Consider the following 115,343-nt stretch of genomic DNA (forward strand, 5'->3'; position numbering starts at 1 on the left):
CACCACTCCAGGCCCCGAGAATCGCACCAAAGCGGCCAATACCCAGCATCCACGATACGCCTGTGGCCCGGCCCTGGGTGGGATAGAAGCGCGCCGCCAGCGATGGCATTGCCGACTGCGCACCGTTCACGCACATACCCGCGACGAGCACCAGCGTGGCTAGCAGAGTGATGTTGCCCAGGCTCTGCCCCACTGCGTAGGCGAACACCCCGGCCAGCAGATAGAAAATGCCGATCACCTTGTGCGGGTTGAAACGGTCCATGGCCCAACCTACGCCGACTGCACTTAGCACGCCGCCAAACTGGAACAGCGCGCCGATGAACGCGGCCTGTTCCATGCTCGCGCCGCTGTCACGCATCAGGGTTGGCAGCCAGCTGGTCAGGAGGTAGACGATTACCAGGCCCATGAAATAGGTCAGCCACAGCAACACGGTGCCCAAGCCATAGGTGCCAGAGAAGATCACCGCGAACACGTTGCGCGCAGCCACCGCCTTTTGCTCCGGCACGCTGAAACTGCCTGCCTCGGCCACCACTTGCGGCGCGATGGGCGACAAGGTCTTGCGCACCTTGTCGGTACCGCGGTTGCGCACCACCAGGAACCGCGCCGACTCCGGTAGCCAGACCATCAGCACCAGCGCCAGCAGCAACGGCAGCACGCCACCGATGACCAGCAGGCTGTGCCAGCCGTAGGCCGGGATCATCTTGGCGGAAATGAAGCCACCACCCGCCATGCCCAGGTTGAAGCCACAGAACATGCTGGTCACCAGCAGCGACTTGAGGCGCTCCGGCGTGTATTCGGACAACAGCGTGGTAGCGTTGGGCATGCCTGCACCCAGGCCCAGGCCAGTCAGGAAGCGCAGTACCAGCAACTGGTCGATGTTGGTGGCATAGGCCGAGGCCAGGCTGAAGCCACCAAATACCAGCACCGCCCCCACCAGCACGCCTTTGCGGCCGAATCGGTCAGCCAGGGGCCCGGAGCCCAGGGCGCCGAACACCATGCCGATCAACGCGGCACTCATGACCGGCCCAAGGCTGGCGCGGTCGATTCCCCACTCTTGCGACAGTGCCGGGGCGATGAAACCCATGGCAGCAGTGTCCAGGCCATCGAGGAAGACGATCAGAAAGCACAGCAGCACGACTCGCCACTGATAGCGGGACAGCGGCTGCTGATTGATGAACGACTGAACGTCGAGGCTTTTGCCGACGTTGGTTTGCGCTTGGTTCATTATTGTTATCCAGAATGTGGGGCACAGTCAGGCCATTGCACGCGGGTAACCGGTACAAAGGCGATGATTGGGGTATATGGCCTGGGTCAGCCTGGATACAACGGTACTGAATGCGGGTGCGGCCGCAGCAGCGAGGTGACAGTATTCATGCGTAAGTGCCTCTTATGTTTTTCTTGTTCGGTCGGCTAGCCGACCGTTGCGAGAGACATTAATCAGCGGGCCGGGGTGAAGCAATTCACCCGGCACGACACTGTGCGTTTATCGCACAAGAAACGGTTTTGCCTGTTCTGATCCGGGGCCGCAACGTGCTCCCTGCGGCCTCAACCAAACAACTGATGGCAAAGGTCTCGACTGGCTGCCAGTAAAATCGGCAAGAACCGCTGCTCCAGTTCACTGCGGGTCACCCGCCCGACATGGGTACTGACGTTCAGCGCAGCCAACACCTGCCCCGAAGCGTCATACACCGGCACGGCAATCGATCGCAGCCCCTGTTCCAGTTCCTGGTCTACCACGCACCAGCCCTGGGCGCGCACCTGCTGGATGCAGGCGAACAACGATTCGGGGTCATTCAGGGTGCGGCTGGTGCGCGCCTTGAGGTCGGCACGTTCCAGGTACTCACGCAGGCTGGTGTCGTCCATGGCCGCCAGCAAAATGCGCCCCATCGACGTGCAATAGGCCGGCAGGCGCCCGCCCACCGACAGATCGACCGAGATCAGCCGCTCGACCGTGGCCGAACGGGCTATATAAAGGATGTCGTCGCCTTCGAGGGTGGCCATGTTGGCCGCCTCATGCAGCTGGTCACTGATGCGGTCCAGGTACGGCTGGGCAGAAATTGCCAGCGGCGTCGACGACAGGTAGGCATGCCCCAGGGTCAGCACTTTGGGCAGCAGCGAATAGGTACGCCCGTCAGTGGTGGCGTACCCCAGCTTGATCAACGTGTGCAGGCAACGGCGCACCGCCGCGCGAGGGATTTCGGTACGGTGGCTGATCTGGGCGATGGTCAGGTGGCGCTTGCGCTCCTGGAATGCCTGGATCACGGCCAGGCCACGTGCTAGCGAGGTCATGAAGTCCGGGTCACCGGTAAAGGCCTGGATGCGCTTGGCCGGGGAAGCCACGATCGGCGGCGCCATGGCAGCCGAAGCAGGTCGCGCCACCTCAGCATTGCCGGAATCGTTGCCCAGGGTTTCGTCACTCATCGCACACCTCAAAAAAAACACCGGTTCGTGCGATTATCGAACAAACGGCCGATAATCGCAATTGACCGCCGACACTTTTGCTTATACCTTTCCCATGCCACTTGTGGCTTCTTTGGAGAGACTGGTCAGGTACCCACCGTAGAAGTCCCCAGGCAACGGCCTCGCCTTTCGGCGAGGCCGTTTTTCATTACGGCCCGCCCTGACATTGCAACGAACTTCTATCCGCCATTCCTTTCAAACTTTGTACGAAAGGTCCCAACTGTTCGCGGGCACAATCTGCTACTTACGCCAGATGATGTCAGGGTTGCGTAAATTATCGATGTTCGGCGAATTATCGGTTGCTATAATCGATTGCGCAGGCCCTCCGCTTACCGTGGTCATTGAACCTTCCGCTTTATCAAGCCGTTGCGGCCAGCAAGGCAAAATGCATGTTGCACAATGCATGACAACAGTCATTACACTTATTTCAGGTACTGCACGTGACGAAAGATGAACTGCGCGCGGAACTCGAGCGCCAGGCTGAACGTTACAAGGATGTTTATGGTGGCGAAGTCACCACATACGCCGCACAACCGGATCCGGAACGCAAACCCTGGCGCAAGCGTGCCAGCGTTCGCGACCAGGCCTTCAGCCAGGAACTGGAACGCATCGAAAAAGAACTGCGCAGCGACAATCCCTGAGCCTCGGGGCCCTCTGCGCGCCGTCGCCCGGCCTACCCGGGCGAGCTCGATCTTTACTGTCTGGCCGATGATGAAATGGAATCACACAAATTTCATACAGTCGTTTGAATTTTTGCGAAATGGATTTTTCTCAAGATTTCGGCCTTTTTTCGCCCTACTTTGTGATTTTTAGCCGCTATTTACCTCCCGTACCGCCCCCCTCTGCATGACACGCTTGCACCATGAAGACTGTCATCTGCCTGTTACAGGTGCATCGATTGCCAAGGTTTTCTGGCATAATCCCGCCCCCCTAAGACCCGCCAGACAACCTTCATGATCGATTTATTCAGCGGACTGGATGCCTGGGTGTTGGTGAGCCTGCTGCTCGCCTTGACCTTCGTACTCGCCTTCGAGTTCATCAATGGCTTTCATGACACCGCCAACGCGGTAGCTACCGTCATCTATACCAAAGCCATGCCGCCGCACCTCGCCGTGTTCTTCTCCGGCGTGTTCAACTTCCTTGGCGTTCTGCTCGGCGGTGTAGGGGTGGCCTATGCCATCGTGCACCTGTTGCCGGTAGAGCTGCTGATCAATGTGAACACCGGCCACGGCCTGGCCATGGTCTTCTCGTTGCTGGCTGCGGCCATCACCTGGAACCTGGGCACCTGGTACTTTGGCATCCCCGCCTCCAGTTCGCACACGCTGATCGGCTCCATCCTCGGTGTCGGCCTGGCCAACGCCCTGATCAACGACATTCCGCTGGGCGACGGCGTCAACTGGCAGAAAGCGATCGATATCGCCATGTCGCTGGTGGTCTCGCCAATGGCCGGCTTCGCCGTTGCTGCCCTGGTGCTGATCGGCCTGAAATGGTGGCGCCCGCTGTCGAAGATGCACAAAACTCCGGAACAGCGCCGCAAGCTCGACGACAAGAAGCACCCGCCCTTCTGGAACCGTCTGGTCCTGGTGGTTTCCGCCATGGGCGTGAGCTTCGTGCACGGCTCCAACGACGGCCAGAAAGGCATCGGCCTGATCATGCTGGTGCTGATCGGTATTGTCCCGGCCAAGTTCGTACTCGACCTGAACAGCACCACCTACCAGATCGAACGTACTCGCGACGCTACCCTGCACATGAGCCAGTTCTACCAGCGTAACGCCGCCACCCTGGGCGAGTTCCTGGCACTGGGCAAGGCCAAGGCCAGCGACCTGCCGGAGCAGTTCAGTTGCAACCCGCAGCAGACCGAGCCGACCATTGCTGCGCTGCAGACCTCGCTGAAAGGTGTGACGGACTACCACAGCCTCGATGCCGAGAAGCGCGTTGAAGTGCGCCGCTATTTGCTGTGCCTGGATGACACGGCGAAGAAGGTTGGCAAGCTGCCAGGCCTGGACGCCCGTGAAAAGTCCGACCTTGAAAAACTGCGCAAAGACCTCACCGCCACCACCGAATACGCCCCGTTCTGGGTGATCGTGGCCGTCGCACTGGCCCTTGGCCTGGGTACCATGGTTGGCTGGAAGCGCGTGGTGTTGACGGTGGGCGAGAAGATCGGCAAACAAGGCATGACCTATGCCCAAGGCATGTCGGCACAGATCACCGCAGCCTGCGCTATCGGCATGGCCAACGTATTCGCCCTGCCGGTGTCGACCACCCACGTGCTGTCGTCCGGCGTGGCCGGCACCATGGTCGCCAACAAAAGTGGCCTGCAAGGCGGCACCGTGAAGACCATCCTGCTGGCATGGATCCTGACCCTGCCTGCCTCGATGGGCCTGGCGGCCGGCCTGTTCTGGCTGGCGTCCAAAGCCATTGGCTGAGTGACACCGCAATGAATGAAGGCGCCCTCGGGCGCCTTTTTCATAGCCGTTATGCCCGCGCCACCTTGTTCCTTGCCGAAGCAGACTTCTGCTACCAGGGGTATGGAAGCGGCGCAGGAAGACTACCTTTTCTTGCCCCCTAACAACGACCCCATCAAACCGCGCACCAACTGCCGCCCCAACTGGTTGGCCGCCTGGCGCACTGCCGACTTGATCGCCTGCCCCGCTGCACTCTGCAAGAACTCACCCGCCTTGTCGGCAAAACTCTCTTCATCCGCCTTCGGTTGTGGCGCCGGCTCCACCGGCTCGCCCTTACGCTGGCTCAGCATTTCATAGGCAGACTCACGGTCCACCGGTTTGTCATAGCGCCCCGACAATGGCGAAGCCGCAATCAGCGCACTGCGCTCAGCCGCACTCAGTGGCCCGATACGCGACTGCGGCGGTGCAACCAGCACCCTCTGCACCATGGCCGGCGTGCCCTTCTCTTGCAACGTACCCACCAGCGCTTCGCCAATACCCAGTTCGGTCAGCACCGCCAGGGTGTCGAACGTCGGGTTGGGGCGGAAACCATCGGCTACTGCTCGCAGCGACTTCTGCTCCTTGGCCGTGAACGCGCGCAAGCCGTGCTGAATGCGCAAGCCCAACTGGGCCAGCACCGCGTCGGGCAAGTCACCCGGCGACTGGGTAACGAAATAGACCCCCACCCCCTTGGAGCGGATCAGCCGGACCACTTGCTCAAGACGGTCCTGCAACGCCTTGGGCGTGCCGTTGAACAGCAGGTGTGCTTCATCGAAGAACAGCGCCAGCACCGGCTTGTCGGCATCACCGCGCTCGGGCAACTGCTCGAACAATTCGGCCAGCAGCCACAACAGGAACGTCGCGTACACCTTGGGTGCCTCGTGCACCAATCGGCTGGCATCGAGCAGGTGGATACGTCCACGTCCATCCGGATCAGGGCGCAGCAGGTCCTCCAGTTGCAATGCCGGCTCGCCGAACAGTGCCTCGGCGCCCTGCTGCTCCAAGGTAGCGAGCCGGCGCAACAAAGCCTGGGTGGAGGCCGTGGTCATCAGCGCGCTGTCTTCGCCGAGCAGCTGTGGGTTGTCCTTCAGATGCGCCAGCAGGGCCTTGAGGTCTTTGAGGTCCAGCAGCAGCAGGCCTTCGCGGTCGGCCACCTTGAATGCTGCATAAAGCGCTGCCTGCTGGCTGTCGGTCAGTTCCAGCAAGTTGCCCAGCAACAACGGCCCCATTTCACTGAGGGTGGTGCGCAGCGGGTGGCCAGACTGCCCGGCGATATCCCACAAGCTCACCGGGTAAGCCCTGGGCATATGCCCCAGCCACGGCATGCCGGCGATGCGTTCAGCCACCTTGCCTTGTGGCGCACCGGCAGCACCCAGGCCACAAAGGTCGCCTTTGACATCCGCGGCGAAAACCGCCACCCCTGCGTCGCTGAACACCTCCGCCAGGCGCTGCAGGGTGACGGTCTTGCCAGTACCGGTTGCGCCAGCCACCAGACCGTGGCGGTTGGCCAGGCGCATTGCTTGCCCGACTGGCAGGCCATCCGGGCCCGCGCCTACAACGATGGTCGAAAATTCCGACATCTCTTTAATCCTCTGCTCAAGCTTTAGCTTAATTCGGCCGATACCTGTGGGTGTTATTCGCCTTAATAGAGAGGAACAGCCGAAAAGGGACTTTTCGGGATGTTGCACAACCTACGGCTCCACTCGTGCGAACGCCTGATATAAAACCTTAGCGGAACCGATTACGCCATGAACAAAAGCCTTCGTTTCAGCCACAAGATTCTTTTGGCGGCATCACTGATCGTGATACTCGCCTTCAGCCTTTTCACCCTCTACAACGATTACCTCCAGCGTAATGCGATCCGCGAGGACCTGGAAAACTATCTGGCTGAAATGGGCGCCTCCACGTCGACCAACATTCGCAACCTGTTCGAGGGCCGGATAAAACTGGTGGAGAACCTGGCGCAGAACATTGCCCAGGACCCGGCCAACGCCGAAACCCTGATGGGTCAGAATGCGCTGATATCCAGCTTCCTCACGGTCTACCTGGGCAAAGTCGACGGCGGTTTCAGCGTGCGCCCGGACGCGAAGATGCCCGACGGCTACGACCCGCGCACCCGCCCTTGGTACAAGGACGGCATGAACGCCAGCGGCGCGACGCTGACCGAACCCTACATCGACATGACCACCAACAAGATGGTCATCGGCATCCTCAGCAAGGTCTCCAGCAGCGTTGGCGTGGTCGGCGGCGACCTGGCCCTGGACGGTCTGGTGCAGATCATCAACTCGCTGAACTTCGGCGGCATGGGATACGCCTTCCTGGTCAACGACCAGGGCAAGATCCTGGTGCACCCGGATAAGGATCTGGTCATGAAGTCGCTGTCGGACCTGTTCCCGCAGCACACGCCGAAACTGACCGGCGAGCTGACCGAAGTGCAAAGCGATGGCCAGACCCGCCTGCTGACCTTCAGCCCGATTACCGGCCTGCCGTCGGCGAACTGGTACATCGGCCTGTCGGTGGACAAGGACAAGGCCTTCTCGATGCTCAGCACCTTCCGCACCTCTGCGGTGATCGCCACGGTAGTGGCAGTGGTGATCATCATCGGCCTGCTCGGCCTGCTGATCCGCGTGTTGATGCAACCGCTGCACACCATGACCCGCGCCATGGAAGACATCGCCGAAGGTGAGGGCGACCTGACCAAGCGCCTGCACATCCACAGCCACGACGAATTCGGTGTCCTCGGCAACGCCTTCAACCGCTTCGTCGAACGCATTCACAGCAGCATTCGCGAAGTGTCCTCGGCCACCGAGCAGGTCAACGAAGTGGCCCTGCGGGTGATCAGCGCTTCGAACTCGTCGATGACCAACTCCGACGAGCAGTCCAACCGCACCAACAGTGTCGCAGCCGCTATCAACGAACTGGGCGCTGCGGCTCAGGAAATCGCTGGCAACGCCGCCCAGGCTTCGCAGCACGCAAGCTCCGCGCGCCTGCTGGCCGAAGAAGGCCAGCAAGTGGTGGAGCGCAACATTGCCGCGATGAACCGCCTGTCCGACCTGATCGTCACCTCCAGCGCGCACATCGAGACACTGAACAGCAAGACCGTGAATATCGGCCAGATCCTGGAAGTGATCACCAGCATTTCCCAGCAGACCAACCTGCTGGCGCTGAACGCCGCCATCGAAGCGGCCCGCGCCGGTGAGGCCGGGCGTGGCTTTGCCGTGGTCGCCGATGAGGTGCGCAATCTGGCGCACCGCACCCAGGAGTCGGCGCAGCAAGTGCAGACCATGATCGAAGAACTGCAGGTCGGTGCCCGCGAGTCGGTCGAGACCATGGACCAGAGCCAGCGCCACAGCCAGGACAGCATGCAGATCGCCAACCAGGCGGGTGAGCGACTGGACAGCGTTACCGTGCGCATCGGCGAGATCGACGGCATGAACCAGTCGGTGGCCACTGCCACCGAAGAGCAGACTGCCGTGGTCGAGGCGATCAACATGGACATCAACGAGATCAACATGCTCAACCAGGAAGGCGTGGAGAACCTGCAAGCGACCCTGCGCGCCTGCTCCGACCTCGAGCAGCAGGCTGGCCGCCTGAAGCACCTGGTGGGCAGCTTCCGTATCTGATAGAGGCTACACATTCGCCTGGCGCAGCCTCTGCGCTGCGCCAGGCATTACGCACTCCCCTCCTCTCAAACCGATCGAACAAACTATCCTTCTGATAGGTCCACCTTTAGGCATTTCATCGCCGGCAATTCAACGCCAGATGACAGACCCGAAGACGATCCCGGAGGGATGCTGATCGTGCACATCGCCGACATCACCATGTTCTACGCCCCGGCCAGCGGTGGCGTACGTACCTATCTTGATGCCAAACATCACCGTCTCGACGCCATTCACGGCGTACGCCACAGCCTGTTGATTCCCGGTGCCAGCGCCCAACACGGCGATGGCATCTATCAGGTACCTGCGCCGCCCTTGCCGTTTGGCAAGGGCTACCGGTTTCCGGTACGCCTGGCCCCCTGGTGCAATACACTGCGCACGCTCAAACCCGACCTGATCGAAGTTGGCGACCCCTACCTGACCGCCTGGGCGGCGCTGGAAGCGCGGCGCCAGCTCGACGTGCCCGTGATCGGTTTCTACCATTCCGACCTGCCGTTACTGGTCAGCAACCGCATGGGCAACTGGTTCGCACCCAATGTCGAGGCCTACGTCAGCAAGCTCTACGGCAATTTTGATCGGGTACTGGCCCCCAGCCAGGTGATGGCCGACAAACTACGCCGCTTGGGCGTGCGCGATGTCCATGTGCAGCCGCTGGGCGTTGACCTTGCCACTTTCCACCCCTCCCGGCGCGACCCACATGTACGTGCCGAACTGGGCATTGCCGACACCAGCCGCCTGTTGATCTTTGCCGGCCGCGGCTCGCGGGAAAAGAACCTGCCGGTGCTGCTTGACTGCATGCAGCAACTTGGCGACCCCTACCACCTGTTACTGGTGGGCTCGAACATGCCGGCCAGCGTGCCGCACAACGTCAGCGTCATCGATCACTTCTGCCCGGCTGCAGAGGTGGCCCGGCTGATCGCCAGCGCCGACTTGCTGGTGCATGCTGGCGACCAGGAAACATTCGGCCTGGTCATTCTCGAAGCCATGGCCAGCGCCACCCCCGTGGTGGCCGCGCGCGCCGGTGCGTTCCCTGAAATCATCAACGAACAGTGTGGCCGCCTGTGCACGCCCAACGATGGTCGGGCCATGGCATCCGCCGTGCGCGAGGCGTTCGAGGCAGGTATCCGCGAGCTCGGCGTGCAGGCCCGTCACCATGTAGAGCAACATTATTCATGGGATAACGTGGTAGCTGGCCTGCTCCAGCACTACCAGGCCGTGCTCGGCCACCAGCCGCAGGTGCGCGCCCATGCTTGAGCCCTCCGCCAGCCAGCGCAGCCTCATGCTGGTGTTGCACGATGTTGCCCCGGAAACCTGGCCGGACTACGAACCGTTCGTAAGGGCCGTGGACGCGCTGGGCCACGTGCCAATGACATGGCTGGTGGTCCCGGACTTCCATCGACGTAATCCGCTGCACCAGGCACCTTCGTTCTGCCGTCTGCTGGACGAACGCCTTGCCAAAGGCGACGAACTGGCGCTTCACGGCTATGTCCATGCTGACGAAGGCCCCGTACCGCGCAGCCCCGTCGACTACTTCATGCGGCGCATTTATACCCATGAAGGCGAGTTCTACAGCCTTGATGAGAACGAAGCGCTTACCCGGCTACAGGAGGGCCTGGCACTGTTCGAGGACCGAGGGTGGCCTGTGGCAGGGTTTGTCGCACCGGCCTGGCTCATGAGCCAGGGCACGCGGCAAGCGCTGTGCCGCCTGCCACTGAAATACACCAGTACACCTCAGCATCTGTACCGCTTACCAGACTTTACGGCCATTGATGCGCCAGGCCTGGTCTGGAGCGCGCGCAGCGCATGGCGTCGCAAACTGTCCCGCACGCTGTGCGACTGGCAATGCCAGCGCTGGCGGGGCGCGAGCACGTTGCGCTTGGGGCTGCACCCTGTAGACATGCGCCATCGCTCATCCCGTGACTATTGGTTGCGCACGCTGGAGAGACTGTTGAAGGATGGCCGCGAACCGCTGACCAAATCTGCCTGGCTGGAGCGCCAGGGGGCAGCATGAAGCGCTGGGCCTGGCTGGCGCTGGCATTGCTGGGTGCAGCGCTGGTGCCAGCGTTGCTGGGTGGTAGCGAGCTGCTGCCGAGGCTGAGCCGGTTCGACCCGCACCTGCTGCTCATGCTACTAGGCATGATTCTGTTGTGCTGGGTCATCAATGCGCTGCGCCTGCGCCTGTTGCTGGGTGAGCAGGCAAAACAGTTGAGCCATGCTCGCAGCCTGGGCGTGGTCATGGCCACCGAGTTTGCCATCTGCACCACCCCTGGCGGCAGTGGTGGGCCGCTGACCCTGATGGCCCTGCTGGCGCGAGACCGCATCCGCCCGGCGCGCAGCGGCGCCGTTTTTGCCATGGACCAGTTGAACGACCTGGTGTTCTTCTTCTGCGCAATGCTGGCGATTGCCGGCTATGCGCTGTTCCACAGCCTGGGCCGCAGCCAGGAAAGCATGTTGCTTGGCAGTGCGTTACTGCTGTGCTCAGCGTTGGCCGGGGTGATCGGGCTGTTGCGCTACCGGCGCCCGATAATGCGCATGAACGGCAGGCTGTTGCAGCGCATGGGGATGGGCCAGCCGCGCAAACGTCGCTGGGCGCGCAAACTGCTGCACTTCGTTGCAGCACTGGCGCAGACCTGGCGCCTGCCCAAGCGCAGGCTGAGCCTGGTGTTCACCCTGACCTGCATCCACTGGGGGCTGCGCTACAGCGTCTTGTACCTGGTGTTGCGTGGCTTGGGGGTAGACCTGCAGTGGATTCCCAGCTTCCTGGTGCAGATGCTGTCGCTCAGCGCCGGCCAATTCAGTCTGCTGCCTGGCGGCGCCGGGGCCGCCGAGCTGACGTCGGCCAGCCTGTTGACACCCTTGGTGGGCAGCTCGACCGCAGCTGCGGCAATCCTGATATGGCGGGCGGTTACGTACTACTTTTATCTGCTGGCTGGGGGGCCGGTGTTTGTGTGCCTGCTGGGACGTCCGTTGCTGGAGCGCTGGCGGCGTCAGGCGGGTTGAGCTGTTGCCAGAGTTCGGCGGCGCCGGGGAAGTCGGTGCCATCCGTGTCATCCAGGGCTTCAGGGTCGTAGCGGGCCAGGCAGCCTTCGCCAACGGTCGGTGGAGGTGAGGCGACGGGGTTGTTGCGTTGCTTGGTCATTGCCGTTTCACCCAGGATTGCCGGGGCGCTCTGCGCCCCTGTCGCGACAGGGCTGCGCAGCAGCCCGGAATCTCACAGCAAGCCGGACGGTGTCAGTCGAACACCACAGTCTTGTTACCATGCACCAGCACGCGGTCCTCCAGGTGATAACGCAGGCCACGGGCCAGCACCATCTTCTCCACATCACGGCCGAAGCGGACCATGTCCTCGATGCTGTCGGCATGGCTGACACGCACCACATCCTGCTCGATGATCGGGCCGGCATCCAGCTCTTCGGTGACGTAGTGGCACGTCGCGCCGATCAGCTTCACCCCACGCAGGGCGGCCTGGTGGTAAGGCTTGGCGCCGACGAACGACGGCAGGAAGCTGTGATGGATGTTGATCACCTTCTCGGCATAGTCCCGGCACAGTTGTGGCGGCAGGATCTGCATGTAGCGGGCCAGCACCACGACGTCGGCGGCATGCTCCTGCACCAGGCGCGACACTTCGGCAAAGGCCGGGGCCTTGTCTTTGGGGTCGACCGGTACATGGAAGAACGGAATACCGTGCCACTCGACCATGCTGCGCAGGTCGTTGTGGTTGGAAATCACGCAAGGGATCTCGCAGTCCAGCTCATCGGTGTGCCAGCGGTGCAGCAAGTCTGCCAGGCAGTGCGACTCACGGCTGGCCATCAATACCACGCGTTTTTTCTGAGCCGAGTCGGTAATGCGCCAGGTCATGGAGAACTCTTCGGCGATCGGCGCAAACGCCTCACGGAAGGCTTCGATACCGAACGGCAGCGATTCAGCGCGGATTTCATGACGCATGAAGAACCAACCGCTCTGCTCATCGGAGTGGTGGCTGGCTTCGTTGATCCAGCCATTGTACAAGGCCAGGAAATTACTGACTTTCGCCACGATGCCTACACGGTCGGGGCAGGCGATCACCAGACGATAGGTGCGCATGAATGAGACTCCAGAACTTCGCAAAGGCGCCTATTCTAGCGGTCCGCCAGAAAAAACGCAGTATTGATCGTTACCGCGATGGCATATGCAAGCCCGAAAACGCCACACGGGCGCTGCCTGACAGACAAGAGGAAACGCACGGGGCATATGTAAAATTTTGTTCACGTAGAGAAATGCTGTCACAGCTTAATTAACAGTTAATGGCCCAATCTTATGTTTACTTGCGAGTATGGGCTGTCTATTATTGCCCCACACATTTCTGAACACGCATTAAGGAACACTCCATGTCCCTGATCAACGAGTACCGCGCCACCGAAGAAGCCATCAAGGAACTTCAGGCCCGCCTGGCCAATCTGTCGCAGGATGACAAGCTGAAGAAAGAACTGGAGTTCGAAGGCAAACTGCGCACACTGATGGGCGAGTACTCCAAGTCGCTGCGCGACGTGATTGCCCTGCTCGATCCAGAGTCGAAACTGAGCAAGGCACCTCGTGGTTCGGTCAAGACTACCGCCACCAAGCGCGCACGCAAGGTCAAGCAATACAAGAACCCGCACAACGGTGAAGTGATCGAAACCAAAGGCGGCAACCACAAGACCCTGAAAGAGTGGAAAGCCACTTGGGGCGGCGACGTGGTTGAAAGCTGGGCAACCCTGCTGGACTGATTATCCGCATACGCCCTCTTGCTTCGCACAACAAAAACGCCGGCACATTGCCGGCGTTTTTGTTTATCTGCCATCAGCCGATTGAATAGCGTTCCTGCAATTGTCGAGCATGCAGTTGCCAGGCCTCCAACACGCGCCTGCCTGCCTCGTCGGCCCCCTCCCAGGCTTGCTGGCGCGCCTTTTCGAAGTCGCCCAAGGTATTCGGCGCCCCCCACTGCGGGTCGCTCAGGCGCTGTTGGCAGAAGCCATACCAACGTTGCCGCTCTTCGCCGGTCAAGGTTTCAGGGAAGTTACGTGCCCGGTAGCGGAACAACAGCTCCGGCAAACGCGGATCATCGAACATCCATTGGCCATGGCTCAACTGCGCCGGTTCCAGCGCACGAACTTGCTCGCATAAGCGCCGGTCGCGGTCACCTATAAAACCATCATACAACTGCTGTTCCGGGTCCTCACTCGGGGCAAACTCGTCCTTGCCATAGATGTGCTCCAGCTTTTCTTGCCATTGCGCCTGTTGATTGGCCAGTTGTTCACCGCGCGATTGTAACAACGTCAAGTCCAGGCCCAATCGTTGCTGATCGACCGGGCGTAATACCGACAGCGGCGCCACTACCGGGCAGCGATTGATCTGCACCAATTTGAGCGGTACCGGTAATTCACCTTCGGCCAATTCATCATGCCGGGTGTACAAGCGCTGACGTAAAACTTCAGCACTTTCCCGCAGTAACGGTAGGGTTTCCTGATGCAGGTCGCAGACAATCAGTGCATTGCGATTACGCGGGTGCCAGGCCAGTGGCAATACGACCCCCAGGTAATTGCGCGCCGCCGAAAAACGCCCGGATATATGCACCAGTGGCTGCAACAGACGGACCTGCTCCATCACTTTATGCTTGCTGCGCAGCTGAAACAGCCAGTCATACAACTTGGGTTGTTTCTGCCGAATCAGGCGAGCCAAGGCAATGGTTGCCCGCACGTCGGAAAGCGCTTCGTGGGCATGACCGTGGTCAATGCCATTGGCCTTGCTCAGCAGTTCCAGACGCAGGCTGGTGCGCCCGTCCTGTTGCGGCCATTCAATGCCTTCCGGGCGCAAGGCATAGGCGGTACGCACAATGTCGATCAGGTCCCAGCGGCTATTGCCTCCCTGCCATTCACGGGCATAGGGGTCGAAAAAGTTGCGGTAAAGGCTGTAGCGGGTCACTTCATCGTCGAAGCGCAGGGTGTTGTAGCCGGCACCACAGGTGCCCGGTTGCGCCAGCTGGGCATGCACGCGAGTCATGAACTCGGCTTCGCACAGGCCCTGCTCCGCCAGCAGTTGCGGCGTAATGCCTGTCACTAGGCAGGCCGCCGGGTGCGGCAGGATGTCGTCCGACGGTCGGCAATAAAGGCTGATTGGCTCGTCGATTTCGTTAAGGTCGAAGTCAGTGCGCAGGCCGGCCACCTGCAGCGGCCGATCGCAGCGCGGGTTGATGCCGGTGGTTTCATAGTCGTGCCAGAAAATGCTGGAGGTCACGGGGTCGTCCTGTATCAAGGTCGACCCGATTCTAGCGCGATTCTGAAAAATGAACGTTCAGACGGGAGCGTTGGCGGGGCGGAAACTGAAATAGTCGCGCAACGAACGTACGAAATCATCGTACTCGCGCGGAGACTGCAGCAGCATGAAGCCCGAATCGTAGTGCCCAGGCGTCTGGTCCTCGCGGCACCACAGGCAACTGGCAGTGAGGTTGACGAACTGGTGCCCGCCGCCAGGCAGGGGCATACGCAGTTGCAGTTCGTAATCGGGCCCGACCAACACGGGCAGCTGGCTGATGACCATCAACCCATTTTCCGAGGCATTGCCTAGCTGGCCGATCTCCTGACCGGTAAAGCGGTTGAACACCTTGAGGACACAAGGTAGTTGATGACGTTCGATGTGGCGCTTGTTGAACATGATCGCGAGTGTATTCCGTACCTGATGCCAGGAATACAAGGTACTGGCGGTTGTTGTAACAACTGAGTTACAGATTAGCGCAGCACGCGCAGCAAATCCCGTGAAATAAACCACACCTTTGTGTTAGCGCCAAGGTACGGTCGTCACCGGGTTGGCCACGGCCGTTTCTGCACCGCGCAAATGGCCGAGTTTTTCCAGGGTCTGCAGGCGCGCCCGGGCACGATAGGCATATTCGTTGCCCGGGTACTGCTGGATCAGGTACTGATAGGTCTGCGCCGCGTCCACGTACAACGCCTGGCGCTCCAGGCACTGGCCGCGCAGCAGTGACACTTCGGGGTGGATGAACGGCCGGGCACGGCTGGTGCGATCAACCTGCGACAGTTCGAGCATGACCCGTGCGCAATCGCCGCGGTCGTAGGCGCGGTAGGCATTGTTCAGGTGGTGGTCCATGGACCAGCGGGTACAGCCGACGGCGCTGGCGGCCAAGGCTAAAACGATCAGGGCTCGCATGGGGATCTCCTTTGATGCCAGTGTATCGGCGTTTGCCTGCAAATCTTCACACCCTTTTGCAAGGATACCCTGCCCCGTTCAAATGCCACCCTGCCTTGGTTGCAGGTAGTGCAACGGAACAATGACTACAGCGAGATTCAGGAGTAGCCTTTCGCTGCGCTTCACTATAGGAGTCTGTGCATGAGCATCCGCCGCACCAAAATCGTCGCCACCCTTGGCCCCGCCAGCAACTCGCCGGAAGTGATCGAACAACTGATCCTCGCCGGCCTGGACGTGGCACGTCTGAACTTCTCCCACGGCACACCGGACGAGCACAAGGCCCGCGCGCGCCTGATCCGTGACATCGCCGCCAAGAACGGCCGCCATGTTGCACTGCTGGGCGACCTGCAGGGTCCGAAGATCCGCATCGCCAAGTTCGCCAACAAGCGCATCGAACTGAAGATCGGTGACAAGTTCACCTTCTCCACCGCCCACCCGCTGACCGAAGGCAACCAAGACATCGTCGGTATCGACTACCCCGACCTGGTCAAGGACTGCGGCGTTGGTGACGAACTGCTGCTCGACGATGGCCGCGTGGTCATGCGCGTCGAAACCGCCACTGCAGATGCCCTGCACTGCGTGGTGATCATCGGTGGCCCACTGTCGGACCACAAAGGCATCAACCGTAAAGGTGGCGGCCTGACCGCACCGGCCCTGACCGAAAAAGACAAGGCCGACATCAAACTGGCTGCGGAAATGGACCTGGACTACCTGGCCGTATCCTTCCCGCGTGACGCCAGCGATATGGAATACGCGCGCAAGCTGCGTGATGAAGCCGGCGGCAGCGCCTGGCTGGTGGCCAAGATCGAACGCGCCGAAGCGGTGGCCGATGACGAGACCCTCGACAAGCTGATCGCCGCCTCCGACGCTGTGATGGTTGCCCGTGGTGACCTGGGCGTGGAAATCGGCGACGCCGAGCTGATCGCTATCCAGAAGAAGATCATCCAGCACGCCCGCCGCAACAACAAGGCCGTGATCGTGGCGACCCAGATGATGGAGTCGATGATCCAGAACCCGATGCCGACCCGCGCGGAAGTGTCCGACGTGGCCAACGCCGTGCTGGACAACACCGATGCGGTGATGCTGTCGGCCGAAAGCGCCGCCGGTTCCTACCCGATCGAAGCTGTCCAGGCCATGGCACGCATCTGCCTGGGTGCCGAAAAGCACCCGACCAGCCAGAAGTCCAGCCATCGCCTGCACACCACCTTCCAGCGCTGCGACGAAAGCATCGCCTTGGCGGCCATGTACACTGCCAACCACTTCCCGGGCGTAAAGGCGATCATCGCCCTGACCGAAAGCGGCTACACCCCGCTGATCATGTCGCGCCTGCGTTCGCATGTACCGATCTTCGCCCTGTCGCCGCACCGCGCCACCCAGGCGCGCGCCTCGATGTTCCGTGGCGTGTACCCGATTGCCTTCGACCCGGCCGCGCTGCCGGCCGACAAGGTGAGCCAGGCGGCGGTCGACGAGCTGCTCAAACGTGGCCTGGTGGAGCAAGGTGACTGGGTGATCCTGACCAAGGGTGACAGCTACCACACTATCGGTGGCACCAACGGCATGAAGATCCTGCACGTGGGTGATCCGCTGGTCGGTTGATCCACGCTCTTCGCAGCACAAGGCTCAAGCGCAGCCTTGTGCTGCGAAGAGGCCCCGACAGCAATAAAAAAAAGCCCCGGTTCTCGCGAACCGGGGCTTTTTGATGGTGCAGGGGGTAAGGCTGGCTTACATCATGCCGCCCATGCCACCCATGCCGCCCATGTCAGGCATGCCAGCAGCTGGCTTGTCTTCCGGCAGGTCGGCAACCATGGCTTCGGTGGTGATCATCAGACCGCCGATCGAAGCAGCAGCTTGCAGCGCCGAGCGAGTGACCTTGGCTGGGTCCAGGATACCCATCTCGATCATGTCGCCGTATTCACCGGTAGCGGCGTTGTAGCCGAAGTTGCCCGAACCTTGCTTGACCTTGTCAGCAACCACGCTTGGCTCATCACCGGCGTTGGCAGTGATCTGGCGCAGCGGGGATTCAACAGCGCGACGCAGCAGCGCGATACCGACGTTCTGGTCTTCGTTGTCGCCTTTCAGGTCGATGATGGCTGCCAGGGCGCGAACCAGGGCAACACCACCGCCAGGCACCACGCCTTCTTCAACGGCTGCACGGGTAGCGTGCAGGGCGTCTTCAACGCGGGCTTTCTTCTCTTTCATTTCAACTTCGGTGCCGGCACCCACCTTGATCACGGCAACACCGCCAGCCAGCTTGGCCAGACGCTCTTGCAGCTTCTCACGGTCGTAGTCCGAGGAAGTTTCTTCGATCTGGGCACGGATCTGCTTGACGCGTGCTTCGATCTCGGTGTCAGCGCCAGCACCGTCGATGATGGTGGTGTTTTCCTTGGACAGGATGACGCGCTTGGCGTTACCCAGGTGCTCCAGGGTAGCGGTTTCCAGGGACAGGCCGATTTCTTCGGAGATGACCTGGCCGCCAGTCAGGACAGCGATGTCCTGCAGCATGGCCTTGCGGCGATCGCCGAAGCCCGGAGCCTTGACTGCAGCAACCTTGACGATGCCGCGCATGTTGTTGACTACCAGGGTAGCCAGCGCTTCACCTTCAACGTCTTCGGCAACGATCAGCAGTGGGCGGCCGGCCTTGGCAACGGCTTCCAGAACTGGCAGCAGCTCACGGATGTTGGAGATTTTCTTGTCGACCAGCAGCAGCAGCGGGCCTTCCAGCTCGGCAACCATGGTGTCCGGCTTGTTGACGAAGTACGGCGACAGGTAGCCGCGGTCGAACTGCATGCCTTCTACGACGGACAGTTCGTTTTCCAGGCCCGAGCCTTCTTCAACGGTGATCACGCCTTCTTTACCGACTTTTTCCATGGCTTCGGCGATGATTTCACCGATGGAGTTGTCGGAGTTGGCAGAGATGGTACCTACCTGGGCGATGGCCTTGGAGTCGGCGCATGGCTTGGACAGGTTCTTCAGCTCGGCAACGACGGCAGCAGTGGCCTTGTCGATACCGCGCTTCAGGTCCATCGGGTTCATGCCGGCAGCGACGGCTTTCAGGCCTTCGTTGACGATGGCCTGAGCCAGAACGGTAGCGGTGGTGGTGCCGTCACCGGCAGCGTCGTTGGCCTTGGAAGCAACTTCCTTGACCAGCTGGGCGCCCATGTTTTCGAAAGCGTCTTTCAGCTCGATTTCTTTGGCGACGGAAACGCCGTCCTTGGTGATGGTCGGCGCGCCGAAGCTCTTGGCCAGTACCACGTTACGGCCTTTCGGGCCCAGGGTCGCTTTTACCGCGTCAGCCAGAACGTTGACACCAACCAGCATTTTCTTACGAGCGGAATCACCAAATTTTACGTCTTTAGCAGCCATGATCGTTTAATCCTTGAAAAACTTTGGAGTAACGGGAAGTCGGGGGAAATCAGCCTTCGACAACGGCGAGGATTTCGTTCTCGGCCATGACCAGCAGGTCTTCGCCATCGACTTTCACGGTGTTGCTGCCCGAGTACGGGCCGAAAACCACTTTGTCACCCACTTTCACGGCCAGCGCGCGAACTTCGCCGTTGTCCAGAACGCGACCGGTGCCGACGGCTACAACTTCGCCGCGGTTTGGTTTTTCAGCGGCCGAACCCGGCAGGACGATACCGCCAGCGGTTTTCGATTCTTCTTCGCTGCGACGGATGACTACGCGGTCATGCAGAGGACGAAGTTTCATTGTCGATCTCTCCCAAATTGTGGTTTTCATCGGCCGGTTCGACACCGGCGGTTTTGATGCTGTCCGGCGTTGCCGGGGGTGGCCCGCTGTGAGCGAACCACCTGTGTAATGTCTGGTGTTGCCACCAGAAACCTTGCGGTGACCACATACATGAGGCCGCCACATCCAATTACAAGGCTCGAGATAGAAAATTTTTCATCAGGCCAAAAAAAACCGGGGCCGCTTGCGCGGCCCCGGTCCTTCTTACTTGTCGCGGCGCTCGTACTCGCCTTCGATCACGTTCGGGCGGTGGCCGCCATCACGCGGCTGCGCCTGGAAGGGGTCATCCTGGAATGCACGCTGGCGCATGGCCTGGGCCTCGGCACGCTCGCGCATCTTGCGCGCCGCCAGGCGGCGGGTGAATGGCAGCAGGCACAGCACACCCAGCACGTCGCTGATGAAGCCGGGCAGCAACAACAGGCCACCGCCCACGGCCAGCATCATGCCCTGGAACATGTCCTCGGCGGGCAATTCACCGCGCTGCAGGCTTTCACGGGCGCGCAATGCAGTCGCCAGGCCGGCCACCCGCATGACCAGTACACCCAGGGCGGAGCCGGCGATGATCAGCAGCAACGCCGGGAAGAAACCGATAGCCGCGCTGACCTTCACGAAGACGAACAGCTCCAGCACAGGAAAAATCAGAAACAGCAGTAGAAAAGCACGCATCAAGGGTTCCTCGACGGAAGATAACCTTCCAATAAGACCTCAAATGGATGCCTGCGCTCCGGATTTCAACCCTCGGCTTGCATCACAAGCGGCCAATGGTCGGCGCGAGCCAGCAAAACCAAGGCCTCGCGGACTTGTGTCGGCGTGTTGCAAGTAGTGGGGAAAGGCAACCAGTGCACTGCCTGGCCGATGCGCAGGTGCATGCCTTCGCTGTCTACCCCAACCATCTGCGCCGGTACGTGCTGTGGCAACCCGGTCAATTCGACGTAGTGGGCAATGGCACTGGCGTGATCGCTGTTCATGTGTTCGATCATGCTCCCCTCGGCCTTGCCGGCGAAGGGGTTGGCCAAGGTGACATGGTCAAGCCAGTGGATCGCACCGAAGCCGCCGATGTAGCGGTGGCGCACCGGTTGCAGCACCCAGAAATCGAAGTCGTGGGCCTTGTGGTAGTCGGCCGCGTCCGGGAAATAGCGGTAATAGCGTTCGGCGGCGGCCTCGATGACGGCCTCGTCGACCAGCTTGTGCGCTTCGGCCATCACCGTCAGGCGCCCTACCGCCTGCACATCCTCGGCCTCGCGCTCACCCACCAGCAGCGAACACTTGGGGTCCTTCTGCAGGTTGTGGGTGTGCTGGGCAATGCGGCTGATCAGGATCAGCGGGTTGCCCTGGGCGTCCAGGCAGTACGGCACGACCGAACCGAAGGGGTAGCCAGGCATCGACCTGGAATGTGTCGAAAGCACGCCGCGGTATTCCTTGAGCAGCAGTTCCCGGGCGGGGCGAATGGCGTTGGTACTCACTTGAGGGCGGCTCCTGGCGGACGGGTTGGGGACAAGATAAGCATTATCAGCTGCCTGTGCCACTGACCTGCATCCAGACGCCTTACCAGGTAACGCCGAAGCCCGCGGTATAGCGTGTCTTGTCCAGGTCACTCTCACGCGTGCCGGTGATGATATCCTTCTCCGCCTTGAGGTTCAGCGAGGCCCACTCGGTGACCTTGTAGCGCAGGCCAACCTCGGCATCCAGCGAGTAGTCGGCCACGCCACCCAGCGGCTTGGCGAACTCGCCGTTGGTGAACAGCTGCACGTTCTTGCCGATCAGGTAGCGGGTGTAATCCCACTTCACGGCCGCAGAATAGAAATTATCCTTGCCGCCGTCCCGGTACTCGAAATCAGTGCGGTTGATCAGTGAGCCCAGCGAGAACGCACCCAGCTCATCGTCCCAGAACTGGTAACCCGGGCCGGTACCCACGGTGCGCTGGCGGGCCAGGTCTTCGATGTGATCGCGCTTGTATTCCGCACGCCCCTGCCAGAACCACTTATCGGTAATGAAGCGGTCCAGCGCGTACTCGGCGCTCCAGTTGTTGGTGGTGGTGACGTCGTCCTTGGTCTCGCGGTTGTACTCACCCTCGGCGTTGTGCCGCCAGCGGCCATGGCGGGCAGTGGTCTTGAAGCCCACGTCGTAATCGTCGGTGTCGTTCTCTGCGCGCTTGTAGTCCAGCGCCACGTCGACATTACCTTTCCACACGAAATCCTCGACCAACGGCTTGGGCTTCATGATCTGCTCGATACTGGCCAGCTCCACCGTCTTCGGTGCCTCGCCATTGGCCAAGGTCACCTTGCCTGGCTCTGCCGCCTTGAGCGACTTGGCTTTCTCTCCGCTGTAGGCGTCCTGCTTGACCAGCATCTCCTGGTCGCTTTCCAGCGTCTGAACCTGTTTCCAGTCCAGGGCGATGGACCCGCCATAAGGGGTTTCCAGCAGCAGCTTGCCGCCGTCGAATACCTTGATCTTGCCACTTAGCCGGTCACCGTTCTTCATCCACACAGTGTCGGCCAACACCGGAGAGGCACACAGGGAAACAGCAAGAAGGCACAACAAGGATCTAGAATTCATAAACGGGCTTTGTTTGCGGACTATGGGTTCGATTTGACGAAAAAGCCGGGCATTATCCAGATACCCACGACCAGAGCAAGGACAGACCGGGAGTATGCCGTTGAGTTCAACTCTCATTTACCAGACCACCGGTCCGGTTTCATCTGCAGCCCAAGGCGGGCGAGATGTCTGATGGATATGAGCACGCCCTTGATTCGGCCGAGGGCCGACGAACGGCGCTGTATTCAGTACTGGGCCAAGTGCCACCCGGCAAGGTGGTGAGCTATGGCCAACTGGCCGAACTGGCCGGGCTTGGCCGTGCGGCGCGCTGGGTGGGGCGTACCCTGGGGCAGTTGCCTGCAGACACACGCCTGCCTTGGCACCGGGTGCTCGGTGCAGGTGGCCGGCTGAGCCTGCCGCTGGGCACCCCGTCGGGCGATGAACAAAGGGCGCGGTTACGCGGGGAAGGTGTGAATGTAAGCAACAATCGTGTGGATATGACGCGCCATGGCTGGCGCCCAATGGAGCACAGCGGTTAGAGTGCGCGCTTTGTTTTCGAAAACTTGAGGCAGATGTTGGCCCATGCCCCGTAAAACCTGGCGCGCTGCGCTTGCTGCCTATGCCAGCCCGTCAACATTGGTACTTTTGCTACTCGGTTTCGCCGCCGGCCTGCCCTACATGCTGGTGTTCTCGACCCTGTCGGTATGGTTGCGCGAAGCCGGCGTTGCCCGTGAAACCATCGGTTATGCCAGCCTGATTGGCTTGGCCTACGCCTTCAAGTGGGTCTGGTCACCGCTGCTCGACCAATGGCGCTTGCCGCTGCTTGGCGGCCTCGGGCGCCGGCGTTCGTGGCTGCTGTTGTCGCAAGCGCTGGTGGTGATCGGGCTGGTCGGCATGAGCCTGTGCGACCCGCAACAACACCTCTCCTGGCTGATTGCCATGGCCGTACTGGTGGCTTTCGCCTCGGCTACCCAGGACATCGCTGTCGACGCCTACCGCCTGGAAATCGCTGACGACCAGCGCCAGGCCGCGCTCGCAGCCAGCTACATGGCCGGCTACCGGGTGGCTGCCTTGCTCGCCACGGCCGGTGCCCTGTTCTTCGCCGAGTGGTTCGGCTCTACCGGCTTCAGCTACCTGCACAAGGCCTGGGCCGGCACGTACGTGATGTTCGGGGTGATGATGCTGCCCGCCCTGTTCACCACGTTGGTCATGCGCGAACCACCAGTGCCCATGCGCACCCAGCTATCGGCAGCGCGCTACGGGCTGGTGCACCAGATGGCCTCGGTGTTCGTGCTGATCATCCTGCTGGTCTCGGTACCGGCCAGCTTCACCCAGATGTTCAATACCGGCTGGTCCAGCGTGATCTCCGGTGATGCCACGCCGCTCGACCTGCTGCTGGAAGACCGCGCCTTCCTGCGCCTGATCCTCTACGTGCTGCTGTCCTGGGCCTGCCTGTCGAGCCTCGGCCGTCGCGGCCTGGCCCCCGTGCTGACCCCGATCAACGATTTCATCACCCGCTACCGCTGGCAGGCTCTGCTGCTGCTAGGCCTGATCGCCACCTATCGCATGTCGGACACGGTGATGGGGGTGATGGCCAACGTGTTCTATATCGACATGGGCTTCACCAAGGACCAGATTGCCAGCGTCAGCAAGATCTTCGGCCTGATCATGACCCTGGTCGGCGCCGGGGTTGGCGGCCTGCTGATCGTACGCTTCGGCATCATGCCCATCCTGTTCATCGGCGGCGTAGCCTCTGCCGGCACCAACATCCTGTTCCTGATGCTGGCTGACATGGGGCCGAACCTGGAAATGCTGGTGGTGACCATCTCACTGGACAACTTCAGCTCCGGCATGGCTACCTCGGCCTTTGTCGCCTACCTGTCAAGCCTGACCAACCTGAAGTTCTCGGCGACCCAGTACGCGCTGCTCAGTTCGATCATGCTGCTGTTGCCGCGGCTGATTGGCGGGTATTCGGGCGTTATTGTGGAGAAGTTCGGCTACCACGACTTCTTCCTGATCACGGCGCTGCTGGGGGTGCCTACGCTGATCCTGATCGCCCTGCAGTGGCATCAGGAAGCCGGGCGGGGGACGCCGGTGGCGGACGACCACTCGGTGGCTGAGCGGCCCTGAAGTTTTGTATTGCCTGTGCTGGCCTCTTCGCGGGTAAACCCGCTCCTACAAGGCGTCCAGCCCTGTGTAGGAGCGGGTTTACCCGCGAAGAGGCCAGCACGCGCTGCCTCGTAGGAGCGGGTTTACCCGCGAAGAGGCCGGCACGCGTTGCCTTGTAGGAGCGGGTTTACCCGCGAAGAGGCCGGCATCGGCAATACCGATTATCGAGCTACAGCCCCTTCCCCAGGCCGCCCACCCACCACAAACCACAGCGGCCACAGCGCCAACGCCCCCGCCACCCCTGCCGCCAGGGCAAAATGCAGCAAGCTGGCACCGGCGCCAATCATCGCCAGCAGCGCTCCACCGAGCCCCAGCAAGGCAATGGTGATCATCCCCAGCATGGCCGAAACCAGCCCCTTGCTCTGTTCGCTGGAGAACAGCGTCATGCGGTACAGCACCGCATTGGCCACGCCCAACCCCAGCGCGTACAACGACATGCCGGCCACCACACTGGTCACGCTCGGCCAGTACCAGGTCGCCAGCACCATCAGGCACAGGCCAGCCAGGTATGGCCAGAGCGCGCCACGCACCAGGGCTGGCAGCGGGTAGCGATCGGCAATACGGTTGATGATCAGGTTACCGAGGATCAGCCCGCCAAAAACCGGCAACTGCCACAAGGCATACTCCAGGGTACTCAACCCCTCATCGTGAATCAGCAGCACCGGCGACAGGCCAATCCAGCCAATCAGCGGCAAGCCGACCAACCCAAGGGCGGCGCTGCCTGCAACGAAGCGGCGGTTGCCCAGCAACTGGCCATAGCCCGCCAACAGTGGCAGCAGGTGAATCGGCGTGAACGCCAGCCGCGAGCCGTCACGGCGCTCCACGCCCAGGGTTTCCGGCATCAGGCGGTACAGCAGCAGCCAGGCCAGCACCGCGCCGATGGCGAACGCCACGAACAGCCAGCGCCAGTCCAGCCATTGCAGCAGCAAGGTGCCCACCAGCGGCCCGAGCAGGGGCGACAGCAAGGCGATGTTGGCCAGCAGGGCCATCATGCGTACGGCATCAGCCTCGCTGAAAGCCTCGTTCAGAGCTGGGTAGCTGACGGTGACCACAAAGCCCAGGCCAATGCCCTGCAACAGGCGCAACAGGTTGAACAGGCCGATGTCCTGGACCCAGAAGGTAGCCAGGCAGGCCAGGCCAAAGAATGCGCAGCCGACCAGCAGCAAAGGGCGCCGTCCATAACGGTCGGCCAACGGGCCGATCAGCCATTGCAGTACCACGCCCCCCAGCAGGTACAGGTTGAGGGCATGGGGTATGTATTCGGGGCTGGCGTCGAGGTCGCTGACCACGACCGGCATGGCCGGCATGACCGCGTCGCTGGCCAGGTAGGTCAGCAGTTCGAACAGGGCCAGGGTCAGACCGAACAGCAAGGCACGCAGAGGGGTGATATACAGCAGTGGTTTCATGATGGCGTATCGGGTGTGGCGGGCGGGGTCACGCTATATGCCAGAAATGGCTGGAAATTGCTGTGAGCAAGTGTAATCAGGGTCGGAAAAAGCTGGGGCCGCTTTGCGCCCCTTCGCGGGCAAGCCCGCTCCTACACAGAACACGCATGTCCTCGTAGGGGCGGGCTTGCCCGCGAAGGGGCGCAAAGCGGCCCCGGCTTGAACGCGGCATTACTGCGTTGCAGTCTCCTGCACCACGCGAATAACCCGCTGCGGAAACGGAATGTCGATCCCTTCGGCCTTCAACCGGTCACGCGCATACTCGTTGAGCATGAACATCACGTCCCAGTAATCGGAGGTCTTGGTCCACAAGCGCAGCGATACGGTGATCGAGCTGTCGCCCAGCGTCGACACGACCGCCTGCGGTGCCGGGTCTTGCAGAACACGAGGGTCCTTTGCCAGTTCCAGCAACACATTGCGGGCCTTCTGCAGGTCGGCCTCGTAGTCAACGCCCACATCGAACACCACCTTGCGCGTCGGCTGGCGGTTGGTGTTGGTAATGATGCCGTTGGACAAGCTGCCATTGGGCATGATGACCGTCTTGTTGTCACCGGTGCGCAGCACGGTGTGGAAGATCTGGATACTGTCGACGGTGCCGGCAACGCCCTGCGCCTCGATCCAGTCACCGATACGGAACGGGCGGAACATCAGAATCAGCACACCACCGGCGAAGTTCGCCAGGCTGCCCTGCAAGGCAAGGCCGATGGCCAGGCCTGCGGCACCGATGGCGGCGACGAACGAGGTGGTCTCGATGCCGATCATCGAGGCGACGCTGACCAACAGCAGCACCTTCAGCACGATGTTCGCCAGGGTGCTGATGAAGCCCTGCAGCGCCAGGTCGGCGTTGCGCAGGCCAACCAGCTTGCCGAGGCGAGCGCTGACCTTGTTGATAATCCACCAGCCGACCGCCAGGGTCAGCAGTGCCAGCAGCACACGGCTGCCGTATTCCATGATCAAGGGAATCCACGTCTGGGATTGGCGGACGAGCTGATCGACTTCAGCGTTCAAATCCATATTCATCTCCTGATGCCGAGCGGCAAGTACACGGTAGAACAGGCCGCGCGTGTTATTACGCAACCCCGGCCCCCATGGACATCATTTGGCCATCGGGGTTCCGGGCCACCCCCGCATCAGTCGCGGAAGTTGTTGAACTGCAGCGGCATGTCGAATTCCTTGGTGCGCAGCAGGGCAATGGCTTCCTGCAGATCGTCACGTTTCTTGCCGGTTACCCGTACCTGCTCACCCTGGATGGCGGCCTGTACTTTCAGCTTGCCATCCTTGATGGTGGCAACGATCTTTTTTGCCAGGTCCTTGTCGATGCCTTCGCGGAACTTGGCTTCCTGTTTCTTTTCCTTGCCGGAGGCGTAGGGGTCCTTGGTTTCCAGGCACTTCACGTCGATCTTGCGCTTGACCAGTGCCAGGCGCAGGATCTCCAGCATCGCCTCGAGCTGGAACTCTTCCTCGGCGGTGAGCATCACGGTCTGCTCTTTGTCCTTGAACTCGAAGGTGCCTTTGCCCTTGAGGTCGTAGCGGCGGTCCAGTTCCTTGATGGCGTTGTCGACCGCGTTCTGCACTTCGTGCTTGTCCAGTTCCGATACCACGTCGAACGAAGGCATGGTTGTTCTCCCAAAATAAAAGCGCGCTCAGGCTGAAGATGGAGCGCGCTGGGTTTGAAGGTTAAAATGCGGGCTCATTATAACGGGTTGCGAAACGCATATGAGCAGCACCTGGCATATTCTCGGCGCCGGTAGCCTTGGCAGTCTGTGGGCCTGCCGCCTGGCACGCGCAGGCAAGGCCGTGCGCCTGATCCTGCGTGACGGGCAACGGCTACAGGCCTATCAGCAGGCCGGTGGCCTGACCCTGGTCGAACAGGAGCACACCCGGCACTACGCCATACCTGCCGAAACGGCGCAGGCGCAAGGCCCGATCCACCGGCTGCTGGTGGCCTGCAAGGCCTATGACGCTGCCCCGGCTATTGCCGGTCTAGCGCCACGGCTGGCCGAGAGCGCCGAAGTGCTGCTGTTGCAGAATGGCCTTGGCAGCCAGGATGAAGTCGCAGACCTGGTGCCGCACGCTCGCTGCATCTTCGCCTCCAGCACCGAAGGCGCCTTCCGCGAGGGGGACTGGCAGGTGCGTTTTGCCGGCCATGGCTTCAACTGGCTGGGCGACCCACGTAACCCCATGATCCCCGCCTGGTTCGATGACCTGCACGAGGCCGGTATCCCCGCAGAATGGACAGTAGACATACTGACCCGCCTGTGGCGCAAGCTGGCGCTCAATTGCGCCATCAACCCGCTGACCGTGCTTCACGATTGCCAGAATGGCGGGCTGCTGGGGCACCTGGGTGAAGTGCAAGCCCTGTGCGTCGAGCTGGCCCGCCTGCTGCGCCGTTGCGGCCAGCCGCAAGCAGCCGAGGGGCTGGAGGAAGAAGTGCAGCGGGTAATCCTCGCCACCGCAGCCAACTACTCTTCCATGTACCAGGACGTGCATGCAGGACGGCGCACCGAGTTGCACTACCTGCTCGGCCATGCTTGCCGCGCTGCGGGCCGTCATGGCCTGCACTTGCCGCAGCTGGAACACCTGCTGCAGCGCTTGGTCGAAAACCTGCGCGCGCGTGGTTTGCCCTGCGACTGACGCGGCCCTTCAACCGGATACGGACATTGCCTTGCCCATGACCTTGCGCCAACGCCTGGAAAACCTCCCGGTCGGGCAGAAGCTGCTGGCGGCCCTGCTGGTATTGCTGGTGACCATCTTGCTGATGGCCAACCTCACCTTCATCAGCGCCGCCTACTGGATCACCCAGGAAAGCATGGCGCCCCAGGCCATGCAGACCATCGGCCGGCTGGTGGCCAATCCTCAGCTTGCAGCCCGCGCCGGCGACACCCCGGAAACCGCCCGTGCCCTGCTCAAGGAACTGGAAAGTTACACACCGCTGCGCGCCGCCGCGGTCTACGGTGGCGATGGCCGAATGCTGGCGCAGTTGCAGCATGGCGAGCCGCTGGCCCTGCCCAAACGTTTTCGCAACATCGACGGCTGGCGCCTGATGGAGTTTCGCAGCACTCAGTTGATCCGCATCCCCCGCGATGCCAACCCACCGGCACACTTGCTGCTGGTAGCCAGCAGCGAACTGCCCACGGCCTTCTACACCGGCACACTCAGCGCCAGCCTGGGCATCCTGGTGTTCAGTGTCCTGCTATGGATCGTCATCGCCCGGCAGATCAAACGCCTGATCACCCAACCGATCAACCAGCTTGAGGAACTCAGCCGCCAGGTTACCCGCGAAGAGAGCTACGCCTTGCGCGCCCAACGCGGCAACGATGATGAAATCGGCAGCCTGGCCGAGGCCTTCAACACCATGCTGTCGCGCATCGAGGCCCGCGAGCAGCAGCTCAAGAGCGCCCGCGACGAGTTCCAGAGTGCCTACGACCAGGCTCAGGGCCTTGCTGAAGAAACCCGCCACACCAACCGCAAGCTGGAACTGGAAGTACAGGTACGCAGCAAGATCGAGAAAAAGCTCACCGGTTTCCAGAACTACCTCAACAGCATCATCGACTCGATGCCCTCGGCACTGATCGCCCTCGACGAACAGCTTTACGTGACCCAATGGAACCACGAAGCCACGGTGCTTTCCGGCACGCCACTGGACGAGGCACTTAACCAGCCGGTGTTCATTGCGTTCGAGCCGCTGAAGCCGTTCCTCCCGCAACTGAAGGAAACCGTGGAAAAACATCGAGTGGCGAAGATCGAGCGGGTAACCTGGCCCAAGGGCGACGACCTGCGCCACTACGCCCTGACCTTCTACCCACTGACCGGCGGCGGCGGGCGCGGCGTGGTCATTCGTATCGACGACATCACCCAGCGTCTGTCATTGGAAGAAATGATGGTGCAATCGGAAAAAATGCTCTCGGTCGGGGGGCTGGCTGCCGGCATGGCGCACGAAATCAACAACCCGCTGGGCGCTATCCTGCACAACGTGCAGAACATTCGCCGACGCCTGTCGTCCGACCTGCCGCGCAACCAGGAACAGGCCGAAGAGCTGGGCATCGACCTGGCCACGATCAACCGCTACCTGGACAGCCGCGAGGTGCCGCAGCTGCTCGACGGCATTCAGCAGGCCGGCGCCCGAGCGGCGAAGATCGTCACCCACATGCTCAGCTTCAGCCGCCGCAGCAACCGCCAGCTGGAGCCATGCGAGCTGCCGGCGCTGATCGATCAGGCGCTTGAAATTGCCGGCAATGACTTCGATCTGGCCATCGGCTTCGACTTCAAGGGGCAAGCCATCGTGCGCCAGTTCGACCCCGACCTGGGGCCGGTGCCATGTACCGCCAACGAGCTGGAACAAGTACTGCTCAACTTGCTGAAGAACGCAGCCCAGGCCATCCACCAACGCCCGCAACCCAGCGAGCCCGGACGCATCACACTGCGCACCCGGCTAAACCCGCCATGGGCGGAAATCCAGGTCGAAGACAACGGCGTCGGCATGCCCGAGGCGGTGCGCAAGCGCACCTTCGAGCCGTTCTTCACCACCAAGGAAATCGGCCAGGGTACCGGGCTTGGCCTGTCGGTCTCCTACTTCATCATCACCAACAACCACAAGGGGCAGATGGAAGTGCAATCCACGCCAGGCCAAGGCACCTGCTTTACCCTACGCCTGCCCCTCACCCAGCCGGCAGCGGCGGTGCCGGCCAGAACGGAGCAATGACATGGGCTACCGCCTTTCGAAGATCTATACCCGCACCGGCGACAAAGGCGAAACCGGCCTGGGCGACGGCCGTCGGGTGCCCAAGGACCACCCGCGGATCGAAGCGATTGGCGAGGTGGACAGCCTGAACAGCCAGTTGGGGTTGCTGCTGGCGGGGCTCGCCGAGCACGGGCTGAATGAAGTGACCACAGTGCTGGCGCCGTGTCAGCACCGCTTGTTCGACCTGGGTGGCGAGCTGGCGATGCCCAGTTACCAGGCGTTGACCCTGGCGGAAGTGGAACGCCTGGAGGCGGCCATCGATGTGTGGAACGAAGAGCTGGGGCCGCTGAAGAACTTCATTCTGCCCAGTGGTTCGGCGCTGGTGGCGCAGGCGCATGTGTGCCGCAGCCTGGCGCGCAGTGCAGAGCGCCGGTGTCAGCAGTTGAATGCCGTGGAGCCGCTGGAAGGCGTTGGTTTGGCGTATATCAACCGGCTTTCCGATCTATTGTTCGTGGCGGCGCGGATCATCGGGCGGCGCCAGGGGGTGGCTGAGGTTTTGTGGCAGCCCGCCGAGAAACCGAAAGGCTGATACTTCTGGGGCTGCTTTGCAGCCCATTCGCGGGCTTGCCCGCTCCCACAGGTTTCGAGCAGGCTTGAAGCTTGTGAGTTTCCTGTGGGAGCGGGCCCCGCGAATGGGCCCCGCAGCAGCCCCTGTTACAGGGGACTCAAACCTGTGGCCAGAACGCCCGGATCCCGGCCACACCCTGTGCACCCGCCTCCCAGGCCTGCTGGCGCTCACTCGGCCCTACCCCACCCAGCAGATATACCGGCTTGTTGAACCCGGCAATCACGCGCTGCGCCTCATCCCAGCCCAGCGGCACCGCATCCGGATGCGTCTGGGTCGCCTGCACTGGCGACAAGGTGACAAAGTCCACGCCCATCTGCTCAGCCAGCGCCAGCTCTTCGGCACTGTGGCAGGATGCCGCCAACCAGCGCTCCTTGGGGAACGGCCGGCCCCTGGCGGCGTACTTGCGCAGCTGCGCGGCTGTCAGGTGCCAACCGGCCGCCGGGAAATCACCCAGCCATTCCAGTGGCCCTTTCAGCATCAGCTGCGCCTTGCCCGCACACAGCCCGACCGCATCCACCGCCACGTCGCGGTACTTGGGGTCGTACATGTCCGGGGCACGTAACTGGATCAGGCGAATACCATTGGCCACCGCCTTCTGGATGCCCTTGAGCAGCTGCGGCACCTCCAAGCCATCCGGGGTGATCAGGTACTGGTCCGGCAGGCGCGCAGCGGCGACGATCGGTTTGTTGGCCTCGGGGAATTCGTACTGCGGCAAATCGCGCGGGGCAACCCATTCCAGCGGCTGGCCTTCGGCACCATGGGGTTCGCCAGTGAACGCTTCGACCTCGCGCACGTCCAGCAGCACCTGCTTGTCCGGGTAGTCATGGCTGACCTTGATCAGCGCACGCGACCGGCTTACCTCGATGCCCAGCTCCTCGCGCAGCTCGCGGGCAAGCGCTGCTTCGACGCTTTCGCCTTCTTCCACCTTGCCACCGGGGAACTCCCACAAGCCGCCCTGGTGCTGGGTATCGGCACGGCGTGCGATCAGAATACGGCCATCAGCACCGCGAATGACGGCAGCCACTACATGAATCCGTTTCACGCTTTACGCTCCTCCAGGCCTGCCTGTTGCCATGCCTGGAAGGCTGGCCACTGATAAATGGTCTCGATGTAGGCTGCCGCCTCGGCGGGGACTTCTACGCGGTAGGTGCGCAGGCGCACGGCCACCGGGGCAAAGAAGGCATCGGCCAGGCTTGGCTGGCCGAACAGGAACGGGCCGCTGTCCTTGGCCACCACGCGGCATTCGGACCACAGCGCGACGATACGGTCGATATCGACCTGCACGTCCAGCGGCACAGTGTCCAGCGCCTGGTCACGCGACAGGTCGAACGGCATGGCACCGCGCAGGGCGAAGAAACCGCTGTGCATCTGCGCGCAAGCCGAACGGGCCTGGGCGCGGGCGGCTGCGTCGGCAGGCCACAGCTGGGCGTCGGGGTGCTGTTCGTTGAGGTATTCGGCAATGGCCAGGGAATCGGCGATCACACCGTGCTCGGTCTTGAGCAGCGGCACCTTGCCGGTGGAGGAGAAAGCGAGGATGCGCTGGCGGGTATCAGGCTGGTTCAGCTTGATCAGGGTTTCTTCGTAGGGCACGCCAGCCAGCTCGAGCGCCAGGGCGCCACGCAGCGACCAGGAGGAGTACAGCTTGTCGCCGATGATCAGGTGATAGCTCATGGTTCGGCTCCATCAGGTTTGTATTGCAAAACCCGCAGGCCGCTGCGCGGCCATTCGCGGGCAAGCCCGCTCCTGCAGGGACCGCACCGCTCCTGCAGGCATTGCAACACCTGTGGGAGCGGGCGTGCCCGCGAAGAGGCCTTCGGATCAGTAGATCAGGTACGGTACTCGGCGTTGATCTTCACGTACTCGTGGGACAGGTCAGTCGTCCAGATGGTTTCGCTGCACTGGCCACGGCCCAGTTCGATTCGGATGGTGATCTCTTCCTGGGCCATCACTGCCGAACCCTGCGCTTCGGTATAGCTCGGGCTGCGGCCGCCTTTGCTCGCGATGCAAACGCTGTCCAGGTAGACATCGATCAGGCTCACATCCAGCTCCGGTACACCGGCACGGCCTACGGCGGCGAGGATGCGGCCCCAGTTCGGGTCGGAAGCGAACAGCGCGGTCTTGATCAGCGGCGAGTGGGCCACGGCGTAGCCAACGTCCAGGCACTCCTGGTGGTTGCCACCGCCGTTGACCTGCACGGTCACGAACTTGGTCGCGCCTTCGCCGTCACGGACAATGGCCTGGGCCACTTCCATGCACACTTCGAACACGGCCTTTTTCAGCGCTTCGAAAAGCGCGCCGCTGGCTTCGGTCACTTCCGGCAGGTCGGCCTTGCCGGTAGCGATCAGCATGCAGCAATCGTTGGTCGAAGTGTCACCATCGATCGTGATGCGGTTGAACGACTTGTTGGCGCCGTCCAGCATCAGGTCCTTGAGTACCTTTGGCGCCACCTTGGCGTCGGTGGCGATGTAGCCCAGCATGGTCGCCATGTTCGGGCGGATCATGCCTGCACCCTTGCTGATACCGGTAACGGTGACGGTCACGCCATCGTGCTGGAACTGGCGGCTGGCCCCCTTGGGCAGGGTGTCGGTGGTCATGATGCCGGTAGCGGCCTCAGCCCAGTTGTTTTCCGACAGGTTGTCGAGGGCGGCCTGCAGCGCGCCTTCGATCTTTTCGACCGGCAGCGGCTCGCCAATCACGCCGGTGGAGAACGGCAGTACCGACTCGGCCGGTACGCCAGCCAGTTCGGCCAGCTTGGCGCAGGTGCGCTCGGCGGCGGCCAGGCCTGGCGCGCCGGTACCGGCGTTGGCGTTACCCGTGTTGGTCAGCAGGTAGCGCACGGTGCCCTGTACACGCTGCTTGGACAGGATCACCGGCGCTGCGCAGAAGGCGTTGAGGGTGAACACGCCAGCCACGCTGGAGCCTTCGGCACAGCGCATGACCACCACATCCTTGCGCCCCGGGCGCTTGATACCGGCAGAAGCGATACCGAGTTCAAAACCCGGAACCGGGTGCAGGGTGGGCAAAGGACCAAGACCAACAGCCATTAGAGCGCTCCTAGAAAAAACGATGATGTCGAAAAAGGGGCCGCTTCGCACCCCATCGCGACACAAGGCCGCCCCCACAAGGATCGCGCCCGTTCATGGACGAGCGCGGTACCTGTGGGAGCGGCCTTGTGTCGCGAAAGGGCCGCAAAGCGACCCCAGGCTTGTACAACGTAAGGTTCAGATCACTCGATCTGACCGTGGCAATGCTTGAACTTCTTGCCCGAACCACACCAGCACGGCTCGTTGCGGCCCAGCTTCTGGTCATTGCGTACTGGCGCCGAGGCTACCGCAACTTCGGCACCCTCCTCGCTCAGTTGCTCACTTCCCAGGCCCGGTGCAGCGGCGTGCTGGAACTGCATGCGACTTGCCAGCTCTTCGGCCTCACGGCGCAGGCGGGCTTCTTCTTCGGCCGGGTCTTCGCGGCGAACCTGTACGTGCGACAGCACGCGGATGGTGTCGCGCTTGATCGACTCCAACAGCTCCTGGAACAGGCTGAACGACTCGCGCTTGTACTCCTGCTTCGGGTTCTTCTGCGCATAACCACGCAGGTGAATACCGTGACGCAGGTGGTCCATGGTCGACAGATGGTCTTTCCACAGGTCGTCCAGTACGCGCAGCAGAATCTGCTTCTCGAAGGTTCGCAGGGCCTCGAGACCGGCCTGGTCTTCCTTCTCGGTGTAGGCCGTGGTGATCTCGCTCAGCAGCTTCTCGCGCAGGGTCTCTTCGTAGAGGTGATCGTCCTCGTCGAGCCATTGCTGGATTGGCAACTTGATGGCGAAATCGCTGGCCAGCGAAGCCTCCAGGCCGGCTACGTCCCACTGCTCTGGCAGCGACTGCGGCGGAATGTGCTGGCTGATGGTAGCGTCCAGGACTTCCTTGCGGAATTCGACGATGGTGTCGCCAATGTTGTCGGCGGCCAGCAGGCTGTTGCGCATGTGGTAGATCACCTTGCGCTGCTCGTTGGCGACGTCGTCATATTCGAGCAATTGCTTACGAATGTCGAAGTTGCGGCCTTCGACCTTGCGCTGGGCTTTCTCGATAGCGTTGGTGACCATGCGGTGCTCGATGGCCTCGCCCGACTGCATGCCCAGTGCCTTCATGAAGTTCTTCACCCGGTCAGAGGCGAAGATGCGCATCAGGCTGTCTTCCAGCGACAGGTAGAAGCGGCTGGAACCCGGGTCGCCCTGACGACCGGAGCGGCCGCGCAGCTGGTTGTCGATACGGCGCGATTCGTGGCGCTCGGAAGCGATTACATGCAGGCCACCCGTCTCGATCACTTGCTGGTGACGCTTCTGCCAGTCGGCCTTGATCTGGGCGATCTGCTCGGCTGTCGGGTTTTCCAGGGCAGCCACTTCGGCTTCCCAGTTACCGCCCAGCAGGATGTCGGTACCACGGCCAGCCATGTTGGTGGCGATGGTCAGTGCACCTGGCGCGCCTGCTTGCGCGATGATCTCGGCTTCCTTCTCGTGATACTTGGCGTTGAGCACCTTGTGGTCGATCCCTTCCTTTTTCAGGAGGTTGGACATGTGCTCGGAAGTTTCAATGGTCGCGGTACCCACCAGCACCGGGCGGCCCAGCTTCATGCTTTCCTTGATGTCGGCGATGATCGCAGCGTATTTCTCGTCAGCGGTCAGGTACACCAGGTCGTTATAGTCCTTACGCGCCAGTGGCTTGTTCGGCGGAATGACCATCACGTTCAGGCCATAGATCGACTGGAACTCGAACGCTTCGGTGTCGGCCGTACCGGTCATGCCGGACAGCTTGGTGTACAGGCGGAAGTAGTTCTGGAAGGTGGTCGAAGCCAGGGTCTGGCTCTCGGCCTGGATGTTCAGGTTCTCTTTTGCCTCGATGGCCTGGTGCAGGCCCTCGGACAGGCGACGGCCCGGCATGGTACGGCCGGTGTGTTCGTCGATCAGCAGAACCTGGCCGTCCTGGACGATGTACTCGACGTTGCGGTGGAACAGCTTGTGTGCACGAAGACCGGCGTAGACGTGTGTCAGCAAGCCCAGGTTGTGCGCGGAGTACAGGCTCTCGCCTTCAGCCAGCAGGCCCGCCTGGGCCAGCATCTCTTCGATGAACTGGTGACCGGCTTCGTTCAGCTCCACCTGGCGACTCTTCTCGTCGATGGTGAAGTGGCCTTCCTGGGTGACCTGGCCTTCGACCTCTTCGATGTGCTGGGTGAGGCGCGGGATCAGACGGTTGATCTCGATGTACAGCTTGGAGCTGTCCTCTGCCTGACCGGAAATGATCAGCGGGGTACGCGCTTCGTCGATGAGGATGGAGTCGACTTCGTCGATCACGGCGAAGTTCAGTTCACGCTGGAACTTCTCGTCCTGGCTGAACGCCATGTTGTCGCGCAGGTAGTCGAACCCGAATTCGTTGTTGGTGCCGTAGGTGATGTCGGCTGCATAGGCGGCGCGCTTTTCTTCCGGCGGCTGGAAGGCCGAGACGATACCGACCGACAGACCGAGGAATTCGTACAGCGGGCGCATCCAGTTGGCGTCACGGCGCGCCAGGTAGTCGTTGACGGTGACCACATGCACGCCCTTGCCGGACAATGCGTTGAGGTAGACGGCCAAGGTACCGACCAAGGTCTTGCCTTCACCGGTGCGCATTTCTGCGATCATACCCTCGTGCAGGGTCATGCCGCCGATCAGCTGCACATCGAAATGGCGCATGCCCATGACGCGCTTGCCGGCCTCGCGGGCCACGGCGAAGGCTTCGGGCAGCAACTGGTCCAGTGTCTCGCCTTTGGCCAGGCGTTCCTTGAACTCTGCAGTCTTGCCCCGCAGTTGCTCGTCGGAGAGGGCCACCATCTTCTCTTCGAAGGCATTGACGATACTCACCGTCTTGAGCATGCGTTTGACTTCACGCTCGTTCTTGCTTCCAAAAAGTTTTTTTAACAAAGGCGCAAACATATCGGCAGGATCTTCCACACGTAGGGATGGAGGGCGGCCCCATGAGTCGCCCGTGCAGCCCATAGGCCGCATGCGAACGAGCATTCTACCCGGAAACGATGGTGAGGAAAGTGGTGGATTTCCACGATGCTGATACAGCGTTTTGGCGGGGGCCTGTTTTAGATAGGGGCATTTTCACTGAGTTCAAGGCTTGGCAACATGAAAGCTATCGAGAACCAGTCTTGTCTTTGGCTGCCTGTGCCGACCCCTTCGCGGGTGAACCCGCTTCTACGAGGTATCGATAGCCCTGGTAGGAGCGGGTTCACCCGCGAAGAGGCCGGCACAGGCAACGGAGATGTTAGACTGTGCCCACGTCACCTCACGCGTACCCCCATGGCCTACAAACCCTCCCCCGCCCAGCCGCCCTCCGCCCTGCTGCGCCAGGTGCGCCCGCTGCGCCTGCTGCTTAACCAGGCCGAGCGCCTGGAACACTTGCAGCGCCTGCTGGAAAGCCAGTTGCAACCGGCTGCCCGCGAGCACTGCCATGTGGCGTCCTGGCGCGATGGTACTTTGTTGCTGGTGGTTACCGACGGCCATTGGGCAACCCGCCTGCGCTACCAGCAGAAGCGCTTGTTGGCGGCACTGCAGGCCATGGAAGCATTCGGCAACCTCAGGCGCATCCTGTACAAGGTGCAGCCGCCGCTGGTGCCGGCCAAGCGTGGCGGGCATGCTGCCGAGCTTTCGAACAGTGCGGCCGAGAGCCTGCGCGACACCGCCGAGGGCATTACCGACCCCAAACTGCGCGCAGCACTGGAACGGTTGGCCACCCACGCCCAGGGCAAGCCATAAAAAAAGGCCACCCGAAGGTGGCCTTAATGAACTAGAGAGTGTTCGAACTTACACGGCCGCAACAGGGCGCATGTACGAGATCGGTGCCGTACTGGCATCTTCGAAAGTGACCACTTCCCAGGCATCGGTTTCAGCAATCAGCTTGCGCAACAGCTGGTTGTTCAGCGCGTGGCCGGACTTGAAGCCCTTGAACTCGCCGATCAGGCTGTTGCCCAGCAGGTACAGATCGCCGATGGCGTCGAGGATCTTGTGCTTGACGAATTCGTCTTCGTAACGAAGGCCGTCTTCGTTCAGCACACCGTCCTCATCGACCACGATGGCGTTCTCGACACTGCCACCCAACGCAAGGTTGTGCTTGCGCAGGTACTCGATGTCACGCATGAAACCAAAAGTACGCGCGCGGCTGACTTCCTTCACGAACGACGTGCTGGAAAAGTCGACGCTGGCGCTCTGGGTCCGGTTGCGAAGCACCGGGTGATCGAAATCGATCTCGAAGCTCACCTTGAAACCTTCGAAAGGCAGGAACGTGGCGCGCTTGTCGCCCTCTTCCACGGTTACCTCACGCAGGATGCGGATGAACTTCTTGGCTGCGTCCTGTTCTTCCAGGCCGGCAGACTGAATCAGGAATACAAAAGGACCGGCGCTGCCATCCATGATCGGCACTTCCGAGGCGGAGAGCTCGACGTAGGCGTTATCGATGCCCAGACCCGCCATGGCGGAGAGCAGGTGCTCGACCGTATCGACCTTGACGTCACCGTTGACCAGCGTCGTCGACATGGTTGTCTCGCCGACGTTGGCCGCACGCGCAGGGATCTCGACCACAGGGTCGAGGTCGGCGCGGCGGAAGACGATGCCGGTGTCAACAGGTGCAGGCTTGAGGGTCAGGTAGACCTTCTCCCCGGAGTGCAGACCGACACCTGTGGCACGGATGGTATTCTTCAGGGTGCGTTGTTTAATCATGGCATTGGCCGCTTCAGCGCAAATTGCGAACAGGTATCAACAAAGGCTGGGGATGATAACAGACCCAACCTTTGATGAATACCAATCACCTTTATACCCCTGATAAATTCCATTAATCAGCCTGACGACGCAGGAATGCCGGGATATCGAGGTAGTCCAGGTCATCCTGAGGGTTCAGTTTAGCGGCTGCGGCAGCACCTGCATGCGCCTGGTTGCGCATGACTGTCGGGCGCTCCAGGTCACGGTAGTTGACCGCTGGCTGCTCCTGGCGCACCGGCGCAGGATTGGACGCTTCGTACGCCTGCTGGGCAGTCTGCAGGGTATTGTCGACCACCTTCACAGGCTTCTCGATGCGTGCGCCCAGACCAGTGGCCACCACGGTCACGTGCAGTTCGTCGCGCATGTCCGGGTCGATCACGGTGCCGACCTTGACCATCGCGTGGTCGGAGGCAAAGGCTTCGATGATGCTACCCACGTCGGAGTACTCACCCAGCGACAGGTCCGGGCCTGCGGTGATGTTCACCAGGATACCGCGGGCGCCCTGCAGGTTGACGTCTTCCAGCAGCGGGTTACGGATAGCTGCCTCGGTGGCTTCGCGTGCACGGTTCGGGCCGCTGGCGCAGCCAGTACCCATCATGGCCATGCCCATTTCACCCATCACGGTACGCACGTCGGCGAAGTCGACGTTGATCATGCCTGGGCGCTTGATGATGTCGGAGATACCGCGTACGGCACCGGCCAGTACATCGTCAGCCTTGGCGAAGGCGGACAGCAGGCTGGCATCCTTGCCCAGGATGGTCAGCAGCTTCTCGTTGGGGATGGTGATCAACGAGTCGACGCTTTCAGCCAGCATGCGGATGCCTTCATCGGCGATCTGCATGCGCTTGCGGCCTTCGAACGGGAACGGACGGGTCACCACTGCGACGGTGAGGATACCCATTTCCTTGGCCACTTCGGCAATGATTGGCGCTGCACCGGTACCGGTACCGCCACCCATGCCGGTGGTGATGAACACCATGTTGGTGCCCTGCAGCACTTCGGCGATGCGCTCACGGTCTTCCAGCGCGGCCTGACGGCCGACTTCCGGATTGGCACCGGCACCCAGGCCCTTGGTCACACCCGTGCCCAATTGCAGGATGGTGCGCGCGCCAATGTTTTTCAGCGCCTGGGCATCGGTGTTGGCGCAGATGAATTCCACGCCTTCGATGCTGCTCTTGACCATGTGATTGACGGCGTTGCCGCCACCACCACCAACGCCGATCACTTTAATGACCGGACTTTGCGGGACGTTGTCTACGAGCTCGAACATTTTCCCTCTCCTTACAGTTCTCTAGTTGTTGCGCCTACCACTACTGCTTTGAAACTTAGAAGTTGCCCTGGACCCACTTCTTGAAGCGTTCAAGCACTGGGGCCTTCGGTTCATCGCCATAGCTGTTGCTGCTGCTGTTGCTGTTACCGGTCAGGGCCAAGTCCTCGGACTGCTTCAGCAGGCCGTAGGTGAGCAAGCCCACACCAGTGGAATAGATCGGGTTGCGCACCACGTCGCTCAGCCCCCGAACGCTGTGCGGCACGCCCAGGCGTACCGGCATGTGGAAAATTTCCTCGGCCAGTTCGACGGCGCCTTCCATCTTCGCGGTGCCGCCGGTGAGGACGATGCCGGCGGGCACCAGGTCTTCGTAGCCACTGCGGCGCAGTTCGGCCTGGATCAGGGTGAAGAGCTCGTCGTAACGTGGCTCCACCACCTCGGCCAGGGCCTGGCGCGACAGCTCGCGCGGTGGGCGATCGCCCACGCTCGGCACCTTGATGGTCTCGCCAGCGCCAGCCAGTTTGGCCAGGGCACAGGCGTAGCGGATCTTGATTTCTTCGGCGTACTGGGTCGGGGTACGCAGGGCCATGGCGATGTCGTTGGTCACCTGGTCGCCAGCAATCGGGATGACCGCCGTGTGGCGGATGGCACCCTCGGTGAAGATGGCGATGTCGGTGGTGCCGCCACCGATGTCCACCAGGCACACGCCCAGTTCTTTTTCATCATCGGTCAGCACCGAGTAGGCCGAAGCCAGCTGCTCGAGGATGATGTCGTCGATTTCCAGGCCGCAGCGGCGCACACACTTCTCGATGTTCTGGGCGGCGTTGACTGCGCAAGTGACCACGTGAACCTTGGCTTCCAGGCGCACGCCAGACATGCCCAGCGGCTCGCGCACGCCTTCCTGGTTGTCGATCACGTAGTCCTGCGGCAAGGTGTGCAGCACGCGCTGGTCGGCCGGAATCGCCACGGCCTGGGCGGCGTCGAGTACGCGCTCCAGGTCGGCCAGGCTGACTTCGCGGTCACGGATGGCGACGATGCCATGAGAGTTCAGGCTGCGGATGTGGTTACCGGCCACACCGACGAACGCCGAGTGGATACGGCAGCCGGCCATCAGCTGCGCCTCTTCCACGGCGCGCTGGATCGACTGCACGGTGGACTCGATGTTCACCACCACGCCTTTTTTCAGGCCACGGGACGGATGGGTGCCGATCCCGACGATTTCCAGGGTGCCGTCTTCGCCCACTTCGCCCACCAGCGCCACCACCTTGGAGGTGCCAATGTCCAGCCCGACGATCATTTTGCCGCTATGCGCGTTTGCCATGGTCCTGCCTCTCTCTAATTCTTCGCAACGGCGGGTTGGGCCGTCGTCGGTGCAATCGGTTCCCGCCAACCAACGGCAAGTCCGTTGGAATAACGCAGATCAATGCGGGCGATAGTGGTGATCTGGTCTTTGAGTGTCTTGTCGTAAATGGCAATGAAACGGCGCATCTTCTCCACCAGATGATCGCGCCCCAGCAGCAACTCGATGCCTGGCCCGGCACTGCTCGCACCGGTGGTCAGGAACCAGCTGCCTCGCTCGCGCAGCTCCAGGCGAGCGATGGAAAAGCCCAAGGGGCGCAGCATCTGGCTCAATACCTGATACTGCTGCATGACTTGTTGCTGAGCACGCTGCGGCCCGGCCAGCTGCGGCAGGTGCTCATAGTTGGCCAGCTCGCGCGGGGTGAAAGCCTGACCCTGGTTGTTGAGCAGGGCTGCGTCCCCCCAGCGTGCCACCGGCAGCTGCTCTTCAAGGCGGATCACCACCTCGTCGGGCCACACCCGGCGCACTTCGGCGTGGGCGATCCACGGCATCTGCTCGAGCTCGGCGCGCATCGCCGGCAGGTCGACGCTGAAGAAGCTCGCCGCCACGTAGGGCGCGATACGCTGCTGCACCGATTGCTGACTGATGTAGCTGAGGTCGCCCTGCACATCGATCTTGGTGATCGGGCGGTCGGCGTACGGCATCAGGCGAATGGCGCCCTCGTAGGCACCAAAGCCGGCCGCCACCAGCAACACCGGCCACAGCAAGCGCTTCAGGCCGCCCAGGCTTGGCCGGGGCAGGCGCGCCGATACGGGCTCGTCGGCCACCAGCCGGCTGGCACCACGCGGCACCGGCTTGCTACGGCCGGTAACGGGTTGCTGCTGACGTATCATCGCGCCTTGCATGGTTATTAACCTCGCGTCGCCACGCTTTCGGCCAGGATTGCCAGCACCAGTTGCTGGAAGTCCAGGCCAGCCGCGCGGGCCGCCATGGGCACCAGGCTATGATCTGTCATGCCTGGTGCGGTGTTGACTTCGAGCAGCCAGAACCGGCCCTGCTCGTCCTGCATCACGTCCAGCCGCCCCCAGCCTTCGATGCCAATGGCATCGCAGGCGCGCGCGGTCAGGTCGATCAGTTCCTGTTCCTTGACGCTATCCAGCCCGCACGGGATGCGGTACTGGGTATCGTTGGCGATGTACTTGGCGTCGTAGTCGTAGAACACGTGCGGCGTACCCAGGGCGATCGGCGGCAGCACCTGGCCGCGCAGTACCGCGATGGTGAACTCCGGGCCGTGGATCCACTGCTCCACCAGTACCTGGGAATCGTATTTGGCGGCGTCCTGCCAGGCGGCGACCAGTTCCTGGGTGCTGTTCACCTTGGCCATGCCGATGCTAGAGCCTTCATGGGCGGGTTTGACGATAAGCGGGAAGCCCAGTTCCGTACTGGCCTGCAAACAATCGCTTTCGCTCGCCAGCACCGCGTGGCGTGGCGTGGGAATGCCCAGGCTCTGCCACACCTGCTTGGTGCGCAGCTTGTCCATCGCCAGCGCCGAAGCCAGGATGCCGCTGCCGGTGTAGGGGATGCCCAGGCACTCCAGCAAACCTTGCATGCTCCCGTCTTCACCGCCACGGCCGTGGAGGATGATGAAGGCGCGGTCAATCTTCTCGCTCTGCAGGCGTTCGAGCAGGTCGTCACCGACGTCGATGGCAACCACGTCGACGCCGGCAGTGCTCAGCGCATCGATCACTGCGGCGCCGGATTTCAGCGACACTTCACGCTCGGCGCTCTTGCCACCGTACAGCACGGCGACGCGACCGAACGCCTTGACGTCCAGGGTCGAGTGCAGCTTGTCGTAGGCGCTGGTCATTTCGACTTCTCCTGCTTGGCGCCTGCGAACAGCGGGCTTTTCATCAACTGGGGGGCCAGGCCGCCGACATCACCGGCACCCTGGCAGAGCAGGATGTCGCCAGCGCGCAGCAGTGGCTTGACCAGCGGTGCCAGTTCGGCGCCGCGCTCGATGTAGATCGGGTCCAGCTTGCCGCGCTGGCGGATGCTGTGGCACAGCTGACGGCTGTCGGCACCGGGGATCGGCTCTTCGCCGGCCGGGTAGACCTCCATCAGCAGCAGCACGTTGGCATCGCCCAGCACCTGGACGAAATCGTCGTACAGGTCGCGGGTGCGGCTGTAGCGGTGCGGCTGGTAGACGATCACCAGGCGGCGGCTTGGCCAGCCACCGCGCACAGCCTTGATCACCGCCGCCACTTCGGTGGGGTGATGACCGTAGTCGTCGACCAGCATCACACTGCCGCCTTCGACCGGCAGCTCGCCGTATACCTGGAAGCGACGACCGACACCCTGGAAGCCGGACAGGCCCTGGACGATGGCCTCGTCAGTAATGCCTTCGTCAGTGGCGATGGCGATGGTAGCCAGGGCGTTGAGCACGTTGTGGTTGCCGGGCATGTTCACCGAAACCTCCAACGGCTCGCGGTCACGGCGCAGCACGGTGAAGTGGGTCTGCATGCCCTGCTGACGCACATTGATGGCGCGGATGTCGGCCTCTTCACTGAAGCCGTAGGTCACGGTCGGGCGCTTCACCTGCGGCAGGATCTCGCGAACCACCGGGTCGTCCAGGCACATCACCGCCAGCCCATAGAACGGCAGGTTGTGCAGGAACTCAACGAAGGTTTTCTTCAGCTTGTTGAAGTCACCTTCGTAGGTCGCCATGTGGTCGGCGTCGATGTTGGTGACAACCGCGACCATCGGCTGCAGGTGCAGGAAGCTGGCATCGCTTTCGTCTGCTTCAGCGATCAGGTAGCGGCTGGTACCCAGCTGCGCATTGGTACCGGCAGCGGTAAGACGGCCACCGATGACGAAGGTCGGGTCCAGGCCACCGGCGGCGAACACTGAAGCCAGCAGGCTGGTCGTGGTGGTCTTGCCGTGAGTACCGGCAACGGCCACACCATGGCGGTAACGCATCAGTTCGGCGAGCATCTCGGCACGCGGCACCACCGGAATGCGCCGCTCGAGGGCGGTGGCAACTTCCGGGTTGGCCGGGTTGATGGCGCTGGACACCACCAGCACATCGGCGGTGGCGGCGTTCTCGGCGCGGTGGCCGACGAAGATCTCAGCGCCGAAGGACTCCAGGCGTTCGGTGACCGGCGAGGCTTTAAGGTCCGAACCGGACACTTCATAGCCCAGGTTCAGCAACACTTCGGCAATACCGCACATGCCCACGCCGCCGATGCCGACGAAGTGAATGCGGCGAATACGGCCCATCTTCGGCTGGGGCATGGCTTTCTGGCTCTCAACCATGGGCCACCTCCAGGCAGATATCGACCACAGTGCTGGTTGCAGCAGGTTTGGCCAGGCGCCGAGCGGTGCCAGCCATGACGTTGAGTTTCTCGGGTTGCATCAGCACCTCGTTCAGGCGTTCAGCGAGTTGCGCTGCGCCAGTTGTCGCTTGTGGCATCAGGAAGGCAGCGCCTTCGCGGGCCAGATATTGGGCGTTGTGGGTCTGGTGATCGTCGATCGCGTGGGGCAAAGGCACCAGCATCGAAGGCAGGCCTGCTGCCGCCAGTTCGCTGACAGTCAGGGCACCGGCCCGGCACACCACCAGGTCGGCCCAGCCATAAGCCTGGGCCATGTCTTTGATGAAAGGCTCTACCTGAGCCGCGACGCCCGCCTCGTGATAACGCTCGGCGGTGATCGGTGCGTGCTGCTTGCCGGCCTGGTGGAACACCTCTGGCCGCAGTGCCGCGGGCACCTCGGACAGGGCCTTAGGCAACAATTTGTTCAATGGTTCCGCACCCAGGCTGCCCCCCAGCACCAACAGGCGTGCGCGGCGCTCGCCCAAAGGCGTGCGTTGCGCGTCCATGAAGAGCTCCGGACGCACCGGGTTGCCGGTGGTGCGACGTTTGTCGCTGGCCTCGAAGGTGTTCGGGAAAGCTTCGCAGACCCGCGCCGAGAGTGGCACCAGCAACCGATTGGCGGTACCGGCCCTGGCGTTTTGCTCATGGATCACCAGTGGCACGCCGCACAGCCGCGCGGCCACGCCGCCGGGGCCGGTCACATAGCCGCCAAAGCCCAGGACACATACGGGCTTGAGCTGGCGAATGATGCGCCGTGCCTGCAGCACTGCCTTGACCAAGGTGAAAGGCGCCTTGAGCAACGACAGCTTGCCCTTGCCGCGCAAGCCGCTGACCTGAATCAGATGCAATGGCAAACCCGCCTGCGGCACCAGCTCGTTTTCGATGCCACGCGGGGTGCCCAGCCAGTGCACGCTGTAACCGCGCGCCTGGAACTCACGGGCGCAGGCCAGCGCCGGGAATACGTGCCCCCCGGTGCCGCCGGCCATGATCAATACATTTTTGCCTTCAGCGGCCATGACTGGTCTCCTCGGCAAAATCGCTTTCGCTGAATTCGTGCTCCTCACTGCCCAGGTGCGTGCGGCTTTCCCACTCGATGCGCAGCAACAGGCCCACGCAGGCGCAGCAGATCACCAGCGAGCTCCCCCCGTAACTGAGAAACGGCAGGGTCAGGCCCTTGGTCGGCAGCAGGCCGACGTTCACACCGATGTTGATCAGGAACTGGCCAATCCACAGGAAAGCCAGGCCGAACGCCATGTAGGCGGCAAAGAACTGTTTGGCTTTTTCGGCCCACAGGCCGATGTACAGGGCGCGCACGGTGACAAACACGAACAGCGCGACGGTCAGCAGCGAGCCGACCACGCCCAGTTCTTCCGCCAGGACCGAGAACACGAAGTCGGTGTGCGCTTCAGGCAGGTAGAACTGCTTCTGCACGCTGTTGCCCAGGCCAACACCCAGCCACTCGCCACGGCCGAAGGCGATCAGTGCCTGGGTCAGCTGGTAGCCCGAGCCGAACTGATCGGCCCAGGGGTCGGTGAACGTAATAAGCCGCGCCATCCGGTAGGGCTGCGCCTGCACCAGGACAAATACCGCCAGCACCGCCAGCACCACCATCAGGCTGAAGCGGAACAGCCCCACCCCTCCTAAAAACAACATGGCCGCCGCCGCGCCCATCATCACCACCGTGGCGCCGAAGTCCGGCTCCATCAGCAGCAAGGCGGCCATGGGCAGCAGCACGATGAACGGCTTGAAGAAGCCCATCCAGGTTTCGCGCACCTCGGTCTGCCGGCGTACCAGGTAGCCGGCCAGGTAGATGACCACGAACACCTTGGCGATTTCCGAAGGCTGCACGTTGAAGAAGCTGAAACCGATCCAGCGCATGGAGCCGTTGACCTCACGGCCGATACCCGGCACCAGCACCAGTACCAGCAAGCCGAAGGCGCCAAGCAGCATCATGAAGCCCATGCGCTGCCAAGTGGCGATCGGCACCAGGATGGTTGCCCCACAGGCCACCAGGCCAAGGAACACGTACACCAGGTGGCGGAACATGTGATACAGCGGGTTGCCGGACTGTACCGCAGCCACTTCCGAGGAGGCCGAAGTGATCATCACCAAGCCCAGGCCCAGCAAGGCCAGGCAACCGGCGAGCATCGGGAAGTCCAGGTCGATGCCACGGCCGCTGATCAGCGGCGACGGGTAGGGTTTGAAGATGCCGAAGATCATGCAAGACCTCCCGCTGCCTGGGCGAACAGGCGTCCCCGTTCCTCGAAGTTCTTGAACATGTCGAGGCTGGCGCATGCTGGCGACAGCAGCACGGCATCGCCGGCCTGGGCGAGCTCGGCACACTGCTGTACGGCATCGTCAAGGGTCTTGACCCGAACCAGTGGCACGGCATCGCCCAAGGCCTCGGCCAGGCGCTCGGCATCACGGCCAAGCAATACCACGGCGCGGCAGAAACGCTTGACCGGCTCGCGCAGCGCAGTGAATTCAGCACCTTTGCCGTCACCACCGGCGATCAGCACCAACTTGCCTTCGATATCGGCGCCCAGGCCTTCGATGGCGGCCAGGGCTGCACCGACGTTGGTGGCCTTGGAATCGTCGTACCAGTTCACGCCATTACGCTCGCGTACCCACTGGCACCGGTGGGCCAGGCCACCAAACTCGCGCAGGGCCTCGAGCATGGGCTCGAACGGCAGGCCGGCAGCATGCCCCAGGGCCAGCGCCGCCAGGGCGTTGCTCTGGTTGTGAGCACCGCGAACCTTCAGTTCACGCGCCGGCATCAGCGTCTGGAACTCGAACGCCAGGTATTTCTCACCGTCCACTTCACGCAGGCCAAACGCTTTGAAGTCGGGCGGGTTGAGGCCGAAGGTCCAGCATGGACGGCCTTCCACCGGCAGCGGCCGGCTCAGGGCATCCTGGCGGTTGACCACCACCTGGCGGGCACCGCGGAAAATCCGGTGCTTGGCCAGGTGGTAGGCCGGAAGGCCGCTATAGCGGTCCATGTGGTCTTCGCTGATGTTCAGAACGGTCGCCACTTCGGCGTTGAGCTGGTCAGTGGTTTCCAGCTGGAAGCTGGAAAGCTCCAGCACGTACAGCTCGATGTCATCGGCCAGCAGGTCGAGTGCCGGGGTACCGAGGTTACCGCCCACGGCCACGCGTTTGCCGGCCTTGGCGGCCATTTCACCGACCAGCGTCGTGACGGTGCTCTTGGCGTTGGAACCACTGATGGCAACGATCGGCGCCTTGGCATGGCGAGCAAACAGCTCTATGTCGCCAGACAGCTTCACGCCACGCGCGGCAGCCTGCTGCAAGGCCGGCGTGGCCAAGGCCAGACCGGGGCTCACGTACAGCTCGTTGGCGCGGCACAGGAAGTCCACGTCCAGTTCACCACAGCGCACTTCCACCTGCGGGTAATCACGGCGCAGGGTTTCCAGTTCCGGCGGTTGCTCGCGGGTATCGGCGACCGCAAAGGCAATGCCCCGGCTCGCCAGGAAGCGAACCAGGGACATGCCGCTCTTGCCGAGGCCGACAACGATGCGGAATTGGTCGGAAGCGATCAAAGACACGCTCATCTACCTCAGTTTCAGGGTTGCAAGGCCAATCAGTACCAGGATCACGGTGATGATCCAGAATCGGACGATCACCCGGGGCTCTGGCCAGCCCTTGAGTTCAAAGTGGTGATGAATCGGCGCCATGCGGAACACGCGCTTGCCGGTCAGCTTGAAGGAGGCGACCTGGATCACCACCGACAGGGTTTCCACCACGAAGATGCCACCCATGATGAACAGCACGATTTCCTGGCGCACGATGACGGCGATGGTGCCAAGCGCGGCGCCCAGTGCCAGCGCGCCGACGTCGCCCATGAACACTTGCGCCGGGTAAGTGTTGAACCACAGGAAGCCCAGGCCGGCACCGATCAGCGCGCCGCAGAACACGATCAGCTCGCCCGAGCCCGGCACGTAGGGGATCAGCAGGTATTCGGCGAACTTCACGTTACCCGACAGGTAGCAGAAGATGCCCAGCGCGCCGCCGACCATCACCGTCGGCATGATTGCCAGGCCGTCAAGGCCATCGGTGAGGTTGACCGCGTTGCTCGAGCCGACAATGACGAAGTAGGTCAGTACGACGAAGCCGACGCCCAGCGGAATGGTGACATCCTTGATGAACGGCAGGATCAGCGTGGTCTCGACGCTGGTGGGCGCCGTCTTGTACAGGAACACCGCCGCCGCCAGGCCGAACACCGACTGCCAGAAGTACTTCCAGCGGCTCGGAAGGCCACGCGAGTTCTTTTCGATCACCTTGCGGTAGTCATCGACCCAGCCGATGGCACCGAACGCCAGGGTGACGATCAGCACAACCCATACATAGCGGTTGCTCAGGTCGGCCCACAGCAAGGTGCTGACGGCGATAGCCGACAGGATCAGCGCCCCACCCATGGTCGGGGTGCCGGACTTGGACAGGTGCGATTGCGGGCCGTCGTTACGCACGGCCTGGCCGATCTGGCGAATTTGCAGGGTACGGATCATCCAGGGGCCCAGCCACAGCGCCAGGGACAACGCGGTCAGTACACCAAGAATCCCGCGCAGGGACAGGTACTGAAAGACCGCGAAGCCTTTGTGGAACTGTTGCAGATACTCGGCCAACAGCAGCAGCATTAATGTTTCTCCCCGCTGGCACCGCACAATGCCGCCACGACGTTTTCCATCGCAGCGCTGCGCGAGCCCTTGATCAAGATAGTGGTGTCACTGGCATTCTCGGCGCTAACCGCATCGATCAGCTCAGCTTGAGTAGCGAAATGGCGGCCATTGGCGCCGAACGCCTTGACCGCATGTGTCATGTTGGAACCCACTGCGTACAGGGCGTCGACCTTGCCACGCGCGTAGTCACCCACCTGACGGTGGCCTTCTTCCGCCCATTGCCCCAATTCGCCGATATCCCCAAGCACCAGAACGGTGCGTCCGGAAAAGCCGGCGAGTATATCAATGGCTGCGCACATAGAGGTGGGATTTGCGTTGTAACTGTCGTCGATTACCCGTACCCCGTTCGGCGCGATCTGCGCCACGGTGCGCCCCTTGACCGGCTGCACCGCCGCCAGGCCGGCGGCGATGCCGCTCAGGCTCAGACCAACGGCATGTGCAGCGGCGGCGGCGGCCAGGGCATTGCTGACGTTGTGTTCACCCAGCACATTGAGTTGCACGGCTACCGTTTCACCGGCGCCATGCAGGGTGAAGGACGGGCAGCCACGGGCATCGCGACCAATGTCTGACGCGTGGAAATCGGCCTTCGGGTTGCTGCGTGCGAAACTGACGACCTTGTGCGCACCGGCACGCGCCTTCCAGATGTCAAAGGCTTTGTCGTCCAGGTTGAGGATGGCAATACCGCCCTGGCCCAGGCCTTCGAGAATCTCGCCCTTGGCTTCGACGATCTTGTCCGGGCCGCCGAATTCACCAACGTGGGCAGTACCGGCGTTGTTGATGATGACAACCTGCGGTTGCGTCAGGCCTACGGTGTAGCGGATTTCGCCAATGCGCGAGGCGCCCAGCTCGATCACTGCCGCGCTGTGCTCCGGTGCGATCTCCAGCAGTGTCAGCGGTGCACCGAGGTCATTGTTCAAGTTGCCGCGGGTGGCGTGCACCAGGCCACGGGTACGCAGGATGCTGGCGAGCATTTCCTTGACCGTGGTCTTGCCGCTGGAACCGGTAATGGCCACTACAGGCTTGTCGAAAGCGGCGCGGTTCAATGCACCGAGCTGGCCGAGGGCCAGGCGGCAATCGGCCACCTGCAACTGCGGCAGGTCGACATCGGCTACTTCACGCTCGACCAGGGCGGCTACTGCGCCTTTGGCTTTCACGTCTGCCAGGTAGTCATGGCCATCGAAACGCGGGCCGGCCAGGGCGACGAAAAGTTGCCCGGCGCTGACACTGCGGCTATCGATGCTGACGCCGGTGAACGTGGCGTCGTCACCGATGTGTTGACCCTTCAGTGCTGTGGTCAGCTGGCTGAGTGACAGCGGCTTAAGCATGTGGAGCCTCCCAGGCTGCAAGTGCCTTTTCGGCTTCGGTCAAATCGGAGAAATCATGGCGCTCGCCATTGATCTCCTGGTAATCCTCGTGCCCCTTGCCGGCCAGCACGATCACATCGTTGGCAGCAGCGGTGGCAATCAGGTGCGCGATGGCTTCGCCACGGCCGGCAACGAACTCGACGTCGTCAGGCCTGGTGAAACCGGGGCGGATATCATCGAAGATGCGCAACGGATCTTCAGTACGCGGGTTGTCGTCGGTGACCAGTACGCGGTCGGCCAGGCGCTCGGCCACTTCGGCCATCAGCGGGCGCTTGCCGCGATCACGGTCACCGCCGCAGCCGAACAGGCACAACAGCTTGCCGTGAGCGTGCGGGCGCAGGGCCTCGAGTACTTTTTCAAGTGCATCCGGCGTGTGCGCGTAGTCGACCACCACCAGCGGCTTGTCGCCGCCACCCAGGCGCTGCATGCGGCCTACCGGCCCCTGCAGTTGCGGCGTGACCTTGAGGATCTCGTCCAGCGCATAGTCCAGCGCCAGCAGGGTCGCCACAGCGGCAAGCATGTTGCTCAGGTTGAAGCGGCCCAGCAGTTGGCTGCGCAAGATACGCTCACCTTGGGCGGTGACGAGGGTGGCGCGCACGCCATCGTCACTGAATACGGCTTCGCGGCAGAACAGCGAGGCTTCAGGGTTTTCCAGGCTGTAGCTCAGCAGCCGGGTTTCGATATGGTCGACACTCGGGCGACGCGCGAAGTCGGCCGCCAGACGACGACCAAAGTCGTCATCCAGGTTGACCACCTGGCAACGCAGGCTCGGCCAGGCGAACAGCTTGGCCTTGGCGGCCTCATAGGCTTGCATGCTGCCGTGATAGTCGAGGTGGTCGCGGGACAGGTTGGTCATCACCGCGATGTCGAATTCCAGTGCGGCAACCCGGCCTTGCTCCAGGGCATGGGAAGACACTTCCATGGCCACGGCCTTGGCGCCGCCTTTCTTGAGGTCGTTGAGGGTCGATTGCACGGCAATCGGGTCCGGCGTGGTCAGGCGGCCGCTCTGCAACTCGCCGTAGAAACCGGTACCCAGGGTGCCAATCAGGCCGCAGCGCTGGCCAAGCAGGTCGAGCGCCTGGGCGACCAGTTGGGTAACACTTGTCTTGCCGTTGGTGCCGGTCACGCCGACCAGATTCAACTGGCGGCTCGGTTCACCGTAGAAGCGCCCGGCGATATCTGACAGCTGAGCGATCAGGCCTTTGACCGGAATCAGGGGCACATCGGTCAGCGGCAGCACGTTGGCGCCCTGCTCTTCATAGGCCACGGCAGCAGCACCACGGGCCAGGGCATCGGCGATATGCTCGCGACCATCGACCTTGGCACCCGGCACCGCCAGGAACAAGTCACCCGGGCGCACACTACGGCTGTCCAGGGTCAGCTCACGAATCAACGGATCACGGCTGGCATGGGCGAAAAGTTTGCTTAATGGCATTGTCATCATCCACGCCCTCCCTTGGCGGCTGCTGCATTGACTTGTGATGGCACGGCTGGTGCCGGTGGCGGCAGGTTGTCTGGCGGCACGTTCATCAGGCGCAGGGTGCCGGACATGACGTTGCTGAATACAGGCGCCGAAACCAGGCCACCGAAGTAACCACCCTTTCTTGGCTCGTCGATGACCACGACGATGGCGTAGCGCGGGTCACTCATTGGCCCGAAGCCGGCAAACAGCGAGCGGTAGGCGTTTTCGGTGTACCCCTTGGCACCCACGGTGGCCTTACGCGCGGTGCCGGACTTGCCGGCCACGTGATAGAACGGCACCTGGGCACGGAAGACGCCACGCGGCGCTTCGATCACCTGCTGCAGCATGCCCTGAACGGTTTCGGCGACTTCCTTCGGAATGGCCTGCACGGCTTCCGGCGTCTTGTCGACCTTGATGATCGACAGCGGCACCATCTTGCCGTCGTTGGCCAGCGCCGCGTAGGCATGCACCAGCTGCAGGGCGGTCACCGATACGCCGTAGCCATAGGACAGGGTGGCGGTCTCGGCCTTGCGCCACTCACGGTGGTTGGGCAGGTTGCCGACACGTTCGCCCGGGAAGCCAAGGCCGGTGTACTGGCCCAGGCCGACCTGGGACATGACCCGGTAGATGGCCTCGCCGCCGATGTCGAAGGCGATCTTGCTCATGCCAACGTTACTGGAGTTGATCAGGATGCCGGTCAAATCAAGAATCGGGCCCTCGCTGCGCGACACGTCCTTGATGGTGTAGCGGCCGATCTGCAGGCTGCCAGGGTACACCTCGACCTTGTCGGTCGGCTTCCAGCGGCCACTCTGCAGCGCCGCACTCATGGAGATCGGCTTGACCGTGGAGCCCGGCTCGAACACGTCGATGATCGCCCGGTTACGCATGGCCGCCGGGAACATGCTACGGCGGTTGTTGGGGTTGTAGGTCGGCTGGTTGACCATGGCCAGGACCTCACCGGTCTTGACGTCCATGATCACCAGGCTGCCGGCCTTGGCGTCCTGCTCGGCAATGGCGTTGCGCAACTCGCGGGTAGCCAGGTACTGCAGGCGCAGGTCTATCGACAACGCCAAGGTCTTCCCGGCCTTGGCGTTCTTGGTTACCTGAATGTCCTTGATCAGCCGACCGCGCCGGTCCTTGATCACCTGACGCTTGCCGGGCACACCGGCCAGCCACTCGTCATAGGCCAGCTCCACCCCTTCACGACCGTGGTCGTCGAGGTCGGTAAAGCCGACCATGTGTGCAGTCACATCACCGGCCGGATAGAAGCGGCGGAATTCTTCCAGGCCGTACACACCAGGCACTTTGAGGTCGAGCACGTGCTGGCCCTGCTCGGGGGTCAGCCCCCGGACCAGGTAGATGAACTCTTTGTTGGCCTGCTGGGTCAGGCGTTCGATCAACTGCTGCGGGTTTTGCCCCAGCGCTGCGGCCAATTGCGGCCAGCGTTCCTTGGAGGCCTGCATCTCTTTAGGGTTGGCCCACAACGTGGTGACCGGGGTACTCACGGCCAACGGCTCACCGTTGCGGTCGGTGATCAAGCCGCGGTGCGCCGGGATGGGGATATGACGCAGGCTACGTGCATCGCCCTGGCCCTTGAGGAAGTCACGGTCAACCACCTGGAGGTCGATGATGCGCCAGCAAATGGCGCCGACCATGATCGCCAGCAAGCCGATCACTACGCGGAAGCGCCACGGGTAGAGTGCGCCTTCGAGCTTCATCATGGCGCCACCATCCGGACTTCGTCAGCTGACGGCACGCGCATCTTCAACTGCTCGGAGGCCAGGCTCTCGATGCGGCTGGCAGCGGTCCAGGTACTCTGCTCAAGAATCAGCCGGCCCCATTCGGCCTGAGCCTTGTCGCGCTCGTTCAATTCACCGTACAGGGTGTTGAGCAGTTGACGGTTCCAGTGCGCACTGTAGGACACGGCAATGGCCGAAACCAGCACGCCGACGAACAGCAAAAGCATCAGGAAGCTTCCGCCTGGCAAGGGTTTGGCAAGTAGCCTGCTCACCGCAGCTTCTCCGCCACGCGCATCACGGCGCTACGCGACCGCGGGTTGGCCTTGAGCTCGGCCTCGGAGGCGAACTGAGCCTTGCCGATCAGCTTGATTTTCGGCTCGAAGGCCTTGTGCTGAACCGGCAGGTTACGCGGCAGGTTGTCGGCCTCACCCTTCACCAGCTTGCGCATGAACAGTTTGACGATACGGTCTTCCAGCGAGTGGAAGCTGATGACCGCCAGGCGACCACCGACTTCGAGCGCATCGAGCGCAGCCTCAAGACCAGCCTCCAGGTCACCCAGCTCGTTGTTGACGTGAATGCGAAGGCCTTGGAAGGCTCGGGTAGCCGGGTTCTTGCCCTTTTCCCATGCAGGGTTGGCCACTTTGAGCACCTCCGCCAGGTCGGCGGTACGGGTGAAGGGCTGTTTTTCACGGCGCTCGACCACTGCACGCGCCATTCGCCCGGCAAAGCGCTCTTCGCCGTACTCCTTGAAGACGCGGGCGATTTCTTCCACGGGCGCAGTGGCGATGAACTCAGCGGCACTGATGCCCTGGTCCGGGTTCATGCGCATGTCCAGCGGGCCATCATTGAGGAAGCTGAAGCCACGCTCCGGGTCATCCAGCTGCGGCGAGGACACGCCCAGGTCCAGCAACACACCACTGACCTTGCCGTGCAGGCCGCGTGCTGCCACTTCTGCACCCAGCTCTGCAAAACTGCGCTGCACAATGACAAAGCGGCCGTCTTCGGCCGCCAGCGCTTGCCCCGTGGCAATCGCTTGTGGATCTTTGTCGAAGCCCAAGAGCCGCCCTTGCGGCCCGAGCTTGCTGAGTATCAGACGGCTGTGTCCGCCCCGGCCGAAAGTACCGTCCAGATAGCAACCGTCGGCGCGCAGGGCCAATGCCTCGACAGCTTCATCGAGCAGGACGGTAATGTGGTTGAAGCCGCTATCTATGGTCACAGGATCAGGTCACGCAATTCGTCGGGCATGGCGCCCGGTTGTTGAATAGCTGCAAGGTCAGCTGCCGAAACCGCGTTCCAGGCATCTTCATCCCACAGCTGGAATTTGTTCAGTTGCCCCACCAGCATCGCCTTCTTATCGAGCTTGGCGTACTCACGCAGGCGGGGCGGCACCAGGAAACGCCCACTGCCATCGAGCTCCAGGTCAACCGCATTACCAATCAGCAAACGCTGAAGGCGGCGGTTTTCCTCACGCAACGATGGCAAGGCACGCAACTTGGCTTCTATCTGTTCCCACTCATCGAGGGGATAAACACACAAGCAGGGGTCTACGGCGTCAATGGTCACGATCAGTTGGCCATTGCAACGTGAGTCGAGCTCGTCACGGTACCGACTCGGCATGGCGAGACGGCCCTTGGCATCGAGGCTGACGGCGTTGGCTCCGCGGAACACGGCTGTGATTCCCCACAATGTTAGCTTTTTTGTGTCAGAAAACCCACTTCATCCCACTTTCTGCCACTTGCGCACACTATAGGAATCCGCCCGCAGCACCGTCAAGGCACGTTCATAAGGAAAAGCCTTACAGGACCGAGATTTAGCGCAACAAGGGAATGTGGAAGGACTGCCAGAGAGAAAAAAACACGAGAAAAATCAAACCCACGCAAGCGAATGGAGTTCGAAGTTAAAGTAATTTATTAAGAGTAAGATTTTTTCGGTATTACCAGAGAGGATCTGCTATCGATTCAAGCAGGGAAAGAAAGGTGGAGAGTCGATCTGTAAGCCGGGTTTTGTCGAGGACAGTCATTCCTCTACGACGGCCATCACTGGACGCCTCTAGCAACCTACCCGGTTCCGACGCGGGCCACGCCTGATGGAACCCTATTTGGTCTTGCTCCGAGTGGGGTTTACCTAGCCACGAACTGTTGCCAGCCGTGCGGTGCGCTCTTACCGCACCTTTTCACCCTTACCGGCACCGAAGTGCTTAGGCGGTTATTTTCTGTGGCACTTTCCGTAGGCTCACGCCTCCCAGGCGTTACCTGGCACTCCGCCCTGTGGAGCCCGGACTTTCCTCCCCCTGCTGCTCACACAACAAAAAGTTGCGGAACAAAAACAGGCAGCGACTGTCCGATCGACTCTCCGCCGCCAAGGTTACCGACACGCGGGCGCAAGAACAAGCGCTAACGGCATTTATATCAAACTGCCACTATTCGGCTTTCTGCTTTTCAAGGGCCAGTTGATACAACAGGTTCTTGCGCACCCCGGTAATTTCCGCTGCAAGCGCCGCCGCCCGCTTCAGTGGCAACTCAGCCAATAGCAGGTCGAGCACGCGCTGCGCTTCGGCACTGATGGCCTGCTCGCCCTCCGGCGCACTCCAGCCGCCGACCAGCACCACGCACTCACCACGCTGCTGATTGCTGTCGCCGGCTACGAAGGCGCGCAACTCGGCCAGCGGCAAGCCCTTCAGGGTCTCGAAGGTCTTGGTCAGTTCGCGCGCCAGCAACGCCGGACGATCGCCACCAAATACCGCCTCCATGTCTTCAAGGCATTCCAGGATTCGATGCGGGGCTTCGTAGAAGATCAACGTGCGCGGCTCTTCCCTCACCTGCTCCAGGCGCGCCCGGCGCCCTGCCTGCTTGGCCGGCAGGAAGCCTTCGAAGATGAAGCGATCCGACGGCAGGCCTGCCGCCGAAAGCGCGGCGATCAAGGCACAGGCGCCCGGCACCGGCACCACGCTCACCCCCGCGGCCCGCGCCTGACGCACCAGGTGATAGCCCGGGTCGGAAATCAGAGGCGTGCCGGCATCGGAGACCAGCGCCACATTTTCACCCGCCAGCAGCTTGGAGAGAAAACGCCCGCCCTCGTCACGCTCGTTGTGCTCATGACAAGCGGCCAACGGCGTATCGATGCCAAAGTGTTGCAGCAGGCGGATCGAATGACGGGTGTCTTCGGCGGCGATCAGCGCCACGTCCGCCAGCACCTTCAGCGCCCGGGCGCTCATATCGTCGAGGTTGCCGATGGGGGTTGCCACCACATACAGCGTCCCCACCGTGGATTTCGAAGCCCCTGCCACATCAGTCACTGCGCACACCTGTCATTCGGATCAAAGGCGCCATTGTAGCCCGAGCGCCTGCAACAGGGCGCAAAGAACTTCGCCGGCGATCAGGAACACGCCACCTATAGTGAAGGATCGACACAGCAACATCGCGCCCCGGCCAGTGCTTGGGTACAATTGCCGGCCAACTTGATCGAGTAACAGGACCTTTACATGATCGCTTGCCTGCGGCTGCTCACAGCCCTCTGCCTCGCCGCCCTGCTGGCAGCCTGCGCCAGCTCGCCCTCATCCAGCCTGGGCGAACTACCACGCACCCCGGACGCCAGCATCGAGCAACTGCTCGAAAAGGCCGCTTCCAGCAAGTCTGCGGAAGACGCCGCGCTGCTGCGCCTGAGCGCGGCCGACCTGGCCTACAAGCAGAAGGACTTCCCACGCGCCGCACGCATTCTCGAGCAGGTCCCGCTGGACACGCTCAAGCCGGCCCAGCAAGTGTTCGCCAGCACCCTCGCGGCCGAGCTGGCCATGAGCCGCAACCAGCCCAAGGCAGCGCTGACCGCCCTGGCCCACCCCAGCCTGCAGCGCCTCGCCGAACTGCCGGCAGACCTGCAAGCGCGCACCTACAGTGTGCACGCCGCCGCGCTCGAAGCCGATGGCCAGGCCCTGGCTGCCGCACAGCAGCGCATCCTGCTGGCCCCGCTGCTTGGCGGCCAGGCCGCCAGCACCAACAATGACGCCATCTGGGCCTTGGTCGCCTCGCTGCCTGCAGAGCAACTGCAGCAGCCAACCAACGATCAGACCCTGGCTGGCTGGACCAGCCTGGCCTTCGCCGTGAAAAGCGCCGGCACCCTGGAGCAGCAGCAAGCGGCCATCGAAGCCTGGGTCAAACAGCACCCGGACCACCCTGCCGCCCAGCAACTGCCGCTGGCCCTGACCAAGCTCAAGGAGCTGGCCAGCCAGCCGCTGACCAAGATCGCCCTGCTGCTGCCTCAGGAAGGTCCGCTGGCCGGTGTAGCCCGCGCCCTGCGCGATGGCTTCATGGCCGCCCACTTCCAGGCCCAGCAAAGCGGCCAGCCAGCGCCTGCCGTGCAGGTGTTCGACAGCTCACGCATCGGCTCGCTGGACGACTTCTATCGCCAGGCGCAAGCCGCCGGCGTGCAACTGGTCATCGGCCCGCTTGAAAAGCCATTGGTCAAACAACTGGCCGCCAAACCACAGCTGCCGATCACCACACTGGCCCTGAACTACGCCGACGCCGGCCAGAAGGCGCCGCCACAACTGTTCCAGTTCGGCCTGGCTGCCGAGGACGAAGCCCGCGAAGTGGCCCGCCGCGCCCGCGCCGATGGCATGGTCCGCGCCGTTGCCCTGGTGCCGAGCGGCGAATGGGGTGACCGTGTCCTGGCCGCCTTCCGCCAGGACTGGGAAGGCAATGGCGGAACCCTGCTCGCCGCCGAGCGCATCGCCCAGCCGGTCGCCCTGGCCCAGCAAATTGCCGACCTGTTCCAGCTGCGCCAGAGCGAAGGCCGCGCCAAGAGCCTGCAAAGCACGGTGGGCGGCAGCATCGCTGCACAACCGTCGCGCCGCCAGGACATCGACTTCATCTTCCTCGCCTCGACCCCACAACAGGCGCAACAGATCAAGCCGACCCTGAACTTCCAATACGCAGGTGATGTGCCGGTCTATGCCACCTCGAACCTGTACAGCGCCAGCGGTGACGTCAACCAGTACAATGACATGAACGGCATCCGCTTCTGCGAAACACCGTGGCTGCTCGACACCAGCAACAGCCTGCGTCAACAGGTTGTACAGCAGTGGCCGCAAGCCGCCGGCAGCCTCGGCCGCCTGTATGCCATGGGCGTCGATGCCTACAGCCTGGCGCCGCGCCTGGGCCAACTGAAAGCGCTACCGGACAACCGCGTCCTTGGCCTTTCGGGCAGCCTGAGCATCAATGCCAACCAGCGCGTCGAACGCCAGCTGCCTTGGGCCGAGTTTAGCGGCGGCCAGGTCAAGCGCCTGCCTGACACCGTGCGTTGATGGCCGCAGCATCGCCTACCCGTGCCGGGCAAGCGGCAGAAACCCAAGCCCTTGAGTACCTTCAGGGGCAAGGGCTGCAGTTGCTGGCACGCAACTGGCGATGCAAAGGCGGTGAGCTTGATCTGGTCATGCTCGACGCCGATACAGTAGTATTCGTCGAAGTCCGCTACCGGTTGCACGCGGGCTTCGGAGGCGCTCTCGACAGTATCGACGGGCGCAAGCAGAAACGGTTGGTGCTTGCCGCCACCCTGTTCCTGCAGAAGGAGGCCCACTGGGGCAACTACCCCTGCCGCTTCGACGTGGTCGCCCTGCAGGGTAGCCACCATGCAGGCAGACCGCTTCAATGGCTGAAAAACGCCTTCGAATGCTGAACCCACTTCGTTTTTTTTGCTCTATGTATCGCGGGCTGGTCGTTGTTGCGCGTAGCAAAGGCCACCGCCCCATTTAAGGTCACCAGATGGACATGCAATCCCGAATTCGCCGGCTGTTCGAGGCCAGCATCGAAACCAAGCAACAGGCAATGGACATCCTGGCACCGCACATCGAGCAGGCCAGCCTGGTCATGGTCAATGCGCTGCTCAACGAGGGCAAGATGCTCGCCTGCGGCAACGGCGGCTCGGCCGGCGATGCCCAGCACTTTTCATCGGAGCTGCTCAACCGCTTCGAGCGCGAGCGCCCCAGCCTGCCAGCTATCGCGCTGACCACCGACAGCTCGACCCTGACCTCGATCGCCAACGACTACAGCTACAACGAAGTCTTTTCCAAGCAGATCCGCGCCCTGGGCCAGCCCGGTGACGTTCTGCTGGCGATCTCCACCAGCGGCAATTCGGCCAACGTGATCCAGGCCATCCAGGCCGCACATGACCGTGAAATGATTGTCGTAGCATTGACGGGTCGCGACGGCGGCGGCATGGCTTCGCTGTTGCTGCCCGAGGACGTGGAAATCCGCGTGCCTTCGACAGTTACCGCGCGTATCCAGGAAGTCCACCTGCTGGCGATCCACTGCCTGTGCGATCTGATCGACAGCCAACTGTTCGGGAGTGAAGAATGACCCCTATGCGCCTCGGCCTGATGGCCCTGACCCTGTGCCTGAGCGTCACTGGTTGCAGCTCGGTACTCACCTCTACCCGCAATTCGCCGATCGAGGACGATCGCGGCACGCGCACCATCGGCAGCAAGATCGACGACTCGCTGATCGAGACCAAGGCCGCCGTGAACATTTCCAAAGCCAACCCAGACCTGGACAAGGGCTCGCACATCGTTGTCAGCAGCTACAACGGCATCGTCCTGCTGGCCGGGCAGACCCCGCGCGCCGACCTCAAGAGCCTCGCGGAGCAAACCGCCAGCCAGGTCCAGCGGGTCAAGAAAGTACACAACGAGCTGCAAGTGATGCAGCCCTCCTCCATTCTGGCGCGCAACAACGACGCCTGGCTGACCACCAAGATCAAGACCCAGATGCTGACCGACAGCGCCGTGCCCAGCTCGCGCATCAAGGTGATTACCGAAAACGGCATCGTCTACCTGCTGGGCCTGGTCACCCGTCAAGAAGCCAACTCGGCCACTGCCGTGGTGCAGGGTGTTTCGGGCGTGCAGAAGATCGTCAAGCTGTTCGAGTACATCGATTGACTCAGTGATTGCCTGGACAGGCCAAATCGAGTAGGAGGCGGATTCACACCCGCCGTCCTCTCACACCACCGTGCGTACGGTTCCGTACACGGCGGTTCAGGTTACGCGGCTAAGCCGGTTAATCGTATCCAGTATCGAGACCAGCCCGAGCCGGTCCCACAGTTTCTTTGGCAGCGCGTAGTTCATATGTTGCGCTCCCGAATTCCACCATGGACCTCGGCCATTGAAGGCTGACTTGTTGGCACGCTCCTCGCTCAACCCCAGGCGCATCAAGTTTCTCAGCCTCGTGGGAGGCTGCTTCCATTGACGCCAGATGACGCAGCGGAGTTTGTGCCTGACCCAACCATCCAGTTCCTCAAGCGGCCGCTTGCTCTGGCTGAGCTTGAAGTAGCTAGCCCAGCCTCTCAGGACGGGGTTGATCCGCTCGATGACAGTCGCCATTTTGCGAGCCCGTACGCTGCGCAGCAGCATTCTGAGCCGGTCGCGTAAGCGGTCTAGGCTCATCGTTGCCACGCGCAGCCTTGGCTGCTGGTGCCAGCTCATCCCATAGCCTAGGTAGTCGCACTTCCACGCCCTTGCCACTTGGCTTTTCTTTCTGTTCACCGTCAGCTTCAGACGTTCTCTCAGGAAGCGCTCGACGCTGACCAACACCCGTTCGCCGGCCCGGGGACTGCGTACATAGATGTTCGCATCATCGGCATAACGTACGAAGCGATGGCCCCGCCGCTCCAGCTCGCGGTCGAGTTCGTCGAGCAGGATGTTCGACAGCAACGGCGAGAGCGGGCCGCCTTGCGGCGTCCCTTCCTGCCGTGGGCTGACGACACCGCCCGACATGATCCCGGCTTCAAGGTAGCGGCGGATAAGCCTGAGTACGCACTTGTCTTTGATCCGACGTTCGATGCAAGCCATGAGGATGTCGTGATTGACCCGATCGAAAAACTTCTCCAGATCGAGTTCCACGCACCAGCGGTGTCCCGCTGTCACATGAGCACGGGCCATCTCGATGGCTTGATGCGTACTTCTGCCCGGACGAAAACCATAGCTGTAGTCCGAGAACAGTGGGTCGAAGATAGGTGTGAGCTGCTGCTGCAGTGCTTGCTGGATCAGGCGATCCACGACGCTGGGGATTCCCAGTTGCCGTGTGCCGCCCTGCGGCTTGGGAATTTCAACCGCTCGCACTGCTTGGGGCTGGTATTCACCGGCCAGTAACCTGGCCTTGAGGGTTGGCCAATACTGTTTCATGTAGCCCGCCAAGTCAGCGACCGTCATGCCATCGGCACCCGGCGCTCCCTTGTTGCTGACCACGCGTTGATACGCACGTCTGAGGTTGGCCGGTGCAAGCACCCGCTCCATCAGCGTGTCCGGCTCCGCGTTCGTCCACGTTACTGACGCCGTCGATACCTTTGCACTGTCATGCATCATCCTCAGCTTCTGGCCGGGACTCGGGATGACAGTTTCCGCTGTGGGAAATTTCTGCATTACGGCTACCAACGAGACAGTGACGCCTACTGGCGGCATAACCTGTTCGGCCCTTGGTGGCGCGGTTGACCGCCACTTACTACGGCTTCGGCTGACTTCTGCACGCTCATCCCGTCGCCTTTCGACGCGCGGTAGCACAATGGCAAACGTACAGATCTCCCAGGGTAATTCGCGCGACCTTCCTGCTTATGCCTGTCGGATCTACGTCACAGCGTTCCGTGCAAGTATTGGGCTTTGGCGATTTGTGCCACCTCACCCCGCTGTGCCGCCTCTATCCGCTTCCTGTTCGTCAGGCCAGCATTTTGCCTCGGGCTTCCTTCAGATTCGCAGTCGCCCACGACACCCTTGCCTCTGGCTAACACTTCCCCTTGCCGGGTGTGTAGAGGACTTTCACCTCCAAGTCACCCGCTTGGCCACCACAGCCAAGCGGATTGCGCTTACGCGCAACGCGCCATGCCTGGCGCACACAAAAAAAGGCGATCCATCCGGATCGCCTTTTTTTGTTACTTGACCACTTTCAGGCTTGGCCGGCCAGTCGGACGCGGCGGCTGCCCTCCATCGTCTGGCGGGCCATCGTCATCCGGCTGCACATCATCGTCTTCCAGCTCGTCGCCATCCATCGAAGACGGCTCCAGCTCGAAGACCATACCCTGGCCATTTTCGCGGGCGTAGATACCCAGGATTGCACCAACCGGCACGAACAGCGAGTGAGCCACGCCACTGAAGCGGCCCTCGAAGCTGACTGCATCATTGTCCATGTGCAGGCTACGCACGGCACTTGGCGAGATATTCAAGACGATCTGGCCATCACTGGCGAAACCATCCGGCACCTGAACTTTCGGGAATTCGGCATTGACCAGCATATGGGGCGTGCAATCGTTGTCGACGATCCACTCGTACAGTGCTCGAACCAGATAGGGGCGACTGGAGTTCATCAACGGCTCCTTAAAGCTTGCGCATTTCACGTTCTACGGAGGACAGGCTCGCCTGGAAAGGCTCGCGGGCGAACTGGCGCTCCATGTAATCCAGCAGCGGCTTGGCTTGCCGCGGCAATTCGATACCCAACACCGGCAAACGCCAGAGTATGGGCAATAGACAGCAATCGACCAGGCTTTGCTCATCACTCATGAAGCAGGCGAACTCGCTGAACAACGGCGAGACCCCGGTCAGGCTTTCGCGCAAGGCCTTGCGCGCTTCGGTTCGGGCAGCTTCACTGCTACGCGGGTCAAGCACGGTATCGGCCAAGGCACACCAGTCGCGCTGGATGCGGTGCATCAGCAGACGGCTGTTGCCACGCGCTACCGGGTATACCGGCATCAGCGGCGGGTGCGGGTAACGCTCCTCGAGGTATTCCATCACCACGGTCGATTCATACAACGCCAGGTCACGATCGACCAAGGTCGGCACACTGCCATAAGGGTTGACCTCGGCCAGCTTCGGCGGCAGGCGGGCGGGATCGACATCGATCAACTGCACGCTGACGCCCTTCTCGGCCAGAACCAGGCGCACCCGATGAGAATAGTGATCAGCGGGATCGGAATAGCAGGCTAACCTGTTGGTTGCGCCCATGTAGCGGCTCCTCGCACGGATGCTTGTGCAACTTTAAATGAAAACGCGCCCGGGGTGGCCTGGCAATACTGCTAGGCCACCCCGGGCGCGTTCAACAACCAGAAACTACTGCGTGATCAGTGCACGTCCTTCCAGTATTCACGCTTGAGCAAGTAGGCGAATACGAAGAAGAAAGCCAGATACAGCAACACATAGGTGCCGATGCGCTGGCTTTCCAGTTTGACTGGGTTGGCCGAATAGGCCAGGAAGGTCACAAGGTTCTTGACCTTCTCGTCGAACTGCTCGGCCGTCAGGGTACCGGAATTCGGCGTAATGGTCAGCTGATCGCAAGCTTCATGGGTCAACGGGCTGCCGGTCAACGGGTCGAATTGCTTCTTGCCATCGACCACCGTCTGCACCTGCTTGCAACCCACTACCTGGTTACCTTGCAGACCCACCAGCACGTTAGGCATGCCGACGTTCGGGAATACCTTGTTGTTCACCCCATAAGGGCGGGATGGGTCCTCATAGAAACTGCGCAGGTAGGTGTAAAGCCAATCGGTACCGCGCACGCGGGCGACCAGGGTCAGGTCGGGCGGCGCAGCACCGAACCAGGTCTTGGCGTCGCTGGGCTTCATGCCGATCTGCATGTGGTCACCGATCTTGGCACCTGTGAACACCAGCTTCTCGAGCATCAGTTCATGCGGGATACCCAGGTCATCAGCCACCCGCTCGTAGCGCTGGAACTTGGCACTGTGGCAACCCATGCAATAGTTGGCGAAGGTACGCGCGCCGTCCTGCATGGCGGCCTTGTCAGTCAGGTCGATATCGACCTTGTCCAGCTCCAGGCCATGTTCGGCAGCGAAGGAAAAGGCGGGCATCACTGCCAGCAAAAATACTGCAATCAACTTTTTCATCAGCCAGTCACCCTTTCCGGAACCGGTTTGGTCTTCTCGAGCCTTGTGTAGAACGGCATCAGCAGGAAGTAGGCGAAGTACAGCACCGTGCATACCTGCGACAGCAAAGTACGCCCAGGTGTCGGTGCCAGTACGCCCAGCACGCCGAGGATGACGAAGGACACGCAGAACACCAGCAGGAAGACCTTGCTGATCCAGCCCTTGTAACGCATGGAACGCACCGGACTGCGGTCGAGCCAAGGCAGTACGAACAGCACGGCGATGGCCGCTCCCATGGCAATGACGCCCATCAGTTTGTCAGGCACCGCACGCAGGATTGCGTAGAACGGTGTGAAGTACCACACCGGCGCGATGTGCTCTGGAGTCTTGAAGGCGTTGGCCTGCTCGAAGTTAGGTTTCTCCAGGAAATAACCGCCCATTTCAGGGAAGAAGAACACCACGGCGCAGAACACGAACAGGAACACCACCACGCCGACAATGTCTTTGACGGTGTAGTACGGGTGGAACGGAATACCATCCAGCGGAATACCGTTTTCGTCCTTTTTCTTCTTGATGTCGACGCCATCAGGGTTGTTCGAACCCACTTCGTGCAAGGCGAGGATGTGCAATACCACCAGGCCGAGAATCACGATTGGCAGGGCAACCACATGCAGGGCGAAGAAGCGGTTCAGGGTGATGCCCGAGATCAGGTAGTCACCGCGGATCCACTGGGTGAGGTCATCACCGATCACCGGGATGGCACCGAACAGCGAGATGATCACCTGGGCGCCCCAGTACGACATCTGCCCCCATGGCAGCAGGTAGCCCATGAACGCTTCAGCCATCAGCGCCAGATAGATCAGCATGCCGAACAGCCAGACCAGCTCGCGTGGCTTCTGGTAGGAGCCATAGAGCAGGCCGCGGAACATGTGCAGGTAGACCACGATGAAGAACGCTGACGCCCCCGTGGAGTGCAGGTAGCGCAGGATCCAGCCGTATTCCACGTCACGCATGATGTACTCGACCGAGGCGAACGCCTCTTCCGCCGAGGGCGTGAAGCTCATGGTCAGCCACACACCGGTCACGATCTGGTTGACCAGCACCAGCAATGCCAGGGAGCCGAAGAAGTACAGGAAGTTGAAGTTCTTGGGTGCGTAATACTTGCTGAGGTGGTCTTCCCACATCTTGGTGGCGGGGAAGCGAGCATCAATCCAGTCCATGAACTTGCTCATCATGCGTTCTCCTGGTCGACGCCAATGACGATGATCTCGTCCGACTCATAAGAGTGCGGTGGCACGGGCAGGTTGAGAGGCGCCGGCTGGGACTTGTAGACACGACCAGCCAGGTCATAGTGAGAGCCGTGGCACGGGCAGAAGTAACCACCCACCCATTTCGGCCCAAGGTCGGCGGGCGCCACTTCTGGCCGGAAGGTGGGCGAGCAGCCCAGGTGCGTGCACAGGCCGACGAGAATGAGAATTTCCGGCTTGATCGAGCGAACCTCAGGGTCGACGTACGCTGGCTGTACCGAGGCCTTGGACTCGGGATCGGACAGGTCACCCGTGATTTTTTTCAGATTGCCAAGGATTTCCTCCGTTCGCCGCACGATGAATACGGGCTGGCCACGCCACTCGGCCACCATCTGCTGCCCTGCCTCGACCTTGGCGATGTTGACCTTCACCGGTGCACCCGCGGCTTTCGCCTTGGCACTGGGAAACCATGACCCCACGAACGGTACCGCAGCCCCCACTGCCCCCGCCGCCCCGACCACGGATGTCGCGGCTACGAGGAAGCGGCGCCGGCCTGCGTTGACGCCGTCATTGCTCATTCAGTCCTCTCCCATCAGCTTGCTTGGCCAGTTGGACCTGGCCTGTACTTAGGTTGTGTCAATGGCACTAAAAATTGGCCGCCATGGTAAGAAACAAATCCACACACTGACAAGGTGATTACCCCGGCAAGGGCGACAACCCACGCTTTGCTTGATCTACGTCTATGCGACAAGCGGCCACTGACTGCTGACAGGTTAGTTCAAGGCTAAAAAAAAAGCCCGGTTCCAAGGAACCGGGCTTTTTTCGACTGCCGAAGCGGTATTAACGCTTGGAGTACTGAGGACGCTTACGCGCTTTACGCAGACCCACTTTCTTACGCTCAACTTCACGAGCGTCGCGGGTGACGTAGCCAGCACGACGCAGAGCGCCACGCAGGGTTTCGTCGTATTCCATCAGAGCGCGGGTGATACCGTGACGGATCGCACCGGCCTGACCGCTGACACCACCACCGGAAACGGTGACGTAGATGTCGAATTTCTCAACGGATTCAGTCAGCTCGAGCGGCTGGCGAACAACCATGCGAGCGGTTTCGCGACCGAAGAACACGTCCAGAGAACGGTTGTTGATGGAAATGTTACCAGTACCCGGACGCAGGAATACGCGAGCGGTTGCGGTCTTGCGACGGCCAGTGCCGTAATTTTGAGTCGCCGACATAATGAACTATCCCGTTAGATCTTCAGTTCTTGAGGCTGCTGAGCAGTGTGAGGGTGAGCAGCACCCGCGTACACTTTCAGCTTGCGGTACATGTCGCGACCCAGCGGGTTCTTAGGCAGCATGCCTTTGACCGCAGTTTCGATAACACGCTCAGGGGCCTTGGCGATCAACTTCTCGAAGTTGATTTCCTTGATACCGCCTGGGAAACCGGAGTGGGAGTAGTACATTTTGTCGGAAGACTTGGCACCAGTCACACGAACCTGCTCGGCGTTGATAACGACGATGTAGTCGCCGGTGTCAACGTGAGGGGTGTATTCTGGTTTGTGTTTGCCACGCAGACGGGTAGCGATTTCGGTAGCCAGACGACCCAGGGTCTGGCCAGCGGCGTCGACTACGAACCACTCGCGCTTTACTGTTTCCGGTTTAGCAGTAAAAGTTTTCATTCTCTAAAGCCTCAGAGGCCGCCCAGCGAAAAATAGACGGCGAATCTTACTGGATAGTGCACAGCTTGCCAAGGGCAAGCGCGCAGCCGAACACAGACGCTTTTGGGGGCTCGGGTCGGGCACGCCAATGTTCGACGGGGTTCTTCCTGCGTGATGGTGCATCACTTCCGCCACGCGGAGAGGGGCTGAATTATCCAGATTGCGCGAAAAATTTCAACCTGCTTTGATTGGCTTCTATCGCCAAGGAGTGAATAACCGATGGAATACCGCCAGCTCGGCCGTACCGACCTCAACGTCAGCGCCCTGTGCCTGGGCACCATGACCTGGGGCGAGCAGAACATCCAGGCCGAGGCCCACGAACAGATTGCCCGGGCCAAGGCTGCCGGGGTCAACTTCATCGACACCGCCGAGATGTACCCGGTCCCTCCCCGCCCGGAGACCTACGCGGCCACCGAGCGCATCATCGGCAACTGGTTCCGTGACCATGGCGACCGCGACGCGTGGATCCTGGCCAGCAAGGTGGCAGGCCCGGGCAACGGCATCAGCCATATCCGTGACGGGCAGCTCAAGCACAACCGTCAGCACATCGTCGCGGCGCTGGACGAAAGCCTCAAGCGCCTGCAGACCGACCGCATCGACCTGTACCAGTTGCACTGGCCAGAGCGCAGCACCAACTTCTTCGGCAAGCTGGGCTACCAGCACCTGCCACAGGATCACTTCACCCCACTGGAAGAAACCCTCCAGGTGCTCGACGAGCAGGTACGTGCGGGCAAGATCCGCCACATCGGCCTGTCCAACGAAACGCCGTGGGGCACCATGAAATTCCTGCAGCTGGCCGAGAGCCGGGGCTGGCCACGGGCGGTATCGATCCAGAACCCGTACAACCTGCTCAACCGCAGCTTCGAGGTGGGCCTGGCAGAAGTGGCCATACGCGAGCAATGTGGCCTGCTGGCCTATTCGCCGCTGGCCTTCGGCATGCTCTCGGGCAAGTACGAGAACGGCGCACGGCCAGACAATGCACGCCTGACCCTGTTCAGCCGCTTTGCCCGTTACTCCAACCCACAGACCGTGGCGGCCTGTAGCCGCTACGTGCAGTTGGCCCGCGAGCACGGCCTGGACCCGGCGCAAATGGCCCTGGCGTTCGTCACCCGACAGCCGTTCGTGACCAGCAACATCATTGGCGCCACCAGCCTGCAGCAACTGGACAGCAACCTGGCCAGCCTTGAACTGAACCTGAGCGCCGATCTGCTGACAGCGATCGAAGCCATTCATCAGGAGCAGCCCAACCCGGCGCCTTGAGCCAAACACTGCGCCCCGCTTCGCGCCGCTGTTACATGGGGTAGACACAATCGCCAAAAAATAAGACGATCCAGCCGGTGATTGACCACTCTACCCTATAAGAACAATGACAATGATGTTTACCCAACCCTCAGCGTCGCTGCGGCGCGTCAGCATCCTGGCCATTGACAAGGTGTTCGCTTCGACCTTGATGCAGGCCAAGGACTTCTTCCACCTCGCCAGCCTGCGCTACAGCAAGCAGCTGGGCCTGGGCTTGCAGCCCATGTTCGAAATCCGCCTGGTGAGCCCCGACAGCCAGCCCGTGGACAGCTTCAGCAATGTGCAGTTACCGGTTGACGGCGGCCTGGACGACGCTGATGTGATCATCCTCCCTGCCTACTGGGATGATTTCGACAACCTGCTGCAACGTTACCCACAGGTGCTGCCGTGGCTGCGTGAACAGCACGCGCGTGGCGCGGTGCTGTGCGCCGAGGCCAGTGGTGTGTTCTGGCTGGCCGAATCCGGCCTGCTCGATGGCAAGGAGGCGACCACCTACTGGCGCTTCTTCAACAGCTTTGCCGAACGCTTCCCGCAGATCCGCCTGAACCAGGACAAGCACCTGACCGATGCCGACAATATCTATTGCGCCGGCGGTGCAACTTCAGCCTGCGACCTGTACATCTACCTGATCGAACGCTTCTGCGGTGCCAACGTGGCCCGTGCGGTGTCCCGCGATATCCTTTACGAAGTGCAACGCAACTACACCCCGGGGCGCATGGGCTTTGGCGGGCAGAAGCTGCACCAGGACCTGATCATCCTGCAGATCCAGCACTGGCTGGAGGAGCACTTCGCCGACAAGTTCCGCTTCGAGGATGTGGCCCGCAACCACGGCATGAGCATCCGCAACTTCATGCGTCGCTTCCAGGGCGCAACGGGTGACAAGCCGCTGCATTACCTGCAACGGTTACGCATCGAGACAGCCAAGGGGTTGTTGTCGAGTACGCGCAAGAGCATCAAGACCATCAGTTACGAGGTGGGCTATGACGATGCCAGTTTCTTTGCGCGGCTGTTCCGCCAGCATACCGAGTTGTCGCCGAACCAGTATCGGCAGCAGTTCATGCAGGAAGCCTGAAAGGCTTCCGGTGCGGCAGGTTTCGAGCTTCAAGCGACAAGGAAAAACCAGAGCGGATCGCGCATTGCCCTGAATTTTCCTTGCCGCCTGAAGCTTGCCGCTGGCGTCAGGGCTTGTGTGCGCGCGCCAGGAATTCGTGCGACTGCATCTCCAGCAACCGGCTCAGGGTACGCTGGAACTCGAAGCTCAGACGCCCACCGGTATACAGGTCCTTCAACTCCACCTCGGCCGAGATGATCAGCTTGACGTTGCGATCGTAGAACTCGTCCACCATGTTGATGAAGCGGCGGGCGATGTCGTCGGTGGTGACGCCCATCTGCTCCACGTTGCTCAGCAATACGGCGTGGAAGATCTTGCCCAACTCAATGTAGTCGTTCTGGCTGCGCGGCCCGTCGCACAGGTCGCGGAAGTCGAACCAGGCGACGTCGTCGCAAGTACGCAAGGCATTGATCGGGCGGTTCTCGATCATCAGCACGTCGTTCTCGATCGCCTGGGTGCACTCAGGGGTGAGCGCCTTGAAGCTGGCGCGCATGCTCTGGTGCGCCGCGTCATCGAGCGGGAAGTGGAACAGTTCGGCCTGCTCCAGGTGACGCAGGCGGTAGTCGACCCCGCTATCGACGTTCACCACGTCGGTGTACTGCTTGATCATGGCGATGGCCGGCAGGAAGCGCGCACGCTGCAGGCCGTCCTTGTACAGGCCGTCCGGCACGATGTTGGAGGTGGCCACCAGCGACACGCCATTCTTGAACAGCTCTTCCATCAAGGTGCCGAGGATCATGGCGTCGGTAATGTCCGACACGAAGAATTCGTCGAAGCAGATCACCTTGGCTTCTTCGCTGAAGCGCCTGGCAATGATGGTCAGCGGGTTCTTCTCGCCCTTGAGGGTTTTCATCTCCTCGTGCACACGCTTCATGAAGCGGTGGAAGTGCGTACGCATCTTCTGCTTGAACGGCAGCGCTTCGTAGAAGGTATCAACCAGGTAGGTCTTGCCTCGCCCCACCCCACCCCAGAAGTACAGGCCCTTGACCGGAGTCTGCTCCTTCTTGCCGAACAGCTTGCCGAACACGCCCGGCTTGTTGTTCTGCGCGTGCACCAGGTCGTCGTACAGGCGCTGGAGGTGACGCACCGCAGTTTCCTGCGCCGCGTCATGGAAGAAGTCGGGACGTTTCAGATCTGCTTGATAGCGTTCTAAGGGAGTCATGATTCGTTAGCGAGGCAACAAAAAACGGGCCGTCACTGTAGCGACAGGCCCGCTTAATGGCAATCAGTCTGTGGGAGCGGGCGTGCCCGCGAACACCGGCAAAGCCGGTGCCATGCACCGCGGCGCCTGTTTCGCGGGCATGCCCGCTCCCACACGGTGGACTGCCCCCCAAAAGTTGGACAGTTTTAAGCTGCAGCCTGAGCCCTGTACTCCACAGGGCTCAGGCCATTGAGCCTCAGCTTGATGCGATCATGGTTGTAGTAGTGAATGTACTCATCCAGACCCGCTCTCAGCTCATCAATGCTCTCGAAACGCTTCAGGTAGAAAAACTCAGATTTGAGCGTGCCGAAGAAGCTTTCCATGGCCGCGTTGTCCAGGCAATTGCCTTTTCGAGACATGCTCTGCTTTACCCCACATTCGCTTAGCTTACGGCGGTATTGCGCCTGCTGGTAATGCCATCCCTGATCCGAATGCAGCACGAGCTTCGGTTTCTCTCCCAGGCAATCGAGCGCTTTGCCAAGCATGTTCCCAACCAGGCTATAGCACGGGCGGCTGGCCATTTCGTAGGCCACGATTTCGCCGTTGTACAAATCCATCACGGGCGACAGATAGAGCTTCTGTTGAGCTACTTTGAACTCGGTTACGTCAGTCACCCACTTCTGGTTTGGGCGTTGAGCGACAAAATTTCGCTCCAGTACATTCGCTGCCACTTTGCCGACGGTACCTCGATAGGAGCGATATTTCTTGGGGCGCACTACTGATTTCAATCCCTGCTCAGCCATCAGCCGTTCAATGACCTTCTTGTTCACCCGCTTTTCCTTCCTGATTACGAGTGCGACACGGCGATAACCATAAAGCCGTTTCTGCTCGTGATAGACGCGATGCACCAATGCCTTGAGCTCAGCATGCCGGTCTGGCTTCTGCTGAGCTTTGAGCTGGTAGTAGAAGGTGCTGCGCGCCAGCTCGACCAACTGAAGGAGGTCAGGCAAAGGAAACCTGCGCTTGAGTTTGGAAACGATCAGGACTTTTTCCCGCGTGTTCGTTCCTTTTCCTCGCGCAGAGCCTTGAGCTCCTTTAGGACAGCATTCTCCATGCGCAGGTACTCAAGTTCAGCCATCAGCTGATCTCGAGACTTCTGATCATCATTGGTATCGGTGGGTTTGGCAGGCTTGATCTTCTTCGACACGTCGATTGGCTTTCTTGGCTTGGTGGCAGTAGAGGGTGCAGGACTGCCACTGTAGTACTGCCGCTGCCAAATGCCTATCTGAGAGGACTGCCCAAGACCAAAGTGGGCAGCAGTCTGGCGCAGCGAAAGCCGATGCTCGTGCATATAGCTAAGCACCTGCTGTTTGAAATCACTGGTATAGCGCCGCCCATGCGAGCCTGGACCAATGCCATTATTGGCCTGATAACTGGCCACCCAGCGTCGAAGCAGGCTGAAATCGATACCTAAGTGTTGAGCCACCTTTCTGAAACCGTTGCTGCCATCCAGGTAGGCTGTGATCGCTGTGAGCTTGAATTGCTCGGTGTACTTACCCATAGATCCCCCAAGGGTTGGATTGGTGTCCAACTTCTTGGGGGCAGTCCACGGATAGCGCCAGCTTTCAGAAATTGAGCAAGACAGTTGCTCCCACCGTTTGGCAGCCTCAGTCCTGCTGTGGTGCCAAGGCTTCGTTCAGGCTCTGAATGGCCGCATCACGGGCTTCAGCGTTGTCGAACTGCGGCCCGTCGGCGACCTGCTCGCCATTGAGCCACAGGCCGAAACTCAGGCCTTCGACGCGCACATCAACCTCGCCACCTTGCTGCAGCTGCTTGCTCACGGCGCCGGCACTCTTGCCGTCGGCGAAGCTGCGCGACAACAGCAGTTGCTCGCCGTCAGCGGCCAGCAGGCGGAAGCGGAAGCTGCCGTCTTCATCACGGAAGCTGACAAAACGCGCGCTCTTGGTGGCTTTTTTCTTCACTTCGGCGGTGGCCTGCACGCTGCTGCGGAATGAACGCAGGCCAACGGCCTCGCGCAGCTGCTCGAGGAACGGCGTGGCGATCTTGCGGGCCTTGGCGGCGCCAGCCAGCAGGATGTCTTCCAGGTCCGCCGGCCGGGCGATCAACTGGTGATAGTACTCGCGCTTCTCGGCCAGCTGGCCGTCCAGCAGCTGGAACAGGCGCTGCTTGGCATCGCCCCAGCCCAGGCCCTGCAGCAGCTCTTCGCGGAAACCGGCGCATTGTTCAGGCGTGGAGAAGGCCTGGTACAGGGTGAACAGGTGCGCGTTGTCCGGGTCTTTCGCCTCACCGGGCGCGCGCGAATCGGTGACGATGCGCGAGATGGCGTCTTTCATGTCCTTGGCGCTGGTGAACAACGGGATGGTGTTGTCATAGCTCTTGGACATCTTGCGCCCGTCCAGGCCCGGCAGGGTCGCCACGCTTTCCTCGATCACAGCCTCCGGCAAGGCGAAGAAGTCCTTGCCTTGGCCGAACAGGTGATTGAAGCGCTGGCCGATATCGCGGGCCATTTCCACGTGCTGGATCTGGTCACGACCGACCGGCACCTTGTTGGCGTTGAACATCAGGATATCGGCGGCCATCAGCACCGGGTAGCTGAACAAGCCCATGGTCACGCCGGCGTCCGGGTCTTCACCGTTCTCGACGTTCTTGTCCACCGAGGCCTTGTAGGCATGCGCGCGGTTCAGCAGGCCTTTGGCGGCAACGCAGGTCAGCAGCCAAGTCAGCTCGGGGATTTCCGGGATGTCGGACTGGCGATAGAAGGTCACCTTGTCCGGGTCCAGGCCACCGGCCAGCCAGGTGGCGGCGATTTCCAGGCGCGAGCGCTGGATGCGCAGCGGGTCGTCGCACTTGATCAGGGCGTGGTAGTCGGCCAGGAAGTAGAACGAGTCGACACCGGGCTGCTGGCTGGCACGGATCGCCGGGCGGATGGCGCCGGCGTAGTTGCCCAGGTGCGGAGTGCCGGTGGTGGTGATACCGGTAAGAATGCGCGTGGTCATGGGTGTTCGCTTATTCAGGCTTGGCTCAGTTCGAAAGGCGCGGCAGCAGCAGATCCTTCAGATCGGTCAGCTTGCCATGGAAGAAGTGTCCGCATTCTGCCACTTTCAGCAGCTCATGGGGACGCGGCAGGCTTTCGGACCATTCGTAAACCAGCTGCGGCGCGACGACTTCGTCGGCGTCCGGCTGCACCAAGGTGAGCGGGCAGCGCTGCGGCAGCGGGAATTCGGCGGTCAGGCGCATGACTGCCGGGGCGATCATGAACAGGTGCTGCAACTCGACGCCTGCCGTTTCAAGGCGCCCGGCCAGGCTGGTGGCAACGAAACCACCGAACGAAAAGCCCATCAGCACCAACGGTAGCCCGGGGTGCCTGGCACGCAGCCATGCTGCAGCGGCCTCGGCATCGGCCACTTCGCCAGCGCCCATGTCGTGGCTGCCGGCGCTCTGGCCGACGCCACGGTAGTTGAAACGCAGGGTCACATAGCCGGCATCACGTGCGGTGCGCTGCAGGGTCGAGACCACCTTGTTGAGCATGGTGCCGCCCTGGACCGGGTTGGGGTGGCAGATCAGCACCGCGCCACGGGCATTGGCCACGTCCAGGTACAAGGCTTCCAGCTGGCCGCTGGGGCCATCGATGAACAAGGGGGTTTCGCGGACAAGCAAGGCACTACTCCGTGACCTCGGGAAGGGTCGATTCGTCTAGGTGTGAAATTCTGTTCTGATTTGCGATCGCTCGCGGTATACAGCGCAGGTCTGAGCCGTTAACGTAAAGCAAAGCCGTTTATAGAGGAAGGACTCGTGGAACTCTCGCTCCTTGTTTGGTTGTTGCCAACCCTGGCCCTGGTCATCGGTGTGGCAGTCGGTTTCATTGTTGCCCGCCTGCTGCCCAATGCGGCCCCGAGCAACACCCAGCGTCAACTGGATGACATCCAGAAGCGCTTCGACAGCTACCAGAACGAAGTGGTCACCCACTTCAACAGCACCGCCATGCTGGTCAAGAAACTGACCCAGAGCTATCAGGACGTACAGGATCACCTGGCTGAAGGCGCCAACAGCCTGGCCCTCGATGACGTCACCCGCCAACGCCTGCTGGCTGCACTGCACTCCGATGCACCGCAAGGCCCGCGTGACCGCCTGACCCCACCTAAAGACACCGCCGAAGTGCCGCGCGACTATGCGCCGAAAGCGCCTAACTCGCCGGGCATGCTGGATGAGAGCTACGGGCTCAAGCGTTGATCTGAATGTGACAAAGGCCTCGCAAGAGGCCTTTTTTGTGGGCTGGATTCACTGGCCCCTTCGCGGGCACGCCCGCTCCCACAGGCTCACCACAGCATGTGAAACTTGTGGAATACCTGTGGGAGCGGGCGTGCCCGCGAAGAGGCCAGTGCGGGCAACCTAACAGCAGGCCTGCAATGCCTGTTCGACATCTGCCAGCAGGTCCTCCACATCCTCCAGCCCCACCGACAGACGCACCAACCCCTCCGATATCCCGTGATGCGCCCGCTCCTGCTGCGTATAGCTGGAATGCGTCATGCTCGCCGGATGCTGCGCCAGCGACTCGGCATCCCCCAGGCTCACCGCCCGGGCAAAGAGCTGCAGCGCATTCATGAAGCGCCGCCCCGCTTCAATGCCACCCTTGAGCTCAAAGGCAATCATCCCGCCAGGCAAACGCATCTGTCGCTGGGCCAACGCGTACTGGGCAAAAGACGGTAGCCCCGGGTAATGAATCAATTCCACCTGCGGCTGCCGAGCGAGAAACTCGGCCACCTGCTGGGCATTGGCGCAATGCCGGTCCATGCGCAGGGCCAGGGTCTTGATACCGCGCATCAGCAACGCCGCGTCATGCGGTGACAGCACCGCCCCGGTCATATCCTTCAGCCCTTCCAGGCGGATACGGTCTACCAACGCCTTGCACCCCACCACCAACCCGGCAGTGATATCACCATGCCCACTGAGGTACTTGGTTGCCGAGTGCACCACCAGGTCCGCCCCCAGCTCCAGTGGCCGCTGCAGGTACGGCGTACAGTAGGTGTTATCGACCACCACATACACATCATGCCCCCGCACCGCCTCCACAACCGCCGCGATATCCACAAGTTGCATGTTGGGGTTGGCCGGTGTTTCGAAGTAGATCATCCGTGTTTTGCTGGTGATCGCCGCTTTCAGGGCCTTGGCATCGTTGAGATCGACATGGCGAACTTTCACCCCGAACTCACCAATACCGTGGTGCAGAAAAGCGAAGGTACAGCCATACAGGGTGCGCCCGACAATCAGCTCATCGCCAGGCCTGAGCAGGGTCCAGAGGGTTGAGGTAATCGCGCCCATCCCCGAGGCCAACGCCAACCCCGCTTCACCGCCCTCCAGCGAAGCCATGCGCTGCTCCAGCAAGGCCAGCGTGGGGTTGGAAATGCGGCTGTAGAAATGCCCAGGTTCCTCCCCGGCGAAGCAGGCAGCACCGTACTCGACAGTGGGGAAGGCATAGGTAGCCGTCTGGTACACCGGTGGCACCAGGGCGCCACCATGGGAAAGCGGGTCATAGCCATGATGAATGGCCCGCGTGGAAAAGCCGGTGTTGTGGTGGGAGTCGCGCATGGCAACAGCCTCTTGTGGTTTGCTATAAGCTTATGCCACCGAGCTGCCCGATTTTTTCCAAAATAGCCTACGCATACACGTGCTTGCTGGAACAAAAACAATAATCAACGGACCAGGAGGGCAAAAAATGCCTTCAAGCCTCGACCGCACCGACCGCGCCCTGCTCGCCGCCTTGCAGGACAATGCCCGTCTCACCGTTGCCGAACTCGCCGACCAGGTGGCACTGACCACCTCGCCCTGCTGGCGACGGGTCAAGTTACTGGAGGAAAACGGCTACATCACCGGCTACCAGGCCATCCTCTCGCCCAAGTCGCTGGGGTTTGGCGTGACCGCGTTCGTCAGCATCATGATGGACTCGCACACCAAGGACATGGCGCTGGCGTTCGAACAGCGGCTGATGGAAATACCCGAGATCGTCGCCTGCCACAACATCTCCGGCCGCTATGACTTTCTGCTGGAGATCCTGGCACGGGACCTGGAGTCGTTTGGCGAATTTACCCGAGAAGTGCTGCAGCGGTTGCCGGGGGTGAAGGAGATCTATTCGAGTTTTTCGTACAAAGCGGTGAAGGAAAGACGGGTGATACCGGTGTCGGAGAAACATATCTGAGACGGATCTTTCCGAGCATTGAGAAGGATCCTGAACGCGAGACAAAAAACCCCGCCGAAGCGGGGTTTTCCTTGCAGGCTAGCGCTTAAATCGCGCCACGCTGACGCAGCACGTCCAGCACCTGTTTCACGCCCTCGTCCACGCTAGTGGCCTGGGTGTCGATCACAAGATCAGCATCCAGCGGCACATCGAACGGGAAGCTTTCACCCGGGATGTTGTCGCCACCGGCAGCGTACAGGCCTTGCGGGTCACGCTCGCGGCAAACCAGCGGCGAGGCCTGGACGTAAACGGTCACCAGGCGTTCCTTGCCGATCAGTGCCTTGGCCTGTTCGCGGCCTTCAGCATCCGGGGCCACGAACGCAGCCAGGGTGAGCATGCCGGCTTCGTTGAACTGGCGCGCCACATGGGCGGCGCGGCGCCAGTTCTCGGTACGGCCAGCGCGGTCCTGTGGCAGGCCCTTGTTCAGGTCGTGACGCAGGTTCTGGCCATCGAGCACGTACACCGCACGGCCCATGTCGAACAGCTTGCGCTCAACGGCATAGGCCAAGGTGCTCTTGCCAGCACCCGACAGGCCGCTGAACAGCACGGTGGCTGGCTGCTGGCCGAAGCGCAGGGCGCGCTCTTCGGTGGACACGTGGGCCTGCTTGCCATGATGGCCGGTGCTGCCGTGTGGCAACACTGGCGGGGCGATGATCATGCCGGCGCCAACGGTGCCGTTGGTCAGGCGGTCGATGACGATGAACGCACCGGTGGTGCGGTTGCTGTCGTAACCGTCGAGGGCGATCGAGGTGTCCAGGGCTACCTTGACGCGGCCGATCTCGTTCAGCTGCAGCGCGCTGGCAGCGCCCTGCTCCAGGGTGTTCACATCGACCTTGTGGGTGATGCTGGCAATCGAGCCTGGCACGTAGCTGGTGGCACGCTTGATGTCGTATTTCTTGCCCGGGAGCATCGGCTCCTCGGCCATCCACACCAGCATGGCGTCGAACTGGTCGGTGACCGGCGGGACGTTGTCGGCATGTACCAGCAGGTCGCCACGGGAGATGTCGATCTCGTCTTCCATGGTCAGGGTCACGGCCTGGCCTGGGCCGGCGTTTTCCAGTTCACCTTCGTAGGTGACGATGGACTTGACCCGGCTGCTCTTGCCCGACGGCAGCACGACAATCTCGTCACCTTTGTGCACCACGCCACTGGCGATGGTGCCCGCGAAGCCGCGGAAGTTCAGGTTGGGACGGTTGACGTACTGCACCGGGAAACGCAGGTCGGTGAAGTTGCGGTCGGCCGAAACCTCGACGGTTTCGAGGATTTCCATCAGCGTCGGGCCGGCGTACCACGGCGATTGCTCGCTGTGGTTGACCACGTTGTCACCCTTGAGCGCCGACATCGGCACGAAGTGCAGGCTGCTCGGGGTCAGGTTGATGGCTTCGGCAAACTTCAGGTAGTCGGCCTTGATCGACTCGAAGACGCCTTCATCGAAGCCCTTCAGGTCCATCTTGTTGACCGCGACCACGATGTGCTTGATGCCCAGCAACGACGCGATGTAGCTGTGGCGACGGGTCTGGGTCTGCACGCCGTAGCGGGCATCGACCAGGATGATCGCCAGGTCGCAGGTGGACGCACCGGTGGCCATGTTGCGGGTGTACTGCTCATGGCCCGGGGTGTCGGCGATGATGAACTTGCGCTTGGCGGTGGAGAAGTAGCGGTAGGCGACATCGATGGTGATGCCCTGCTCGCGCTCGGCCTGCAGGCCATCTACCAGCAGCGCCAGGTCGACTTCTTCGCCGGTGGTGCCGACTTTCTTCGAATCGCGGGTGATGGCCTCGAGGTGGTCCTCGTAGATCATCTTCGAGTCGTGCAGCAGGCGCCCGATCAGGGTGCTCTTGCCGTCATCCACGTTGCCGCAGGTGAGGAAACGCAGCAGTTCTTTACGCTCGTGCTGAGCCAGATAAGCGAGGATATCTTCGCTGATCAAATCGGATTGGTGCGACATGGAGTAACCCTGAAAATTAGAAGTAGCCCTGACGTTTTTTGTCTTCCATGGAACCGGCGCCATCGTGGTCGATGACCCGGCCCTGGCGCTCGGAAGTGCGCGTCAGGAGCATTTCCTGAATGATGTCGGTGAGCGTCTCGGCTTCCGACTCGACAGCGCCCGTCAGCGGGTAGCAGCCGAGGGTACGGAAACGCACCTTCTTCTTGACGATGCGGGCTTTTTCTTCCTCGGAGAGGTGCTCGAGGATGCGCTCGTCGTCGATCATGATCAGGGTGCCGTTCTTCTCGATGACTTCACGCTCGGCGGCGAAGTACAGCGGCACGATCGGGATGCCTTCAAGGTAGATGTACTGCCAGATGTCCAGTTCGGTCCAGTTCGACAGCGGGAAGACGCGGATCGACTCGCCCTTGTTGACCTTGCCGTTGTACACGTTCCACAGCTCGGGGCGCTGGTTCTTCGGGTCCCAGCGGTGCTTGCTGTCACGGAACGAATACACACGTTCCTTGGCCCGCGACTTCTCTTCGTCGCGGCGCGCACCGCCGAAGGCAGCGTCGAAACCATGCTTGTCCAGCGCCTGCTTCAGGCCCTGGGTCTTCATGATGTCGGTGTGCTTGGAACTGCCATGGGTGAACGGGTTGATGCCTTGCGCCACACCCTCGGGGTTGACGTGGGTGATCAGCTCCAGGCCCATTTCCTCGACCATCTTGTCGCGGAAGCTGTACATCTCCTGGAATTTCCACTGGGTGTCGACGTGCATCACCGGGAACGGCAGCTTGCCCGGGAAGAAGGCCTTGCGCGCCAGGTGCAGCATCACGGCGGAGTCCTTGCCGATCGAGTACAGCATCACCGGGTTGTCGAACTCGGCGGCCACCTCGCGGATGATGTGGATGCTCTCCGCCTCCAGCTGTTTCAAGTGCGTCAGTTTGTCGACCATGGCTACTCACGAAAAACGATCTTATGGACGGCCTGCGGGCCGTGTTCGAGCGAGCCACTTTATCACAGCAGCTGCTTCTATTTAGGAGGCTGGCTAGATCGAAAAAGTCTAACGATATGACTGGGGGTTTGGGCTGGCAGGGCCGGCCTCTTCGCGGGTGAACCCGCTCCTACGAGGCCCGCGTGTAGGAGCGGGTTCACCCGCGAAGGGGGCGACACCGCCTTCAGATGGGATTCGGGCAATCGATGAACAGGTGCTCCACGGCAAACCGTCGTGCCAGGTAATCGCCCAGTGCCTGCACCCCGTAGCGCTCAGTGGCATGGTGCCCGGCAGCAATGAAGCTGACGCCATTCTCGCGCGCACTGTGGTAGGTCTGCTCGGACGCCTCGCCGGTCAGGTACAGGTCGACCCCGGCGGCAATCGCCGTGTCGATATAGCCCTGCCCGCCGCCGGTGCACCAGCCCACCCGGCGGATCATCTGATCGCCTTCGACCAGCAACGGCTCACGCCCCAGCACCTCTTGCACCCGCCGGGCAAAATCGCGCGCGGTCATCGACTCGGCCAACGAACCGACCAGGCCGACCACCTTGGGGTTTTCCGGGTCAAGTGGCCCTTCGACAGTGATCTCCAGTTGCCGCGCCAGCTGCACGTTGTTGCCCACTTCCGGGTGCACGTCCAAGGGCAGGTGGAACGCCAACAGGCTGATATCGTTATTCAGCAAGGTCTTCAGGCGACGCTGGCGAATGCCGGTGATGCACGGGTTCTCGCCCTTCCAGAAATAACCATGGTGCACCAGCACCAGATCGGCCTCGGCCTCGACCGCGGCATCCAGCAATGCCTGGCTGGCGGTAACACCACTGACAATACGGCTGACCTGCGGCCGGCCTTCGACCTGCAGGCCATTTGGGCAATAATCCTGGATCTTCGCGCTGCCCAGGTAACGCTCGGCTTCCTCGACCAGGGTGTTTAGAGCGACGGCCATGAAAATCTCCTCGAAAACTGCGCTTTTCTCGGGCGCAACGCCTGACGAACGCCCGTATAATGCCGGCCATTATGGGCCGTCGCTGTCACTGGGGGAACCGGTGTATGATCGCGCGCGCTCATGCCCCACTGCCAGGCCGCTGGCCCCTGCTCTTTCCAGGATTCGTTCATGTTCAAGGCTTTGCGTTACTTCGGCTGGCCCCTGCTTACCGGCATACTGATCGCCATGCTGATCATCCAGCGTTTTCCGCAATGGGTCGGGCTGCCCAGCCAGGACGTCAACCTGCAGCAAGCGCCACAGACTACCCGGATCATGCAAGGCCCGGTGTCGTACGCCGACGCCGTGACCCTGGCCGCCCCGGCGGTGGCCAACCTGTACACCACCAAGGTGGTGAACAAAAGCGCCCACCCGCTGTTCGAAGACCCGCAGTTCCGCCGCTTCTTCGGCGATAACCTGCCCAAACAGCGCCGCTGGGAATCAAGCCTGGGTTCGGCGGTAATCATGAGCCCAGAGGGCTACCTGCTGACCAACAACCATGTCACCAGCGGCGCCGACCAGATCGTCGTAGCCCTGAAGGATGGCCGCGAAACCCTGGCCCGCGTGATCGGCAGCGACCCGGAAACCGACCTGGCGGTGCTGAAGATCGACTTGAAGAACCTCCCGGCGATCACCATCGGCCGTTCCGACACTATTCACATCGGCGACGTGTCGCTGGCCATCGGCAACCCGTTCGGCGTCGGCCAGACTGTGACCATGGGCATCATCAGCGCCACTGGCCGCAACCAGCTGGGGCTGAACAACTACGAAGACTTCATCCAGACCGACGCGGCGATCAACCCGGGCAACTCCGGTGGCGCGCTGGTGGATGCCAATGGCAACCTGATCGGCATCAATACCGCGATCTTTTCCAAGTCCGGTGGCTCGCAGGGCATCGGCTTCGCCATCCCGGTAAAACTGGCACTGGAGGTGATGAAGTCGATCGTCGAACACGGCCAGGTGATCCGTGGCTGGCTGGGTATCGAAGTACAGCCACTGAGCCAGGAGCTGGCAGAATCGTTCGGCATGAAGGACCGCCCAGGCATCGTGGTGGCGGGTATCTTCCGCGAAGGGCCCGCGGCCAAGGCCGGGTTGCACCTGGGTGACGTGATCCTGAGCATCAATGGCGAGCCGGCCGGCGACGGGCGCAAGTCGATGAACCAGGTAGCGCGGATCAAGCCCAACGAGAAGATCACCATCGAGGTGATGCGCAACGGGCAGCAGTTGAAGCTGATCGCCGAGGTGGGGCTGCGGCCGCCACCGGCGCCGGCTGCCAGCCAGGAAGAGAAATAAACCCAGGGCCGCGTTGCGGCCCTTCGCGGGCACGCCCGCTTGTATGGTTAGACTTGAAGGGGTGGTGGGACTAAATGCCCGATTCTGACTGTTACGAGCAGTACAGACCGTGGGAGACATCGCCCCACCCCTTCCACCAAAGCGCCGATAAAGAATGCATCGTTTGCAAGCGACGATAGAAGCAAGCCAGCGCCTCTTGGTGAAAGCCCCTCAAGCCGAAAAACCATAACGTGGAGAGCCGCCGATGGCAATGCAGGTAGTGAAGTCGATCATCGGAGCGGACGTTGCAAAAGCTGAATTGGTGATCCATCACGAGGAGCGTGATGAGATCATCAAGCTGAAAAACTCTAAATCTGAAATCAATAAGTGGCTCAGGCAGCAGCCACTGAACACGGCTATCGCCGTTGAAGCGACCAACATCTATCACTTGGATCTGGTCGAGCTAGCCCATGGCATGGGCTTCGATGTTTATGTCATTGATGGATTTCAACTGAGTAACTATCGCAAGAGTGTTGGCGGCCGAGTCAAAACTGACCCGTCCGATGCGCGGTTACTGTCCCGTTTTCTGAAAAACGAGGGTGAGGATCTTCGCCCTTGGACCCCGCCTCCCGCCGTCTACGGCAAGCTGCAGAGCCTTCTGCGGCGCAGGGCTGCGCTGGTATCGGCACGTACTGCAATGACGCAGAGCTGGGCTAACGAGGGCCTGTTGAAAGCGGCCTTCGAAACCTTCGTCAAGTCGATAGAACGGCTGGACTTGCTGATACAAAAGAAGATCAAAGAAGTATTGCGAGAGGCAGGGCTGCTTGAACAGGTTATTCGCTGCCAAGCCGTGGAAGGTATTGGTTTTCTCACAGCGTCAGCACTGGTAATGGCATTTATCAGAGGCGAATTCAAAAGCAGTGACGCTTACATCGCCTTCTTGGGGATGGATCTGCGAGTGAATGACTCCGGGCAAAAGAATGGACGCCGCCGCCTTACAAAGCGAGGCTGTTCGGAGATCCGTCGTTTGTTGCATAACGCAGCGATGTCGGCCAGTAGGTCAGCTACCTGGAAAGACGTGTATGAGCAGTATCGGAGCAACGGTAAAGCAACGACTCAGGCATTAGTGATCTTGGCTCGCAAGCTCGCTCGCGTCGCATTCGCCCTGATGCGAGATCAGGGCGAATACGTCACCAAAAGCCGAAAATTGGCTTGCTGAAAACCATAGAATCTCCCACAGGAATTACGCAGGCTCCAAAGCCAGCGCTAAACCTGTGGGAGCGGGCGTGCCCGCGAAGGGCTGCCGCGCAGCCCAAACAGCATCAATGCAGGATCTGGCTGAGGAACAACTTGGTCCGATCACTGCGCGGCCGGTCGAAGAAGTCATCCGGCGCGGCCTGCTCCACAATCTCGCCCTTGTCCATGAAGATAACCCGGTTCGCCACGGTACGGGCAAAGCCCATTTCGTGGGTCACGCAGAGCATGGTCATGCCATCCTCGGCCAGGCCCACCATGGTATCGAGCACTTCCTTGACCATTTCCGGGTCCAGTGCCGAGGTCGGCTCGTCGAACAGCATGATCTTGGGCTTCATGCACAACGCGCGGGCAATGGCCACACGCTGCTGCTGGCCGCCAGACAACTGGCCAGGGTACTTGTGTGCCTGCTCCGGAATCCGCACACGCTCCAGGTAGTGCATGGCAATTTCCTCGGCCTTGCGCCGTGGCATCTTACGCACCCACATCGGCGCCAGGGTGCAGTTCTCCAGGATGCTCAGGTGCGGGAACAAGTTGAAGTGCTGGAAGACCATGCCCACCTCGCGGCGGATGGCCTCGATCTGCTTGAGGTCGTTGGTCAGTTCCACGCCATCGACCACGATGCGCCCTTGCTGGTGCTCTTCCAGGCGGTTAAGGCAGCGGATGGTGGTGGACTTGCCCGAGCCGGACGGCCCGCACAGCACGATGCGTTCGCCCTGGCGCACGTTCAGGTTGATGTCCTTGAGCACATGGAACTGGCCGTACCACTTGTTCACACCCTGCATCTGGATGATGCCTTCGGGGCCAGCAGGCTGCTTGATCGCTTCACTCATTTCGAAACTCCTAACGCTTGTGGCCAGTGTCCAGCTTGCGCTCCAGATGCATGGAGTAGCGGGACATACCGAAACAGAAAATCCAGAACACCAGGGCGGCGAACACGTAGCCCTCGGTGGCCATGCCCAACCAGGCGGGGTCTGCGGCTGCTTGCTTGACGCTGTTGAGCAGGTCGAACAGGCCGATGATGATCACCAGGCTGGTGTCCTTGAACAGGGCAATGAAGGTGTTGACGATGCCGGGGATCACAAGCTTCAGCGCCTGCGGCAAGATCACCAGCCCCATCGAGCGCCAGTAGCCAAGGCCCATGGCCGCGGCGGCTTCGTACTGGCCCTTGGGGATGGCCTGCAGGCCGCCGCGCACCACCTCGGCGATATACGCCGACTGGAACAGGATCACACCGATCATCGCCCGCAGCAGCTTGTCGAAGCTCATGCCTTCTGGCAGGAACAACGGCAGCATCACCGACGACATGAACAGTACGGTGATCAGCGGTACGCCCCGCCAGAACTCGATGAAGGTTACGCACACCACTTTCACGGCCGGCATCCTCGAACGCCGGCCCAGTGCCAGCAGGATGCCCAGCGGCAAGGCGCCGACGATGCCCACGGTGGCGATCACCAGGGTCAGCATCAGCCCGCCCCACTGGCTGGTCGGTACGCTTTCCAGGCCCAGATACCCCCCGTGCAGCAGGGTGTAGGCCAGCACCGGGTACAGCACCAGGAAGCCCAGCCCGTAGAAGGCTTTGCGCGGGAAACGCTTGATGAACAGCGGCGCGGCGCCGAGCACGGCAAGCCACACGGTCAGGTCCACACGCCAGCGCAGTTCAGTCGGGTAATAACCGTACATGAACTGGCCAAAGCGCTGCTGCACGAACACCCAGCAGGCGCCTTCCTTGGTGCAATCGGCGCGCGTGGTGCCGACCCAGTTGGCATCGATCAACGCCCACTGCAGTAACGGCGGCACGATCAGCCACACCAGGTAGATGGCGAACAGGGTCAACAGCGTGTTGAGCCAGCTGGAGAACAGATTGGCACGCATCCATGCGAGCACGCCGACGGTTTTCACCGGTGGCGGCATATCGGGTTTGAAAACATGGGCATTCACGGGCGTATCCTCACCGCTCGATCAGCGCAATGCGCTTGTTGTACCAGTTCATCAGCAGCGAAATGCTGATGCTGATGGCGAGATAGACACTCATGGTGATGGCGATCACCTCGATGGCCTGGCCGGTCTGGTTGAGCACGGTACCGGCGAACAGCGAGACCATCTCCGGGTAGCCGATACCGGCCGCCAGCGAAGAGTTCTTCGCCAGGTTCAGGTACTGGCTGGTCAGCGGCGGAATGATCACCCGCAGTGCCTGGGGGATGATCACCTTGCGCAGGGTCGGGCCCTCGCGCAGGCCCAACGAGCGAGCCGCTTCGGTCTGGCCATGACTGACCGAACGGATGCCGGAACGCACGATTTCGGCGATGAAGGCTGCCGTATAGATAGTCAGCGCCAGGGTCAGCGCCAGCAGCTCGGGGATCAGCACCCAGCCCCCGACGAAGTTGAAGCCCTTGAGCTGCGGCATGTCCCAAGTTACCGGGCTGCCGAACAAGAGCACGCTCAGGCTCGGAATGGCGATGAACAGCAGCAGCCCCGCCCAGAACTTGTGGAACGGCTCGCCCGTCTCGTTGAAACGCTTGTTGGCGTAGCGCACCATCAGGGCAATAGCGGCAATGGCCAGCGCCAATGCCACCACAAATGGCCAGAAGCCATCGGCCATGGACGCGCCAGGCATGTTCAAGCCACGGTTGCTGATGAAGAACATGTCCTCGATGTTGATGCTGCCCCGCGGTCCCGGCAGGGTCAGGAACACGGCGAAATACCAGAACAGGATCTGCAACAACGGCGGAATGTTGCGGAAGGTTTCCACATAGACGGTCGCCAGTTTGTTGATCATCCAGTTCGGTGACAGGCGAGCCACACCGATGATGAAGCCCAGTATCGTCGCCAGAATGACGCCGATGAAGGTCACCAACAGCGTATTGAGCAGGCCGATGACGAACACCCGCGCATAACTGTCGGATTCCACATAGGGGATCAGGTGCTGGGCGATACCGAAGCCGGCACTGCGGTCGAGGAAGTCGAAGCCCGAGGTGATGCCCCGGTGTTGCAGGTTGGTTTGCGTGTTGTGGAACAGGTACCAGCCCAGGCCGACCACGAAGACGATCGTGAGGATCTGGAACAGCCACGCGCGCACACGCGGATCGTTAAGGGACAAGCCCTTGGGTGCGCCGATTTGATTTTGCATGAAGTGCCCCGGACAGTAGGGATTCGAACAGCCTGCGGCGGCGGGATGCCGCCGCAGGGTGCAGCCATCAGCGCACTGGAGGCGCGTACTGGATGCCGCCGTTGTTCCACAGGGCGTTCATGCCACGGTCGATCTTCAAGTCAGTGCTCTGGCCCAGGTTCTTCTCGAACACTTCGCCATAGTTACCCACTTGCTTGACGATCTGCACTACCCAGTCTTTGGGCAGCTTGAGGTCCTTGCCATACTCGCCATCCGCACCCAGCAGTCGGGCGACATCCGGGTTCTTGGTGGCCTTGGCCTCGGCCTCGACGTTCTTGGAAGTGATGCCCGCTTCTTCGGCATTGAGCATGGCGAACAGGGTCCACTTGACGATGCTGAACCACTCCTCGTCGCCTTTACGCACTACCGGGCCCAGCGGCTCCTTGGAGATGGTTTCCGGCAACACCACGTAGTCGGTCGGCGCAGCCAGTTTGGAGCGCTGGGCGAACAGCTGCGATTTGTCCGAAGTCAGCACGTCGCAACGGCCAGACTCCAGCGATTTGGCGCTCTCGTCAGAGGTGTCGAAGGTAATCGGGGTGTACTTCAGGCCATTGGCGCGGAAGAAGTCCGACACGTTCAGCTCGGTGGTGGTACCGGCCTGGATGCAGATGGTCGCGCCATCGAGCTCCTTGGCGCTGGAAACGCCGAGCTTCTTGTTGACCAGGAAGCCGACGCCGTCATAGTAGGTGACACCCGCGAACACCAGGCCCATGCCGGCATCGCGCGAGCTGGTCCAGGTGGTGTTACGCGACAGCACGTCGACCTCACCCGACTGCAGGGCAGTGAAGCGTTCCTTGGCGTTGAGCTGGCTGAACTTGACCTTGGTGGCATCGCCGAACACGGCGGCGGCCACGGCACGGCAGACATCGGCATCGATGCCGACGATCTTGCCCTGCGCATCCGGTACCGAGAAGCCTGGAAGACCGTCGCTCACGCCACACTGGACGAAGCCCTTCTTCTTTACCGCATCGAGGGTGGCGCCGGCCTGGGCAGTGCTCACGGCGCCCAGCGCGGCGGCAGCGGTCAGGACTGCCAGGGTGGTTTTCAACATCTTCATTCACAACCTCCAAATCGCTCTTGTTGTATCGAGCCGGAATTGCACCGCACCCTTTTGAGGCGTATCCGACCCGTATTGGCTTGTTATTGGGTCAATTGGCGCAATGGACTGTTCTGTGACAGCCTTCGCGTGCAGAGGGTGTTACCGTCACGGCCTGCCCTTTGCATCACAGGTGTAGTTGCAAACCGCGTACCAAATTTTCTGGCTGTAGCGTTTAAGCGCTCGTCAAGTAGGAAAAGTTGTATCGTTGCGACATTCTTTTTCCGACAATCATTTCCGGTGCTTTCTTTTCACGCACGCCATAACAAGACCCGCACACTTTCGGAGCAGTCATGACCAACCCGCTGATTCTCGAACCACAGAAAACCGCTGACGCCTGTGTGATCTGGTTGCACGGTCTGGGGGCCGACCGTTACGACTTCCTACCTGTGGCCGAATTCATGCAGGAGCGCTTGCTCAGCACACGCTTCATCATGCCCCAGGCACCGACCCGCCCCGTGACCATCAACGGCGGCTATGCCATGCCCAGCTGGTATGACATCAAGGCCATGACCCCGGCCCGTGCCATCGACGAAGCGCAGCTGGAAGAATCTGCCGAGCAGGTGGTTGCCCTGATCAAGGCCGAACAGGCCAAAGGCATCGACCTGACGCGGATCTTCCTGGCCGGCTTCTCCCAGGGCGGCGCGGTGGTGCTGCACACTGCCTATATAAAGTGGCAGGAAGCACTGGGCGGGGTGATCGCCCTGTCCACCTATGCCCCCACCTTCAATGACCAGCACCAGTTGAGTGCCTGCCAGCAACGCACCCCGGCCCTGTGCCTGCATGGCGTGCATGACTCGGTGGTCATCCCGTCCATGGGCCGTACCGCCTTCGAGTACCTGAACACCTGGGGCGTCGCTGCCCGCTGGTACGAATACCCGATGGAACACGAAGTGGTGGTCGAAGAACTGAACGATATCCACGACTGGCTGAGCAAGCAGCTGCAATAGGCAGCCTCGCTTGTAGTTGTGGGCGTATTCCGCTACGCCGCGCCCGGATCTTGCATTACACTGCCCGGCGTACATTCCTTAATCAGTTGATGAGACGACCGTGCTCAAAGCACTCAGAAAAATATTCGGCAAGGGAGAGGCCGCGCCACAAGCCGCCGCTCCTGCTGCCAGCGTGACGCCGGAAGCCCGGCCCGCGGCAATACCGGCCGCACCACATGCCAACCCCGCCCCCAAGGCCGAGCCACCTGCCGCCGCGACGCCACCTGCCGAACAACCGGCCAAGGACAAACCGCGCCGCGAACGCAAGCCCAAGCCACAGGCCAGCCTGTGGAAGCCCGAAGACTTCGTGGTCGAGCCGCAGGAAGGCAAAACCCGCTTCCACGACTTCAAGCTGTCCAACGAGCTGATGCACGCCATCCACGACCTGGGCTTCCCGTACTGCACGCCGATCCAGGCGCAGGTCCTGGGTTACACCCTGCGTGGCCAGGACGCCATCGGCCGAGCCCAGACGGGTACCGGCAAGACGGCCGCCTTCCTGATCTCGATCATTTCCCAGTTGCAGCAGACGCCACCGCCTAAAGAGCGCTACATGGGCGAGCCGCGGGCGCTGATCATCGCCCCCACCCGCGAGCTGGTGGTGCAGATCGCCAAGGACGCCGCTGCCCTGACCAAGTACACCGGCCTGAACGTGATGAGCTTCGTCGGTGGCATGGACTTCGACAAGCAGCTCAAAGCCCTGGAAGCGCGCCACTGCGATATTCTGGTGGCTACGCCGGGCCGCCTGCTGGACTTCAACCAGCGTGGTGAAGTGCACCTGGACATGGTCGAGGTGATGGTGCTTGACGAAGCCGACCGTATGCTCGACATGGGCTTCATCCCCCAGGTCCGCCAAATCATTCGTCAGACACCGCCGAAAAGCGAGCGCCAGACCCTGCTGTTCTCCGCCACCTTCACCGACGATGTGATGAACCTGGCCAAGCAGTGGACCACCAACCCGGCCATCGTCGAGATCGAGCCGGAGAACGTGGCCAGCGAAACGGTCGAGCAGCACGTGTATGCGGTGGCCGGCAGCGACAAGTACAAGCTGCTGTACAACCTGGTGACCCAGAACAAGTGGGAACGGGTGATGGTGTTCGCCAACCGCAAGGACGAAGTGCGGCGCATCGAGGAAAAGCTGGTACGCGACGGTATCAATGCGGCCCAGCTGTCGGGCGACGTGCCGCAGCACAAACGCATCCGAACCCTGGAGAGCTTCCGCGAAGGGCGCATCACCGTGCTGGTGGCCACCGACGTGGCCGGGCGCGGGATCCATATCGATGGCATCAGCCACGTGATCAACTTCACCCTGCCGGAAGACCCTGACGACTACGTGCACCGCATTGGCCGTACCGGCCGTGCCGGCACCAGTGGTGTATCGATCAGCTTTGCCGGTGAGGATGACTCGTATCAGCTGCCGGCGATCGAAGCGCTGCTGGGGCGCAAGATCAAGTGCGAGATGCCGCCGGATGAACTGCTCAAGCCGGTGCCGCGCAAGCATCACTGACCTTCAGCGGGCTACATGCGATCAATCTGTGGGAGCGGCCTTGTGTCGCGATTGGGCCGCTACGCGGCCCTTTCGCAACACAAGGTCCATCCCCCTGTAGGAGCGGTGGCGCCTTGATTACCAGCGCCCCGCCGCATCCTGATCACTCTGCCGCCCCTCCACCCACCTTGGCCCTTCCTGGGTATTCTCCTTCTTCCAGAACGGCGCCCGGGTCTTCAGGTAGTCCATGATGAAGTTGCAGGCATCGAACGCCGCCTGCCGATGGGCACTGGCCACCCCCACGAACACAATCGGTTCGCCCGGCTCCAGCGCACCGATGCGGTGCAGCACCTCCACCTTCAATAGCGGCCAACGCTGCTCGGCCTCGACCACGATCTTGGCCAGGGCCTTTTCGGTCATGCCCGGATAGTGTTCGAGGAACATCCCCGCCACTTCGCGGCCATCGTTGAAATCCCGCACATAGCCGACAAAACCGACCACCGCGCCCACGCCCACATTGGCTGCATGCATGGCATTGGTCTCAGCCCCGGGGTCGAACGCGCCTTCCTGCACTCGCACAGCCATGTTCAGCCTCCGGTCACCGGCGGGAAGAACGCCACTTCATCGCCCTCTTCCAGCGGTTCATCGAGCTTGCACAGCTCTTCGTTGCGCGCGCACATCAGGTTCTGCTCGGCCAGCACTTCGTACTGCCCGCCCTTGGCTACCAAGGCCTGGCGCACATCATCGAGCACCTTGAACGCGCCCTCCACCCGCTCGGCATCCACGCCCAACAGTTCGCGGTAACGGGCGAAGTACATCACCTTGACCTTCATCACGCCTCCACCTTGTAATGGCCACTCTTGCCACCGAGTTTTTCCAGCAGGCGCACCTGCTCGATGACCATACCTTTATCCACAGCCTTGCACATGTCATAGATCGTCAGCGCGGCCACGCTGGCGGCGGTCAGCGCCTCCATCTCCACACCGGTCTGCCCGGCCAGCTTGCAGCGGGCGACGATGCGCACGGCATCCTGCCCCTCGGCGCTGAGCTCGACCTTGACGCTGGTGAGCATCAGCGGGTGGCACAGCGGAATCAGGTCGCTGGTTTTTTTCGCCGCCTGTATCCCGGCAATGCGCGCCACGGCGAACACGTCACCCTTGGGGTGTTCACCGTCGACGATCATCTGCAAGGTCTGCGGCAACATGCGCACCCGCGCCTCGGCGGTCGCCTCGCGCTCGGTCACGGCCTTTTCAGTGACGTCGACCATGTTGGCCCGCCCCTGGGAATCAAGATGTGTCAGCACTGCTCTGCTCCTGTGAAGGGAGTTCGCAGTGTAAACCTGTGGGTCAGGTTTGAGCAGAGGGATGTGTCGGCAGGTTTTGCCTCTTCGCAGGCACGCCCGCTCCCACAGGAGCTCCACGGCCTCGAATCAAGTGGAGATCCTGTGAACGGGCGCGTCCACGAAGAGGCCGGGCAGTAATCTGCCCGGCTACAAGGTTTACAAATGAGACTCGGCGTACTCGGCCAGCACCGAGCGAGGCACGCCCTGCAGGGTTATGTGCACGCCATGGGGGAAGTCCTTGAAGCGCTCGGTCAGGTAGGTCAGGCCCGAGCTGGTCGCGGACAGGTAAGGGGTGTCGATCTGCGCCAGGTTACCCAGGCAGACCACCTTGGACCCGGAGCCGGCACGGGTGATGATGGTTTTCATCTGGTGCGGCGTCAGGTTCTGGCACTCGTCAATCAGGATCAGGCTCTGCTGGAAGCTACGGCCACGGATGTAGTTCAGCGACTTGAACTGCAGCGGCACGCGCTCAAGGATGTATTCGACGCTGCCATGGGTGCTTTCGTCATCCATGTGCAAGGCTTCGAGGTTGTCGGTGATTGCGCCCAGCCACGGCTCCATCTTCTCTGCTTCGGTACCCGGCAGGAAGCCAATCTCCTGGTCCAGCCCCTGCACGCTGCGGGTGGCGATGATGCGCCGGTAGCGCTTGCTGACCATGGTTTGCTCGATGGCCGCAGCCAGCGCCAGGATGGTTTTACCGGAGCCGGCGGCGCCGGTCAGGTTCACCAGATGGATATCCGGGTCCAGCAGGGCGAACAACGCCAGGCTTTGGTGAATGTCGCGTGGTTTCAGGCCCCAGGCTTCCTGGTGCAGCAACGGCTCCTGGTGCAGGTCGAGTAGCAGCAGTTCGTCGTCACGAATGCCCTTGATCCACCCGACGAAGCCCTGCTCATCGATGATGAACTCGTTGACGTGCACGGCTGGCAGGTTGTCGATCATCTGCACCCGATGCCAGGTGCGGCCGCGCTCCTGGCGGGTATCGACCTTGCTCACGCGGTCCCAGAACGAGCCGGTGACCGAATGGTAGCCCTTGGACAGCAAGGACACGTCATCGACCAGTTGGTCGGTGCTGTAGTCCTCAGCCGCTATACCGCAAGCGCGCGCCTTCAGGCGCATGTTGATGTCTTTGGTGACCAGCACGACATCCAGGTCGGTGCGCCGGGCCCGGACTTCGAGCAACTGGTTGATGATGATGTTGTCGTTGAGGTTTTCCGGCAGCAGCTTGTTCGGCTCGTTGCGCGGGGTCATCAGGATGGACAGGAACCCCTTGGGGCCGCTCTTGTTGCGCTGGATCGGTACGCCCTGCTCGACATCGCTGGGCGAAGCGTCACCGAGGGTCTGGTCTATCAGGCGGATGGCCTGGCGGCATTCGGCGGCGATACTCTGTTTGCCGGTCTTGAGCTTGTCGAGTTCCTCCAGCACCGTCATCGGGATGGCGACATGGTGCTCCTCGAAGTTCAGTAACGCGTTAGGGTCGTGAATCAGGACGTTGGTATCGAGCACATACAGGATTGGCTTGCTGGAGGAAGGGTTGCGTCCTTGGTCATCCATACTCGGTCACCTTATGTCGAAGCCACACGGCGTGGTCTGTTACGCCGCAGAGTGACTGCCGCTGTCCCCGTATCCGCGTTGTTACGGGCGGGAAGCGAACCTGGCTAGGTGGGCCTGGATGACGCCACCTGTGCTGCAGGAATCGGCTGTCTGGTTTCTTCATACCGCAAAAACCATGACCGAAAAAAGCACTTTTACGCATTTTTGAAGTTTATTTTTCCGATTGACGAAGAGGCCTTGGCGCCAGCGTCAGAGGGGACTACGCTCAGAAGTCATACCCTCTATTCGCGGTATCCATATTCCCGGCAATCCTCCCAGCCGATGCCGCTTTGCGCGGTATTGCGCAGCAGCCAATCCACCGCCGGCTGCGCCTTGGGAAGGCTGTCATGAAACTGGATCACGCCCTTGCGCCACAACAGCATCAGGGTCAATACGCGCTGTGCGGATGCCTCTGCGCTCAATGCACCGTCATCCTGGGCATCGATGTCCCACAACGATACCCGCAACTGCTGGCGGACCATGAACGCCTCGCCGTCAGCCCGGCGCTGGCCATAAGGTGGGCGGAACAGCGGCACATACTGCTCGGGCAGATCAGCCTGCACCCGCGCCTGGCTGCGCCGCAGCGAATCCTGCCAGTCGGTCCACTGCGCATGGGAGCGGTATTCCCACCCCTGGATACCCACGCACTGCCCGTCATAGAGCTGGCGCAAGGCGTTTGCCGCCGCGCCATCACGGCGTTGCTGCAAGCGGTTACCAAGCGTGAAGAACGTGCCTTCGAGCTTTTGCCGGCGCAGGTAATCGGTGAGTAGATCCGTACTGCCCCCCTCGGGCCCGGGCCCGCCGACAAAGGTCAGCAGGAACATGCGGTCGTTCAGTTCGTCACCCTTGCGCTCACGCGAAGACAACCGCTCGATTTCGCTGCTGGTCTGCGGCAGCAACGCCGCCTTGCGCAGTTGCTCGTCCAGATAGCGGACATGGAACTGGTGGCTCGGCTCGATCCATCCGGTATAGAACGCACCGACATCGGCAGCGAACGTCGCCGCTTGTGTGCGCAACTCCGCCATGGACGTAACCGGGTAGCAGAATGATGCGTCCTGCTCACAACTGCGCTGCGCCTGTTGATACCCCTCCCACAACCGCTGCCACATGCGCGCCCGAATCTGGCGCACCTTCTGCAGGTTGATCTGCCGCAACCCCAGCCGGGCCGCCAGGCTTGCGTCATCCAGCAACTCGCTTTCGTGCAGCACTTGGGCGAACGAAAGGATTTCTGCCCGAGAGGCCACGTCGAACAGCGCCGGGCTGTCCAGCTGTTCGGGCCACAGGCTGCGGTCCAGGCTGACCTGAGGTGAAGGGGCGGCTTGCACGGCCAGGCTCAGCAGGCCGGCCAGCAAGGCAGAAGCAATGCGCACAGTGGAAGGCTCCGCAACGGCAAAACGCGAACTATAGCGCCTGCACCGACCATGGGCTGTGACTATCGTCGCCATAGTTTGGACTTGTACCGCCCACCCCGTAGAATCCTCGGCCAACGATGCCAGGAGCCGACCCGATGCTGACGGTGATTTCCCCCGCCAAGACCCTCGACTACGACACCCCGCCAGTGACCGAGCGTTTCACCCTGCCCCAGTACCTGGATGAATCCCAGGCCCTGATCCAGCAGCTGCGCGAACTGTCGCCGGCGCAGATCAGCGAGCTGATGCACCTGTCCGACAAGCTCGCCGGCCTGAATGCTGCGCGCTTTGGCAGCTGGACCCCAGACTTCACCCCGGCCAATGCCAAGCAGGCGCTGCTGGCGTTCAAGGGTGACGTGTACACCGGCCTCGATGCCCAGAGCCTGAGTGAAGACGACTTCAGCTACGCTCAGGGCCACCTGCGCATGCTCTCGGGCCTATATGGCCTGCTGCGCCCGCTCGACCTGATGCAGCCCTACCGCCTGGAGATGGGCACCAAGCTGGCCAACGCCCGCGGCAAGGACCTGTACGCCTTCTGGGGCACGCGCATCAGCGAATGGCTGAACCAGGCCCTGGCCGACCAAGGCGATGACGTGCTGTTGAACCTGGCCAGTAACGAGTATTTCAGTGCAGTGAAACGCAGTGCACTGAAGGCCCGGGTGATCAACGTCGACTTCAAGGACCAGAAAAACGGCCAGTACAAGATCATCAGCTTCTACGCCAAGAAAGCCCGCGGCATGATGAGCCGCTTCGTCATCCAGCAGCGCATCAGCACCCCGGAACAGCTCAAGCAGTTTGATGCTCAGGGGTACTACTACAGTGCCGAGCAGTCCAAGCCGGACCATTTGGTGTTCCTGCGCGATCACCCCTCGGAGTGACCCTGCCCCTTCACGGCCAAACCCGCTCTTACAGGTAATGCGCTACCTGTAGGAGCGGGTTCACCCGCGAAGAGGCCAGCAGCCCATACCCCTTCTCTGCCCTGCAACAGGGCACGCTGCAAACCGCCATAACGCCATTAATCCGACGCCAAAAATCCAGCGCACCCACCTTTATCGCCAAACGCCATAAGACCGTTCATACCTTTTTTGACGAATTCTGAAAAAATTTTTCAGATGCTGGCATAAAAATATCTCGCAACAGTTACGTCCTTGATACACGGGGGTGAAACACCCGCGTGCTATCAATTTGAAACTGTCCGCAACTGAATAAATATTTAGAAATCTTTCATTCGGGCGAAACTGGCTCAGGAACTTCTGCCAAAGCCAATCGCTCATAGTGCCGTAACGATTTTCCTGCCTACGGGCTGTGAGAGATGACTTACAGATGACAGCAGCGGGTATCCACTGCCCGCCATGAGAAAATCGACAGGGATCACGGAAACCCCCGAAGACCTTGTCCATGCAGGAGAGACGCGCCCCTTACAAATCGTCCTAGTGGTTGATTTCAAAGGATTTATTCACTTGAAAAAACAAGCACAGCAACGCGCCAAGTAGCGCATTGCAATAAAGACGGCTGCATTTCAGGGCACGTTTTTTAATATATGGCTATTGATTGCCAACTTTGAGTGCATAACTTTTTGCGCTCCGGATTTATTTTGCCTGCGCTCGGCGAAGTGTGCATTCGCCATGGATCCGTGCGCCCGAAAACTGTTGTTAATCAACCCAGCCCGGCTCTCTGCGGAGGCGTCGGCGTGATAAACACATGAGGTGATAGCGATGCGTATCAGCATCTTTGGTTTGGGTTATGTGGGTGCAGTCTGTGCAGGCTGCCTGACGGCGCGTGGCCATGAAGTGATCGGTGTGGACGTGTCCAGCACCAAGATCGACCTGATCAACCAGGGCAAGTCGCCCATCGTCGAACCTGGCCTGGAAGCACTGCTGCAACAGGGCATCGCCAATGGCCGTCTGCGCGGCACTACCGACTTCGCCGAAGCCATCCGTGCCAGCGATGTGTCGATGATCTGCGTGGGCACCCCCAGCAAGAAAAACGGCGACCTGGGCCTGGAGTACATCGAGTCCGTGTGCCGCGAAATCGGCTACGTGCTGCGTGACACCACCCGCCGTCACACCATCGTGGTGCGCAGCACCGTGCTGCCTGGCACCGTCAAGAACGTGGTCATCCCGATCCTCGAAGATTGCTCGGGCAAGAAGGCCGGCGTCGACTTCGGTGTGGCGGTCAACCCGGAATTCCTGCGTGAAAGCACCGCCATCAAGGACTACGACCAGCCACCGATGACAGTCATCGGCGAACTGGACAGCGCCAGCGGTGACATCCTCCAGGCCCTGTACGAAGAGCTCGACGCCCCGGTCATCCGCAAGCCGATCGAAGTGGCCGAGATGATCAAGTGCACCTGCAACGTATGGCACGCCACCAAGGTCACCTTCGCCAACGAAATCGGCAACATCGCCAAGGCAGTGGGCGTCGATGGCCGCGAAGTGATGGACGTGGTCTGCCAGGACAAGGTCCTCAACCTGTCCCAGTACTACATGCGCCCTGGCTTTGCCTTCGGCGGCTCTTGCCTGCCCAAGGACGTACGCGCCCTCACCTACCGCGCCGCCAGCCTCGATGTCCGTGCACCGCTGCTCGACTCGCTGATGCGCAGCAACGAATCGCAGGTGCAGAACGCCTTCGAGCTGATCGAAGCCCACGACAAGCGCAAGGTCGCCCTGCTGGGCCTGAGCTTCAAGGCCGGCACCGACGACCTGCGCGAAAGCCCGCTGGTGGAACTGGCCGAGCGCTTGATCGGCAAGGGCTACCAGCTGGACATCTACGACGAGAACGTCCAGTACGCCCGTGTTCACGGCGCCAACAAGGACTACATCGAGTCGAAGATCCCGCACGTGTCGTCGCTGCTCAACGCCAACTTGCAGCAGGTGATCGACAACGCCGACATCATCGTCCTCGGCAACCGTGACGAGCAGTTCCGTGCGCTGGCCCTGCAAGCGCCAGCCGGCAAGCAGGTGATCGACCTGGTCGGCTTCATGAACAAACCGACCAGCACCACCGCCCGTACCGAAGGCATCTGCTGGTAAGTGCCCGGCCGGGCAGCGATGGGGCACTCGACAAGAGCCGCCTCCTCGCTGCCCACCCTTTCCCGAATTCTCGACGGATGCTGAACATGCAAAGGCTCCAGACAGTGCTGTTGCAGTGCGCCGGGTGGCTGCTCTACATGAGCCTGCTCATGCTGATCGCCCTGGCCCTGCCAGCTGATATCTTCGACTCGCAGTCGAAGCACTTCATCTTCCTGGTCGGCGCAGTCGGCATCTGGCGCTACTCCATGGGCGCCACCCATTTCATCCGCGGCATGATCTTCCTCTACGGCGTGTACCCGTACCTGCGCCGCAAGGTGCAGAAAATGGGTAATGCCACCGACCCGTCGCATGTCTACCTGATGGTCACCAGCTTCCGTATCGAAGCACTGACCACCGCCCAGGTGTACAGCTCGGTGATCCGCGAGGCGATCAACTGCGGCTTCCCCACCACCGTGGTCTGCTCGCTGGTGGAAATGTCCGATGAACTGCTGGTCAAGAGCCTGTGGGCCAAGTACAACCCGCCGGCCCACGTGAAGCTGGACATCGTGCGTATCGCCGGTACCGGCAAGCGTGATGGCCTGGCCTACGGCTTCCGCGCCATCTCGCGCATGCTGCCGGACGAGAACGCCGTGGTGGCGGTGATCGACGGTGACACCGTGCTGGCCGACGGCGTGGTGCGCAAGACCGTACCGTGGTTCAAGCTGTTCCCCAATGTGGGCGGCCTGACCACCAATGAATTCTGCGAAGTGCGCGGCGGCTACATCATGAGCGAGTGGCACAAGCTGCGCTTCGCCCAGCGCCACATCAACATGTGCTCGATGGCCCTGTCCAAGCGCGTGCTTACCATGACCGGGCGCATGTCGATGTTCCGCGCCAGCGTGGTGACCAACCCCGAGTTCATCGCCGACGTCGAAAGCGACTCGCTGATGCACTGGCGCCTGGGCCGCTTCAAGTTCCTTACCGGGGACGACAAGTCCAGCTGGTTCAGCCTGATGCGCCTGGGCTACGACACCTTCTACGTGCCGGACGCCGCCATCAACACGGTCGAGCATCCGCCGGAAAAAAGCTTCCTCAAGGCCAGCCGCAAGCTGATGTACCGCTGGTACGGCAACAACCTGCGGCAGAACTCACGGGCACTGGGCCTTGGCCTGCGTCGCCTGGGGCTGTTCACCAGCATCGTGTTGTTCGACCAGCGCGTGTCGATGTGGACCAGCCTGCTGGGCCTGACCGTGGCGGTGATCGCCAGCCTCAAGTTCGGCATGGCCTTCTTGCTGGTGTACCTGCTGTGGATCGGCATTACCCGCCTGATCCTCACCATCATGCTGCTGTGCTCCGGCCACAACGTAGGCCCGGCCTACCCGCTGATTCTCTATTACAACCAGATCATCGGCGCGCTGATGAAGATCTACGTGTTCTTCCGCCTCGACAAGCAGTCGTGGACGCGTCAGCCCACTGCCCTCAAGCGTGACCTCGCCAGCTTTCAACAATGGTTCAACACCTGGTCCTCGCGGACCATGACCTTCTCGGCTGCCAGCATCTTCGTTGCTGTGCTGTTCATGGTCGTGTGAGCCCAACCCGGATCGGATCTAACAGGAACAAACCACCATGAATACCGCCGTGAACGTCAATGTCGTGCATGAGTCCGAAGCCCAGCGCCAACACGCCCGGGTACGCATTCCCGCCAAGCTGCGGTTCCTGGACGCCCAGCGCCAGGTCCACGAAGTCAAGGTCGAAGACCTTTCTGCCGGCGGCCTGAGCTTCCACGCCAAGCAACCGCAGTCGGTGGGCGATGTGCTGCGCGGGCGCCTGCAGTTCGTGGTCGACAACCTGGGCCTGTCGATCGACATCGAGTTCCAGGTGCGCTCGTACAACCCGGACAATGGCCGTATCGGTGCGCAGTTCCAGAACCTTGAACCTCGCGACATCGCCACGTTGCGGCACATCATCACCAGCCACCTGTCGGGTGAGCTGATCAGCATCGGCGACGTACTCAGCACCCTGCAGCGCGACAACTTCACCAAGGCGCGCAAGCAGAAGGACGGTGGATCGGGCCTGAGCGCCTTCGGCCGCTTCAAGGCAGTCACCGTCACACTGGGCGTGTTCGTGGTCGGCGTTGCGGCCTTCGGCTTCGTCGCCAAATCGTTGTATGGCATGTATTTCGTCAGCCACGCCGAAGCCGGTGTGGTCGCAGTGCCGACCACCAACGTCACCATGCCGCGCGACGGTACCGTGAGCAGCCTGGTCGAAAGCGGTGGGCAGATCGCCAAGGGCGCGCCATTGGCCAGCTTCACCACCAGCATGCTGGACATGCTCAAGGGCAACCTTGAAGACGCACAGCTGGAGCCGGCGAAGATCGAGGAACTGTTCGGCAAGCAGCTGTCCGGCACCCTCACCAGCCCTTGCGATTGCGTGGTCGCGCGCCAGTTGGTGGACGACGGCCAGTACGCCGCCAAGGGCCAGCCAATCTTCCAGCTGATCCCACGCACCACCACCCCGATGGTCGAGGCGCGCTTCAGCTACCGCCAGTTCGACGAGGTCAAGCCGGGTACCCGGGTCAACTTCCAGGTGGCCGGCGAAGACGAAGTGCGCACCGGTCAGATCGTCAGCAGCACCAGCCTCAACAGCGAAGACCTGTCCTCCGACATCCGCGTGCAGATCAAGCCAGACAGCGGCCTGCCCGCCGAACTGGCCGGCCGCCCGGCCTCGGTCAACAGCGACCGTGGCCCATCGCTGAACTGGCTGATCGACAAAGCCGTGGCCCGTGGCCTGTGAGGGACGGACAATGATCTCTGATACCAACACCTATTCTGTGGGAGCGGGCATGCCCGCGAAGAGGCCAGCAGGGACAGCATCGTCGGCCATGCCAATTCGCGGGCTTGCCCGCTCCCACAGGGTCCGCGTGAATCTGGGATTGTGTGCACTGGCCGCCGCCATCACGTTGGCCGGCTGTGCCGGCCTGCCCGACCAGCGCCTGGCCAACGAGGCCATGAAGCGCGGTGACACGGCATTGGCCGAGCGCAACTACAAGGCGCTGGCAGACCTGGGCTACAGCGAAGCGCAAGTCGGCCTGGCGGACATCAAGGTGGCAACCCGCGACCCCTCGCAAATCAAGGAAGCCGAGGCCACCTATCGCGCTGCGGCCGCCACGTCGCCACGCGCCCAGGCACGCCTTGGCCGCCTGCTGGTGGCCAAGCCGGACAGCACCCAGGCCGAACGTGAGGAAGCCGAAACCCTGCTCAAGCAGGCCGCGCAACAGGGCCAAAGCAATACCCTGATTCCGCTGGCAATGCTCTACCTCAGCTACCCGCAGAGTTTCCCCAAGGTCAACGCGCAGCAGCAGATCGACCAGTGGCGCGCCGCCGGCAACCCGGAAGCGGGCCTGGCCCAGGTGCTGCTGTACCGCACCCAGGGCACCTATGACCAGCACCTGGGTGAAGTGGAAAAGATTTGCAAGGCCGCGCTGAACACCACCGACATCTGCTACGTCGAACTGGCCACCGTGTACCAGAAACGTGGCCAGGCCGATCAGCAAGCCGCCCTGCTCGGCCAGCTGAAATCCGCCTATGCCCGTGGCGCCGTACCGGCCACCCGGGTTGACAGCGTGGCCCGGGTGCTGGCCGATCGCAGCCTTGGCCAGACCGACGAAAAAACCGCCAAGGAGCTGCTCGAGCAAGTAGCCCCGGCCAACCCGGCGTCCTGGGTCAGCCTGGCACAGCTGGTATACGACTTCCCCGAACTGGGCGACACCGACCAGTTGATGGCCTACATCGACAAAGGCCGCGAAGCTGAACAGCCACGCGCCGAACTGCTGCTGGGCCGTCTGTACTACGAAGGCAAAACCCTGCCAGCCGACGCTCAAAAAGCCGAGCAGCACCTGCAAGCCGCTGCCGAAGCCGGTGAGATCAGCGCCCATTACTACCTGGGCCAGCTTTACCGCCGCGGCTACCTGGGCAATGTCGAGCCGCAGAAGGCCGTCGACCACCTGCTGGCCGCCGCCCGTGGCGGGCAGAACAGCGCCGACTATGCCCTGGCCCAGCTGTTCAGCGAGGGTCACGGCATCCGCCCGCAACCGGGCAACGCCTGGGTGTTCGCCCAGCTGTCGCAGGCCAACCCGACGCCGCAATCAGCCGAACTGCTGCAGCAGCTCGACCAGCAACTGACACCTGACCAGCGCAACCAGGCCCAGCAACTGCTGGACCAGGAAAAGCGTGCACGCGGCAGCATGGCGCAGGGCGCGAACAGCACCCTGGCCCTCGAAGCCTTGCAAGACGACGAAAAAGAAGTAGACGGTGAGGACTCGCTATGACGCTCAATCCCTTCGTGAAAGCCGGCATCGGCCTGAGCTTCGCCCTGCTGTGGTCCTGCCCGACCCTGGCGGAAATGACCGCTGAAAAAAACTTCGGCCTGGACGTGAAAATCACCGGCCAGTCGGAAGACGACCGTGACCTCGGCACCCGCTCTGGCGGCGACGTCAACGGCCTGGGTCTGGATCTGCGCCCGTGGGTGTATGGCGAGCGCGGTAACTGGAGTGCCTACGCCATGGGCCAGGCGGTCGCTGCGACCGACACCATCGAAACCGACACCTTGCGCCAGAACGATGACGGCACCAGCACCGACACCGGCGACGACAGCCGTCAACCAGACAAAAGCTACCTGGCCATGCGCGAGTTTTGGGTCGGCTACAGCGGCCTTACCGCCTACCCCGGCGAGCAACTGCGCTTCGGTCGCCAGCGCCTGCGCAGTGACGATGGCATGTGGCGCGATACCAACATCGAAGCGCTGAACTGGACCTTCGACACCACGCTGCTCAAGGCCGACCTTGGCGTAGCCCAGCGTTTCAGCGAATACCGCACCGACCTCACCGAACTGGCCCCGGAAGACAAGGACCGCACCCATATCTACGGCAACGTCGCCACGCAGTGGACCCCTGGCCACTGGGTTGGCCTGCGCGCTCACCACACACATGACAGCGGCAGCCTGAAGAGCCCCGGCGAAACGGTCGACGCGCTGGACAAGACCCGCACTGGCGACCTCACCTGGCTGGGTCTGGAGGCCAACAGCGACGCCTACAACTGGCGCAACGACCACACCGTGAATTACTGGGGCAGCGTCACCTGGCTGACCGGTGACCGCGACAAGCTGAGCACCCAGCAGGTGGGCGACGACCAGGTCGCCACCGGCAAGCAGAGCGGTGACGTCAACGCCTGGGCAACCGACCTCGGTATCCGCCTGCGCCTGGACCCGCAATGGCAGGTCGGCGCTGCGTACGCCCGCGGTAGCGGCGGCGGCGGCGATGACGGCTCCAACAACTTCGAGCAGACCGGCCTGGAGAGCAACCGCTCCAACTTCACCGGCACCCGCTCGCGCGTGCACCGCTTCGGCGAAGCGTTCCGCGGCGAACTGGGCAACCTGCAGGCCGCCACCCTGTTCGCTTCGTGGCAGCTGCGCGACGACTACGACGCCAGCCTGATCTACCACAAGTTCTGGCGTGTCGACGGTAACCAGAACATCGGCTCCAGCGGTATCAACGCGGTGGTCGACGACAACGGCGTGAACCGTCAGCTGGTCGACGGCGAGAAGGACCTTGGCCAGGAAATGGACGTGGTCGTGACCAAGTACTTCAAGCAAGGCCTGCTGCCGGCTTCGATGAGCCAGGCAATCGACGAGCCGTCAGCCCTGGTGCGCCTGCGTGCCGGTGTATTCAAGCCGGGCGACGCCTACGGCAAGGAAACGGACTCGTACATGCACCGCGCCTTCGTCGACGTCATCTGGCGCTTCTGAGGCCGTAGGGGACTGACCGTGATGAACCTTCACCCGCACTTACGTCACAGCCTGTTGGCCAGTGCCTTGCTGCTGGCAAGCGGCCTGGCCACTGCCGCAGAGCCCCAGGTGATCGCCAAGGAGCTGCAGCAGGCCAAGACCTATACGGTGGCCAGCGCACCGATCGAACCGCTGCAGATGGACCCGCCAAAGCTGCCCGACCTCACCGGTTTCACGGCCGAGGCGGTGCAGAAGAAAATCGACCGCCGCCACAAGGGCAAGGTCAGCCTGCGCCGTATGTTCCAGGAGGACACCCTCAAGGAGTTCGTCGGCGGCGACAACAAGGCCGCCGAGTGGGTGCAGCGCCAGCACGGCATCCCGCAGGCGATCTTCGTCGATGACGGCCATGTCGACCTGACCGAGTTGAGCAAGAAGGTGCCCAAACAGTACTTCAGCGAAGTCGAGCCTGGGGTTTACCTGGCCCGCCTGCCGATCGTGGTCGGGCAAAAGGGCATCCTCGAGATCGACGGCAAGGTCAAACAGCTGCGCCTGTCCCAGGAGGGCGGCGCATTTCTGGTCAATGACGGCAAGCTGTTCGTAACCGACACCCAGGTGACCGGCTGGCGGGAAAAGGACAACGGTCCGGCGACCTTCCGCTCGCCCAAGGAATTCCGCCCGTTCCTGCTGTCGTGGGGCGGCACCGAGACCTACATCGTCAATACGAAGATGGCCAGCTTCGGCTACGCCAAGTCGAAGTCGTATGGCGTGAGCATCTCGCAGTACACGCCGAACATGGCCAAGCGCATGGGCCGCCCGGAGCCCACCGGCTGGATCATCGGTTCGGAGTTCAGCGACATGTGGTACGGCTTCTACTGCTACGAAACCCAGGACTTCGTGATCAAGGACAGCACCTACCGCGACAACATCGTCTACGGCATCGACCCGCACGACCGTTCGCATCGCCTGATCATCGCCGGCAACACGGTGTACGGCACCAAGAAAAAGCACGGCATCATCGTTTCGCGTGAGGTCAACGACAGCTGGATCATCAACAACAAGAGCTACGACAACAAGCTCTCGGGCGTGGTGATCGACCGTAACAGCGTCAACAACCTGGTGGCCTACAACGAGATCTACCGCAACCACACCGACGGCATCACCCTGTACGAAAGCGGCGACAACCTGATCTGGGGCAACAAGCTGGTCAACAACCGCCGCCACGGCATCCGCGTGCGTAACAGCGTGAACATCCGCCTGTACGAAAACGTCGCCATGGCCAACGGCCTGGTCGGCGTATACGGCCACATCAAGGACCTGTCCGACACCGACCGCGACATCGCCCTCGACCCGTTCGATACCAAGGTGTCGCTGATCGTGGTGGGTGGCGAGCTGTCGGCCAACGGCTCCGGCCCGCTGTCGATCGACTCGCCGCTGTCGGTCGAGCTGTACAAGGTGTCCATGCTCGCCCCACGCAAGGCCAGCGGCATCAGCCTCAATGGTGTGCTGGGTGAGCGCCAGGACGAAATCCTCGACCTGCTGGTACGCCAGCAGAAGGCTGTGCTGATCGACCCGGTCGAACGCCAGACCGAAATGATCGATTAAGGAAGCCCAGACCATGACTCCACACCTGATGAAACTGCTGGGCCTGTCCGCCGCCCTTCTGGCAATCAGCCAGGGCGTGCGCGCCGAAGACGTCAAGGCCCCGACCTTCAGCGCCGAGCCCTGCTGCCAGCTGTGCCCTGAAGCGCACGATGCCAGCCGCTACACCACCCGCTATCAGCAAAACTTCACCACGCTGGTGCAGGCCCAGGGCGACTGGCTGTTCCGCACCCGCGAAGACCTGCGCACCGAGTTCAACACCACCCCGGCCGGCTACAAACGCCTGCAGCAAGTGCACGACGCGTTCAAGAAACGTGGTGTGGAACTGGTGGTGGTGTACCAGCCGACCCGTGGCCTGGTGAACCGCAACATGCTCAACCCGGCCGAAAAAGCCGCCTTCGACTACCAGAAGGCCCTGGGCAACTACCAGGCCATGCTCAAGCGCTTCGCCAGCATGGGTTACAACGTGCCCGACCTGTCACCGCTGACCAACGAGCAACTGACCGCCGCTGACCAGGGCAAGGACTTCTACTTCCGTGGCGACCAGCACTGGACGCCGTACGGTGCCGAGCGTGCGGCGAAGATCGTGGCCGACACCGTGCACAAGATGCCGGCCTTCGAAGGCATCCCGCGCAAGGAATTCGAGACCAGGAAGTCCGGGCGCATGGGCAAGACCGGCACCCTGCACAACGTTGCCGGCCAACTGTGCGGCACCAGCTACGCCGTCCAGTACATGGACCAGTTCGCCACCGAGCCGAAAGGCGCAAGCGGCGGCGACGACCTGTTCGGTGACAGCGGCAATGCGCAGATCACCCTGGTCGGTACCAGCCACAGCGGCAAGAACTACAACTTCTCGGGCTTCCTCGAGCAATACATCGGCGCCGACGTGCTCAACGTCGCCTTCCCAGGCGGTGGCCTGGAAGGGTCGATGATCCAGTACCTGGGCAGCGAGGAATTCCAGAAGAACCCGCCGAAGATCCTGATCTGGGAATTCTCCCCGCTGTACCGCCTGGACCAGGAAACCATCTGGCGGCAAATCCTTGGCCTGCTCGACGACGGCTGCGACGACCGCCCAGCCCTGATGAGCGCCAGCACCACCCTCAAGCCTGGCAAGAACGAGCTGATGGTCAACGGCAAGGGCGGCGTGATCAAAGACCTGATCAACCGCAACCTGCAGATGGACGTCAAGTTCGAAGACCCCTCGGTGAAGGTGTTGCAGGCCACCCTCTGGTACCTCAACGGCCGCCACGAGGACATCAAGCTGGAAAAACCGGAAACCTCCGACACCGACGGCCGCTTCGTCTTCCAGATGCGCGAAGACGAGGACTGGGCCAGCCAGCGCCTGCTGGCGTTCGAGGTACAGGGGCCGGAAAGCGGCACCCAGAAGGTCGAAGCCAAGCTCTGCAAACGCAACAACTTCGCCGTGCCTGCGCAGACCGCGGAGGCTGGCCAGTGAGGCGCCCCATGACCATTTTCAAGCGAATTTCCAGCCCCGCCCTGCTCGCGTTGGCCTTGTTTGGTGGTGCCGCGCACGCCGCGCTGGTACCGCCGCAGGGTTACTACCAAGGGATCGAAAAGCTCAAGACCGGTGAGGGTAACTTCCGCTGCGAAGCGGCGCCCAAGCCATACACCGGCCCGCTGCAGTTTCGCAGCAAGTACGAAGGCTCGGACAAGGCACGGGCAACGCTCAACGCAGCCTCGGAAAAGGCCTTCCGCAAGTCGACCGAAGACATCACCACGCTGGAGAAAGGCGTGAGCAAGATGGTCGGCCAGTACATGCGCGACGGCCGCCCGGCGCAACTCGACTGCACCCTGACGTGGCTGGGCACCTGGGCACGTGCCGGTGCACTGCTGTCCACCGACTACAACCATACCGGCAAGTCGATGCGCAAATGGGCGCTGGGCAGCATGAGCGGTTCATGGTTGCGGCTGAAATTCTCCAACTCGCAGCCGCTGGCGGCACACCAGGCCGAGGTCGACCTGATCGAAAAATGGCTCACCCGCCTGGCCGAGCAGACTGTGCGTGACTGGAGCGACCTGCCGCTGGAGAAGATCAACAACCACAGCTACTGGGCGGCCTGGTCGGTCATGGCTACCGCCGTCGCCACCGACCGTCGCGACCTGTTCGACTGGGCCGTGAAGGAATACAAGGTCGGCGCCAACCAGGTGGATGACCAGGGCTTCCTGCCCAACGAAATCAAGCGCAAGCAGCGCGCGCTGGCTTATCACAACTACGCCTTGCCGCCGCTGGCGATGATTGCCAGCTTCGCCCAGGCCAATGGTGTCGACCTGCGCGCCGAGAACAACTTCGCCTTGCAGCGCCTGGGTGAAGGCGTGCTGGCCGGCGCCCGCGATCCCAGCCACTTCAAGGCGCGTGCGGGCAAGAAACAGGACATGACCGACCTCAAGGTCGATAGCAAGTACTCCTGGCTCGAGCCCTGGTGTGCGCTGTACCACTGCGTTGGCGACACGCTTGAGCGCAAGCACGACATGCAGCCGTTCAACAGCTTCCGGCTGGGCGGCGATGTGACCCGGGTCTACGACCCGAGTGCAGAGAGCAAGAAATGAATTGACCCCCATTGTGGGGGCGGAACCTGTGGGAGCGGGCATGCCCGCGAAGAAGCCACCGCGGTGCATGGCAAGGGCTTGCCCGCTCCCACAGGGATCTAAGTTGCCTTCCAGTCTTGCACTGGGGGGTTTGGGGGGCGCTTTGCCCTGGATGCTGTGAACAAATTAGGAGAACCGGGATGGTCTTCTCGTCCAACGTGTTCCTGTTCCTGTTCTTGCCGATCTTCCTCGGCCTGTACTACTTGAGCGGGCAACGTTATCGCAACCTGCTGCTGCTGGTCGCCAGCTACATCTTCTACGCCTGGTGGCGGGTGGACTTCCTGGCACTGTTCGCCGGCGTCACCCTGTGGAACTACTGGATCGGCCTGAAAGTCGGTGCCGCCGGTGTGCGCACCAAGCCGGCGCAGCGCTGGCTGCTGCTCGGCGTGGGTGTCGACCTGGCGATCCTCGGCTACTTCAAGTACGCCAACTTCGGCGTCGACAGCCTGAACGCGATCATGACGTCGTTTGGCCTGGAGCCATTCATTCTGACCCACGTGCTGCTGCCGATCGGTATCTCGTTCTACATCTTCGAGTCGATCAGCTACATCATCGACGTATACCGCGGTGACACCCCGGCTACCCGCAACCTGATCGACTTCGCAGCGTTCGTGGCGATTTTCCCGCACCTGATCGCAGGCCCCGTGCTGCGCTTCAAGGACCTGGTCGACCAGTTCAACAACCGCACCCACACCCTGGACAAGTTCTCCGAAGGCTGCACCCGCTTCATGCAGGGCTTCATCAAGAAAGTGTTCATCGCCGACACCCTGGCCGTGGTCGCCGACCACTGCTTCGCCCTGCAAAACCCCACCACGGGCGATGCCTGGCTCGGCGCCCTGGCCTACACCGCACAACTGTACTTCGACTTCAGCGGCTACAGCGACATGGCCATCGGCCTGGGCCTGATGATGGGCTTCCGCTTCATGGAAAACTTCAAGCAGCCCTATATCAGCCAGTCGATCACCGAGTTCTGGCGGCGCTGGCATATCAGCCTGTCGACCTGGCTGCGCGACTATCTGTACATCACCTTGGGCGGTAACCGTAAAGGCACCTTCAATACCTACCGCAACCTGTTCCTGACCATGCTGCTGGGCGGCCTGTGGCACGGTGCAAACTTCACCTACATCATCTGGGGCGCCTGGCACGGCATGTGGCTGGCCATCGAGCGCGCGCTGGGCCTCGACACCAACCCGCAGCGCTTCAACCCGGTGAAGTGGGCCTTCACCTTCCTGCTCGTGGTGGTCGGCTGGGTGATCTTCCGCGCCGAAAACCTGCATGTGGCCGCCCGTATGTACGGCGCCATGTTCAGCTTCGGCGACTGGCAGCTGTCGGAGCTCAACCGCGCCCAGCTCACCGGCCTGCAGGTGGCCACCCTGGTCATCGCCTACCTCACCCTGGTGTTCTTCGGCCTGCGCGACTTCTACCGCAATGCCAGGCCGACGCCCAAGGCGACCCCGGTGCAGGTCAACGCTGACGGCTCGATCGGCCTGGACTGGACCCGGGTGATGACCCGCGCACTGATCCTGCTGCTGTTCGTCGCCTCGATCCTCAAGCTTTCGGCGCAAAGCTACTCGCCGTTCCTTTACTTCCAGTTCTGAGGTTGATGACCATGACCCGGACATTACGCATCACCTACTCCCTGTCGTTCCTCGGCCTGCTGGTCGGCATGGGCGCCTGGTCCACCGGTGGCCTGCAGAGTTTCCAGCGCACCGAGCAGATGACCCTGCTCAATGGCAAGCTGGCCAAGGCCGCCGAGACCCACTACGACGCCGAGTTCCCGATCAAGCGCCTGGGCACCAACCTGTGGGCGGCAATGGACTTCAAGCTGTTCAACGAAGGCCGCCCGGGTGTGGTACTGGGCCGCGACCAGTGGTTGTTCAGCGACGAAGAGTTCAAGCCCACCGCCGGTGCCGAGCAATTGATGCAGGAAAACCTGGCACTGATCCGTGGCGTACGCGACACCCTGCAGCAACACGGTAGCCAGCTGGTGCTGGCGATCGTGCCGGCCAAGGCGCGGGTCTACGCCGAGTACCTGGGCAAAGAGCGGCCTGCCAGCCTGCATGACGACCTGTACAACCAGTTCCATGCCCAGGCACGCCAGGCCAACGTGTTCGCACCGGAGCTGATGGCACCGATGGAGCAGGCCAAGGCCCGCGGCCAGGTGTTCCTGCGTACCGATACCCACTGGACGCCTATGGGGGCCGAAGTGGCGGCGCAGGCGCTGGCCGAAGCGGTCAGCCGCCAGAGCCTGCTCAACGGCGACCCACAAGCCTTCATCACCGAAGCCGGCAACACCGCCCCCTACAAGGGCGACCTGACCAACTTCCTGCCACTGGACCCCTTGTTCAGCAACCTGCTGCCAGCCCCGGACAACCTGCAGAAACGCACCACCCGGCCGGTCGATGCCGAGGGTGACGCCGGCGACGCGTTGTTCGCCGACAAGCAGATCCCGGTTGCACTGGTAGGCACCAGCTACAGCGCCAACCCGCACTGGAACTTCCTCGGCGCGCTGCAGCAGGCCCTGCGCAGTGACGTCGCCAACTACGCCGAAGACGGCCATGGCCCGCTGCTGCCGATGCTCAAGTACCTGCAAAGCGATGCCTTTAAAAACGCCGCCCCACAAGTGGTGGTGTGGGAGTTCCCCGAACGTTATCTGCCAATGAAAAACGACCTCAGCAGCTTCGATCCGCAGTGGATCGCGCAGCTGAAAAACTCCCGTAAATCCGAAGAAAACCTGGCCTTGTCGTCCACCCGGACAGACCACTGACTGATAGAGAGGAAACGCACATGACTACCAAGACTTCCATTGCCAAAGCCCTCACCCTCGCGGCCGGCCTTTCCCTTGCTTCGATGCAGGCCTTCGCCGGTGCCGACGCCGCACTGTATGGCCCAAGCGCGCCGAAAGGCTCGACCTTCGTGCGCCTGTACAACGCGACCAGCGCACCGGCCGCCGCGTCGGTCGGCAACACCCAGATCAAACAGGTTGGCGCACAGGCCAGCAGCGACTTCAGCTTCCTGCCAGGCGGCGACTACACCGCCCAGGTCGGCGGCAAGAGCGTGCCGGTCAAGCTGGCCTCGGACAAGTACTACACCCTGGTCAACAGCAACAGCGGCACCCCGAAACTGATCGAAGAACCACCGTTCAAGAACAAGCAGAAAGCCCTGGTGCGCGTGCAGAACCTGAGCGACCAGCAACTGACACTGAAAACCGCCGACGGCAAGACCGAAGTGGTCAAGCCGGTGGCCGCCAACGGCCGTGGCGAACGCGAAATCAACCCGGTCAAGGTCAACCTGGCGCTGTACCAAGGAGACAAGAAAGTGGGTGACGTGAAACCCGTCGCCCTGGAGCGCGGCGAAGCCGCAGTGCTGTACGTAACGGGTTCCGGCAACGCCTTGTCGCCGGTGTGGGTAACTCGCCCCGTGGCTAGCAACTGATTCCCCTGCCTCTCAACGACTATTGGAGAAACATGATGATCCCGGTAATTCTTTCTGGTGGTAGCGGTTCCCGTCTGTGGCCTCTGTCGCGCAAGCAGTTCCCCAAACAGTTCCTGGCCCTGACCGGTGAACACACGCTGTTCCAGCAAACCATCGAGCGCCTGGTATTCGAGGGCATGGACACCCCGATCGTGGTCTGTAACAAGGACCACAAGTTCATCGTCCAGGAACAACTGGCCGCACTGAAGCTGGAAACCCAGGGCATCCTCATGGAACCGTTCGGCCGCAACACCGCGCCGGCCGTGGCCATGGCTGCCATGAAGCTGGTCAACGAAGGCCGCGACGAGCTGATGCTGGTGCTGCCTGCCGATCATGTGATCGATGACCAGAAAGCCCTGCAACGTGCCCTGGCCTTGGCCACCGTGGCCGCCGAGCGTGGCGAGATGGTGCTGTTCGGCGTGCCGGCGACCAAGCCGGAAACCGGCTATGGCTACATCCGTTCCAGCCAGGATGCGCTGCTGCCCGAAGGCGTGGCGCGGGTTGCGCAGTTCGTCGAGAAGCCCGACGAAAAACGCGCCGCCGAGTTCGTCCAGGCCGGTGGTTACTTCTGGAACAGCGGTATGTTCCTGTTCCGCGCCAGCCGCTTCCTCGAAGAGCTGAAAAAGCACGACGGCGACATCTACGATACCTGCGTACTGGCCCTGGAGCGCAGCCAGGAAGACGGCGATGTACTGAGCATCGACGAAGCCACCTTCGCCTGCTGCCCGGACAACTCCATTGACTATGCGGTGATGGAGAAAACCCAGCGTGCCTGCGTGGTGCCGATGTCGGCCGGCTGGAGCGATGTAGGCTGCTGGTCGTCGCTGTGGGAAGTGCACGAGAAAGACGACAACGGCAACGTCACCAAGGGCGACGTGGTGGTTCAAGACAGCCGCAACTGCATGATCCACGGCAACGGCAAACTGGTGTCGGTGATCGGCCTGGAGAACATCGTGGTGGTCGAGACCAAAGATGCCATGATGATTGCCCACAAGGACAAGGTCCAGGGCGTCAAGCAGATGGTCAAGACCCTCGACGAACAGGGCCGCACGGAAACCCAGAACCACCTGGAAGTGTATCGCCCGTGGGGCTCGTACGACTCGGTGGACATGGGCGGCCGCTTCCAGGTCAAGCACATCACCGTCAAGCCGGGCGCCAGCCTGTCGCTGCAGATGCACCATCACCGCGCCGAGCACTGGATCGTGGTATCCGGTACCGCCGAGGTGACCTGCGACGAAAACGTGTTCCTGCTGACCGAAAACCAGTCGACCTACATCCCCATCGCTTCGGTGCACCGTTTGCGCAACCCGGGCAAGATCCCGCTGGAGATCATCGAGGTGCAGTCCGGCAGCTACCTGGGCGAGGATGACATCGAGCGCTTCGAGGATGTGTATGGGCGCACGTCCACCCCCATGGAGCGCGGCGTTTCGGTGAAGACCATCGCACAGTAAATGCTGACTCGCCCCTGGGCTGACCAGGGGCGAGCCTGCTCATTCACCGCTCGGGGCTATGACGTAGATGTCGAATGGGCCACCCACCACCTTGAAAGGTCGCTGCAAATCATCCTCCCCTTCAAATTCGAAGGACTCAGCCCTGATGCTCGTGGCAGTCATTTCGAGTTTCCGGATACGCCCGGATTTCGCATAGCCGCCATAGGTTGTGCCGCGCTTGTGAACAAGCGCCCGGTTCGCCTCACCCCCGATAAGGACATCCCGCACGCCCTCCTGTAGTTCCAGATCGAAGTCAATGTAGACGTCCGCATCTTCGGCCTGCCCCTTGTAGGCGTACAACCACGCTGATTTTTCAGCGTTCCCGTAGTCCACGCCCTCGGAAACGAAATCCTCCTTTTGACCCGCAAGGCTGATGACAGCCGTAACGTTGCCCTTGGCAGGCGTTTTTTTCATTTCTTGCGCAAGCTCTCGCTCAATTGCTGTGTGACTCATGGCCATGCTCCTTTTGAATAGGCATGGCGGAATCTAGAATGGATATACGCTTTCCACTACTCGCAGTATTGCCAGGTCTGGCTTCTGGCACGGTTGCTCACCGGTTACCTGACTGCTGGGTTTTAGGTAGGCTGTAGCCATTCCTGCGCGCGAATGAGGCGATAACGCGATGCTGATCGGTGCCCTGCTGATCCTCACCTGGCTGGTGTTGTTGTTGCGTTACCCAGCCAAGGCTCTTCCCATCTCCCTGGCGGCTGTGTGTGGCCTGGGCCTGGTGGCCTTGTTCGTGGTCTGGCAAGACAGCCGGGAAAGCAGTCGACTGGCGCGCCTGGACCTGCGTCTGACCTACGCCCCCGAACACTGTCCCGCCGACCGTGCCTTGCAGGTACGCATGAAGAACGGCAACGACGTGCCGCTGACCGAACTGCGCTGGCGCGTGGCGGCGTACGCACCGGGCGATACCGTGAACCTGGCCGAGAACACCTACAACGCTCCACGATACCGAGGGCCGGGTGAATTGCAGCCGGGGGCCGAGTGGCAAGACTGCCTGCCATTGCCGCCACTGCGTTCCGGCTATCGGCCGCAGACCCTGGAATTCCGCGCAGAACGCCTGCAAGGTACGTTTGCCAATTGATGTGTTGCCTATGCCGGACTCTTCGCGGGTAGTCCCGCTCCTGCAGGGTGTGTAGGAGCGGGTTTACCCGCGAAGAGGCCGGCACAGGCAACAACCAATCCTCCATGACAACAGGCCCCAACCATGCCCACCGTCCTGATCACCGGTTGTTCCAGCGGCATCGGCCGCGCCCTGGCCGACGCCTTCCGCGATGCCGGCCACCATGTCTGGGCCACCGCTCGCAAGCCTGAGGATGTCGAGCAGCTGAGTGCCGCCGGCTACACGGCCCGGCAGCTGGATGTAAACGATGGCGAGGCGCTGGCCCGCCTGGCAGAGGAACTTGAGACCCTCGATATCCTGATCAACAACGCCGGCTACGGCGCCATGGGCCCACTGCTCGATGGTGGCGTCGACGCCCTGCGCCAGCAATTCGAAACCAACGTCTTCGCCGTGGTCGGCGTTACCCGGGCGCTGTTCCCGCTGCTACGCCGCTCACGCGGCCTGGTGGTGAATATCGGCAGTGTATCGGGCGTACTGGTCACGCCATTCGCCGGCGCGTACTGCGCCTCGAAGGCGGCTGTGCATGCCCTGAGCGATGCCTTGCGCCTGGAACTGGCACCGTTCGGTGTACGGGTAATGGAAGTACAGCCGGGCGCAATTGCCTCGCAGTTCGCCAGCAATGCCCAGCGCCAGGCCGAGCAGGTGCTGGCGGCAGACTCGGCGTGGTGGCCTTTGCGTGAGCATGTGCAGGCACGGGCGCGGGCATCGCAGGACAAGCCAACGTCGGCGGCGGTATTTGCCCAAGGCGTGCTGGCAGCCGTCGGCAAGTCGCCGGTGCCCGCGGTGGTACGTTTGGGGAATGGCAGTACAGCCTTGCCGCTGATGGCACGGTTGCTGCCGCGGCGGTTGCTGGACTGGGCGCTGCGCAAGCGCTTTGGCCTGCTGCGCCCGCTCTGAGTGATCACCTGCCTGTACCCGCGAAAGGGCCGGGCCTGCTGGCCAATTTTCACCCGCCGTTCACTGTTGCCGCCGCTACCGTATTCGCGGGTAAACCCGCTCCTACACAGATTGGTGGTGGACACACATCGGTGGTTGGACACAGGCCGCCGTGTAGGAGCGGGTTCACCCGCGAAGAGGCCGGCCCTGCTGGCCAATCTCCACCCGCCGTTCATTGTTGCCGCCGCTACCGTATTCGCGGGTAAACCCGCTCCTACACCAGATTGGTGGTGG

At 61.7% G+C, this 115,343-nt stretch carries 102 protein-coding genes, 1 other RNA gene and 2 pseudogenes (1 of these 105 cut by a window edge); 42 read left to right on the forward strand and 63 right to left on the reverse strand.

Features of this window, described 5'->3' with window-relative positions:
• A protein-coding gene (locus ACI7M0_RS21620; protein WP_129932872.1) for an MFS transporter crosses the window boundary here: on the reverse strand, window positions 1-1,225 show its 5' portion. Its footprint begins 122 nt before the window's first position; only the first 1,225 of its 1,347 coding nucleotides appear in the window; it begins with the start codon at window positions 1,223-1,225; its stop codon lies beyond the left edge, outside the window.
• A gap of 320 nt (window positions 1,226-1,545) precedes the next feature.
• On the reverse strand, window positions 1,546-2,421 hold the full coding sequence (gene pcaR / locus ACI7M0_RS21625) for a pca regulon transcriptional regulator PcaR (RefSeq protein ID WP_003251938.1): 876 nt from the start codon (window positions 2,419-2,421) through the stop codon (window positions 1,546-1,548).
• Window positions 2,422-2,900: 479 nt separating this feature from the next.
• Here pcaR and ACI7M0_RS21630 point away from each other — a divergent pair, with 479 nt between their 5' ends.
• Together ACI7M0_RS21630 and ACI7M0_RS21635 are read left to right on the forward strand one after the other, a co-directional pair.
• Window positions 2,901-3,101 (forward strand): hypothetical protein, encoded by a 201-nt coding sequence (locus ACI7M0_RS21630; protein WP_003251937.1) that lies wholly within the window; start codon window positions 2,901-2,903, stop codon window positions 3,099-3,101.
• 312 nt (window positions 3,102-3,413) lie between these two features.
• Window positions 3,414-4,886, forward strand: coding sequence for an inorganic phosphate transporter (locus tag ACI7M0_RS21635; RefSeq protein WP_129932871.1), 1,473 nt, complete (start codon window positions 3,414-3,416; stop codon window positions 4,884-4,886).
• Between the two features lie 122 nt (window positions 4,887-5,008).
• Here the strand turns inward: ACI7M0_RS21635 and ACI7M0_RS21640 are convergent, their stop codons facing one another.
• Window positions 5,009-6,484 carry a helicase HerA-like domain-containing protein gene (locus ACI7M0_RS21640; protein ID WP_129932870.1) on the reverse strand — a complete coding sequence of 492 codons (1,476 nt, stop codon included), beginning with the start codon at window positions 6,482-6,484 and terminating at the stop codon, window positions 5,009-5,011.
• 312 nt (window positions 6,485-6,796) lie between these two features.
• Between ACI7M0_RS21640 and ACI7M0_RS21645 the strand changes: the two are divergent.
• The 5 genes and pseudogenes from ACI7M0_RS21645 to ACI7M0_RS21665 form a co-directional block, all read left to right on the forward strand.
• A pseudogene (locus tag ACI7M0_RS21645) lies at window positions 6,797-7,621 on the forward strand (cache domain-containing protein); the annotation flags it as partial.
• Window positions 7,622-7,930: 309 nt separating this feature from the next.
• Window positions 7,931-8,527: pseudogene (locus ACI7M0_RS21650) on the forward strand (methyl-accepting chemotaxis protein); the annotation flags it as partial.
• 168 nt (window positions 8,528-8,695) lie between these two features.
• A complete protein-coding gene (locus ACI7M0_RS21655) occupies window positions 8,696-9,817 on the forward strand; it encodes a glycosyltransferase family 1 protein (RefSeq protein ID WP_104962503.1) in 1,122 nt (373 codons plus the stop codon).
• Window positions 9,810-10,574, forward strand: a complete 765-nt coding sequence (locus ACI7M0_RS21660; protein ID WP_129932868.1) for a DUF2334 domain-containing protein — start codon at window positions 9,810-9,812, stop codon at window positions 10,572-10,574. The genes ACI7M0_RS21655 and ACI7M0_RS21660 overlap by 8 nt, the downstream gene beginning before the upstream one ends.
• Window positions 10,571-11,563: a lysylphosphatidylglycerol synthase transmembrane domain-containing protein gene (locus tag ACI7M0_RS21665; protein ID WP_104887091.1), complete on the forward strand. Its 993-nt coding sequence runs from the start codon at window positions 10,571-10,573 to the stop codon at window positions 11,561-11,563. Before ACI7M0_RS21660 ends, ACI7M0_RS21665 begins: the two co-directional genes overlap by 4 nt.
• Before the next feature lie 231 nt (window positions 11,564-11,794).
• On the opposite strand, the gene purU is transcribed toward ACI7M0_RS21665, so the two are convergent.
• Window positions 11,795-12,646, reverse strand: coding sequence for a formyltetrahydrofolate deformylase (gene purU, locus ACI7M0_RS21670; protein ID WP_003251921.1), 852 nt, complete (start codon window positions 12,644-12,646; stop codon window positions 11,795-11,797).
• A 284-nt stretch (window positions 12,647-12,930) separates the two neighbouring features.
• Between purU and mvaT the strand changes: the two genes are divergently transcribed.
• Window positions 12,931-13,308 carry a histone-like nucleoid-structuring protein MvaT gene (mvaT, locus tag ACI7M0_RS21675; RefSeq protein WP_003251920.1) on the forward strand — a complete coding sequence of 126 codons (378 nt, stop codon included), beginning with the start codon at window positions 12,931-12,933 and terminating at the stop codon, window positions 13,306-13,308.
• A 73-nt stretch (window positions 13,309-13,381) separates the two neighbouring features.
• On the opposite strand, the gene sbcB is transcribed toward mvaT, so the two are convergent.
• The 3 genes from sbcB to ACI7M0_RS21690 form a co-directional block, all read right to left on the reverse strand.
• Window positions 13,382-14,815: an exodeoxyribonuclease I gene (gene sbcB / locus ACI7M0_RS21680; protein ID WP_064491140.1), complete on the reverse strand. Its 1,434-nt coding sequence runs from the start codon at window positions 14,813-14,815 to the stop codon at window positions 13,382-13,384.
• 57 nt (window positions 14,816-14,872) lie between these two features.
• A complete protein-coding gene (locus ACI7M0_RS21685; protein WP_012053641.1) occupies window positions 14,873-15,232 on the reverse strand; it encodes a PilZ domain-containing protein in 360 nt (119 codons plus the stop codon).
• Window positions 15,233-15,355: 123 nt separating this feature from the next.
• Complete coding sequence (locus ACI7M0_RS21690; RefSeq protein ID WP_003251914.1) at window positions 15,356-15,742, reverse strand: hypothetical protein; 387 nt, start codon at window positions 15,740-15,742, stop codon at window positions 15,356-15,358.
• A gap of 180 nt (window positions 15,743-15,922) precedes the next feature.
• Between ACI7M0_RS21690 and pyk the strand changes: the two genes are divergently transcribed.
• Window positions 15,923-17,377, forward strand: a complete 1,455-nt coding sequence (gene pyk / locus ACI7M0_RS21695) for a pyruvate kinase (protein ID WP_003251912.1) — start codon at window positions 15,923-15,925, stop codon at window positions 17,375-17,377.
• Window positions 17,378-17,503: 126 nt separating this feature from the next.
• On the opposite strand, the gene groL is transcribed toward pyk, so the two are convergent.
• The 5 genes from groL to ACI7M0_RS21720 form a co-directional block, all read right to left on the reverse strand.
• The gene (gene groL, locus ACI7M0_RS21700) at window positions 17,504-19,144 is read right to left on the reverse strand and encodes a chaperonin GroEL (protein ID WP_010952474.1); all 1,641 of its coding nucleotides are present in this window, start codon (window positions 19,142-19,144) and stop codon (window positions 17,504-17,506) included.
• Window positions 19,145-19,193: 49 nt separating this feature from the next.
• A complete protein-coding gene (locus ACI7M0_RS21705) occupies window positions 19,194-19,487 on the reverse strand; it encodes a co-chaperone GroES (protein WP_003251905.1) in 294 nt (97 codons plus the stop codon).
• A gap of 243 nt (window positions 19,488-19,730) precedes the next feature.
• On the reverse strand, window positions 19,731-20,192 hold the full coding sequence (locus ACI7M0_RS21710) for an FxsA family protein (RefSeq protein ID WP_003251903.1): 462 nt from the start codon (window positions 20,190-20,192) through the stop codon (window positions 19,731-19,733).
• Between the two features lie 65 nt (window positions 20,193-20,257).
• Window positions 20,258-20,989: a HugZ family protein gene (locus ACI7M0_RS21715; RefSeq protein ID WP_064491142.1), complete on the reverse strand. Its 732-nt coding sequence runs from the start codon at window positions 20,987-20,989 to the stop codon at window positions 20,258-20,260.
• Between the two features lie 82 nt (window positions 20,990-21,071).
• Window positions 21,072-22,082, reverse strand: a complete 1,011-nt coding sequence (locus tag ACI7M0_RS21720) for a DUF481 domain-containing protein (protein WP_129932867.1) — start codon at window positions 22,080-22,082, stop codon at window positions 21,072-21,074.
• Between the two features lie 164 nt (window positions 22,083-22,246).
• Here ACI7M0_RS21720 and ACI7M0_RS21725 point away from each other — a divergent pair, with 164 nt between their 5' ends.
• The gene (locus ACI7M0_RS21725) at window positions 22,247-22,600 is read left to right on the forward strand and encodes an MGMT family protein (RefSeq protein ID WP_020191618.1); all 354 of its coding nucleotides are present in this window, start codon (window positions 22,247-22,249) and stop codon (window positions 22,598-22,600) included.
• Between the two features lie 43 nt (window positions 22,601-22,643).
• On the forward strand, window positions 22,644-24,191 hold the full coding sequence (locus ACI7M0_RS21730) for an AmpG family muropeptide MFS transporter (protein WP_014592267.1): 1,548 nt from the start codon (window positions 22,644-22,646) through the stop codon (window positions 24,189-24,191).
• 200 nt (window positions 24,192-24,391) lie between these two features.
• Here ACI7M0_RS21730 and ACI7M0_RS21735 read toward each other — a convergent pair whose 3' ends face one another.
• From ACI7M0_RS21735 to ACI7M0_RS21745, 3 genes are all read right to left on the reverse strand, one after another.
• Window positions 24,392-25,636: an MFS transporter gene (locus tag ACI7M0_RS21735; RefSeq protein WP_020193624.1), complete on the reverse strand. Its 1,245-nt coding sequence runs from the start codon at window positions 25,634-25,636 to the stop codon at window positions 24,392-24,394.
• 210 nt (window positions 25,637-25,846) lie between these two features.
• Complete coding sequence (locus tag ACI7M0_RS21740; RefSeq protein ID WP_003251892.1) at window positions 25,847-26,689, reverse strand: mechanosensitive ion channel family protein; 843 nt, start codon at window positions 26,687-26,689, stop codon at window positions 25,847-25,849.
• A 116-nt stretch (window positions 26,690-26,805) separates the two neighbouring features.
• Window positions 26,806-27,291: a YajQ family cyclic di-GMP-binding protein gene (locus ACI7M0_RS21745; RefSeq protein WP_003251890.1), complete on the reverse strand. Its 486-nt coding sequence runs from the start codon at window positions 27,289-27,291 to the stop codon at window positions 26,806-26,808.
• Window positions 27,292-27,391: 100 nt separating this feature from the next.
• On the opposite strand from ACI7M0_RS21745, the gene ACI7M0_RS21750 reads away from it, so the two are divergent.
• Genes ACI7M0_RS21750 through ACI7M0_RS21760 form a run of 3 tightly spaced genes read left to right on the forward strand, consistent with a single transcriptional unit; the run spans window position 27,392 to window position 30,945 of the window.
• On the forward strand, window positions 27,392-28,309 hold the full coding sequence (locus ACI7M0_RS21750; protein WP_129933137.1) for a putative 2-dehydropantoate 2-reductase: 918 nt from the start codon (window positions 27,392-27,394) through the stop codon (window positions 28,307-28,309).
• Between the two features lie 37 nt (window positions 28,310-28,346).
• On the forward strand, window positions 28,347-30,377 hold the full coding sequence (locus ACI7M0_RS21755; RefSeq protein ID WP_104962510.1) for an ATP-binding protein: 2,031 nt from the start codon (window positions 28,347-28,349) through the stop codon (window positions 30,375-30,377).
• Between the two features lies 1 nt (window position 30,378).
• Window positions 30,379-30,945, forward strand: coding sequence for a cob(I)yrinic acid a,c-diamide adenosyltransferase (locus ACI7M0_RS21760; protein ID WP_104962511.1), 567 nt, complete (start codon window positions 30,379-30,381; stop codon window positions 30,943-30,945).
• Between the two features lie 136 nt (window positions 30,946-31,081).
• On the opposite strand, the gene ACI7M0_RS21765 is transcribed toward ACI7M0_RS21760, so the two are convergent.
• From ACI7M0_RS21765 to secA, 4 genes are all read right to left on the reverse strand, one after another.
• The gene (locus tag ACI7M0_RS21765; RefSeq protein WP_104962512.1) at window positions 31,082-32,026 is read right to left on the reverse strand and encodes a Nudix family hydrolase; all 945 of its coding nucleotides are present in this window, start codon (window positions 32,024-32,026) and stop codon (window positions 31,082-31,084) included.
• Complete coding sequence (locus tag ACI7M0_RS21770) at window positions 32,023-32,655, reverse strand: glutathione S-transferase family protein (RefSeq protein ID WP_129933139.1); 633 nt, start codon at window positions 32,653-32,655, stop codon at window positions 32,023-32,025. The genes ACI7M0_RS21765 and ACI7M0_RS21770 overlap by 4 nt, the downstream gene beginning before the upstream one ends.
• Window positions 32,656-32,810: 155 nt before the next feature.
• On the reverse strand, window positions 32,811-34,028 hold the full coding sequence (gene argJ, locus ACI7M0_RS21775) for a bifunctional glutamate N-acetyltransferase/amino-acid acetyltransferase ArgJ (RefSeq protein ID WP_010952461.1): 1,218 nt from the start codon (window positions 34,026-34,028) through the stop codon (window positions 32,811-32,813).
• Between the two features lie 182 nt (window positions 34,029-34,210).
• On the reverse strand, window positions 34,211-36,946 hold the full coding sequence (gene secA / locus ACI7M0_RS21780; RefSeq protein WP_020193381.1) for a preprotein translocase subunit SecA: 2,736 nt from the start codon (window positions 36,944-36,946) through the stop codon (window positions 34,211-34,213).
• Window positions 36,947-37,318: 372 nt separating this feature from the next.
• Here secA and ACI7M0_RS21785 point away from each other — a divergent pair, with 372 nt between their 5' ends.
• Entirely contained in the window at window positions 37,319-37,774 is a 456-nt protein-coding gene (locus tag ACI7M0_RS21785) for a DUF721 domain-containing protein (RefSeq protein WP_129933141.1), read from the forward strand.
• A gap of 48 nt (window positions 37,775-37,822) precedes the next feature.
• Here the strand turns inward: ACI7M0_RS21785 and lpxC are convergent, their stop codons facing one another.
• From lpxC to rsmI, 18 genes are all read right to left on the reverse strand, one after another.
• Window positions 37,823-38,734 (reverse strand): UDP-3-O-acyl-N-acetylglucosamine deacetylase, encoded by a 912-nt coding sequence (gene lpxC, locus ACI7M0_RS21790; protein WP_003251873.1) that lies wholly within the window; start codon window positions 38,732-38,734, stop codon window positions 37,823-37,825.
• 112 nt (window positions 38,735-38,846) lie between these two features.
• Window positions 38,847-40,043 carry a cell division protein FtsZ gene (gene ftsZ, locus ACI7M0_RS21795; RefSeq protein WP_003251871.1) on the reverse strand — a complete coding sequence of 399 codons (1,197 nt, stop codon included), beginning with the start codon at window positions 40,041-40,043 and terminating at the stop codon, window positions 38,847-38,849.
• A gap of 55 nt (window positions 40,044-40,098) precedes the next feature.
• A complete protein-coding gene (ftsA, locus tag ACI7M0_RS21800) occupies window positions 40,099-41,361 on the reverse strand; it encodes a cell division protein FtsA (protein WP_003251867.1) in 1,263 nt (420 codons plus the stop codon).
• Window positions 41,362-41,375: 14 nt separating this feature from the next.
• Window positions 41,376-42,245, reverse strand: coding sequence for a cell division protein FtsQ/DivIB (locus tag ACI7M0_RS21805; RefSeq protein ID WP_003251865.1), 870 nt, complete (start codon window positions 42,243-42,245; stop codon window positions 41,376-41,378).
• Window positions 42,246-42,250: 5 nt separating this feature from the next.
• The gene (locus tag ACI7M0_RS21810; RefSeq protein ID WP_129933143.1) at window positions 42,251-43,207 is read right to left on the reverse strand and encodes a D-alanine--D-alanine ligase; all 957 of its coding nucleotides are present in this window, start codon (window positions 43,205-43,207) and stop codon (window positions 42,251-42,253) included.
• Window positions 43,204-44,652, reverse strand: a complete 1,449-nt coding sequence (gene murC, locus ACI7M0_RS21815; protein ID WP_010952455.1) for a UDP-N-acetylmuramate--L-alanine ligase — start codon at window positions 44,650-44,652, stop codon at window positions 43,204-43,206. The genes ACI7M0_RS21810 and murC overlap by 4 nt, the downstream gene beginning before the upstream one ends.
• Window positions 44,645-45,724, reverse strand: a complete 1,080-nt coding sequence (gene murG / locus ACI7M0_RS21820) for an undecaprenyldiphospho-muramoylpentapeptide beta-N-acetylglucosaminyltransferase (RefSeq protein WP_010952454.1) — start codon at window positions 45,722-45,724, stop codon at window positions 44,645-44,647. The genes murC and murG overlap by 8 nt, the downstream gene beginning before the upstream one ends.
• The gene (gene ftsW / locus ACI7M0_RS21825) at window positions 45,714-46,928 is read right to left on the reverse strand and encodes a putative lipid II flippase FtsW (protein ID WP_020190051.1); all 1,215 of its coding nucleotides are present in this window, start codon (window positions 46,926-46,928) and stop codon (window positions 45,714-45,716) included. Before ftsW ends, murG begins: the two co-directional genes overlap by 11 nt.
• The gene (murD, locus tag ACI7M0_RS21830) at window positions 46,925-48,271 is read right to left on the reverse strand and encodes a UDP-N-acetylmuramoyl-L-alanine--D-glutamate ligase (protein WP_029615326.1); all 1,347 of its coding nucleotides are present in this window, start codon (window positions 48,269-48,271) and stop codon (window positions 46,925-46,927) included. Before murD ends, ftsW begins: the two co-directional genes overlap by 4 nt.
• Before the next feature lie 6 nt (window positions 48,272-48,277).
• Window positions 48,278-49,360 carry a phospho-N-acetylmuramoyl-pentapeptide-transferase gene (gene mraY / locus ACI7M0_RS21835; protein ID WP_003251852.1) on the reverse strand — a complete coding sequence of 361 codons (1,083 nt, stop codon included), beginning with the start codon at window positions 49,358-49,360 and terminating at the stop codon, window positions 48,278-48,280.
• On the reverse strand, window positions 49,360-50,727 hold the full coding sequence (murF, locus tag ACI7M0_RS21840) for a UDP-N-acetylmuramoyl-tripeptide--D-alanyl-D-alanine ligase (RefSeq protein WP_104887086.1): 1,368 nt from the start codon (window positions 50,725-50,727) through the stop codon (window positions 49,360-49,362). The genes mraY and murF overlap by 1 nt, the downstream gene beginning before the upstream one ends.
• On the reverse strand, window positions 50,720-52,210 hold the full coding sequence (locus ACI7M0_RS21845; protein ID WP_177413610.1) for a UDP-N-acetylmuramoyl-L-alanyl-D-glutamate--2,6-diaminopimelate ligase: 1,491 nt from the start codon (window positions 52,208-52,210) through the stop codon (window positions 50,720-50,722). The genes murF and ACI7M0_RS21845 overlap by 8 nt, the downstream gene beginning before the upstream one ends.
• Window positions 52,207-53,946, reverse strand: coding sequence for a penicillin-binding protein 2 (locus ACI7M0_RS21850; protein ID WP_162497240.1), 1,740 nt, complete (start codon window positions 53,944-53,946; stop codon window positions 52,207-52,209). The genes ACI7M0_RS21845 and ACI7M0_RS21850 overlap by 4 nt, the downstream gene beginning before the upstream one ends.
• Window positions 53,946-54,239 carry a cell division protein FtsL gene (gene ftsL / locus ACI7M0_RS21855; RefSeq protein ID WP_003251845.1) on the reverse strand — a complete coding sequence of 98 codons (294 nt, stop codon included), beginning with the start codon at window positions 54,237-54,239 and terminating at the stop codon, window positions 53,946-53,948. The genes ACI7M0_RS21850 and ftsL overlap by 1 nt, the downstream gene beginning before the upstream one ends.
• On the reverse strand, window positions 54,236-55,183 hold the full coding sequence (rsmH, locus tag ACI7M0_RS21860; protein ID WP_014592285.1) for a 16S rRNA (cytosine(1402)-N(4))-methyltransferase RsmH: 948 nt from the start codon (window positions 55,181-55,183) through the stop codon (window positions 54,236-54,238). The genes ftsL and rsmH overlap by 4 nt, the downstream gene beginning before the upstream one ends.
• Window positions 55,180-55,635: a division/cell wall cluster transcriptional repressor MraZ gene (gene mraZ, locus ACI7M0_RS21865; protein WP_004575120.1), complete on the reverse strand. Its 456-nt coding sequence runs from the start codon at window positions 55,633-55,635 to the stop codon at window positions 55,180-55,182. Before mraZ ends, rsmH begins: the two co-directional genes overlap by 4 nt.
• A 308-nt stretch (window positions 55,636-55,943) precedes the next feature.
• Window positions 55,944-56,319: RNase P RNA component class A (rnpB, locus tag ACI7M0_RS21870), an RNA gene on the reverse strand.
• Window positions 56,320-56,386: 67 nt separating this feature from the next.
• A complete protein-coding gene (rsmI, locus tag ACI7M0_RS21875) occupies window positions 56,387-57,181 on the reverse strand; it encodes a 16S rRNA (cytidine(1402)-2'-O)-methyltransferase (protein ID WP_230065380.1) in 795 nt (264 codons plus the stop codon).
• 267 nt (window positions 57,182-57,448) lie between these two features.
• Here rsmI and ACI7M0_RS21880 point away from each other — a divergent pair, with 267 nt between their 5' ends.
• The 4 genes from ACI7M0_RS21880 (at window position 57,449) to ACI7M0_RS21895 (ending at window position 60,892) form a co-directional block, all read left to right on the forward strand.
• Window positions 57,449-59,266: a penicillin-binding protein activator gene (locus ACI7M0_RS21880; RefSeq protein ID WP_104962517.1), complete on the forward strand. Its 1,818-nt coding sequence runs from the start codon at window positions 57,449-57,451 to the stop codon at window positions 59,264-59,266.
• Window positions 59,266-59,637 carry a YraN family protein gene (locus ACI7M0_RS21885; RefSeq protein WP_020190054.1) on the forward strand — a complete coding sequence of 124 codons (372 nt, stop codon included), beginning with the start codon at window positions 59,266-59,268 and terminating at the stop codon, window positions 59,635-59,637. Before ACI7M0_RS21880 ends, ACI7M0_RS21885 begins: the two co-directional genes overlap by 1 nt.
• An 86-nt stretch (window positions 59,638-59,723) precedes the next feature.
• Window positions 59,724-60,317: a phosphoheptose isomerase gene (locus tag ACI7M0_RS21890; RefSeq protein WP_012053657.1), complete on the forward strand. Its 594-nt coding sequence runs from the start codon at window positions 59,724-59,726 to the stop codon at window positions 60,315-60,317.
• A complete protein-coding gene (locus tag ACI7M0_RS21895) occupies window positions 60,314-60,892 on the forward strand; it encodes a BON domain-containing protein (RefSeq protein WP_019439045.1) in 579 nt (192 codons plus the stop codon). The genes ACI7M0_RS21890 and ACI7M0_RS21895 overlap by 4 nt, the downstream gene beginning before the upstream one ends.
• Before the next feature lie 96 nt (window positions 60,893-60,988).
• Here ACI7M0_RS21895 and ltrA read toward each other — a convergent pair whose 3' ends face one another.
• From ltrA to rplM, 8 genes are all read right to left on the reverse strand, one after another.
• Complete coding sequence (gene ltrA, locus ACI7M0_RS21900; RefSeq protein ID WP_405314498.1) at window positions 60,989-62,410, reverse strand: group II intron reverse transcriptase/maturase; 1,422 nt, start codon at window positions 62,408-62,410, stop codon at window positions 60,989-60,991.
• Window positions 62,411-62,874: 464 nt separating this feature from the next.
• A complete protein-coding gene (locus ACI7M0_RS21905; RefSeq protein ID WP_003251830.1) occupies window positions 62,875-63,306 on the reverse strand; it encodes a ClpXP protease specificity-enhancing factor in 432 nt (143 codons plus the stop codon).
• A 10-nt stretch (window positions 63,307-63,316) separates the two neighbouring features.
• Window positions 63,317-63,940 (reverse strand): glutathione S-transferase N-terminal domain-containing protein, encoded by a 624-nt coding sequence (locus ACI7M0_RS21910; RefSeq protein ID WP_014592290.1) that lies wholly within the window; start codon window positions 63,938-63,940, stop codon window positions 63,317-63,319.
• Between the two features lie 116 nt (window positions 63,941-64,056).
• The gene (locus ACI7M0_RS21915; protein WP_010952439.1) at window positions 64,057-64,836 is read right to left on the reverse strand and encodes a cytochrome c1; all 780 of its coding nucleotides are present in this window, start codon (window positions 64,834-64,836) and stop codon (window positions 64,057-64,059) included.
• Entirely contained in the window at window positions 64,836-66,047 is a 1,212-nt protein-coding gene (locus ACI7M0_RS21920) for a cytochrome bc complex cytochrome b subunit (protein ID WP_010952438.1), read from the reverse strand. Before ACI7M0_RS21920 ends, ACI7M0_RS21915 begins: the two co-directional genes overlap by 1 nt.
• On the reverse strand, window positions 66,047-66,640 hold the full coding sequence (gene petA, locus ACI7M0_RS21925; RefSeq protein ID WP_003251823.1) for a ubiquinol-cytochrome c reductase iron-sulfur subunit: 594 nt from the start codon (window positions 66,638-66,640) through the stop codon (window positions 66,047-66,049). Before petA ends, ACI7M0_RS21920 begins: the two co-directional genes overlap by 1 nt.
• Window positions 66,641-66,902: 262 nt before the next feature.
• On the reverse strand, window positions 66,903-67,295 hold the full coding sequence (gene rpsI / locus ACI7M0_RS21930; RefSeq protein ID WP_003251821.1) for a 30S ribosomal protein S9: 393 nt from the start codon (window positions 67,293-67,295) through the stop codon (window positions 66,903-66,905).
• Window positions 67,296-67,309: 14 nt separating this feature from the next.
• On the reverse strand, window positions 67,310-67,738 hold the full coding sequence (gene rplM / locus ACI7M0_RS21935) for a 50S ribosomal protein L13 (RefSeq protein WP_003251819.1): 429 nt from the start codon (window positions 67,736-67,738) through the stop codon (window positions 67,310-67,312).
• A gap of 258 nt (window positions 67,739-67,996) precedes the next feature.
• On the opposite strand from rplM, the gene ACI7M0_RS21940 reads away from it, so the two are divergent.
• Together ACI7M0_RS21940 and ACI7M0_RS21945 are read left to right on the forward strand one after the other, a co-directional pair.
• The gene (locus ACI7M0_RS21940; RefSeq protein WP_129933973.1) at window positions 67,997-69,037 is read left to right on the forward strand and encodes an NADP(H)-dependent aldo-keto reductase; all 1,041 of its coding nucleotides are present in this window, start codon (window positions 67,997-67,999) and stop codon (window positions 69,035-69,037) included.
• Window positions 69,038-69,227: 190 nt separating this feature from the next.
• On the forward strand, window positions 69,228-70,148 hold the full coding sequence (locus tag ACI7M0_RS21945) for a GlxA family transcriptional regulator (protein WP_172402841.1): 921 nt from the start codon (window positions 69,228-69,230) through the stop codon (window positions 70,146-70,148).
• Window positions 70,149-70,254: 106 nt separating this feature from the next.
• On the opposite strand, the gene zapE is transcribed toward ACI7M0_RS21945, so the two are convergent.
• The 4 genes from zapE to ACI7M0_RS21965 all read right to left on the reverse strand — a co-directional run bounded on the left by zapE (window position 70,255) and on the right by ACI7M0_RS21965 (window position 75,006).
• Window positions 70,255-71,349: a cell division protein ZapE gene (gene zapE, locus ACI7M0_RS21950; RefSeq protein WP_064490729.1), complete on the reverse strand. Its 1,095-nt coding sequence runs from the start codon at window positions 71,347-71,349 to the stop codon at window positions 70,255-70,257.
• 185 nt (window positions 71,350-71,534) lie between these two features.
• Window positions 71,535-72,889 (reverse strand): IS3 family transposase gene (locus ACI7M0_RS21955; protein WP_405314508.1). Its coding sequence is split into 2 segments (ribosomal slippage): window positions 71,535-72,413 and window positions 72,416-72,889, totalling 1,353 coding nucleotides; the frame shifts between segments, so codons are not numbered across the junction.
• A gap of 106 nt (window positions 72,890-72,995) precedes the next feature.
• The gene (locus ACI7M0_RS21960; RefSeq protein WP_019752497.1) at window positions 72,996-74,345 is read right to left on the reverse strand and encodes a tryptophan--tRNA ligase; all 1,350 of its coding nucleotides are present in this window, start codon (window positions 74,343-74,345) and stop codon (window positions 72,996-72,998) included.
• Between the two features lie 25 nt (window positions 74,346-74,370).
• Window positions 74,371-75,006 carry an alpha/beta hydrolase gene (locus tag ACI7M0_RS21965; protein WP_104962520.1) on the reverse strand — a complete coding sequence of 212 codons (636 nt, stop codon included), beginning with the start codon at window positions 75,004-75,006 and terminating at the stop codon, window positions 74,371-74,373.
• A 135-nt stretch (window positions 75,007-75,141) separates the two neighbouring features.
• On the opposite strand from ACI7M0_RS21965, the gene ACI7M0_RS21970 reads away from it, so the two are divergent.
• Window positions 75,142-75,579, forward strand: coding sequence for a YhcB family protein (locus ACI7M0_RS21970; protein WP_010952432.1), 438 nt, complete (start codon window positions 75,142-75,144; stop codon window positions 75,577-75,579).
• A 159-nt stretch (window positions 75,580-75,738) separates the two neighbouring features.
• Here ACI7M0_RS21970 and ACI7M0_RS21975 read toward each other — a convergent pair whose 3' ends face one another.
• The gene (locus ACI7M0_RS21975; RefSeq protein ID WP_129933970.1) at window positions 75,739-76,935 is read right to left on the reverse strand and encodes a methionine gamma-lyase; all 1,197 of its coding nucleotides are present in this window, start codon (window positions 76,933-76,935) and stop codon (window positions 75,739-75,741) included.
• A gap of 127 nt (window positions 76,936-77,062) precedes the next feature.
• On the opposite strand from ACI7M0_RS21975, the gene ACI7M0_RS21980 reads away from it, so the two are divergent.
• Complete coding sequence (locus ACI7M0_RS21980; protein WP_003251803.1) at window positions 77,063-77,542, forward strand: Lrp/AsnC family transcriptional regulator; 480 nt, start codon at window positions 77,063-77,065, stop codon at window positions 77,540-77,542.
• A gap of 85 nt (window positions 77,543-77,627) precedes the next feature.
• On the opposite strand, the gene cysN is transcribed toward ACI7M0_RS21980, so the two are convergent.
• The 3 genes from cysN to ACI7M0_RS21995 form a co-directional block, all read right to left on the reverse strand.
• Window positions 77,628-79,529, reverse strand: coding sequence for a sulfate adenylyltransferase subunit CysN (cysN, locus tag ACI7M0_RS21985; RefSeq protein ID WP_003251801.1), 1,902 nt, complete (start codon window positions 79,527-79,529; stop codon window positions 77,628-77,630).
• A 16-nt stretch (window positions 79,530-79,545) separates the two neighbouring features.
• Complete coding sequence (cysD, locus tag ACI7M0_RS21990; RefSeq protein ID WP_003251799.1) at window positions 79,546-80,463, reverse strand: sulfate adenylyltransferase subunit CysD; 918 nt, start codon at window positions 80,461-80,463, stop codon at window positions 79,546-79,548.
• Between the two features lie 223 nt (window positions 80,464-80,686).
• Complete coding sequence (locus ACI7M0_RS21995; protein ID WP_020191611.1) at window positions 80,687-81,445, reverse strand: Nif3-like dinuclear metal center hexameric protein; 759 nt, start codon at window positions 81,443-81,445, stop codon at window positions 80,687-80,689.
• Window positions 81,446-81,613: 168 nt separating this feature from the next.
• Between ACI7M0_RS21995 and algW the strand changes: the two genes are divergently transcribed.
• Together algW and ACI7M0_RS22005 are read left to right on the forward strand one after the other, a co-directional pair.
• The gene (gene algW, locus ACI7M0_RS22000; protein WP_014592300.1) at window positions 81,614-82,774 is read left to right on the forward strand and encodes a Do family serine endopeptidase AlgW; all 1,161 of its coding nucleotides are present in this window, start codon (window positions 81,614-81,616) and stop codon (window positions 82,772-82,774) included.
• 244 nt (window positions 82,775-83,018) lie between these two features.
• Window positions 83,019-83,972, forward strand: a complete 954-nt coding sequence (locus ACI7M0_RS22005; RefSeq protein ID WP_392523497.1) for an IS110 family transposase — start codon at window positions 83,019-83,021, stop codon at window positions 83,970-83,972.
• Window positions 83,973-84,075: 103 nt separating this feature from the next.
• On the opposite strand, the gene ACI7M0_RS22010 is transcribed toward ACI7M0_RS22005, so the two are convergent.
• The 4 genes from ACI7M0_RS22010 to ACI7M0_RS22025 form a co-directional block, all read right to left on the reverse strand.
• Entirely contained in the window at window positions 84,076-84,840 is a 765-nt protein-coding gene (locus ACI7M0_RS22010) for an amino acid ABC transporter ATP-binding protein (RefSeq protein WP_003251792.1), read from the reverse strand.
• 10 nt (window positions 84,841-84,850) lie between these two features.
• The gene (locus tag ACI7M0_RS22015; protein ID WP_010952426.1) at window positions 84,851-85,948 is read right to left on the reverse strand and encodes an amino acid ABC transporter permease; all 1,098 of its coding nucleotides are present in this window, start codon (window positions 85,946-85,948) and stop codon (window positions 84,851-84,853) included.
• Window positions 85,949-85,958: 10 nt separating this feature from the next.
• The gene (locus ACI7M0_RS22020) at window positions 85,959-87,137 is read right to left on the reverse strand and encodes an amino acid ABC transporter permease (protein ID WP_129932683.1); all 1,179 of its coding nucleotides are present in this window, start codon (window positions 87,135-87,137) and stop codon (window positions 85,959-85,961) included.
• A 67-nt stretch (window positions 87,138-87,204) separates the two neighbouring features.
• On the reverse strand, window positions 87,205-88,233 hold the full coding sequence (locus ACI7M0_RS22025; RefSeq protein WP_003251785.1) for an amino acid ABC transporter substrate-binding protein: 1,029 nt from the start codon (window positions 88,231-88,233) through the stop codon (window positions 87,205-87,207).
• A 332-nt stretch (window positions 88,234-88,565) separates the two neighbouring features.
• Here ACI7M0_RS22025 and ACI7M0_RS22030 point away from each other — a divergent pair, with 332 nt between their 5' ends.
• Both ACI7M0_RS22030 and rhlB read left to right on the forward strand, forming a co-directional pair.
• Complete coding sequence (locus tag ACI7M0_RS22030; RefSeq protein ID WP_010952423.1) at window positions 88,566-89,222, forward strand: alpha/beta hydrolase; 657 nt, start codon at window positions 88,566-88,568, stop codon at window positions 89,220-89,222.
• A 100-nt stretch (window positions 89,223-89,322) separates the two neighbouring features.
• Window positions 89,323-90,765: an ATP-dependent RNA helicase RhlB gene (rhlB, locus tag ACI7M0_RS22035; RefSeq protein WP_129932684.1), complete on the forward strand. Its 1,443-nt coding sequence runs from the start codon at window positions 89,323-89,325 to the stop codon at window positions 90,763-90,765.
• Window positions 90,766-90,882: 117 nt separating this feature from the next.
• Here the strand turns inward: rhlB and moaE are convergent, their stop codons facing one another.
• From moaE to ACI7M0_RS22060, 5 genes are all read right to left on the reverse strand, one after another.
• Window positions 90,883-91,329 carry a molybdopterin synthase catalytic subunit MoaE gene (moaE, locus tag ACI7M0_RS22040; RefSeq protein ID WP_010952421.1) on the reverse strand — a complete coding sequence of 149 codons (447 nt, stop codon included), beginning with the start codon at window positions 91,327-91,329 and terminating at the stop codon, window positions 90,883-90,885.
• Between the two features lie 2 nt (window positions 91,330-91,331).
• On the reverse strand, window positions 91,332-91,577 hold the full coding sequence (moaD, locus tag ACI7M0_RS22045; protein WP_003251777.1) for a molybdopterin converting factor subunit 1: 246 nt from the start codon (window positions 91,575-91,577) through the stop codon (window positions 91,332-91,334).
• Window positions 91,577-92,047, reverse strand: coding sequence for a cyclic pyranopterin monophosphate synthase MoaC (moaC, locus tag ACI7M0_RS22050; RefSeq protein WP_003251775.1), 471 nt, complete (start codon window positions 92,045-92,047; stop codon window positions 91,577-91,579). The genes moaD and moaC overlap by 1 nt, the downstream gene beginning before the upstream one ends.
• 195 nt (window positions 92,048-92,242) lie before the next feature.
• A complete protein-coding gene (locus ACI7M0_RS22055) occupies window positions 92,243-93,637 on the reverse strand; it encodes a PhoH family protein (RefSeq protein ID WP_003251772.1) in 1,395 nt (464 codons plus the stop codon).
• Between the two features lie 281 nt (window positions 93,638-93,918).
• Window positions 93,919-95,046, reverse strand: a complete 1,128-nt coding sequence (locus ACI7M0_RS22060; protein WP_129932685.1) for a polysaccharide deacetylase family protein — start codon at window positions 95,044-95,046, stop codon at window positions 93,919-93,921.
• 137 nt (window positions 95,047-95,183) lie between these two features.
• Between ACI7M0_RS22060 and yaaA the strand changes: the two genes are divergently transcribed.
• From yaaA to ACI7M0_RS22125, 13 genes are all read left to right on the forward strand, one after another.
• The gene (yaaA, locus tag ACI7M0_RS22065) at window positions 95,184-95,963 is read left to right on the forward strand and encodes a peroxide stress protein YaaA (protein ID WP_104887081.1); all 780 of its coding nucleotides are present in this window, start codon (window positions 95,184-95,186) and stop codon (window positions 95,961-95,963) included.
• 837 nt (window positions 95,964-96,800) lie between these two features.
• Window positions 96,801-98,117, forward strand: coding sequence for a nucleotide sugar dehydrogenase (locus tag ACI7M0_RS22070; RefSeq protein WP_129932686.1), 1,317 nt, complete (start codon window positions 96,801-96,803; stop codon window positions 98,115-98,117).
• Window positions 98,118-98,203: 86 nt separating this feature from the next.
• Window positions 98,204-99,685, forward strand: a complete 1,482-nt coding sequence (locus ACI7M0_RS22075; protein WP_003251762.1) for a glycosyltransferase family 2 protein — start codon at window positions 98,204-98,206, stop codon at window positions 99,683-99,685.
• Window positions 99,686-99,722: 37 nt separating this feature from the next.
• Complete coding sequence (locus tag ACI7M0_RS22080) at window positions 99,723-100,889, forward strand: PilZ domain-containing protein (RefSeq protein WP_070384331.1); 1,167 nt, start codon at window positions 99,723-99,725, stop codon at window positions 100,887-100,889.
• A gap of 88 nt (window positions 100,890-100,977) precedes the next feature.
• Entirely contained in the window at window positions 100,978-102,423 is a 1,446-nt protein-coding gene (gene algK, locus ACI7M0_RS22085) for an alginate biosynthesis TPR repeat lipoprotein AlgK (protein ID WP_129932687.1), read from the forward strand.
• Window positions 102,420-103,898: an alginate export family protein gene (locus ACI7M0_RS22090; RefSeq protein ID WP_064490718.1), complete on the forward strand. Its 1,479-nt coding sequence runs from the start codon at window positions 102,420-102,422 to the stop codon at window positions 103,896-103,898. Before algK ends, ACI7M0_RS22090 begins: the two co-directional genes overlap by 4 nt.
• Before the next feature lie 21 nt (window positions 103,899-103,919).
• Window positions 103,920-105,479, forward strand: coding sequence for a mannuronan 5-epimerase AlgG (gene algG / locus ACI7M0_RS22095; protein ID WP_003251754.1), 1,560 nt, complete (start codon window positions 103,920-103,922; stop codon window positions 105,477-105,479).
• 13 nt (window positions 105,480-105,492) lie between these two features.
• Window positions 105,493-106,932 carry an alginate O-acetyltransferase gene (locus ACI7M0_RS22100; RefSeq protein ID WP_129932688.1) on the forward strand — a complete coding sequence of 480 codons (1,440 nt, stop codon included), beginning with the start codon at window positions 105,493-105,495 and terminating at the stop codon, window positions 106,930-106,932.
• Window positions 106,933-106,940: 8 nt separating this feature from the next.
• Complete coding sequence (locus tag ACI7M0_RS22105; RefSeq protein ID WP_129932689.1) at window positions 106,941-108,044, forward strand: mannuronate-specific alginate lyase; 1,104 nt, start codon at window positions 106,941-106,943, stop codon at window positions 108,042-108,044.
• Window positions 108,045-108,223: 179 nt separating this feature from the next.
• Window positions 108,224-109,681 (forward strand): MBOAT family protein, encoded by a 1,458-nt coding sequence (locus ACI7M0_RS22110; protein WP_129932690.1) that lies wholly within the window; start codon window positions 108,224-108,226, stop codon window positions 109,679-109,681.
• An 11-nt stretch (window positions 109,682-109,692) separates the two neighbouring features.
• The gene (locus tag ACI7M0_RS22115; protein ID WP_129932691.1) at window positions 109,693-110,850 is read left to right on the forward strand and encodes an alginate O-acetyltransferase; all 1,158 of its coding nucleotides are present in this window, start codon (window positions 109,693-109,695) and stop codon (window positions 110,848-110,850) included.
• A gap of 20 nt (window positions 110,851-110,870) precedes the next feature.
• Window positions 110,871-111,518, forward strand: a complete 648-nt coding sequence (locus tag ACI7M0_RS22120) for an alginate O-acetyltransferase AlgF (protein ID WP_129932692.1) — start codon at window positions 110,871-110,873, stop codon at window positions 111,516-111,518.
• 35 nt (window positions 111,519-111,553) lie between these two features.
• Window positions 111,554-113,008: a mannose-1-phosphate guanylyltransferase/mannose-6-phosphate isomerase gene (locus tag ACI7M0_RS22125; protein WP_029615389.1), complete on the forward strand. Its 1,455-nt coding sequence runs from the start codon at window positions 111,554-111,556 to the stop codon at window positions 113,006-113,008.
• A gap of 39 nt (window positions 113,009-113,047) precedes the next feature.
• On the opposite strand, the gene ACI7M0_RS22130 is transcribed toward ACI7M0_RS22125, so the two are convergent.
• Entirely contained in the window at window positions 113,048-113,500 is a 453-nt protein-coding gene (locus tag ACI7M0_RS22130) for a hypothetical protein (protein ID WP_129932693.1), read from the reverse strand.
• A 169-nt stretch (window positions 113,501-113,669) separates the two neighbouring features.
• On the opposite strand from ACI7M0_RS22130, the gene ACI7M0_RS22135 reads away from it, so the two are divergent.
• Complete coding sequence (locus tag ACI7M0_RS22135) at window positions 113,670-114,134, forward strand: hypothetical protein (RefSeq protein WP_014592314.1); 465 nt, start codon at window positions 113,670-113,672, stop codon at window positions 114,132-114,134.
• Between the two features lie 123 nt (window positions 114,135-114,257).
• A complete protein-coding gene (locus tag ACI7M0_RS22140; RefSeq protein WP_020193631.1) occupies window positions 114,258-115,070 on the forward strand; it encodes an SDR family oxidoreductase in 813 nt (270 codons plus the stop codon).
• Window positions 115,071-115,343: the final 273 nt, after the last annotated feature.

The sequence above is a fragment of the Pseudomonas sp. 10(2024) genome (assembly GCF_045164175.1).
GTDB lineage: Bacteria > Pseudomonadota > Gammaproteobacteria > Pseudomonadales > Pseudomonadaceae > Aquipseudomonas > Aquipseudomonas alloputida.

Coding starts and splice junctions, on each gene's coding strand:
- pcaR (WP_003251938.1), bottom strand. CDS start 2,421: ATGAGTGACGAAACCCTGGGCAACGATTCCGGCAATGCTGAGGTGGCG.
- ACI7M0_RS21635 (WP_129932871.1), top strand. CDS start 3,414: ATGATCGATTTATTCAGCGGACTGGATGCCTGGGTGTTGGTGAGCCTG.
- ACI7M0_RS21640 (WP_129932870.1), bottom strand. CDS start 6,484: ATGTCGGAATTTTCGACCATCGTTGTAGGCGCGGGCCCGGATGGCCTG.
- ACI7M0_RS21655 (WP_104962503.1), top strand. CDS start 8,696: ATGCTGATCGTGCACATCGCCGACATCACCATGTTCTACGCCCCGGCC.
- ACI7M0_RS21660 (WP_129932868.1), top strand. CDS start 9,810: ATGCTTGAGCCCTCCGCCAGCCAGCGCAGCCTCATGCTGGTGTTGCAC.
- ACI7M0_RS21665 (WP_104887091.1), top strand. CDS start 10,571: ATGAAGCGCTGGGCCTGGCTGGCGCTGGCATTGCTGGGTGCAGCGCTG.
- purU (WP_003251921.1), bottom strand. CDS start 12,646: ATGCGCACCTATCGTCTGGTGATCGCCTGCCCCGACCGTGTAGGCATC.
- mvaT (WP_003251920.1), top strand. CDS start 12,931: ATGTCCCTGATCAACGAGTACCGCGCCACCGAAGAAGCCATCAAGGAA.
- ACI7M0_RS21685 (WP_012053641.1), bottom strand. CDS start 15,232: ATGTTCAACAAGCGCCACATCGAACGTCATCAACTACCTTGTGTCCTC.
- ACI7M0_RS21690 (WP_003251914.1), bottom strand. CDS start 15,742: ATGCGAGCCCTGATCGTTTTAGCCTTGGCCGCCAGCGCCGTCGGCTGT.
- pyk (WP_003251912.1), top strand. CDS start 15,923: ATGAGCATCCGCCGCACCAAAATCGTCGCCACCCTTGGCCCCGCCAGC.
- groL (WP_010952474.1), bottom strand. CDS start 19,144: ATGGCTGCTAAAGACGTAAAATTTGGTGATTCCGCTCGTAAGAAAATG.
- ACI7M0_RS21705 (WP_003251905.1), bottom strand. CDS start 19,487: ATGAAACTTCGTCCTCTGCATGACCGCGTAGTCATCCGTCGCAGCGAA.
- ACI7M0_RS21710 (WP_003251903.1), bottom strand. CDS start 20,192: ATGCGTGCTTTTCTACTGCTGTTTCTGATTTTTCCTGTGCTGGAGCTG.
- ACI7M0_RS21720 (WP_129932867.1), bottom strand. CDS start 22,082: ATGAATTCTAGATCCTTGTTGTGCCTTCTTGCTGTTTCCCTGTGTGCC.
- ACI7M0_RS21725 (WP_020191618.1), top strand. CDS start 22,247: ATGTCTGATGGATATGAGCACGCCCTTGATTCGGCCGAGGGCCGACGA.
- ACI7M0_RS21730 (WP_014592267.1), top strand. CDS start 22,644: ATGCCCCGTAAAACCTGGCGCGCTGCGCTTGCTGCCTATGCCAGCCCG.
- ACI7M0_RS21735 (WP_020193624.1), bottom strand. CDS start 25,636: ATGAAACCACTGCTGTATATCACCCCTCTGCGTGCCTTGCTGTTCGGT.
- ACI7M0_RS21740 (WP_003251892.1), bottom strand. CDS start 26,689: ATGGATTTGAACGCTGAAGTCGATCAGCTCGTCCGCCAATCCCAGACG.
- ACI7M0_RS21745 (WP_003251890.1), bottom strand. CDS start 27,291: ATGCCTTCGTTCGACGTGGTATCGGAACTGGACAAGCACGAAGTGCAG.
- ACI7M0_RS21750 (WP_129933137.1), top strand. CDS start 27,392: ATGAGCAGCACCTGGCATATTCTCGGCGCCGGTAGCCTTGGCAGTCTG.
- ACI7M0_RS21755 (WP_104962510.1), top strand. CDS start 28,347: ATGACCTTGCGCCAACGCCTGGAAAACCTCCCGGTCGGGCAGAAGCTG.
- ACI7M0_RS21760 (WP_104962511.1), top strand. CDS start 30,379: ATGGGCTACCGCCTTTCGAAGATCTATACCCGCACCGGCGACAAAGGC.
- ACI7M0_RS21770 (WP_129933139.1), bottom strand. CDS start 32,655: ATGAGCTATCACCTGATCATCGGCGACAAGCTGTACTCCTCCTGGTCG.
- argJ (WP_010952461.1), bottom strand. CDS start 34,028: ATGGCTGTTGGTCTTGGTCCTTTGCCCACCCTGCACCCGGTTCCGGGT.
- secA (WP_020193381.1), bottom strand. CDS start 36,946: ATGTTTGCGCCTTTGTTAAAAAAACTTTTTGGAAGCAAGAACGAGCGT.
- ACI7M0_RS21785 (WP_129933141.1), top strand. CDS start 37,319: ATGGCCTACAAACCCTCCCCCGCCCAGCCGCCCTCCGCCCTGCTGCGC.
- lpxC (WP_003251873.1), bottom strand. CDS start 38,734: ATGATTAAACAACGCACCCTGAAGAATACCATCCGTGCCACAGGTGTC.
- ftsZ (WP_003251871.1), bottom strand. CDS start 40,043: ATGTTCGAGCTCGTAGACAACGTCCCGCAAAGTCCGGTCATTAAAGTG.
- ftsA (WP_003251867.1), bottom strand. CDS start 41,361: ATGGCAAACGCGCATAGCGGCAAAATGATCGTCGGGCTGGACATTGGC.
- ACI7M0_RS21805 (WP_003251865.1), bottom strand. CDS start 42,245: ATGCAAGGCGCGATGATACGTCAGCAGCAACCCGTTACCGGCCGTAGC.
- ACI7M0_RS21810 (WP_129933143.1), bottom strand. CDS start 43,207: ATGACCAGCGCCTACGACAAGCTGCACTCGACCCTGGACGTCAAGGCG.
- murC (WP_010952455.1), bottom strand. CDS start 44,652: ATGGTTGAGAGCCAGAAAGCCATGCCCCAGCCGAAGATGGGCCGTATT.
- murG (WP_010952454.1), bottom strand. CDS start 45,724: ATGGCCGCTGAAGGCAAAAATGTATTGATCATGGCCGGCGGCACCGGG.
- ftsW (WP_020190051.1), bottom strand. CDS start 46,928: ATGATCTTCGGCATCTTCAAACCCTACCCGTCGCCGCTGATCAGCGGC.
- mraY (WP_003251852.1), bottom strand. CDS start 49,360: ATGCTGCTGCTGTTGGCCGAGTATCTGCAACAGTTCCACAAAGGCTTC.
- murF (WP_104887086.1), bottom strand. CDS start 50,727: ATGCTTAAGCCGCTGTCACTCAGCCAGCTGACCACAGCACTGAAGGGT.
- ACI7M0_RS21845 (WP_177413610.1), bottom strand. CDS start 52,210: ATGATGACAATGCCATTAAGCAAACTTTTCGCCCATGCCAGCCGTGAT.
- ACI7M0_RS21850 (WP_162497240.1), bottom strand. CDS start 53,946: ATGAAGCTCGAAGGCGCACTCTACCCGTGGCGCTTCCGCGTAGTGATC.
- rsmI (WP_230065380.1), bottom strand. CDS start 57,181: ATGAGCGCCCGGGCGCTGAAGGTGCTGGCGGACGTGGCGCTGATCGCC.
- ACI7M0_RS21880 (WP_104962517.1), top strand. CDS start 57,449: ATGATCGCTTGCCTGCGGCTGCTCACAGCCCTCTGCCTCGCCGCCCTG.
- ACI7M0_RS21885 (WP_020190054.1), top strand. CDS start 59,266: ATGGCCGCAGCATCGCCTACCCGTGCCGGGCAAGCGGCAGAAACCCAA.
- ACI7M0_RS21890 (WP_012053657.1), top strand. CDS start 59,724: ATGGACATGCAATCCCGAATTCGCCGGCTGTTCGAGGCCAGCATCGAA.
- ACI7M0_RS21895 (WP_019439045.1), top strand. CDS start 60,314: ATGACCCCTATGCGCCTCGGCCTGATGGCCCTGACCCTGTGCCTGAGC.
- ltrA (WP_405314498.1), bottom strand. CDS start 62,410: ATGCCGCCAGTAGGCGTCACTGTCTCGTTGGTAGCCGTAATGCAGAAA.
- ACI7M0_RS21905 (WP_003251830.1), bottom strand. CDS start 63,306: ATGAACTCCAGTCGCCCCTATCTGGTTCGAGCACTGTACGAGTGGATC.
- ACI7M0_RS21910 (WP_014592290.1), bottom strand. CDS start 63,940: ATGGGCGCAACCAACAGGTTAGCCTGCTATTCCGATCCCGCTGATCAC.
- ACI7M0_RS21915 (WP_010952439.1), bottom strand. CDS start 64,836: ATGAAAAAGTTGATTGCAGTATTTTTGCTGGCAGTGATGCCCGCCTTT.
- ACI7M0_RS21920 (WP_010952438.1), bottom strand. CDS start 66,047: ATGAGCAAGTTCATGGACTGGATTGATGCTCGCTTCCCCGCCACCAAG.
- petA (WP_003251823.1), bottom strand. CDS start 66,640: ATGAGCAATGACGGCGTCAACGCAGGCCGGCGCCGCTTCCTCGTAGCC.
- rpsI (WP_003251821.1), bottom strand. CDS start 67,295: ATGTCGGCGACTCAAAATTACGGCACTGGCCGTCGCAAGACCGCAACC.
- rplM (WP_003251819.1), bottom strand. CDS start 67,738: ATGAAAACTTTTACTGCTAAACCGGAAACAGTAAAGCGCGAGTGGTTC.
- ACI7M0_RS21940 (WP_129933973.1), top strand. CDS start 67,997: ATGGAATACCGCCAGCTCGGCCGTACCGACCTCAACGTCAGCGCCCTG.
- ACI7M0_RS21945 (WP_172402841.1), top strand. CDS start 69,228: ATGCAGGCCAAGGACTTCTTCCACCTCGCCAGCCTGCGCTACAGCAAG.
- zapE (WP_064490729.1), bottom strand. CDS start 71,349: ATGACTCCCTTAGAACGCTATCAAGCAGATCTGAAACGTCCCGACTTC.
- ACI7M0_RS21960 (WP_019752497.1), bottom strand. CDS start 74,345: ATGACCACGCGCATTCTTACCGGTATCACCACCACCGGCACTCCGCAC.
- ACI7M0_RS21975 (WP_129933970.1), bottom strand. CDS start 76,935: ATGCGCGACTCCCACCACAACACCGGCTTTTCCACGCGGGCCATTCAT.
- ACI7M0_RS21980 (WP_003251803.1), top strand. CDS start 77,063: ATGCCTTCAAGCCTCGACCGCACCGACCGCGCCCTGCTCGCCGCCTTG.
- cysN (WP_003251801.1), bottom strand. CDS start 79,529: ATGTCGCACCAATCCGATTTGATCAGCGAAGATATCCTCGCTTATCTG.
- cysD (WP_003251799.1), bottom strand. CDS start 80,463: ATGGTCGACAAACTGACGCACTTGAAACAGCTGGAGGCGGAGAGCATC.
- ACI7M0_RS21995 (WP_020191611.1), bottom strand. CDS start 81,445: ATGGCCGTCGCTCTAAACACCCTGGTCGAGGAAGCCGAGCGTTACCTG.
- algW (WP_014592300.1), top strand. CDS start 81,614: ATGTTCAAGGCTTTGCGTTACTTCGGCTGGCCCCTGCTTACCGGCATA.
- ACI7M0_RS22005 (WP_392523497.1), top strand. CDS start 83,019: ATGGCAATGCAGGTAGTGAAGTCGATCATCGGAGCGGACGTTGCAAAA.
- ACI7M0_RS22010 (WP_003251792.1), bottom strand. CDS start 84,840: ATGAGTGAAGCGATCAAGCAGCCTGCTGGCCCCGAAGGCATCATCCAG.
- ACI7M0_RS22020 (WP_129932683.1), bottom strand. CDS start 87,137: ATGCAAAATCAAATCGGCGCACCCAAGGGCTTGTCCCTTAACGATCCG.
- ACI7M0_RS22025 (WP_003251785.1), bottom strand. CDS start 88,233: ATGAAGATGTTGAAAACCACCCTGGCAGTCCTGACCGCTGCCGCCGCG.
- ACI7M0_RS22030 (WP_010952423.1), top strand. CDS start 88,566: ATGACCAACCCGCTGATTCTCGAACCACAGAAAACCGCTGACGCCTGT.
- moaE (WP_010952421.1), bottom strand. CDS start 91,329: ATGGCTGTGCGAGTGCAGGAAGGCGCGTTCGACCCCGGGGCTGAGACC.
- moaD (WP_003251777.1), bottom strand. CDS start 91,577: ATGAAGGTCAAGGTGATGTACTTCGCCCGTTACCGCGAACTGTTGGGC.
- ACI7M0_RS22055 (WP_003251772.1), bottom strand. CDS start 93,637: ATGGATGACCAAGGACGCAACCCTTCCTCCAGCAAGCCAATCCTGTAT.
- yaaA (WP_104887081.1), top strand. CDS start 95,184: ATGCTGACGGTGATTTCCCCCGCCAAGACCCTCGACTACGACACCCCG.
- ACI7M0_RS22070 (WP_129932686.1), top strand. CDS start 96,801: ATGCGTATCAGCATCTTTGGTTTGGGTTATGTGGGTGCAGTCTGTGCA.
- ACI7M0_RS22075 (WP_003251762.1), top strand. CDS start 98,204: ATGCAAAGGCTCCAGACAGTGCTGTTGCAGTGCGCCGGGTGGCTGCTC.
- ACI7M0_RS22080 (WP_070384331.1), top strand. CDS start 99,723: ATGAATACCGCCGTGAACGTCAATGTCGTGCATGAGTCCGAAGCCCAG.
- algK (WP_129932687.1), top strand. CDS start 100,978: ATGCCAATTCGCGGGCTTGCCCGCTCCCACAGGGTCCGCGTGAATCTG.
- ACI7M0_RS22090 (WP_064490718.1), top strand. CDS start 102,420: ATGACGCTCAATCCCTTCGTGAAAGCCGGCATCGGCCTGAGCTTCGCC.
- algG (WP_003251754.1), top strand. CDS start 103,920: ATGAACCTTCACCCGCACTTACGTCACAGCCTGTTGGCCAGTGCCTTG.
- ACI7M0_RS22100 (WP_129932688.1), top strand. CDS start 105,493: ATGACTCCACACCTGATGAAACTGCTGGGCCTGTCCGCCGCCCTTCTG.
- ACI7M0_RS22105 (WP_129932689.1), top strand. CDS start 106,941: ATGACCATTTTCAAGCGAATTTCCAGCCCCGCCCTGCTCGCGTTGGCC.
- ACI7M0_RS22110 (WP_129932690.1), top strand. CDS start 108,224: ATGGTCTTCTCGTCCAACGTGTTCCTGTTCCTGTTCTTGCCGATCTTC.
- ACI7M0_RS22115 (WP_129932691.1), top strand. CDS start 109,693: ATGACCCGGACATTACGCATCACCTACTCCCTGTCGTTCCTCGGCCTG.
- ACI7M0_RS22120 (WP_129932692.1), top strand. CDS start 110,871: ATGACTACCAAGACTTCCATTGCCAAAGCCCTCACCCTCGCGGCCGGC.
- ACI7M0_RS22125 (WP_029615389.1), top strand. CDS start 111,554: ATGATCCCGGTAATTCTTTCTGGTGGTAGCGGTTCCCGTCTGTGGCCT.
- ACI7M0_RS22130 (WP_129932693.1), bottom strand. CDS start 113,500: ATGAGTCACACAGCAATTGAGCGAGAGCTTGCGCAAGAAATGAAAAAA.
- ACI7M0_RS22135 (WP_014592314.1), top strand. CDS start 113,670: ATGCTGATCGGTGCCCTGCTGATCCTCACCTGGCTGGTGTTGTTGTTG.
- ACI7M0_RS22140 (WP_020193631.1), top strand. CDS start 114,258: ATGCCCACCGTCCTGATCACCGGTTGTTCCAGCGGCATCGGCCGCGCC.